Annotated in this window: 65 protein-coding genes and 5 pseudogenes (1 of these 70 only partly in view); 56 read left to right on the top strand and 14 right to left on the bottom strand. The window is 33.1% G+C overall.

Translation table 11 applies throughout. The annotated features are described in order from the left end of the window. The first annotated feature begins 208 nt into the window (after positions 1 to 208). From IDG63_RS04755 to IDG63_RS14665, 3 genes are all read left to right on the top strand, one after another. Positions 209 to 757 (top strand): Cap15 family cyclic dinucleotide receptor domain-containing protein, encoded by a 549-nt coding sequence (locus IDG63_RS04755; RefSeq protein WP_000998228.1) that lies wholly within the window; start codon positions 209 to 211, stop codon positions 755 to 757. Between the two features lie 179 nt (positions 758 to 936). Continuing rightward, positions 937 to 1,872, top strand: a complete 936-nt coding sequence (locus IDG63_RS04750; protein WP_000251225.1) for a dsDNA nuclease domain-containing protein — start codon at positions 937 to 939, stop codon at positions 1,870 to 1,872. Beyond that, positions 1,865 to 3,538 carry a coiled-coil domain-containing protein gene (locus IDG63_RS14665; protein WP_042908976.1) on the top strand — a complete coding sequence of 558 codons (1,674 nt, stop codon included), beginning with the start codon at positions 1,865 to 1,867 and terminating at the stop codon, positions 3,536 to 3,538. The genes IDG63_RS04750 and IDG63_RS14665 overlap by 8 nt, the downstream gene beginning before the upstream one ends. 248 nt (positions 3,539 to 3,786) lie before the next feature. On the opposite strand, the gene IDG63_RS04735 is transcribed toward IDG63_RS14665, so the two are convergent. After that, a complete protein-coding gene (locus IDG63_RS04735) occupies positions 3,787 to 4,773 on the bottom strand; it encodes a tRNA dihydrouridine synthase (protein WP_000662024.1) in 987 nt (328 codons plus the stop codon). 308 nt (positions 4,774 to 5,081) lie between these two features. On the opposite strand from IDG63_RS04735, the gene IDG63_RS04730 reads away from it, so the two are divergent. The 14 genes from IDG63_RS04730 (at position 5,082) to norC (ending at position 20,977) form a co-directional block, all read left to right on the top strand. Beyond that, a complete protein-coding gene (locus IDG63_RS04730) occupies positions 5,082 to 5,285 on the top strand; it encodes a DUF6007 family protein (protein WP_001641272.1) in 204 nt (67 codons plus the stop codon). A 48-nt stretch (positions 5,286 to 5,333) separates the two neighbouring features. Further along, entirely contained in the window at positions 5,334 to 5,630 is a 297-nt protein-coding gene (locus IDG63_RS04725; RefSeq protein WP_000201643.1) for a TfoX/Sxy family protein, read from the top strand. A gap of 207 nt (positions 5,631 to 5,837) precedes the next feature. Further along, positions 5,838 to 6,440: a hypothetical protein gene (locus tag IDG63_RS04720; RefSeq protein ID WP_001641273.1), complete on the top strand. Its 603-nt coding sequence runs from the start codon at positions 5,838 to 5,840 to the stop codon at positions 6,438 to 6,440. Between the two features lie 266 nt (positions 6,441 to 6,706). Then, positions 6,707 to 9,859: a DEAD/DEAH box helicase gene (locus IDG63_RS04715; RefSeq protein WP_000080566.1), complete on the top strand. Its 3,153-nt coding sequence runs from the start codon at positions 6,707 to 6,709 to the stop codon at positions 9,857 to 9,859. A 74-nt stretch (positions 9,860 to 9,933) separates the two neighbouring features. Continuing rightward, complete coding sequence (locus tag IDG63_RS04710) at positions 9,934 to 10,416, top strand: hypothetical protein (RefSeq protein WP_000714396.1); 483 nt, start codon at positions 9,934 to 9,936, stop codon at positions 10,414 to 10,416. A 207-nt stretch (positions 10,417 to 10,623) separates the two neighbouring features. After that, positions 10,624 to 11,610, top strand: coding sequence for a phosphatidylinositol-specific phospholipase C (locus tag IDG63_RS04705; RefSeq protein WP_000710578.1), 987 nt, complete (start codon positions 10,624 to 10,626; stop codon positions 11,608 to 11,610). 220 nt (positions 11,611 to 11,830) lie between these two features. Further along, on the top strand, positions 11,831 to 12,601 hold the full coding sequence (locus IDG63_RS04700) for a tandem-type lipoprotein (RefSeq protein ID WP_000977774.1): 771 nt from the start codon (positions 11,831 to 11,833) through the stop codon (positions 12,599 to 12,601). Positions 12,602 to 12,652: 51 nt separating this feature from the next. After that, positions 12,653 to 13,423, top strand: a complete 771-nt coding sequence (locus tag IDG63_RS04695) for a tandem-type lipoprotein (RefSeq protein ID WP_001817587.1) — start codon at positions 12,653 to 12,655, stop codon at positions 13,421 to 13,423. Between the two features lie 66 nt (positions 13,424 to 13,489). Continuing rightward, on the top strand, positions 13,490 to 14,257 hold the full coding sequence (locus tag IDG63_RS04690) for a tandem-type lipoprotein (protein ID WP_000649986.1): 768 nt from the start codon (positions 13,490 to 13,492) through the stop codon (positions 14,255 to 14,257). A 64-nt stretch (positions 14,258 to 14,321) separates the two neighbouring features. Beyond that, a complete protein-coding gene (locus tag IDG63_RS04685) occupies positions 14,322 to 15,092 on the top strand; it encodes a tandem-type lipoprotein (protein ID WP_001641276.1) in 771 nt (256 codons plus the stop codon). A 64-nt stretch (positions 15,093 to 15,156) separates the two neighbouring features. Continuing rightward, positions 15,157 to 15,927 carry a tandem-type lipoprotein gene (locus IDG63_RS04680; protein ID WP_000977795.1) on the top strand — a complete coding sequence of 257 codons (771 nt, stop codon included), beginning with the start codon at positions 15,157 to 15,159 and terminating at the stop codon, positions 15,925 to 15,927. A gap of 93 nt (positions 15,928 to 16,020) precedes the next feature. Continuing rightward, positions 16,021 to 18,258 carry a transcriptional regulator AryK gene (aryK, locus tag IDG63_RS04675; RefSeq protein ID WP_001188472.1) on the top strand — a complete coding sequence of 746 codons (2,238 nt, stop codon included), beginning with the start codon at positions 16,021 to 16,023 and terminating at the stop codon, positions 18,256 to 18,258. Between the two features lie 150 nt (positions 18,259 to 18,408). After that, positions 18,409 to 19,587 (top strand): M20 family metallopeptidase, encoded by a 1,179-nt coding sequence (locus IDG63_RS04670; RefSeq protein ID WP_001075825.1) that lies wholly within the window; start codon positions 18,409 to 18,411, stop codon positions 19,585 to 19,587. Position 19,588: 1 nt separating this feature from the next. Beyond that, positions 19,589 to 20,977 (top strand): multidrug efflux MFS transporter NorC, encoded by a 1,389-nt coding sequence (gene norC / locus IDG63_RS04665; protein WP_001006432.1) that lies wholly within the window; start codon positions 19,589 to 19,591, stop codon positions 20,975 to 20,977. Between the two features lie 399 nt (positions 20,978 to 21,376). On the opposite strand, the pseudogene IDG63_RS04660 reads toward norC, so the two are convergent. From IDG63_RS04660 to IDG63_RS04650, 3 genes and pseudogenes are all read right to left on the bottom strand, one after another. Beyond that, positions 21,377 to 21,793 (bottom strand): annotated as a pseudogene (locus IDG63_RS04660) (transposase); the annotation flags it as partial. A 280-nt stretch (positions 21,794 to 22,073) separates the two neighbouring features. Continuing rightward, entirely contained in the window at positions 22,074 to 23,735 is a 1,662-nt protein-coding gene (locus IDG63_RS04655; RefSeq protein ID WP_072414227.1) for a Na/Pi cotransporter family protein, read from the bottom strand. 324 nt (positions 23,736 to 24,059) lie between these two features. Beyond that, positions 24,060 to 25,835 carry an oleate hydratase gene (locus IDG63_RS04650; RefSeq protein ID WP_000291837.1) on the bottom strand — a complete coding sequence of 592 codons (1,776 nt, stop codon included), beginning with the start codon at positions 25,833 to 25,835 and terminating at the stop codon, positions 24,060 to 24,062. A gap of 350 nt (positions 25,836 to 26,185) precedes the next feature. Here IDG63_RS04650 and IDG63_RS04645 point away from each other — a divergent pair, with 350 nt between their 5' ends. Then, complete coding sequence (locus IDG63_RS04645; protein ID WP_000036333.1) at positions 26,186 to 26,659, top strand: DUF1648 domain-containing protein; 474 nt, start codon at positions 26,186 to 26,188, stop codon at positions 26,657 to 26,659. A 261-nt stretch (positions 26,660 to 26,920) separates the two neighbouring features. After that, positions 26,921 to 28,513 (top strand): L-lactate permease, encoded by a 1,593-nt coding sequence (locus IDG63_RS04640; protein ID WP_000173893.1) that lies wholly within the window; start codon positions 26,921 to 26,923, stop codon positions 28,511 to 28,513. Between the two features lie 328 nt (positions 28,514 to 28,841). Here IDG63_RS04640 and spa read toward each other — a convergent pair whose 3' ends face one another. The 5 genes from spa to sirA all read right to left on the bottom strand — a co-directional run bounded on the left by spa (position 28,842) and on the right by sirA (position 34,956). Further along, positions 28,842 to 30,416 (bottom strand): staphylococcal protein A, encoded by a 1,575-nt coding sequence (gene spa / locus IDG63_RS04635; RefSeq protein WP_206176368.1) that lies wholly within the window; start codon positions 30,414 to 30,416, stop codon positions 28,842 to 28,844. Positions 30,417 to 30,836: 420 nt separating this feature from the next. Then, positions 30,837 to 31,589 carry an HTH-type transcriptional regulator SarS gene (sarS, locus tag IDG63_RS04630; RefSeq protein ID WP_000876756.1) on the bottom strand — a complete coding sequence of 251 codons (753 nt, stop codon included), beginning with the start codon at positions 31,587 to 31,589 and terminating at the stop codon, positions 30,837 to 30,839. Between the two features lie 368 nt (positions 31,590 to 31,957). After that, a complete protein-coding gene (sirC, locus tag IDG63_RS04625) occupies positions 31,958 to 32,956 on the bottom strand; it encodes a staphyloferrin B ABC transporter permease subunit SirC (protein WP_000136636.1) in 999 nt (332 codons plus the stop codon). After that, positions 32,953 to 33,948 carry a staphyloferrin B ABC transporter permease subunit SirB gene (gene sirB / locus IDG63_RS04620; RefSeq protein ID WP_000924997.1) on the bottom strand — a complete coding sequence of 332 codons (996 nt, stop codon included), beginning with the start codon at positions 33,946 to 33,948 and terminating at the stop codon, positions 32,953 to 32,955. Before sirB ends, sirC begins: the two co-directional genes overlap by 4 nt. A 15-nt stretch (positions 33,949 to 33,963) precedes the next feature. After that, positions 33,964 to 34,956, bottom strand: a complete 993-nt coding sequence (gene sirA, locus IDG63_RS04615) for a staphyloferrin B ABC transporter substrate-binding protein SirA (protein ID WP_001045111.1) — start codon at positions 34,954 to 34,956, stop codon at positions 33,964 to 33,966. 230 nt (positions 34,957 to 35,186) lie between these two features. Here sirA and sbnA point away from each other — a divergent pair, with 230 nt between their 5' ends. The 20 genes and pseudogenes from sbnA to IDG63_RS14935 all read left to right on the top strand — a co-directional run bounded on the left by sbnA (position 35,187) and on the right by IDG63_RS14935 (position 56,159). Continuing rightward, positions 35,187 to 36,167, top strand: a complete 981-nt coding sequence (sbnA, locus tag IDG63_RS04610; protein ID WP_000570808.1) for a 2,3-diaminopropionate biosynthesis protein SbnA — start codon at positions 35,187 to 35,189, stop codon at positions 36,165 to 36,167. Beyond that, complete coding sequence (gene sbnB, locus IDG63_RS04605) at positions 36,164 to 37,174, top strand: N-[(2S)-2-amino-2-carboxyethyl]-L-glutamate dehydrogenase SbnB (RefSeq protein ID WP_001078456.1); 1,011 nt, start codon at positions 36,164 to 36,166, stop codon at positions 37,172 to 37,174. The genes sbnA and sbnB overlap by 4 nt, the downstream gene beginning before the upstream one ends. Positions 37,175 to 37,194: 20 nt before the next feature. Continuing rightward, positions 37,195 to 38,949 (top strand): staphyloferrin B biosynthesis protein SbnC, encoded by a 1,755-nt coding sequence (sbnC, locus tag IDG63_RS04600; protein ID WP_001179388.1) that lies wholly within the window; start codon positions 37,195 to 37,197, stop codon positions 38,947 to 38,949. Continuing rightward, the gene (sbnD, locus tag IDG63_RS04595) at positions 38,942 to 40,198 is read left to right on the top strand and encodes a staphyloferrin B export MFS transporter (protein WP_000610051.1); all 1,257 of its coding nucleotides are present in this window, start codon (positions 38,942 to 38,944) and stop codon (positions 40,196 to 40,198) included. The genes sbnC and sbnD overlap by 8 nt, the downstream gene beginning before the upstream one ends. Continuing rightward, complete coding sequence (gene sbnE, locus IDG63_RS04590) at positions 40,188 to 41,924, top strand: L-2,3-diaminopropanoate--citrate ligase SbnE (RefSeq protein WP_001179880.1); 1,737 nt, start codon at positions 40,188 to 40,190, stop codon at positions 41,922 to 41,924. The genes sbnD and sbnE overlap by 11 nt, the downstream gene beginning before the upstream one ends. After that, complete coding sequence (gene sbnF, locus IDG63_RS04585; RefSeq protein WP_072414217.1) at positions 41,833 to 43,683, top strand: 3-(L-alanin-3-ylcarbamoyl)-2-[(2-aminoethylcarbamoyl)methyl]-2-hydroxypropanoate synthase SbnF; 1,851 nt, start codon at positions 41,833 to 41,835, stop codon at positions 43,681 to 43,683. Before sbnE ends, sbnF begins: the two co-directional genes overlap by 92 nt. Then, on the top strand, positions 43,658 to 44,434 hold the full coding sequence (sbnG, locus tag IDG63_RS04580) for a staphyloferrin B biosynthesis citrate synthase SbnG (protein ID WP_001186806.1): 777 nt from the start codon (positions 43,658 to 43,660) through the stop codon (positions 44,432 to 44,434). The genes sbnF and sbnG overlap by 26 nt, the downstream gene beginning before the upstream one ends. After that, entirely contained in the window at positions 44,434 to 45,636 is a 1,203-nt protein-coding gene (gene sbnH, locus IDG63_RS04575; protein ID WP_001223709.1) for a staphyloferrin B biosynthesis decarboxylase SbnH, read from the top strand. The genes sbnG and sbnH overlap by 1 nt, the downstream gene beginning before the upstream one ends. A 3-nt stretch (positions 45,637 to 45,639) precedes the next feature. Further along, positions 45,640 to 46,404 carry a bifunctional transcriptional regulator/O-phospho-L-serine synthase SbnI gene (gene sbnI, locus IDG63_RS04570; RefSeq protein ID WP_001015549.1) on the top strand — a complete coding sequence of 255 codons (765 nt, stop codon included), beginning with the start codon at positions 45,640 to 45,642 and terminating at the stop codon, positions 46,402 to 46,404. A gap of 195 nt (positions 46,405 to 46,599) precedes the next feature. Continuing rightward, entirely contained in the window at positions 46,600 to 47,226 is a 627-nt protein-coding gene (locus IDG63_RS04565; protein WP_000414624.1) for an MFS transporter, read from the top strand. A 210-nt stretch (positions 47,227 to 47,436) separates the two neighbouring features. Further along, a complete protein-coding gene (locus tag IDG63_RS04560) occupies positions 47,437 to 48,213 on the top strand; it encodes a (S)-acetoin forming diacetyl reductase (protein WP_000183771.1) in 777 nt (258 codons plus the stop codon). Positions 48,214 to 48,356: 143 nt separating this feature from the next. After that, the gene (locus IDG63_RS04555) at positions 48,357 to 48,479 is read left to right on the top strand and encodes a hypothetical protein (protein WP_001789407.1); all 123 of its coding nucleotides are present in this window, start codon (positions 48,357 to 48,359) and stop codon (positions 48,477 to 48,479) included. Positions 48,480 to 48,548: 69 nt separating this feature from the next. Further along, the gene (locus IDG63_RS04550; protein WP_001793242.1) at positions 48,549 to 49,529 is read left to right on the top strand and encodes an NAD-dependent epimerase/dehydratase family protein; all 981 of its coding nucleotides are present in this window, start codon (positions 48,549 to 48,551) and stop codon (positions 49,527 to 49,529) included. Continuing rightward, positions 49,492 to 50,184 (top strand): sugar transferase, encoded by a 693-nt coding sequence (locus IDG63_RS04545; protein ID WP_000736082.1) that lies wholly within the window; start codon positions 49,492 to 49,494, stop codon positions 50,182 to 50,184. The genes IDG63_RS04550 and IDG63_RS04545 overlap by 38 nt, the downstream gene beginning before the upstream one ends. A gap of 209 nt (positions 50,185 to 50,393) precedes the next feature. After that, positions 50,394 to 51,560, top strand: a complete 1,167-nt coding sequence (locus tag IDG63_RS04540; protein WP_100160461.1) for a glycosyltransferase family 4 protein — start codon at positions 50,394 to 50,396, stop codon at positions 51,558 to 51,560. Further along, on the top strand, positions 51,541 to 52,779 hold the full coding sequence (locus IDG63_RS04535; RefSeq protein WP_000431226.1) for an O-antigen ligase family protein: 1,239 nt from the start codon (positions 51,541 to 51,543) through the stop codon (positions 52,777 to 52,779). Before IDG63_RS04540 ends, IDG63_RS04535 begins: the two co-directional genes overlap by 20 nt. Then, positions 52,769 to 54,199, top strand: a complete 1,431-nt coding sequence (locus tag IDG63_RS04530) for an oligosaccharide flippase family protein (RefSeq protein WP_000834087.1) — start codon at positions 52,769 to 52,771, stop codon at positions 54,197 to 54,199. Before IDG63_RS04535 ends, IDG63_RS04530 begins: the two co-directional genes overlap by 11 nt. A gap of 266 nt (positions 54,200 to 54,465) precedes the next feature. Then, on the top strand, positions 54,466 to 55,065 hold the full coding sequence (locus IDG63_RS04525) for a superoxide dismutase (protein WP_000874681.1): 600 nt from the start codon (positions 54,466 to 54,468) through the stop codon (positions 55,063 to 55,065). Positions 55,066 to 55,433: 368 nt separating this feature from the next. Beyond that, positions 55,434 to 56,035 (top strand): annotated as a pseudogene (locus IDG63_RS04520) (hypothetical protein). Continuing rightward, positions 55,926 to 56,159 (top strand): LPXTG cell wall anchor domain-containing protein, encoded by a 234-nt coding sequence (locus IDG63_RS14935; RefSeq protein ID WP_305956495.1) that lies wholly within the window; start codon positions 55,926 to 55,928, stop codon positions 56,157 to 56,159. The pseudogene IDG63_RS04520 and the gene IDG63_RS14935 overlap by 110 nt, the downstream one beginning before the upstream one ends. A gap of 191 nt (positions 56,160 to 56,350) precedes the next feature. Here the strand turns inward: IDG63_RS14935 and IDG63_RS04515 are convergent, their stop codons facing one another. Beyond that, a complete protein-coding gene (locus IDG63_RS04515) occupies positions 56,351 to 57,106 on the bottom strand; it encodes a GntR family transcriptional regulator (RefSeq protein WP_001789411.1) in 756 nt (251 codons plus the stop codon). Positions 57,107 to 57,341: 235 nt separating this feature from the next. On the opposite strand from IDG63_RS04515, the gene deoD reads away from it, so the two are divergent. The 4 genes from deoD (at position 57,342) to deoB (ending at position 61,357) form a co-directional block, all read left to right on the top strand. After that, on the top strand, positions 57,342 to 58,049 hold the full coding sequence (gene deoD / locus IDG63_RS04510; protein ID WP_000843292.1) for a purine-nucleoside phosphorylase: 708 nt from the start codon (positions 57,342 to 57,344) through the stop codon (positions 58,047 to 58,049). Positions 58,050 to 58,055: 6 nt separating this feature from the next. Further along, positions 58,056 to 59,408: a tetracycline efflux MFS transporter Tet(38) gene (gene tet(38), locus IDG63_RS04505; RefSeq protein ID WP_001100293.1), complete on the top strand. Its 1,353-nt coding sequence runs from the start codon at positions 58,056 to 58,058 to the stop codon at positions 59,406 to 59,408. Positions 59,409 to 59,488: 80 nt separating this feature from the next. After that, positions 59,489 to 60,151 (top strand): deoxyribose-phosphate aldolase, encoded by a 663-nt coding sequence (gene deoC, locus IDG63_RS04500; protein ID WP_000667267.1) that lies wholly within the window; start codon positions 59,489 to 59,491, stop codon positions 60,149 to 60,151. 27 nt (positions 60,152 to 60,178) lie between these two features. After that, positions 60,179 to 61,357 (top strand): phosphopentomutase, encoded by a 1,179-nt coding sequence (gene deoB / locus IDG63_RS04495; RefSeq protein WP_000197806.1) that lies wholly within the window; start codon positions 60,179 to 60,181, stop codon positions 61,355 to 61,357. Between the two features lie 130 nt (positions 61,358 to 61,487). On the opposite strand, the pseudogene phnE (IDG63_RS04490) reads toward deoB, so the two are convergent. From phnE (IDG63_RS04490) to IDG63_RS04475, 4 genes and pseudogenes are all read right to left on the bottom strand, one after another. Continuing rightward, a pseudogene (phnE, locus tag IDG63_RS04490) lies at positions 61,488 to 62,304 on the bottom strand (phosphonate ABC transporter, permease protein PhnE). Beyond that, the gene (phnE, locus tag IDG63_RS04485) at positions 62,301 to 63,101 is read right to left on the bottom strand and encodes a phosphonate ABC transporter, permease protein PhnE (RefSeq protein WP_001127689.1); all 801 of its coding nucleotides are present in this window, start codon (positions 63,099 to 63,101) and stop codon (positions 62,301 to 62,303) included. Before phnE (IDG63_RS04485) ends, phnE (IDG63_RS04490) begins: the two are co-directional and overlap by 4 nt. A 1-nt stretch (position 63,102) precedes the next feature. After that, positions 63,103 to 63,876 carry a phosphonate ABC transporter ATP-binding protein gene (phnC, locus tag IDG63_RS04480; RefSeq protein ID WP_000078090.1) on the bottom strand — a complete coding sequence of 258 codons (774 nt, stop codon included), beginning with the start codon at positions 63,874 to 63,876 and terminating at the stop codon, positions 63,103 to 63,105. Positions 63,877 to 64,089: 213 nt separating this feature from the next. Beyond that, positions 64,090 to 65,046 carry a phosphate/phosphite/phosphonate ABC transporter substrate-binding protein gene (locus IDG63_RS04475; RefSeq protein ID WP_000787672.1) on the bottom strand — a complete coding sequence of 319 codons (957 nt, stop codon included), beginning with the start codon at positions 65,044 to 65,046 and terminating at the stop codon, positions 64,090 to 64,092. Between the two features lie 228 nt (positions 65,047 to 65,274). Between IDG63_RS04475 and IDG63_RS04470 the strand changes: the two are divergent. The 13 genes and pseudogenes from IDG63_RS04470 to cap8H form a co-directional block, all read left to right on the top strand. Then, positions 65,275 to 66,818, top strand: a pseudogene (locus IDG63_RS04470) (DNA-binding protein). 50 nt (positions 66,819 to 66,868) lie between these two features. Then, positions 66,869 to 68,403 (top strand): annotated as a pseudogene (locus tag IDG63_RS04465) (bifunctional metallophosphatase/5'-nucleotidase). A 156-nt stretch (positions 68,404 to 68,559) separates the two neighbouring features. Further along, positions 68,560 to 69,327, top strand: coding sequence for a spr1630 family ClpXP-sensitive toxin (locus IDG63_RS04460; RefSeq protein WP_000447773.1), 768 nt, complete (start codon positions 68,560 to 68,562; stop codon positions 69,325 to 69,327). 5 nt (positions 69,328 to 69,332) lie between these two features. Then, positions 69,333 to 70,508 carry a spr1629 family repressor/antitoxin gene (locus IDG63_RS04455; RefSeq protein WP_000469823.1) on the top strand — a complete coding sequence of 392 codons (1,176 nt, stop codon included), beginning with the start codon at positions 69,333 to 69,335 and terminating at the stop codon, positions 70,506 to 70,508. Between the two features lie 387 nt (positions 70,509 to 70,895). Further along, entirely contained in the window at positions 70,896 to 73,505 is a 2,610-nt protein-coding gene (gene adhE / locus IDG63_RS04450; RefSeq protein ID WP_000955781.1) for a bifunctional acetaldehyde-CoA/alcohol dehydrogenase, read from the top strand. 344 nt (positions 73,506 to 73,849) lie between these two features. Continuing rightward, the gene (gene capA, locus IDG63_RS04445) at positions 73,850 to 74,518 is read left to right on the top strand and encodes a capsular polysaccharide type 5/8 biosynthesis protein CapA (protein ID WP_000446299.1); all 669 of its coding nucleotides are present in this window, start codon (positions 73,850 to 73,852) and stop codon (positions 74,516 to 74,518) included. 15 nt (positions 74,519 to 74,533) lie between these two features. Beyond that, positions 74,534 to 75,220 carry a type 8 capsular polysaccharide synthesis protein Cap8B gene (gene cap8B, locus IDG63_RS04440; protein ID WP_000037328.1) on the top strand — a complete coding sequence of 229 codons (687 nt, stop codon included), beginning with the start codon at positions 74,534 to 74,536 and terminating at the stop codon, positions 75,218 to 75,220. A gap of 2 nt (positions 75,221 to 75,222) precedes the next feature. After that, positions 75,223 to 75,987 carry a type 8 capsular polysaccharide synthesis protein Cap8C gene (gene cap8C, locus IDG63_RS04435; protein WP_000565293.1) on the top strand — a complete coding sequence of 255 codons (765 nt, stop codon included), beginning with the start codon at positions 75,223 to 75,225 and terminating at the stop codon, positions 75,985 to 75,987. Between the two features lie 19 nt (positions 75,988 to 76,006). Continuing rightward, entirely contained in the window at positions 76,007 to 77,830 is a 1,824-nt protein-coding gene (cap8D, locus tag IDG63_RS04430) for a type 8 capsular polysaccharide synthesis protein Cap8D (protein ID WP_000940796.1), read from the top strand. Beyond that, positions 77,820 to 78,848, top strand: coding sequence for a type 8 capsular polysaccharide synthesis protein Cap8E (gene cap8E / locus IDG63_RS04425; protein ID WP_000459062.1), 1,029 nt, complete (start codon positions 77,820 to 77,822; stop codon positions 78,846 to 78,848). Before cap8D ends, cap8E begins: the two co-directional genes overlap by 11 nt. Positions 78,849 to 78,860: 12 nt before the next feature. Then, entirely contained in the window at positions 78,861 to 79,970 is a 1,110-nt protein-coding gene (gene cap8F, locus IDG63_RS04420) for a type 8 capsular polysaccharide synthesis protein Cap8F (RefSeq protein ID WP_001028293.1), read from the top strand. Positions 79,971 to 79,973: 3 nt separating this feature from the next. After that, positions 79,974 to 81,098, top strand: a complete 1,125-nt coding sequence (gene cap8G / locus IDG63_RS04415; protein ID WP_000413171.1) for a type 8 capsular polysaccharide synthesis protein Cap8G — start codon at positions 79,974 to 79,976, stop codon at positions 81,096 to 81,098. Positions 81,099 to 81,100: 2 nt separating this feature from the next. After that, positions 81,101 to 81,332: the start of a type 8 capsular polysaccharide synthesis protein Cap8H gene (gene cap8H, locus IDG63_RS04410; protein ID WP_001216935.1), read on the top strand. 848 nt of this gene lie beyond the right edge of the window; the window shows 232 of its 1,080 coding nt (coding positions 1-232); it begins with the start codon at positions 81,101 to 81,103; its stop codon lies off the right edge, out of view.

The raw sequence follows: 81,332 nt of genomic DNA, 5'->3' as shown, positions 1-81,332 counted from the left end.
CATGTAAAAGTCCTCCTGGGTATGTTTTTGTCGTTAAAAACATTGTACCGTAAAAGGACTGTTATATGGCCTTTTTACTTTTACACAATTATACGGACTTTATCTAATGACATTCTATATTTATGCGATTCTCAAGAAAAAAATAATGTTTATAAAAATTTTATTCTGGATGTAAAGAATTATTTTGAATATAGTGGTGAGAAAAAAAATGAATGACAAAATAAATCATTTGATTAAAATAACAGGATGGTTTACAGGACTCTTTTTCTTGTTACTAATTATAGTATCATGTACGGTATGGCAAATAGGATGGATAGATATCATAAGTTATACTGTAACAATATCAACATTTATTACTATAGGGTATGAAAGGTTTATGTGGAAGTGGAAATTGTTTCGTATATTTAATAAGCAAGCTGATATATCAGGAGATTATGAGGCAACACTCAGACATTTTTATGGAGAAGGTGGAATTAAAAAGGTAAGTGTGGAAATAAAACAAACTTTTTTAACAGTAAATATTGAATTCAGAAGCGATGAAATTACTAGTAATAGTATTACAGCAGATATTATTGAAGAACATGGTAAAAATATATTGTACTATACTTATATAACAAATCCAAAAGCCGAATTCGAAAAGAAAAATCCTATTAATCGAGGAACAACAAGATTAATAGTTGAAGAAAATGAATTGACTGGAAAGTATTGGACTGGAGCCGAAACCACAGGTGATCTAAGACTCAAAAAACTAAAATAAAGTATTGATACCAAAATAAATTCAATTTTATTTTGGTATTTTTAGCAATATCACTAACAAGGGGAGGCGTATCATAAGTAGGAGGATAAGAAAGAGATGACTTAAATGTTTTATAACTCATTTTATGTAAAATATCGACAACAAATAACCATCACTAATAAATGTAATGGAGGGAATTTATGGTAAGAGAAAATGGTGGAGCAAATGCTCAAAGAGGGTTTAACTATCAAAATTGTGTAATTTCTTTAGTAGCAATTAGAAATTATAAGAAACCAAATTTCAAAATTTATGTTGAAGCAGATGAAGATTTCGAAGTAAATTATGGCGATGATTATCATGCATGTATACAAGTTAAAGGAGAAAAAAATTTAACCTTTAACAAGCTTTTAAAAGGTGAAAAAGGGAAGCTTTCAATATTTGAAAAAAATCTTTCATCTGGGAAATCAGATTCTGTATATAAAATAGTTGTTTTTAGCTTTAGCCGAAAAGATATGGAAAGCATGCAGGAACAAACAGATGAAGAAGAACTGTTTTCAAACTCTTGGTTACTATCAAATGACCAAAAAAATAAAGTGAATAATGATCGTGTTGAAAATTTTTCATTGGTAAAAACAGCATTTGATAACGATATGAAGAATGCTAGGATATATTTAAAGGGAGAATTAGTACAACAAAATATAGTTGTTGAGGGTAGAGCCGAAGTAATACTTAATGAATTATTTCAACAAATTCTTCAAAAGTCTGAAAAAAAAGTTCAAACTGAACAAGATAAAGAACTGAAAAAAATAACGTCAAAAGAATTAGATTTGATTTTACAGAAAATAACTGCAAAAGCTCGTTTTGAAAAAGAATTAAAAAATTTAAGATTTAATTCGTTGAAAGAAGAGAAAATTAAAAAGGAAGAGAAGAAAATAATTTTAGAATACATGGCTGTAAAAAAAGCTGTTATAAGATTTTTGAAATCTGATGAAGAAAAGTTGGAAAATAATTCCATTAGTACATTAATATCTGAAACATTTAATTTGTCAGAAATGAATTGTTTATCAGAGAATACTAAATATGCCATTGCTATATCGGCTTATTGCGATATTTTAGAGGAGATTGCATATGAATAAATTAACAATAATAAGTTTATCGATACTTGATAATAAAGAAAAAAAAGCAAATAAGTTTGAATTTTCAGAAAAATCTAATTTGATAATTAGCGAAAGGAACGGGGAAGGGAAATCTAGCCTTATAAAATCAATACAGTATTGTTTAGGATCAAATTTAAAAGCGTTTCCAAAAGGATGGGACTACAAAAATTATGTTTTTCAATTAGAAATAGTTATTGATAAAAATAAGATATTGATTCAGAGATATAATAATATAATAACAGTTTTAGATGATGGGAAAATTAAAAAGTTTGGATACTTAAAAGACTATTCTGATTGGTTTCAAGATAAGATGGAGATGAATTTAAAATTAGTTAGTAAGAATAAAAATACTTCTAGTTTAGCTTCACTGGAAGCTATTTTGAGCCCATTGTATATTGATCAAGATAAATCATGGGATGGAATTCTATATAAGAACTCATTTGAGGGTTTAGCACAATATAAAAGTCAAAGTTTTCCTAAAGAAGTATTTGAATACTATTTAGGTATTTCTAATAATATAATGAATGATAAAATAAATAAACTCAATAAATATAAAGAGAAATCGAAAGAAAAAAAAGTGAAAATTGAACAAGTAGATTCTGTATATAAAAATTATAGTTCTCAAAAAAACATTTCGAAAACGATACCAAAAGAATTTGAAGAGTTTAAAAAACAAGTAGATTTCTATATTAAAGAAACAGATCGATTTTCTCAAATGATCACTCAAAAAACAGACAAGTTATCTAAAGAAAAAATGAAGCTTGATATTTTACAACAAGACAGGGAAGAATTGAGAAAATTATTAACAAAAACAAAAAAAAGATTATCAGAAGTAAGTTATGAATGTACTTATTGTCATTCAGTACTAACAAGAGGCCAATCCTTAACAAGGATGGAATTAGATGATAATAAGATAGAAATATTATTACGAAAAGATAGTATAAATCAAGAAATAATAAAAACAGAAAACAATATTCAAAAGAAATTAATAGAAATTCAAAATCTTGAGAATCAATTTGAACTTTATCATGAACGTCTTTCAGAATTAAAGCAATTATCGAATATTGATAATTATGTAAATCAAAAAGTATTACAAGAATTAGAAATATTAAAAATTGAAGAAGTTATTGAATTGAAAGAAATAGATCAGGAAATAAAAAGCTTGAAAAATGAAATTTCAAAGCTTAAAAAGAGTTTAAAAACTGATTTAGAAAATATTAATCAAAAATTTAAAAAACTAAAAAATAAAATATCACTACAAATGGAAACTACGGGACTGTCTGAAAAAAAAGTATTAAACTTTAATAAATTAAATGGTAGCGGAACATTTCTAAATAAAGATTTATTAACATTATATCTGGTTTATATGAACCTTCTAGATAGTATGGAAGATTTTGGTTTGCCATTTGCTATTGATTCATTTGTAAAAAATGAGACAGACTCAATAGCATTAGAAAAAATGTTTGGTGCAATTGATAAATATTTTTTGACATTAAATAACCAAACATTTTTTTCAATAATAAAAGAAAATTTAAAGTTTATAGAAAATCCTGTTAATGAGATAAAAATAGAGAGACCTTTATTAAAAGAGAAATTTTTTTCTGATATAGAGAAAGAACTAATTCAAAATTTAAATATTTTATAGAAAAAATATAATAATATTACGTGTAAATGACTAGTATAATATAGGAAAATGACGAAATGAAAATGTTGTTTTTCCTATATTTTTTCTTTTTAAAATTATATAATCATTTCCTAACTCAACCTTTGATAGGAGATCAAATGATTGTGACTCAAGAACAGTTAAAAGATATTATGAAGTAGGTAAAGAAAATGAATTAGAACGAGTAAAAAGGAGGAAACTTAAATTCCTCCTTTCCTTTATTTCTCATACTATAATTCTATTTTAACGTCTTCGTCCATTTGGGCTTCAAATTCATCTAGTAGTGCTCGTGCTTCTGCAATTGATTGTGTATTCATCAACTGATGGCGAAGTTCGCTAGCGCCTCTTATGCCACGCACATAGATTTTAAAGAATCTACGCAAACTCTTGAATTGTCGTATTTCATCTTTTTCATATTTGTTAAACAATGATAAATGCAATCTCAACAAATCTAATAGTTCTTTGCTTGTGTGTTCGCGTGGTTCTTTTTCAAAAGCGAATGGATTATGGAAAATGCCTCTACCAATCATGACGCCATCAATGCCATATTTTTCTGCAAGTTCAAGTCCTGTTTTTCTATCGGGAATATCACCGTTAATTGTTAACAATGTATTTGGTGCAATTTCGTCACGTAAATTTTTAATAGCTTCGATTAATTCCCAATGTGCATCTACTTTACTCATTTCTTTACGTGTACGAAGATGAATAGATAAATTGGCAATATCTTGTTCGAAGACGTGCTTCAACCAATCTTTCCATTCATCGATTTCATAGTAGCCAAGGCGTGTTTTAACACTTACCGGAAGCCCACCTGCTTTAGTTGCTTGAATAATTTCGGCAGCGACGTCAGGTCTTAAGATTAAGCCGGAACCCTTACCCTTTTTAGCAACATTTGCTACAGGACATCCCATATTTAAGTCAATGCCTTTAAAGCCCATTTTAGCTAGTTGAATACTCGTTTCACGGAACTGATCTGGCTTATCTCCCCATATATGAGCGACCATCGGCTGTTCATCTTCGCTAAAAGTTAAGCGTCCGCGCACACTATGTATGCCTTCAGGGTGGCAAAAGCTCTCGGTATTTGTAAATTCAGTGAAAAACACATCCGGTCTAGCTGCTTCACTTACAACGTGTCGAAAGACGATATCTGTAACGTCTTCCATTGGCGCCAAAATAAAAAATGGACGTGGTAATTCACTCCAAAAATTTTCCTTCATAATATATTTATACCCTCTTTATAATTAGTATCTCGATTTTTTATGCATGATGATATTACCACAAAAGACGAACTTATACAAAAGGAATTTTAGTTGATACAACCATTTGAAAGGGAAGTCTACGAGTAGTCTAAAATGAATGTTGTGATAAGTTGATCAATATACAAATCAAGGATTATCGCGTTAAATTGTTCATTATTAATGATACACTACTTATTATTATGATTCAGAATTTTCTTTTGCTACATATACAGTAATGTGATTTATAAGTTATCTTATAACAAAGACAAATTTATAAAGGTAATATTATGGAAGATTTAAGACACTCTTTAAAAGGTTTAGGTTGGTATGACTTATTTTTTACAGTACCTATGTTTCTACTATTCGTGTATCTGCCGAATTATAATTTTATAACTATATTTATTAACATTGTTATCATTATTTTCTTTTCCATAGGTTTGATTTTAACTACGCATATAATTATAGATAAAATTAAGAGCAACACGAAATGATTCATTAATACGAATGTGATTAAACATAAAACTGAAGGAGCGATTACAATGGCGACTAAGAAAGATGTACATGATTTATTTTTAAATCATGTGAATTCAAATGCCGTTAAAACTAGAAAGATGATGGGAGAATATATTATTTATTATGATAGTGTGGTTATAGGTGGTTTGTATGATAATAGATTATTGGTTAAGGCGACTAAAAGTGCACGTCATCAATTGCAAGATAATACATTAGTTTCGCCATATCCAGGTGCCAAAGAAATGATATTAATTCCAGACATTACCGAAGCAATAAATCTCACTAATTTATTTGAGCTCATAAAAAATGATTTGAAAAACTAATCATAAATTGCCATACTCAACTATTTTGAAAAGTATCAATTTCATATTATCAAATTATTGAGTATCTCGATTTATTGTTATACACAAACAGTATTTTTGCTATGATAGAGTTAATAAATATAATAAATTGAATAAGTAACTTTACAAAACTAGAATGATTCAATTCAATCACAATTATTTGAAAATAGAGGTGAGCAGGTGAACGATATGTTAATTAGTCTCGTAACCCCAGTTTTTGCTTTGTTAGTTATTGGTGGTATTATTTGGGTGATTATAGAAGGTATAGTACATATTTCAAAAAAGAATAAAGCAATCGATAACTTTTTAAACCAAGTTAATAAAGTAAGTGAGACATATAAATTCGCTACTACTATTTTATTTCTAATCTTGGCTACGGCGGGTATTTCTCAATTTTATCTATATTATATAGTATCAGCGTTTCTTTTTTGGCTTGTCATACTTACCTTTGGTATTGCAGGTATCATTTTTTTAATGCCATATGGATTATGTTTTCTACCGTTTTATAAGCAAAAAAAGAAAAAACAGACATTTAAAAAATACATGGTTTACACTACGATTGGTTTGTCAATTTGTCTAGGCTTATCTCTAGTTTTGGTTCACACTACGAAAATTTATATGGACGAAGGTGGCGTAAGATACTATTACGGTAGTTTTGTAATGAAACAAGCGGGCGGTTATGCTTATTTAGCTTTAGCAGTACTTTCAACGTTGTTAATTGTTGCGAAAAAAGCTACAAATAAAAATAAAGAAATCGAAACCGTCGACAATACAAATATAATGGAAAGATAATTAAGGGAGTGCTCATTCAGGAGTGCTCTTTTTTGGTGTTCAAATTTAGTTGGAAATGAAGGCATAGAAGAAATTTTTATAGTCATTTATTGGATAATAAATTATGGTCATATCGATTAATTTTATTAGTGAGGATTTTACAAACATTTGTTGAATAAATATGGTAATGATAATATATGAATATTTTTGAAAAAACACTAATATGATTAAATTATTTGTTAAAATAGCATTAAGTAAAAAACAAATAGGGAACAAGGTGGGATTTCATGAGTCAATTGCTAAATGATACGTTATCGGCTTGGTTGTTAATTGAATCTTTAAGTCCAGGAGAAGTAAATTTTACAGCGGAAGATATACTCTCAGCTGAACATTTTAAAAATGGTGCAAAGCAAGCACAACTTCAAAGTTTTGATGAATATTTTGAAATATGGAATTCTGAACGCTTTATTATATCAGAAGAAAAATCAGAGACTGGGGAACTTATATTTAAATTTTATAGACATTGCTTCCGCTATAATGAAATTAATTTGAAAATTCAGGATATTTTTGATGATTATTCTGATATTCATAATCCAAATGGGACACACTGTTATGGTTACACATTTAACACAGATAAACACGGCAAAGTGATAGTTGATTCTATACATATTCCGATGATTATGAGTGCATTAAAAGAAATTGAAAAGAACAAAAATGCCAATATAGAAGAAAAATTTAATGATTCTGTTGAAAAATTTGTTCAAAAAGTAAAAGAAATTTTAGCAGATGAACCAATTAATGAATTTAAATTGAAGAAGATGGACAAAGCTTATGATGAGTACTTTTCTGTATTAAATTCAAAGAAAGATGGATTATTTGGACATTATGTAGCAATAGAATATGTGAAAGATAGTGATTTACCACAGCCGGAATTTAACAGTTTCTTCATAAGTGATATTGAGGAAGCAAGAAAATCTCCCAACCAAACTTTAATTGATTACATTGAAGGTGTAGAAGAAAGTCAGCGCATAGAAGTAGATGAAAATAAAGAAATGTTTGACAAATTTTTACATCCTTCACGTTTGCCTGATGGACGATGGCCATCACAGACTGAGTTTAGATTGTCTTTAATGCAACAACTTGCTGTAAACCAAATTACGAGTGGTAATGAAAGAATAAGTTCAGTTAATGGGCCACCAGGGACAGGTAAGACTACTTTATTAAAAGATATATTTGCTCATCTAGTAGTTGAAAGAGGTAAAGAGTTAGCTAAACTAAATAATCCTAAAGATGCATTTGTCAAAACAAAAATTCATGAAACGGATGATAAATACGTATACTTACTAAAGGAATCTATTGCCAAATATAAGATGGTAGTCGCATCTAGTAATAATGGAGCTGTTGAAAATATATCTAAAGATTTACCGAAAATTGAAGAAATTATAAGAAATCCCGAAAAATGTAAATTCCCTAAATATGAACAGAATTATGCAAATTTAGCACATGAATTAAAAGATTTTGCTGAAATAGCTGAAGGTTTGATTGGTGAAAGTGCCTGGGGCTTATTTTCTGGAGTATTTGGAAAAAGCAGTAACATTAATAAAGTATTGGAGCACATGCTAAAAAAAGATGGGAATGATATTGGCTTTGCTAGATTACTTCAAAATGAAAATAATCGTATGAGTTATCACGAGTTAATGACTGAATGGCAAGCACATCAACGTGCATTTTTAGAAGAGTTGAGGCATGTTGAAATGTTAAAAGAAGAATCTATTAGAGCATATGATGTTTATAAAAATTGTGAGTCTTTCTCTAAGATTGAACATGAACTAAATAGCGAAAAAATGAATGTTAAGGAAAAGTTGAATCATTTAGAAATTCAAATATCTTGTGACAATAAAGAAATTGAAGATTTGGGTGATCGAATTAATTATAATACAAAGCAAATAGAAACTTTAAATGAGTTAATTAAATCCATCAAAGAAAGCAACAAAGGTTTTATTAACAAACTGAAAGCGATGTTTAATTCAGAAGAAGATGAAAGCTATAAAGATCATAATAAAGAGAAGCAACAATTATTAACACAACAGTTAGAGTTAGAGAAATGTAAAAAAAACAAACATGAAGACCTTGTTAGCAAACTAAAAGAAAAAGAGAAATTAATTAAACAATTAACTAAAGTACAGTTGCAATTAGACGAGTTAAATTCACAGTTACAAGAGTTAGAAGCATATCGTATTGAGTCAAAAATTACAATTCCAGAAAAAGATTTTTGGAGTGACAACAATTATGATGAGCGCCAAGTTACTAATCTGTGGACGAGTGACGAACTTCAATACAGACGTGCCATGCTCTTTTTAAGAGCAATGATATTGCATAAATTATTATTGATTGCTAATAATACAACTATTTATTATGCGATTAATGATTTTAAAGATAGAAGGAAATTAATTGATGCAAATCCAGATAAAGTACACAACGCATGGAATGTGATGCATTTAATATTTCCAGTAGTTAGTACGACGTTTGCAAGCTTTAAATCTATGTATGGGGGCATACCAAAAGATTTCATAGACTACTTATTTATTGATGAAGCAGGACAAGCAATACCTCAAGCAGCTGTGGGAGCATTATATCGTTCAAAAAAAGTTGTAGCTGTAGGTGATCCGATTCAAATTGAACCGGTTGTGACTTTAGAAAGTCATTTAATTGATAACATTCGTAAAAATTATCATGTTCCGGAATATCTAGTTTCTAAAGAAGCTTCTGTGCAGTCTGTCGCTGACAACGCTAATCAATATGGTTTTTGGAAATCTGATGCTACTGATAGTAATCAAAAAACATGGATAGGCATACCTTTATGGGTGCACAGACGATGTTTAAAACCTATGTTCACGATAGCTAACCAAATCGCTTATAATAATAAAATGGTGTTGCCAAGTAATATTACAAAAGTAGGTAAAACAGGTTGGTATGACGTTAAAGGAAACGCAATTCAAAAACAATTTGTGAAAGAGCATGGCGAAAAAGTAGTGGGATTACTAGCTGATGATTGGATTGAAGCAATTAAGGAAGGTAAAAATGAACCGAGCTCATTTGTAATATCGCCTTTTTCAGCAGTACAGCAACAGATTAAACGTATGTTAAAGCAACAACTACCGACTAGAATTGATATTGAACGTACAAAAATTAATCAATGGGTCGATAAATCCATTGGTACTGTTCATACTTTTCAAGGTAAAGAGGCTCAGAAGGTGTATTTTGTAATAGGTACTGATAATACCCAAGATGGTGCTGTGAACTGGTCATGCGAAAAACCAAACTTGTTAAACGTTGCAGTGACAAGAGCTAAGAAAGAGTTTTATGTAATTGGTGACATGCAAAGAATACAGTCGAAACCATTTTATGAGACGATTTTTAAAGAAAGAGATGTAAAATGAAATTGAAATAACAGTATTACTTGATACTTAATTACCGAGCAATTTATACATTTTAAAAGGAGCAAAATTGAATAATGAAGAAATTTAACAGCTGGATATTAAATGCAATAAGTGGATCTCAAACAGACAAGAATGGAACAACTAAAGAATTAAAAGGGGCAAAATTTATCATTTTATATGCATATTCAATGCTCGTTTTGCTTGCGTTAGTAATTTCTAACATATTCATTCACATTTTGGAGCCTAAACTATCAATCACCACTCAAATCATCATCGTTTTAATTTTAATTGAAGCACTAATTGGACTACGTTTCTTGAAAGCGTACGATGTTAAGCGTGGCAAAGATAAAGAAAATAAGAAAAATAGTAAGGATTTCGTTAAACTAAAATCAATTTTAGTAGCAATTTTATTTACATCATTGGCGCTGACAGCAGGCACTGTAGCTGATATATACGGTATCACTGACTTAGGAAATACTAGGAGTGATTTAATCGTTTGGAGTATAGGTGGCATTCTATTTGGCCTCGTATGTTACACAATGGAAGATAAAAAATAATGATAAGGAGCTGGCGATTATAAAGCTAGCTCCTTAAATTTTACGTACAACTATAAAGTTAAATTACATGGTTTTGAATCATATGTCATTAATTTCTATAATGCATACTCATGAATATTATTTAAATAAGTTTTAAAATTTTACACATATTTTTATTTAAAAAAAGATGTATAATTAATGTATTAAATATAGAAAGAAGTTGATATTATGAAAAAGTGTATTAAGACTTTGTTTTTAAGTATCATTTTAGTAGTGATGAGTGGTTGGTATCATTCAGCACATGCGTCAGATTCGTTGAGTAAAAGTCCAGAAAATTGGATGAGTAAACTTGATGAAAGCAAACATTTAACTGAGATTAATATGCCAGGCTCACATGATAGTGGTTCATTCACTTTAAAGGATCCAGTAAAATCGGTTTGGGCAAAGACTCAAGACAAAGATTACCTTACTCAAATGAAGTCGGGAGTCAGGTTTTTTGATATTAGAGGTAGAGCAAGTGCTGATAATATGATTTCGGTTCATCACGGCATGGTTTATCTGCATCATGAACTAGGGAAATTTTTAGATGATGCTAAATATTACTTGAGTGCTTATCCAAACGAAACAATTGTGATGTCTATGAAAAAGGACTACGATAGCGATTCTAAAGTTACGAAGACATTTGAAGAAATTTTTAGAGAATATTATTATAATAACCCGCAATATCAGAATCTTTTTTACACAGGAAGTAATGCGAATCCTACTTTAAAAGAAACGAAAGGTAAAATTGTCCTATTCAATAGAATGGGGGGTACATACATAAAAAGTGGTTATGGTGCTGACACGTCTGGCATTCAATGGGCAGATAACGCGACATTTGAAACGAAAATTAATAATGGTAGCTTAAATTTACAAGTACAAGATGAGTATAAAGATTACTATGATAAAAAAGTTGAAGCTGTTAAAAATTTATTGGCTAAAGCTAAAACGGATAGTAACAAAGACAATGTATATGTGAATTTCTTGAGTGTAGCGTCTGGAGGCAGCGCATTTAATAGTACTTATAACTATGCGTCACATATAAATCCTGAAATTGCAAAAACGATTAAAGAAAACGGGAAAGCTAGAACTGGTTGGCTGATTGTTGACTATGCAGGATATCCGTGGCCTGGATATGATGATATCGTAAGTGAAATTATAGATAGTAATAAATAAGGATTCAATAATGATATTAAGACGAGTATGAAAATAGTTAGATTCTAATTATTTTCACTACTCGTTTTTATTTTGAAAATAAGTAATAATTCAACAATATTATAAATTGAACAGATTGTTTGTGAAATTTTTGATAATATTAAAGTGAAAAAGTGTTATAAATTGATAAATATATGTAATTAACAAAAACAAATCATTTTAAAAAGAAGAGAGTTGTAAGATGATGAAACGATTAAACAAATTAGTGTTAGGCATTATTTTTCTGTTTTTAGTCATTAGTATCACTGCTGGTTGTGGCATAGGTAAAGAAGCGGAAGTTAAGAAAAGCTTTGAAAAAACATTGAGTATGTACCCTATTAAAAATCTAGAGGATTTATACGATAAGGAAGGCTATCGTGATGATCAGTTTGATAAAAATGATAAAGGTACATGGATTATAAATTCTGAAATGGTTATTCAACCTAATAATGAAGATATGGTAGCTAAAGGCATGGTTCTATATATGAATAGAAATACCAAAACAACAAATGGTTACTACTATGTCGATGTGACTAAGGACGAGGATGAAGGAAAACCGCACGACAATGAAAAAAGATATCCGGTTAAAATGGTCGATAATAAAATCATTCCAACAAAAGAAATTAAAGATGAAAAAATAAAAAAAGAAATCGAAAACTTTAAGTTCTTTGTTCAATATGGAGACTTTAAAAATTTGAAAAATTATAAAGACGGAGATATTTCATATAATCCAGAGGTGCCGAGTTATTCGGCTAAATATCAATTAACTAATGATGATTATAATGTAAAACAATTACGCAAAAGATATGATATACCGACGAGTAAAGCTCCAAAGTTATTGTTAAAAGGTTCAGGGAATTTAAAAGGCTCATCAGTTGGATATAAAGATATTGAATTTACGTTTGTAGAGAAAAAAGAAGAAAATATATACTTTAGTGATAGCTTAGATTATAAAAAAAGCGGAGATGTATAATCATGGCTCAATCAGAATATGAAATCAATCCCGGAAAAAGAGAGTGATGAAATGATAAAACGTGTAAATAAATTAGTGCTTGGTATTAGTCTTCTGTTTTTAGTCATTAGTATCACTGCTGGTTGTGGCATGGGTAAAGAAGCGGAAATTAAGAAAAGTTTTGAAAAAACGTTGAGTATGTATCCGATTAAAAACCTAGAGGATTTATATGACAAAGAGGGCTATCGAGATGATCAATTTGATAAAAATGATAAGGGAACATGGATTGTAAATTCTCAAATGGCAATTCAAAATAAAGGAGAAGCTCTAAAAATAAAAGGCATGCTTTTGAAGATAGATAGAAATACAAGAAGTGCAAAAGGATTTTACTATACTAATGAAATAAAGACGGAGAAATACGAAGTAGCTCAGGATAATCAAAAAAAATATCCAGTTAAAATGATTAATAATAAATTCATTTCTACTGAGGAAGTTAAAGAAGAAAACATAAAAAAAGAAATCGAAAACTTTAAGTTTTTTGCGCAATATAGCAATTTTAAAGATTTAATGAATTATAAAGATGGAGATATATCATATAATCCAGAGGTGCCGAGTTATTCAGCTCAATATCAATTAACTAATGATGATTATAATGTAAAACAATTACGTAAAAGATATGACATACCAACAAATAACGCGCCGAAGCTGTTGTTGAAAGGTACAGGGAATTTAAAAGGTTCATCAGTTGGATATAAAAAAATTGAATTTACTTTTTTAGAGAATAAAAATGAAAATATTTACTTTACTGATAGTCTACATCTTGAACCGAGCGAGGATAAATAATCATCTTTTAACCAGAATATGAAATCAATCCAGGACAACCTAATAAAAGGAGAGAGTTGTAAGGTTATGAAGTGTTTAAGTAAATGGGCATTTTACATTAGTTTTTTGATATTAGTTATTAGTATTACTGCTGGTTGTGGTACAGGGAAAGAAGCGGAAATAAAGAAAAGTTTTGAAAAAACGTTGAGTATGTATCCGATTAAAAATCTAGAGGATTTATACGATAAAGAAGGATATCGTGATGATCAATTTGATAAAAATGATAAGGGAACATGGATTGTTCGTTCGTCAATGTCGATTCAATCTAATGGAAAAGATATGAATATAAAAGGCATGGTTTTATATATGAATAGAAATACAAGAACAACAAATGGCTATTACTATGTTGATGTTATAGAAAGAGAAGATAAAGGTATACATCGTGATAACGAAAAAAGATATCCGGTTAAAATGGTCGATAATAAAATCATTCCAACTAAAGAAATTAAAGATGAAAAAATAAAAAAAGAAATCGAAAACTTTAAGTTCTTTGTTCAATATGGCGACTTTAAAGATTTGTCGAAGTACAAAGACGGCGATATATCATACAATCCAGAGGTGCCGAGTTATTCAGCAAAATATCAATTAACTAATGATGACTATAATGTAAAACAATTACGAAAAAGATATAATATACCAACGAATAAAGCACCAAAGCTATTGTTGAAAGGTACAGGGAATTTAAAAGGTTCATCAATTGGCTACAAAAAAATTGAATTTACTTTCGTAGAGAAAAAGGGAGAAAATATATACTTTAGTGATGGGTTACATTTTAATCCAAGTGAGGATAAATAATCATGATTCGATCAAATTATGAAATCGATCCAGGAAAAACAATAAAAAGAAATAGGATTGTGAAATGATGAAACGATTAAACAAATTGGTATTGTACATTAGTTTTTTGATATTAATCATCAGTATCGTTGCTGGTTGTGGTACAGGGAAAGAAGCGGAAATAAAGAAAAGTTTTGAAAAAACATTGAGTATGTATCCGATTAAAAATCTAGAGGATTTATACGATAAAGAAGGCTATCGTGATGACGAATTTGATAAAAATGATAAAGGAACATGGACTATTAGTTCTGAAATGGCAATTCAGAAAAAGGGAGAAGCCTTAAATATAAAAGGTATGGTTTTGAAGTTAAATAGAAATACAAGAAGTGCAAAAGGATTTTACTATGTTAATGCGATAAAGAAGGATGAAAATGGCAGACCTCTGGATAATCAAATAGAATATCCCGTTAAAATGATTGACAATAAAATCATTCCAACTAAAGATATCAAAGATGAAAAAATAAAAAAAGAAATCGAAAACTTTAAGTTTTTCGCGCAGTATGGCAATTTTAAAGATTTGACGAAGTATAAAGGTGGAGATATTTCATATAATCCAGAAGCCCCGATTTATTCAGCAAAATATCAACTAACCAATGATGATTATAATGTAAAGCAATTACGTAAAAGATATGATATACCGACGAATAAAGCTCCAAAGTTATTGTTAAAAGGTTCAGGAAATTTAGATGGTTCATCAGTTGGATACAAAAAAATTGAATTTACTTTCGTAGAGAAAAAAGGAGAAAACACTTACTTTACAGCTAACCTACATTTTAAACCGAGTAATGATGAATAATCGTGACTAATAAAGAGTATGAAATCGATTCAAGGAAACAAAATAAAAAGAAGAGAGTTGTAAGGTGATGAAACGTTTAAATAAATTAGTGTTAGGTATTAGTTTCTTATTTTTAGTCATTAGTATCACTGCTGGTTGTGGCATAGGTAAAGAAGCGGAAATAAAGAAAAGTTTTGAAAAAACATTGAGTATGTATCCGATTAAAAATCTAGAGGATTTATACGATAAAGAAGGCTATCGTGATGATCAATTTCATAAAAACGATAAAGGCACATGGATTATTAATTCTGAAATGGTTGTTCAACCTAAAGGGGAACGTATGAAATCAAAAGGTATGGTTCTATATATGAATAGAAACACTAAGACTACAACCGGGAAGTATATAGTGAGTGAAACACTTCATGATGAAGATGGTAGACCTAAGAGTAAAGATAAAGAATATCCCGTTAAAATGGTCGACAATAAAATTATACCAACTAAAGATATCAAAGACGAAAAAATAAAAAAAGAAATCGAAAACTTTAAGTTTTTTGTTCAATACGGCGATTTTAAAGATTTGTCGAAGTACAAAGATGGAGATATTTCATACAATCCAGAGGTACCGAGTTATTCAGCCAAATATCAATTAACTAATGATGATTATAATGTAAAACAATTAAGAAAAAGATATAATATACCAACGAATAAAGCACCAAAGTTATTGTTGAAAGGTACAGGTAATTTAAAAGGCTCATCAGTTGGATATAAAGATATTGAATTTACTTTTGTGGAGAAAAAAGGTGAAAATATATACTTTAGTGATAGTCTACATCTTGAACCGAGTGAGGATAAATAATCATCCACACGCACGATTCAACACGAATTTCAAATATATTGCTGTAAAATAATGTAAAATAAACGTATTCATATTACTGAATTGAGGGATAGTATGCAACGTGATTATTTAATTCGAGTAGAAACTGAAAGCATGCCAGATTTCAAAAGGCTCAATGGTTTAATGATTGGTTTTGTTATTAAAGGTGAGGCACATATTTATGATGAAAATAACATGACGCAATGCAACAGTGGCGACATTTTCATCATTAACCACCGTGACTTGTATCGATTTCAACTTCAACAAGATGGCATCATATGTTATATCCAATTCCAAATGAAATATTTGGCAGACAAGTTTGATGATGCGCATTGTCTATATTTTCACTTAACAGATGCGACCACAACCAAGAATATACATCAACTGAGAAATATAATGGCAAGACTGGTTTCAACACACATTCGACATAATGAGTTGTCTAAATTGACTGAGCAACAACTTGTCATTCAGTTGCTTATGCATATGATTCATTATGTCCCGCGTACATATCATTCGAACCAAAGTATCTTAAATGATGATAAAGTGAATCAAGTATGCGACTATATCGAGTTACATTTTCATGAAGATTTAAGCCTTTCAGAATTAAGCGAATACGTTGGGTGGTCAGAGAGCCATCTGTCTAAAAAGTTTACAGAATCGCTAGGTGTAGGATTCCAACATTTCTTAAATACGACGCGAATTGAGCATGCGAAACTCGATTTAACATACACAGATGAAACGATTACTGATATTGCATTGCAAAATGGCTTTTCAAGTGCAGCGAGCTTTGCGAGAACATTTAAACACTTTACGCATCAAACGCCTAAACAATATCGAGGTGATCGTCCAGCAATCACTGAAAATCAACAATCGGCACAACATAATTATCACGACCGTGAATTGATATTACTTTTAAATGACTACATTGAAGAAATGAATCATTTCATTGAAGATATTGAAAAGATGAACTATAAAGAGATTGCCTTTAAACCAACTAATCAACAACTAAATCAATTTAATCATATTATTCAAGTGGGCTATTTGAGGAATTTGCTCAATACACAGTATCAATCACAGTTGCTTACATGTCATCATGATTTTCAAGTCAATGAAGTATTAGCATATGATGTGATGCCATATATTATGAAAAAGCTCAATGCGCCATTCACGTATGATGCAGAGATTTCGAATATATTTTATGATATCGATTTGTGTTTAGACTTTTTATTAGATCATAACTTTAGTCTAACCATGCATTTGAATCAGTATGACTCACGAGATTATATCGATGCATTCAAAGTATTTATCCATCACGTTGCCCTGCATGTCAGTCATAGAAAAGATTTGAAGTTCAACTTGTATGTGACGACATTGCACACGTCTTTAATTGAAATGATTGATTATTTTAAAGCATTATTCCCTAATGGTGGCTTGTACATTCACTTAGATCAAGCTACGGAAAGACATCTACCATTGTTGAAACGACTTGAGCCACACATCAACCATTTTGTATTTGATGCCAATTCAAATGATGCTGTTGATTTTAATAAAATGAATGATGATGAATTTAAAACCGCGAGTCAAATGATTATTAATAAAACGAATTACCTTATCGACTTAATGCATCGCCATAACCTAAAGCGTCCACTCATTTTACTCAATTGGAATACATTGACGGGTGATACATTTATTACAAACGGCGAATATTTTAGAGGTGGTATCATCATTGAGCAATTATTAAAATTAAGTACTAAAGTAGAGGGTATCGGGTATTGGTTGAATTATGATTTGCACGTCAGTCATTGTAGAAATGAACGGGATTATATGAATTCTATTGAACTGTTTCATCAATATAATGGAAAACGTCCGGTCTATTTCACGGCATTGCTATTTAATAAATTAACAAGCAATATTTTGTATTCTGATGATACATGTATTGTCACGGGAACTGATTCAAATTTTCAAATATTGTTATATGATGCAAAGCATTTTAATCCGTACTTAGCGCTGGACAATCAAATGAATATGCGTGCGACGGAAATGATTCATTTGAACATTAATGCCCTAGAAGACGGTATGTATAAGATTAAACATTTTACCTTAGATAAAGAAAATGGTGCGTTATTTAATCTTTGGCGCAAACATCATACGATACATGGCATGGACAAGGACTCTATAGATTACGTTAATCGAATGAGTTTTCCGAAATTAGAAGTATATGATATAGATATCACGGACACACTGGCATTAAACATTAAAATGATTACGAATGGGATTCACTTAATTGAAGTAAAACGTTACCCAAGTTCATAAAATGATCACAAATCACAAATTTTGATATACATAATTTGTGATTTTTTATATTCAAAGCTAAAATTACAAAAAATTAATGGTTAACATCTCTGTTGTTGGCAATATAAATAATGATTTATGATTTATGATGTGACTAAGGAGATGAAGGATATGAATCAACAATTAATTGAAACTTTAAAATCTAAAGAAGGCAAAATGATTGAGATCAGACGTTATTTACATCAGCATCCAGAATTATCTTTTCATGAAGATGAAACGGCGAAATATATCGCTGAATTTTACAAAGGTAAAGATGTGGAAGTAGAAACGAATGTCGGACCACGTGGAATTAAAGTAACGATTGATTCAGGGAAACCTGGTAAAACATTAGCAATCCGTGCAGACTTTGACGCATTACCCATTACTGAAGATACAGGATTATCTTTTGCATCACAAAATAAAGGTGTTATGCACGCATGTGGTCACGATGCACATACAGCATATATGCTTGTATTAGCAGAGACGCTTGCTGAAATGAAAGATAGTTTTACAGGAAAAGTCGTTGTGATACATCAACCAGCTGAAGAAGTACCACCAGGTGGTGCTAAAGCAATGATTGAAAATGGTGTATTAGAAGGTGTTGATCATGTATTAGGTGTACACGTCATGAGCACAATGAAAACAGGTAAAGTGTATTACAGACCTGGTTATGTTCAAACAGGACGCGCATTCTTCAAATTGAAAGTTCAAGGTAAAGGTGGCCATGGTTCATCACCACATATGGCCAATGATGCCATTGTTGCAGGTAGCTACTTCGTCACAGCGTTACAAACAGTTGTATCTAGACGACTAAGTCCATTTGAAACCGGTGTTGTCACAATCGGTTCATTTGACGGTAAAGGTCAATTCAATGTCATTAAAGATGTTGTTGAAATTGAAGGTGATGTACGTGGATTAACAGATGCTACAAAAGCAACAATTGAAAAAGAAATTAAACGTTTATCAAAAGGATTAGAGGATATGTATGGTGTAACTTGCACCTTAGAATATAACGATGATTATCCAGCATTATATAATGATCCAGAGTTTACTGAGTACGTGGCTAAGACGTTGAAAGAAGCAAACCTTGATTTTGGTGTTGAAATGTGTGAACCACAACCACCTTCAGAAGACTTTGCATATTATGCTAAAGAACGTCCAAGTGCCTTTATTTATACAGGTGCAGCTGTGGAAGATGGTGAAATTTACCCACATCATCATCCTAAATTTAACATTTCAGAAAAATCATTACTTATTTCGGCAGAAGCTGTAGGGACAGTTGTTTTAGATTACCTTAAAGGAGATAACTAACATGAATGAAACGTATCGCGGGGGCAACAAGTTAATCTTAGGTATTGTATTAGGTGTTATTACATTTTGGTTGTTTGCACAATCACTTGTAAATGTTGTACCAAATTTACAACAAAGTTTTGGTGCAGACATGGGGACAATTAGTATAGCGGTCAGTCTAACTGCACTATTTTCAGGTATGTTTGTCGTTGGAGCAGGTGGTCTAGCAGATAAAATTGGGCGCGTGAAAATGACGAATATCGGCTTATTATTAAGTATTATTGGTTCAGCATTAATTATTATTACAAATTTACCAGCATTGTTAATTTTAGGTCGTATTATACAAGGCGTATCAGCAGCGTGTATTATGCCGTCCACATTGGCCATTATGAAAACTTATTATGAGGGTGCTGAACGTCAGCGTGCCTTAAGCTACTGGTCTATCGGTTCTTGGGGTGGAAGTGGTATCTGTTCACTCTTCGGAGGGGCAGTTGCGACAACTATGGGTTGGAGATGGATTTTCATCTTCTCAATTATCGTTGCCGTACTTTCAATGTTACTCATCAAAGGGACGCCTGAAACGAAATCAGAAGTTACCAATACACATAAATTTGACGTTGCAGGTCTAATTGTTCTAGTAGTTATGTTGCTAAGTTTAAACGTTGTCATTACTAAAGGTGCAGCACTTGGTTATACATCATTATGGTTCTTTGGTTTGATTGCAATCGTAATTGTAGCATTCTCTATGTTCTTAAAAGTTGAGAAAAAAGTAGATAATCCGCTTATTGATTTTAAATTATTTGAAAATAAACCATATACAGGTGCAACGATTTCGAACTTCTTATTAAACGGTGTTGCAGGTACATTAATTGTAGCGAATACATTCGTGCAACAAGGTTTAGGTTATACAGCATTGCAGGCAGGATACTTATCAATTACTTATTTAATCATGGTGTTATTGATGATTCGAGTTGGTGAAAAATTATTACAAAAAATGGGTTCTAAGCGACCAATGTTATTAGGTACATTCATTGTGGTCATTGGTATTGCACTTATTTCATTAGTATTCTTACCAGGCATATTTTATGTTATCAGTTGTGTCGTAGGATATTTATGTTTCGGACTAGGCTTAGGTATTTATGCAACACCTTCTACAGATACAGCTATTTCGAATGCACCGTTAGATAAAGTTGGCGTTGCTTCAGGTATTTATAAAATGGCTTCATCACTTGGTGGCGCATTCGGTGTCGCAATTAGTGGTGCTGTATATGCTGGTGCAGTTGCTGCAACGAGCATTCATACAGGTGCGATGATTGCACTTTGGGTTAACGTATTAATGGGAATCATGGCATTTATCGCAATTTTATTCGCGATTCCTAATGATGATAAACGTGTCAAAGATGCGAAATAATAACGATGACACGCCAAGTGTTTTGATAATGATATAAATGAAAGTAAAGCAAATTAAATGAGGAAATGTATAGAGCAGTGCATATAGATAAATCTATGATTGGATTAACACTAATATAAATATAAATGAAAAACCATCCACTTAAACTTTTGATAAGTTAGGTGGATGGTTATTTATTGCGTTGTTCTAAAAATTTGGACATTTATATAGAAGGAACTATATCTAATGTGAAGATAATGGCTATTCGCTTCAATGAAGGCGACGTGTAAAAGTGTATATTAAACGTTTCGGGGTCAGACTCCGAGAACAGTGTCCGTCATGCTTACCGCATACTAATGAAGCATTATTATATCAGTGATTATAGCCGATTTAAGATAACAAAGTTTGCTAAATATAAAAGAGCTTGTGACATTCAATAAAAATCGAATTATCATCAATAAGATTTTGCTTTAAACATTGACTATGAAACTGGATAAATAAAGATTCAATTAATGCATCAGTATTAGGATTTACTCTAAAACGATTAATAATTTTATAAGAAGGTGTTTGATTTTGAGCTAACCACATCATTCGAATACTGTCATGAAGTAATTTCTCTATTCTACGACCAGAAAATACAGATTGAGTGTATGCATATAAGATAATTTTTAACATCATTTTTGGATGATAGGATGTTGCGCCACGATGGTGTCTGAATTCATCGAATTCACTATCAGGTATCGTTTCAACAATTTCATTAACATATCACGAAATATCATTTTGAGGAATTCTAACAGAAGTTTCTATTGGTAGTGTAAGTTGGACAAAGTGTCTTATTTTTTAAAGTATTTAAAAGTAAAATTACATGTTAATACGTAGTATTAATGGCGAGACTCCTGAGGGAGCAGTGCCAGTCGAAGACCGAGGCTGAGACGGCACCCTAGGAAAGCGAAGCCATTCAATACGAAGTATTGTATAAATATAGAACAGCAGTAAGATATTTTCTAATTGAAAATTATCTTACTGCTGTTTTTTAGGGATTTATGTCCCAGCCTGTTTTACATGCATCTGAATCTCTAATTTTAAAAAAATATGAATATAAATAAGACAGTAAAAATTAAATTTCAGTTGTTGCAATTTCTTCATCTGTAGGTACATCATCGTTAAGGCCAACAAGTGCTTCAGAAACATTTCGTGAATGATAACCGATACGTTCAAGAACACCAATCATATCGATATATAGTAATCCGCCTTTTGTTGTACATTCACCACGATTAAGGCGTTTAATATGACCTTTGCGTAGTTTATGTTCAATATTAAATGATTCTCTACTACGTTCTACAATTTCATCTTTTTTCGTTTTGTCATAAACATCTAACATGTCAATGGCTTTATCAAATGACTCAGCAACATGGTTGAATAATTTATCCATACCGCGTTGTGCATCTTCTGTAATGCGAATATCTTCATCATGTTGGCGTTTTAATTGAGCGACATACTCTTCTGTTAGCTCTGCTACTTTTAAAATAGAACGATTGACATCAAACATAACTGCTAAACGCTCAACGTCTGCCTTCGTAATGGCTTTTGTAGAAATTCTAACTAAATAATTTCGAATACTATCATTGATTGTTTCAACAGCTTGATGCTTTTGTTCAAGCTTTTTGATCAATTTTTTATCGTCTTTTGTAATTTCGCGAATGTCTTCAAACATTGATAAGACAATCTGACCAACATTTTGTAATTCTTTTTGAGTTTCTTGTAATGCAACACCAGGTGCGTGATAAACAAGATCTTTGTTTAAGTGCTGAGGTTTATAGTCATCAGCAATATCTTTACCTGGGACAAGCTTTGTAACTATCCATGCTAAACCTGCTACAAATGGTAATTGAATCAAAGTATTTGTTATGTTGAAGATACCATGTGATACTGCAATCGTCATCGCTGGTTTTAAGTGCCATACATCTTGTAACAAACTAATCAAATGAATCACAACTGGCAAGAAAATTGTGAAGATAATTACACCGATTAAGTTAAAGATGACGTGTACAAGCGCCGCACGTTTTGCAGCGATTGAGCCAGCTAAACTAGCTAAGATAGCTGTAATCGTTGTACCAATATTATCGCCTAGTAACACAGGGATTGCTGCGTTTAAGCTAATTAAATCTTGTTGATAAAATTCTTGTAAAATACCAATCGTCGCACTTGAACTTTGAACTAGTGCTGTTAACCCTGCGCCGACAATGACAGCAAGTATTGGATTTGTAGACATATCAAGCATTAATTGCTTAAATCCATCTAATGATGCTAAAGGTTTAACGGCATCACCCATAAATTCTAGACCGAAGAATAGAGAACCGAAACCGAATAGTATGCGGCCAATGTTATTGATTTTAGAGCGTTTAAAGAAAAAGATTAAAAATGCACCTAATGCTAAAATTGGCATTGCATATTCGCCTAAATCTATACCGATAATAAATGCAGTTACCGTTGTTCCGATATTAGCACCCATTATCACTCCAATGGCTTGTTTCAATGTCATAAATCCAGCTGTTACCAGTCCGATTGTGATAACTGTCGTACCTGAACTACTTTGTATTAAAATAGTTACAATGATACCTGCAATAACACCTAATACTGGATTTGATGTAAATTTGTTTAAAATATCTCGTAGCCTGTCTCCTGCTGATGCTTGAAGCCCGTCTCCCATGATTTTTAAGCCGTAAAGGAAAATACCTAAACCACCTAAAAAGGAGAAAATGACTTCTGTAACCGACATTTCCATTATTTCACCTCAAATAAGCTTTATATTTAGATTATCGCTTATAATTGTAAATTTAATGTTAAGATTAGGTAAAATTATTTAACAATATATGTTATTTGTATATGACTTGTAAAATATCGTCACTTATTATGTAAATTTTCAGTGTGAAATGGCAGGTTTGCAATCACTTGTTTAACAAAATGATGCAATCAATCATACAATTATGTGTCATCAAAAAAATCATGTGAGTGGGATAACGAAATAAAGTTTGTGAACATATCATTTCTATCCCACTCCATGATTTGAAATCACCATATAGACATGATTTAATGTGCCTCGTTATAACAATTTGTGTTCTTTTAATAATGACTCAATGTACGTACCTTTTATCTTTTTAAGGAATCCTGCTAATGCGAGTTTCTGCATTTTCGAATCTTTAGTAATCTCGCGCAAATCTTGATGGTCATTCAGTTCGTATACGGCATCCATTAAGACGCGAAGATCAAATGTACTATTGATGACCTCCGGAATACCACGATCTATATTTAGTAATTGATAAACAGCTTCCATGGCAGTACGAACCGAATATTCTGTTGTAAATACAGTATCTCGCTCTGTTTCTGCAAAGTTACCAATAAATGCTAAATTTTGTGATTGATGCGGGACGACTAAAGGTCTGTCGCCGATAGCACGCGTCATGAAATAAGAGGTAATATATGGCATATAAACAGGAATCGTATTAGATGCATGTTTTGCTAAGTCTTCAATTTTGTCAGTTGGTACACCTAAGTGATACAGCCATTCTTGGCATATTTCATTACCACTACATTCTATGATTGGCTTTTTAATATAATCGCCGTTTACATCTGAATATAAGGCGTAAATCCACGTAGATATTTCATTTTTAGGTTGGTCTTTAAACTGTTGCTGACGATTGATTGTAAAACTGATTTGCCATGCAGAATCATTGATTGTAATAATACCGCCAGTAACCGTTTTACCTGCAAGTGGATCACGTTTACAAATGCTTTCTATTGTATCGATAATATCTTTATTGTTTGTTGTCGATGTTGCTGAAACAAACCAACTTTTTTTAGGAATATTTTGGCAAAACTTATCAGGATTACCAAATTCAGGACTTTGTCGTGCTAAATTTTTCCATAGTGTCCAACTACCACCTAATTCGTCAGTTGGTGGCGCTGGTGTATCATTATCACCATACGTAGAGCTTTCTGTAATACTACCGTTTGTCACAAAGACAAGATCGTTTATAGTCAGTTTAATGGATTCTGCCTTACCATTGCGGTCAATTAATATTTCTCGGGCAATTTTTTGACTTGTTGTAACATCTACTTTAATATCTTCTATTTTTACATCGTATTCAAATTGAACCCCATGCGATTTTAAATATTCAACCATAGGTAATACTAAAGATTCATATTGATTATATTTAGTGAATTTTAAAGCTGAAAAGTCTGCGAGACCACCAATATGATGAACGAATCGCATTAGATAGCGACGCATTTCCATAGCAGAATGCCACGGTTCAAATGCAAACATCGTTTTCCAGTAAATCCAAAAGTTTGAATTAAAGAAGTCATCGGAAAATACATCTGTTATTTTGACATCATCTAAATCTTCTTCATTCGTTAAGCATAAATCTAAAATTTCTTTAATCGCTTTTTTGGTCAAAGTGAAGTCTCCATCGGTAACTAAACGTTGACCCTGTTTTTCAATAACTCGACAGCGAGAATAGTTAGGGTCTTCTTTGTTTAGCCAATAGAACTCATCTAATACAGACGCGTTATCGATTTCTAATGAAGGGATAGATCTGAATAAGTCCCACAAACATTCAAAGTGGTTCTCCATTTCACGACCACCTCGGACAACATAGCCTTTTAAAGGCATATTTTCACCATCAAGACTACCACCTGCTTTAGGTAACTCTTCTAAAATATGAATCTTCGAACCTTCCATTTGACCATCCCTAATTAAGAAACAAGCTGCCGCAAGTGAAGCTAACCCAGACCCGATTAAATAAGCAGATTTGTTTTCTACATTTTCAGGTTTTTTAGGGCGCGCAAATGCTTCATAATTTCCATAACTGTAATACATATCCACCAAGTCCTTTCGTATTAGAATACACTCAGACTATACCCCTTTGTGAATTGCAAATATTAGTATTTATATTGGTAAATTTGACGAAATTAGATCATTTTTATATTTTTGATTTTTAAAATTTTATCACTCGAATGTTTTTGGATTCTGAGGTGCGGGACTTGGAATAATTCGAATCATTATGTGGCATGTTAAACAGCTAAATATAAGCTATACACATTTAACAAGCGGATACTCCTGACGCAATTATAGTATCATTACATATTGTTTAATCGTTTGGGGTAATGTAATTAAAAGGTAAAATAGGCAGAGTGTTATACACAAAATGTAAAGAAAGAGGCGATAGAATGTCTAAAATCAGGTCTTTTACAATATTAAGTCTACTTATTTACTTAGCTATGATGTGCTATACAGTAGTGACCTATTCAAAATTACCAACCAAAGTACCTATTCATTATAATTTAGCAGGGAATGCTGATAACTTTGCTGATAAATGGGTGCTGCTTTTGATTAATAGCGCATTTATAGTGATTTGGCTTATATTTTTCATTGCAGGTAGATACTATGAACGATTTGCCAAATGGTCACATTATAATCATACACCACGTGAAATTCGAGCGATTAAATTATTTTTAAGTACGTTAAATTTAGAGATTATGAGCTATATGTCTATCTTCACAGTATTAGAAATTTGGCAAATACAACACCAACATCAATTCAATTTACTATGGTTTAATATGATATTTATCATTATCATTGGTTTGACGCTTGTCATATTTTGTTTACTTCCTACAATTCATAAAATGAGAGATTCTCAATAAAAATATAAACTGTCATGATGCAGTTTTGAAGCGGATTCCTGAGATTATTATAAATAATATCTAGTATTTATAATTAAAATGATATATTATTTATTATAGTTAAATATTGTGTATATTTTGTGAACTTTTTGTAAAAATTCGATTGCCTGTCACATATAGGAGTGTTACATTTTAAATATGTGATCATCGCAAAATATAAGTTGAAATAGGGTGTAGATTAATCAAAATGATAAATATTTTATATAAAGAGAGGGAGTCATTATGACACTACTTACTGTAAATCCATTCGATAATGTTGGATTATCAGCCTTAGTTGCAGCAGTACCTATTATTTTATTTTTATTATGCTTAACCGTTTTTAAAATGAAAGGCATTTATGCAGCATTGACAACTTTGGTTGTTACATTGATTGTGGCTTTATTTGTATTTGAATTACCAGCGCGTGTATCAGCAGGTGCGATTACAGAAGGCGTTGTTGCCGGTATTTTTCCAATAGGATATATCGTTTTAATGGCAGTTTGGTTATATAAAGTTTCTATTAAAACAGGACAATTTTCTATTATTCAAGATAGTATTGCTAGTATTTCAGAGGACCAAAGAATCCAACTATTATTAATTGGATTTTGTTTCAACGCATTTTTAGAAGGTGCAGCAGGATTTGGTGTGCCGATTGCGATTTGTGCAGTGTTATTGATTCAACTTGGATTTGAACCATTAAAAGCAGCGATGTTATGCTTAATTGCTAATGGTGCGGCGGGTGCCTTTGGTGCAATTGGTTTACCAGTTAGTATTATTGATACGTTTAACTTAAGTGGAGGCGTTACAACATTAGATGTTGCGAGATACTCAGCATTAACACTTCCAATTTTAAACTTTATTATTCCATTTGTTTTAGTATTCATTGTAGATGGTATGAAAGGTATTAAAGAAATTTTACCTGTCATTTTAACAGTGAGTGGTACATATACTGGATTACAATTATTATTAACAATATTCCATGGTCCAGAACTAGCAGACATTATTCCATCACTAGCAACAATGGTGGTGTTAGCATTTGTTTGTCGTAAATTTAAACCGAAAAACATTTTCAGATTGGAAGCGTCTGAACATAAAATTCAAAAACGAACGCCTAAAGAAATTGTCTTTGCTTGGAGTCCGTTCGTAATTTTAACTGCCTTTGTATTAGTATGGAGTGCACCATTCTTCAAAAAATTATTTCAACCTGGAGGTGCGCTTGAAAGTTTAGTATTAAAAATGCCAATTCCGAATACTGTGAGTGATTTATCGCCTAAAGGAATTGCGTTGCGTCTCGATTTAATTGGTGCAACAGGGACAGCGATTTTATTAACAGTAATTATTACAATTATAATTACGAAGTTAAAATGGAAAAGTGCAGGTGCTTTATTGGTCGAAGCAATTAAAGAATTATGGTTACCGATCCTTACAATTTCAGCGATTCTAGCTATTGCTAAAGTTATGACATACGGTGGTTTGACTGTAGCAATTGGACAAGGTATTGCTAAAGCTGGAGCAATTTTCCCATTATTCTCTCCAGTATTAGGTTGGATTGGTGTGTTTATGACTGGTTCAGTTGTAAATAACAATACTTTATTCGCACCTATTCAAGCGACAGTGGCACAACAAATTTCAACAAGCGGTTCATTACTTGTGGCAGCTAACACTGCAGGTGGTGTAGCAGCGAAACTTATTTCACCACAATCAATTGCCATTGCGACTGCAGCTGTTAAAAAAGTTGGTGAAGAATCTGCATTATTAAAAATGACGTTAAAATACAGTATTATATTTGTTGCCTTTATTTGTGTTTGGACGTTTATACTAACGTTAATATTCTAAATATAAATAATGTTGTCACTTGGATTCAAATGACATTTTAAATCTAATTATTCATGAATCGAACTAGTACGAAATGCAATGAGCATCTTGTCTAGTTCGATTTTTTAATGTCTAAAAATGTCGTATATGTAATCAGAGTAGAAAGTGTTGAGGCGTTTCAGAAGTTGTTTAGAAAAGTAAGTAAAATAAAAAATGCACTGAGCAACAAAAGATGTTGCTAGTGCATTTAGATGATTCTTATCATTTCAAATAAGAATGTGTTAATCAACGTATATAAGTTAAAATTGGTTTGGATAAAATGATATCTATCGTTGTGTATTGTTTGTTTTTATAGTTCACGACGACGTCCAGCTAATAACGCTGCACCTAACGCTAATGATAATCCACCAAATACAGTTGTACCGATGAATGGATTTTCTTCACCAGTTTCTGGTAATGCTTGAGCTTTGTTAGCATCTGCATGGTTTGCTGGTTGCTTCTTATCAACAACAAGTTCTTGACCAGGTTTGATCATGTTTTTATCAGCTAATTTGTTATCTGCAGCAATTTTGTCAGCAGTAGTGCCGTTTGCTTTTGCAATGTCATTTACTGTATCACCAGGTTTAACGACATGTACTCCGTTGCCGTCTTCTTTGCCAGGTTTGTTGCCGTCTTCTTTACCAGGCTTGTTGTTGTCTTCTTTGCCAGGTTTTTTGTTGTCTTCTTTGCCAGGTTTGTTGCCGTCTTCTTTACCAGGTTTGTTGCCGTCTTCTTTACCAGGCTTGTTGTTGTCTTCTTTACCAGGCTTGTTGTTGTCTTCTTTACCAGGTTTTTTGTTGTCTTCTTTACCAGGTTTTTTGTTGTCTTCTTTACCAGGCTTGTTGTTGTCTTCTTTGCCAGGTTTGTTGCCGTCTTCTTTACCAGGTTTGTTGTTGTCTTCCTCTTTTGGTGCTTGAGCATCGTTTAGCTTTTTAGCTTCTGCTAAAATTTCTTTGCTCACTGAAGGATCGTCTTTAAGGCTTTGGATGAAGCCGTTACGTTGTTCTTCAGTTAAGTTAGGTAAATGTAAAATTTCATAGAAAGCATTTTGTTGTTCTTTGTTGAATTTGTTGTCAGCTTTTGGTGCTTGTGCATCATTTAGCTTTTTAGCTTCTGCTAAAAGGTTAGCGCTTTGGCTTGGGTCATCTTTTAAGCTTTGGATGAAACCATTGCGTTGTTCTTCGTTTAAGTTAGGTAAATGTAAGATTTCATAGAAAGCATTTTGTTGTTCTTTGTTGAATTTGTTATCCGCTTTCGGTGCTTGAGATTCATTTAACTTTTTAGCTTCTGACAATAGGTTAGCACTTTGACTTGGGTCATCTTTTAAGCTTTGGATGAAACCATTGCGTTGTTCTTCGTTCAAGTTAGGCATGTTCAAGATTTCATAGAAAGCATTTTGTTGTTCTTTGTTGAAATTGTTGTCAGCTTTCGGTGCTTGAGATTCGTTTAATTTTTTAGCTTCACCTAAAACGTTAGTGCTTTGGCTTGGATCGTCTTTAAGACTTTGAATGAAACCATTGCGTTGCGCTTCGTTTAAGTTAGGCATGTTCAAAATTTCATAGAAGGCGCTTTGTTGATCTTTGTTGAAGTTATTTTGTTGCGCATCAGCTTTTGGAGCTTGAGAGTCATTAAGTTTTTGAGCTTCACCTAAAACGTTAGCACTTTGGCTTGGATCATCTTTAAGGCTTTGGATAAAACCATTGCGTTGATCAGCATTTAAGTTAGGCATATTTAAGACTTGATAAAAAGCATTTTGTTGAGCTTCATCGTGTTGCGCAGCATTTGCAGCAGGTGTTACGCCACCAGATATAAGTAATGTACCTAAAGTTACAGATGCAATACCTACACCTAGTTTACGAATTGAATAAATGTTTTTCTTTTTCAAATTAATACCCCCTGTATGTATTTGTAAAGTCATCATAATATAACGAATTATGTATTGCAATACTAAAATCTATATTTATAATTAAATTTAAAGGTAAGTTTTACAACTTATAAAATAAATATTTTTCTGAAAGATTTATTCAGGAAGTAAAAGGCTTAAAACCGCAAAATCACGCTATTTCGATTAATAAAAACAGATAAAATATAGAGATATTTTTTATAATGAAAGCGGTTTAATACATATGAGTTAAAAAATATTTTTAAGAATAAAGTGGGGCTTTGAATGTGCTGAGGTTTAATTTCGGAAATGGTTTTAAGTGATATAGAAAATAGAAAGTTGTTCATTATGTGCTGAGGTTTTATTAAAAAATAGAAAACACAAGTGCACTTTAGAATACAGCACACTTGCGTAATAGAGATATTATTCAAAAACAAGATGTAAATGATCTTTATCTGCTAATAATTGATTCACTTGAGCTAATAATTGTTCAGCATGGTCTTGCTGCGCGTCATCCATATGAATTAAAATTTTTCTTTCATCTTCAGTTGAGCGTTCTTTTATTAGATAGCCTTGCTTTTTTAAATTATTGAGAGCTCTAACAGTTTGAGGGTATTTATGGTGGATTGTTTCAATTAAATCTTTAAGAAGAACGATGTTTTTATTTTGAGAAGTGATAATAGCTAGAATTGTGAATTCTACAAAACTTAATGTTAGATGTTTTTTGATAATATTCTTGAAATACATTGTATACATCATCAAGTTTAGAAATTCTTTACTATCTTTTGGTATCATCTGTGATTCACTTTGATCTGCAAGGTTAAATTGTTTAATGATTTGATCAAACAATGTAACACGTTCTGCAATTTTCTCTCGTTGTTCTTCAGATATTGAAATGTAAGTATTACGCTCATCAATTTTACTTCGAACTTTACTAATATATGAATGTTTCACAAGTACTTTTATATGCTGTACTAAATCCGATTGTTTATAACATAAATCTGAAACAATCTTCTTAAATGGAAGTGTGTTTTCTTGCTGATGAAATAAATAAGTCAGTAATATAAATTCTTTTATAGTCATATCGACTTCAGGCTTGACTTTTTTCTTAAAACGAAACATATATGCTTCAATGATTATAAAATCTCTAATTTTGTCATGGTTATTATATTTCATTGTTTTATCTCCTTGTATATGCACTTTATTTTAATATAACACAATATAATAAGAAAAATAATCCATAATTTACAATTAAAAATAATATGATATTTTTATTAAAATTTGTGTTTTTGAATAAATGACATTATCAAACACTATATTTAAATAAGAAATAGTTATCGATATTTGAAAAATCGAAGAATATTGATTGATATTATAGAATATGAGTCAGTGTTATTTGTTTATAAAGTATTAATATGTAATTAAGAAAGTCGACGCTTGTTAACAATAACGACAACTATATGTATAAAAAAACCTCGCAACTGTTAGTTAGCTTAAACATTTTGCTAACGTTGTTGTGAGGTCATTTTGTTTTAATAATATCGTTATAACTTTTTCACGGTTAATAATAAGTATATGAAGAATGGGGCACCAAAAGCAGCAATAAATACACCTGCTGGCACTTCTTTAGGCAAGAATAAGGTACGCCCAATTAAGTCTGCAATAACAATTGATATGGCACCAATCATTGCTGACATTAGTAACTTTTTAGCATAACTTCCGCGAACGATTGTTTTCGCGATATGTGGTGCGATTAAACCGACAAACCCAATGTTACCTACTAAACTGATTGCCATAGATACGAGTATAGTAGAAGTGATTAATTGGATTAGTTTCATACGTTGTACATGTAAGCCTAAGCCAATCGCTACAGGGTCATCAAGTATAGATATTTTCATTTTTGGTATAACAAGAAATAACAACGGCACAACAGCTAAAATAACCATACCCAAAATGATTGTATCTTTAAACGTAGCACCGTAAAGACTTCCGACTAGCCATGTATAAGCTTTGGCAGCAGATAATTGCTTCGTTGTAATGAGTAATCCTTGGACAAGCGCAATAAACAACGTTTGCATCGAAATACCGATGATTATGAGTGTTGTCGGGCGTATTTGTCCTTTCGTTTGAAACACTAATAGTATCATCATTGCAACTGCGCCACCTAATACTGCAAATAGTGGAAGTAAATGTATTGTTAAATGGCTGAAAAATGCAATAAAGACAACAGCACTTAAGCTAGCACCACCTGTGATACCGATAATATCAGGTGAGGCAATTGGATTTTTTAATACATTTTGCAACATTAAACCACTCATTCCTAGTGCGGCACCTGCTAAAATCGCAAGTGTAATGCGAGGTAAGCGTAATACTTCTAAAGTGAATTGATCCATACTGTCATTTGGATTTATAAAGTACATCAGTACGCGTTGTAATGGTATAAAGCTTGAACCAATCATCATACTTACCACTGAAACGATGGCTAAAAAGATTAACGCGAAGATGAGATGGTAATTGTCTTTTTTATTAATCTTTTCGGTCATAAGCGTTGACGTCCTTTCTTCATAATATAGATTAAGACAATAGCGCCAATGACAGCGGTAACGACACCGATAGGCAACTCTAGTGGCTTAATTATTATACGAGCAACAATGTCTGAAATGATCATTAGGATTGCTCCAGCTAATGCAGTAAAAGGAATTAAATACTTATAGTTTGGTGGTAATAATCGTTTGCTAATATTCGGTACGATAAGACCCACAAAGACGATTGATCCAGCTACGGCTACCGAAATACCGGCTAACATACTGATGAGCATAATAATCATCCATTTGATTAATTTTATGTTTTGACCGAGGCCGGTTGCAATGTCGTCACTTGTCATCAAGATGTTGATGTGTGCAGCCATGCTAAATGCAATTAAAATAAGTATCAATACAAGCGGAATAATCCATGGGATATCCCAAATATTACGTAATGAAACGGAGCCACTTAACCAAAATAATAGGCCTTGTAAGTCTGTTTCGTTCATAATAAGTATGCCTTGAGTAAAGGCTGTAAATAGCATCGCAATCGCAGCACCTGCCAAAATGACACGGTGAGGTGAGAATAGTGTTTGTCTAAACATACCTAGTGCAACAACTAATACAGTAACAACAATAGCCCCCAAAAATGCAATAACTACAATCATTTTAAAAGATTGAATTTGGATAAATGTAATACTAAAAATGACAAAAAATACTGCGCCTGCATTGACACCGAAAAGCCCTGGTGAGGCTATTGGGTTTCGTGTAAGTGCTTGCATCAACAAACCTGAGACAGCAAGGGCAGCACCAGTCAATAACGCAATGATTGTTCTCGACGCCCGTGCACCAGTGACAACATCATGTAAATCGTTTTCACTATCAAAGTTGAATAACGCCTGTATCACCGTACCTGGTGACACAAGCGTATTTCCAATCATTAAACTTAAGATAGCTACTATTGCAAGACATAAACCAGCAATAACGATTTGGTATTTTGGTTTAAGTAGCATCGTAAAACTCCTTAATTATTTTGATTGTTTTTCAATATTTAACTTTTCATATAAATCGTCAATAAGTTTTAATGAAGATTTATATCCGCCAGCTAAGTTCCAAGTGATTTCATCTAAATCATCAGATACTTGGTTGTTTTTAACTGCGTCTAAATTTTTCCACTCTTTACTTGAAGTCCATTCGCTTTCAGTCTTTTTAACTAATGCAGCATCTTTCGCATTTGGATCTGATTTTACTACAAAAATATGATCAGCGTTCATTAATGGAATGCTTTCTTTAGATGTAAGTTGGATAATATCTTTACCATTATCAACTTGTTTTTGTAAGTCTTTATTACGTTTGAATCCTAAATCATTTAAGATTTCACCAGCATATCCACCAGCATAAATTCTTGTATGATCAGCACGGAAGTTAACAACTGAAGCTTTCAATGGCCATGCATCTTTATACTTTGCTTTTGCATCTTTTTGGAATGCAGCTACTTTATCATCGTACTTTTTAAGTAAATCTTCAGCTTCTTTTTCTTTCCCTAAAGCTTTCCCCATTAACTTAGTTGTATCTTTGAATTTGAAAACTGTATCAGTAGAAACTGTTGGTGCGATTTTAGATAATTGATCGTAAACTTTTTCATTTCTAACTTTTGACGCGACAATTAAGTCCGGTTTTAATTTAGAGATTTCCTCTAAGTTAGGTGCAGGTTCTTGACCTACAATCTTAGTATCTTTTAAATCATTTTTTATGTATTCGAATTTCGGTTTTTGTGTCCATGATTCTACAGCACCTACAGGTTTAACACCTAAAGATACAGCGACGTCAGTGGCACCTTGATATAGCGTAACAACACGCTTTGGTTTCCCTTTAATTTCAGTTGTACCCATTGCATGTTTAATTGAAGTTGTTTCCTTATCTTTGTTATCAGATGATTGTTTATTTGAATTCCCACTACATCCTGCTAAAACAAGTAGGAAAGCAAGCGTAACAACAAGCATTTTAATTACTTTATTCATTGACTAATTAGCCTCCTTCGTGATGTATGACAATGAGAATCATTATCACGATTTAGTATGAATTAAATTTTTTCCTAAGTCAATAAAATATTTATGATTTACATGCAACTTATAATTATTTGACATATAAATGCATAAAAAATATAATCCTAATTACTTGATAGTGAGAATCATTATCAATTAGGTAACACACAATATTATAGAATTTTAAATTTGAGGAGGAAGCGCTTTTGATTGAAAAAAGTCAAGCATGTCACGATTCATTGTTAGATTCTGTAGGGCAAACACCTATGGTTCAACTTCATCAACTATTTCCGAAACATGAAGTGTTTGCAAAGTTAGAGTATATGAATCCTGGAGGCAGCATGAAAGATCGACCTGCCAAGTACATCATTGAACATGGTATTAAACATGGTTTAATCACTGAGAATACACATTTAATTGAAAGTACTTCTGGTAATTTAGGCATTGCGTTGGCAATGATAGCTAAAATCAAGGGATTAAAACTCACGTGTGTTGTTGATCCTAAAATATCACCAACAAATTTGAAAATTATTAAAAGTTATGGTGCCAATGTAGAAATGGTTGAAGAACCTGATGCACATGGGGGTTATTTAATGACTCGTATTGCAAAGGTGCAAGAACTGTTAGCCACTATTGACGATGCATATTGGATTAATCAATATGCGAATGAGTTAAATTGGCAATCCCATTATCATGGTGCAGGCACAGAGATTGTTGAAACAATTAAGCAACCTATAGATTATTTTGTCGCGCCAGTCAGCACGACAGGTAGCATTATGGGTATGAGTAGAAAAATAAAAGAAGTGCATCCAAACGCACAAATTGTTGCTGTTGATGCGAAAGGGTCAGTCATTTTTGGTGACAAACCTATTAATAGAGAATTACCTGGTATCGGTGCTAGTCGTGTACCCGAAATATTGAATAGATCAGAAATTAATCAAGTGATCCATGTAGATGATTATCAATCTGCTTTGGGCTGTCGAAAACTGATTGATTATGAAGGCATATTTGCCGGAGGTTCAACAGGTTCGATTATTGCAGCGATTGAGCAGTTGATAACGTCAATTGAAGAAGGTGCAACAATTGTCACGATTTTACCAGATCGAGGCGATCGTTACTTAGATTTAGTTTATTCAGATACATGGTTAGAAAAAATGAAATCAAGACAAGGAGTTAAATCAGAATGAATAGAGAGATGTTGTATTTAAATAGATCAGATATTGAACAAGCGGGAGGTAATCATTCACAAGTTTATGTGGACGCATTAACAGAAGCATTAACAGCCCATGCGCACAATGATTTTGTACAACCGCTTAAGCCGTATTTAAGACAGGATCCTGAAAATGGACACATCGCAGATCGAATAATTGCAATGCCAAGTCATATCGGTGGTGAACACGCAATTTCAGGTATTAAGTGGATAGGTAGTAAGCACGACAATCCATCGAAACGTAATATGGAGCGTGCAAGTGGTGTCATTATTTTGAATGATCCAGAAACGAATTATCCAATTGCAGTTATGGAAGCAAGTTTAATTAGTAGTATGCGTACTGCAGCAGTTTCAGTGATTGCAGCTAAGCATTTGGCTAAAAAAGGATTTAAAGACTTAACAATCATTGGATGCGGGCTAATCGGAGACAAGCAATTACAAAGTATGTTAGAGCAATTCGATCATATTGAACGCGTGTTTGTTTACGATCAATTCTCTGAAGCATGTGCACGCTTTGTTGATAGATGGCAACAACAGCGTCCGGAAATTAATTTTATTGCGACAGAAAATGCTAAAGAAGCAGTATCAAATGGTGAAGTAGTCATTACATGTACCGTAACGGATCAACCATACATTGAATATGATTGGTTACAAAAGGGTGCATTTATTAGCAACATTTCTATCATGGATGTGCATAAAGAAGTCTTTATTAAAGCTGACAAAGTCGTAGTAGACGACTGGTCACAATGTAATCGAGAAAAGAAAACTATTAACCAATTGGTGTTAGAAGGTAAATTCAGCAAAGAAGCACTTCATGCTGAACTAGGACAACTTGTGACAGGTGACATACCAGGACGTGAAGACGATGATGAAATCATATTACTTAATCCGATGGGTATGGCTATCGAAGATATTTCAAGTGCTTACTTTATTTATCAACAGGCACAACAACAAAATATTGGGACAACATTGAACCTATATTAAGAATGCGAGGTGTCTGAACATTGCAGAATCATACAGCAGTCAATACAGCACAAACGATAATATTAAGAGATTTAGTTGATGCATTATTATTTGAAGATATAGCCGGTATTGTATCGAATAGTGATATTACTAAAGAAAATGGACAAACGCTTTTGATATACGAACGTGAAACACAACAAATAAAGATACCTGTTTATTTTAGTGCTTTAAATATGTTTCGTTATGAAAGCTCACAACCAATTACGATAGAGGGAAGGGCGTCTAAGCAACCTTTAACAGCAGCTGAATTTTGGCAAACAATTGCTAATATGAATTGTGATTTAAGTCATGAATGGGAAGTGGCTCGAGTTGAAGAAGGACTGACTACTGCTGCCACACAGCTTGCTAAACAATTATCAGAATTAGATTTAGCGTCACATCCTTTTGTGATGTCAGAGCAGTTTGCAAGTTTAAAAGATCGTCCATTTCATCCATTAGCTAAAGAAAAAAGAGGATTAAGAGAAGCGGATTATCAAGTGTATCAAGCTGAATTAAATCAATCATTTCCTTTAATGGTTGCAGCAGTTAAAAAGACACATATGATTCATGGCGATACTGCAAATATCGATGAATTAGAAAATTTGACAGCACCTATAAAAGAACAAGCGACAGACATGTTAAATGATCAAGGGTTATCAATAGATGACTATGTACTATTTCCGGTACATCCTTGGCAATATCAGCATATTTTGCCGAACGTCTTTGCGAAAGAGATTAGTGAAAAGTTGGTTGTACTATTACCGTTAAAATTTGGAGATTATCTGTCGTCTTCAAGTATGCGTTCATTAATTGATATTGGCGCACCGTATAACCATGTCAAAGTACCATTTGCAATGCAGTCATTAGGGGCATTAAGGCTAACGCCTACGCGTTACATGAAAAACGGAGAACAAGCAGAACAATTATTACGTCAGCTTATAGAAAAAGATGAAGCACTAGCTAAGTATGTCATGGTTTGTGATGAAACAGCTTGGTGGTCATATATGGGTCAAGATAATGATATTTTCAAAGATCAATTAGGTCATCTAACTGTTCAGCTAAGAAAATATCCCGAAGTGCTAGCCAAAAATGATACGCAACAGCTAGTGTCAATGGCAGCACTCGCGGCAAATGATCGCACTTTATATCAAATGATTTGTGGAAAAGATAATATTTCTAAAAATGATGTCATGACGTTATTTGAAGATATCGCGCAAGTCTTTTTAAAGGTAACACTATCATTTATGCAATACGGCGCATTACCAGAGTTGCATGGTCAAAATATATTGTTGTCATTTGAAGATGGACGTGTACAAAAATGCGTGTTACGTGATCATGATACTGTCAGAATTTATAAACCATGGCTAACAGCACATCAGCTTTCATTGCCGAAGTATGTCGTCAGAGAAGATACACCTAATACGCTAATTAATGAAGATTTGGAAACATTCTTTGCTTATTTTCAAACATTAGCTGTATCGGTAAATCTATATGCCATTATTGATGCAATTCAAGATTTATTTGGTGTAAGTGAGCATGAACTTATGTCGTTGTTAAAACAAATTTTAAAAAATGAAGTGGCAACTATTTCATGGGTTACAACTGATCAGCTAGCTGTCAGACACATTTTATTTGATAAACAGACGTGGCCATTTAAACAAATTTTATTACCATTGCTATATCAACGTGATAGTGGTGGAGGTAGTATGCCTTCAGGTTTAACTACCGTACCAAATCCAATGGTGACATATGATTAATCAGTCTATATGGCGCAGTAACTTTCGCATTTTATGGCTCAGTCAGTTTATAGCGATTGCTGGACTGACAGTACTTGTGCCATTATTGCCAATTTATATGGCATCACTACAAAATCTATCAGTCGTAGAAATACAGTTGTGGAGTGGTATAGCGATTGCTGCTCCAGCTGTAACGACGATGATAGCTTCGCCGATATGGGGGAAGCTAGGTGATAAGATCAGCCGAAAATGGATGGTGTTAAGAGCGTTACTTGGTTTGGCGGTATGCTTATTTTTAATGGCATTGTGTACGACACCATTACAGTTTGTACTTGTGAGGTTATTGCAGGGACTATTTGGTGGTGTTGTTGATGCATCAAGTGCGTTTGCGAGTGCAGAGGCGCCAGCTGAAGATCGTGGAAAGGTATTAGGAAGACTGCAAAGTTCAGTCAGCGCAGGGTCTCTTGTGGGGCCATTAATTGGCGGTGTTACAGCTTCGATATTAGGTTTTAGTGCGTTACTGATGAGTATTGCCGTTATTACTTTTATTGTCTGTATTTTCGGTGCATTAAAATTGATTGAAACGACACATATGCCAAAATCACAAACACCAAATATTAATAAAGGTATTCGCCGTTCATTTCAATGTCTATTATGCACACAACAAACATGTCGATTTATTATCGTTGGCGTTTTAGCAAACTTTGCTATGTATGGCATGCTAACTGCATTATCACCACTTGCTTCATCAGTGAATCATACAGCGATAGATGACCGTAGTGTGATTGGATTTTTACAGTCCGCATTTTGGACGGCTTCGATATTAAGCGCGCCTTTATGGGGACGCTTTAATGATAAATCATATGTTAAATCAGTATATATATTTGCCACGATTGCATGTGGTTGTAGTGCGATACTGCAAGGTTTAGCGACGAATATAGAGTTTTTAATGGCTGCAAGAATACTTCAAGGATTAACATATAGTGCATTGATTCAAAGTGTCATGTTTGTTGTCGTGAATGCGTGTCATCAACAACTTAAAGGCACATTTGTTGGAACGACGAACAGTATGTTAGTTGTTGGTCAAATTATTGGCAGTCTTAGTGGCGCTGCCATTACAAGTTATACTACACCAGCTACTACGTTTATCGTTATGGGCGTAGTATTTGCAGTAAGTAGTTTATTTTTAATTTGTTCAACCATCACTAATCAAATCAACGATCACACATTAATGAAATTATGGGAGTTGAAACAAAAAAGTGCAAAATAAAGAATTAATACAACATGCAGCGTATGCGGCTATCGAACGCATTTTAAATGAATATTTTAGAGAAGAAAATTTATATCAAGTACCACCTCAAAATCATCAATGGTCTATACAATTATCAGAGCTCGAAACTTTAACGGGTGAATTTCGCTATTGGTCTGCGATGGGGCATCATATGTATCATCCAGAGGTATGGCTTATCGATGGAAAAAGTAAAAAAATAACAACTTATAAAGAAGCAATTGCGCGTATTTTGCAACATATGGCTCAAAGTGCAGATAATCAAACGGCAGTGCAACAACATATGGCGCAAATTATGTCTGACATCGATAATAGCATTCATCGCACGGCGCGTTATTTGCAAAGTAACACAATAGACTACGCAGAGGATCGCTATATCGTTTCAGAACAATCTTTATACTTAGGTCATCCATTTCATCCGACTCCTAAGAGTGCAAGTGGGTTTTCAGAAGCAGATTTAGAGAAATATGCACCCGAATGTCATACATCATTCCAATTGCATTATTTAGCTGTACATCAAAATGTTCTGCTCACGCGCTATGTAGAAGGTAAAGAAGATCAGGTTGAGAAAGTGTTGTATCAATTAGCAGATATAAACATATCAGAGATACCCAAAGATTTTATTTTATTACCAATACATCCTTATCAAATCAATGTGTTGCGACAGCATCCACAGTATATGCAATATAGTGAACAAGGTTTAATAAAAGACCTTGGCATTTCCGGTGATTCAGTGTACCCGACGTCTTCGGTTAGAACTGTATTTTCAAAAGCATTAAACATTTATTTAAAATTACCGATACACGTTAAAATTACTAATTTTATACGTACGAATGATCTTGAACAGATTGAACGGACAATCGATGCCGCGCAAGTTATTGCATCAGTCAAAGATGAGGTTGAAACACCCCATTTTAAATTGATGTTTGAAGAAGGATATCGTGCATTGTTACCGAATCCGTTAGGGCAAACAGTTGAACCTGAAATGGATTTATTAACAAATAGTGCCATGATTGTTCGTGAAGGGATACCGAATTACCATGCTGATAAAGATATTCATGTATTGGCGTCATTATTTGAAACGATGCCTGATTCACCGACCTCTAAGTTATCACAAGTGATTGAGCAAAGTGGTTTAGCACCAGAAGCATGGCTTGAATGTTATTTGGATCGTACATTATTGCCGATATTAAAGCTGTTTAGTAACACAGGCATTAGTCTAGAAGCACATGTACAAAATACATTAATTGAATTAAAAGATGGCATACCCGACGTGTGCTATGTCAGAGATTTAGAAGGCATTTGTCTATCTAGAACGATTGCTACTGAAAAACAGCTTGTGCCAAATGTTGTGGCAGCATCAAGCCCTGTTGTATATGCACATGATGAAGCATGGCATCGTCTTAAATATTACGTTGTAGTAAATCACTTAGGACATTTAGTATCAACTATTGGTAAAGCGACTAGAAATGAAGTTGTGTTATGGCAAATTGTAGCGCATCGTCTTATGACATGGAAAAAAGAATACGCGAATAACGCAGTATTTGTTGACTGTGTAGAAGATTTATATCAAACGCCGACCATTGCGGCTAAAGCGAATTTGATGAGTAAATTGAATGATTGTGGTGCAAACCCTATTTATACACATATACCAAATCCAATTTGTCATAACAAGGAGGTATCGTATTGTGAATCAAACAATTCTTAATCGTGTAAAGACTAGAGTGATGCACCAACTGGTATCATCACTTATTTATGAGAATATTGTTGTGTATAAAGCGTCATATCAAGACGGTGTCGGTCATTTTACAATAGAAGGACATGATTCAGAGTATCGTTTTACTGCTGAAAAGACACATAGCTTTGATCGTATACGTATCACATCACCAATTGAGCGTGTCGTAGGAGATGAGGCAGATACAACAACAGACTATACACAATTATTGAGAGAGGCTGTATTTACATTTCCTAAAAATGATGAAAAGCTAGAACAATTTATTGTTGAGTTATTACAGACAGAATTAAAAGATACACAAAGTATGCAGTATCGAGAATCAAACCCACCAGCAACACCTGAGACATTTAACGACTATGAATTTTATGCGATGGAAGGGCATCAGTATCATCCAAGTTACAAATCACGTTTAGGATTTACGTTGAGTGATAATTTGAAATTTGGTCCTGATTTTGTACCAAACATTAAACTGCTGTGGTTAGCTATCGACAAAGGTAAAGTAGAAACGACGGTATCAAGAAATGTTGTAGTTAACGAAATGTTACGTCAACAAGTTGGCGATAAGACTTATGAACATTTTGTACAGCAAATTGAAGCGTCTGGCAAACATGTAAATGATGTTGAGATGATACCTGTACACCCATGGCAGTTTGAACATGTCATCCAAGTTGATTTGGCTGAAGAAAGGCTTAATAGCACAGTACTATGGTTAGGGGAAAGTGATGAGCTATATCACCCTCAACAATCGATTCGTACGATGTCGCCAATAGACACGACAAAATATTATTTAAAGGTACCAATAAGTATAACGAACACTTCAACGAAACGAGTGTTGGCGCCTCATACAATTGAAAATGCAGCGCAAATTACGGATTGGTTAAAGCAGATACAGCAACAAGATACGTATTTAAAAGATGAATTAAAGACAGTTTTTCTAGGGGAAGTCTTAGGACAGTCTTATTTAAATACACAACTTTCGCCTTATAAACAAACTCAAGTTTATGGTGCGTTAGGTGTTATATGGCGTGAAAATATATATCATATGTTAATCGATGAAGAGGATGCGATACCATTTAATGCACTTTATGCAAGTGATAAGGATGGTGTACCATTCATTGAAAAGTGGATTAAACAATATGGTTCTGAAGCTTGGACAAAGCAATTTTTAGCTGTAGCGATTCGTCCAATGATTCATATGCTTTATTATCACGGTATTGCCTTTGAATCGCATGCACAAAATATGATGCTCATTCATGAAAATGGTTGGCCTACACGTATTGCCTTAAAAGATTTCCATGATGGTGTTCGTTTTAAGCGTGAGCATTTAAGTGAAGCTGCTTCACACCTGACATTAAAGCCAATGCCAGAAGCACATAAAAAAGTGAATAGTAATTCATTTATTGAAACAGATGACGAACGTTTAGTACGCGACTTTTTACATGATGCATTTTTCTTTATTAATATCGCCGAAATCATCTTATTTATTGAAAAGCAATATGGTATCGATGAGCAGCGACAATGGCAATGGGTTAAAGGCATCATCGAGGCGTATCAAGAAGCATTTCCAGAGTTGAATAACTATCAACATTTCGATTTGTTTGAACCTACGATTCAAGTTGAAAAGTTAACGACACGTCGATTATTAAGTGACTCAGAGTTAAGAATTCATCATGTTACAAATCCATTAGGTGTAGGAGGTATTACTGATGCAACAACTATCTCTGAAACATAGATTAAACAATGGTGATTCAGTTTATGGCATTTTTAATTCTATACCGGACCCATTGATGATCGAGGTTATCGCAGCAAGCGGGTATGACTTTGTTGTGATTGATACAGAACACGTGGCGATTAATGATGAGACACTAGCGCATTTAATTCGTGCAGCTGAAGCAGCGCATATTATACCAATTGTACGTGTCACTGCAGTGATAGATAGAGATATCATTAAAGTGTTGGATATGGGTGCGAGAGGTATTATTGTGCCACACGTTAAAGATCGTGAGACAGTTGAGCATATTGTGAAATTAAGTCGTTATTACCCGCAAGGATTAAGAAGTTTGAATGGTGGTCGCATGGCAAGATTTGGACGTACACCATTACTTGATGCAATGGAGATGGCTAATGAGCATATTATGGTGATTGCCATGATAGAAGATGTTGAAGGGGTTATGGCCATTGACGATATAGCACAAGTCGAAGGTTTAGACATGATAGTCGAAGGTGCCGCAGATTTATCCCAGTCACTTGGCATACCATGGCAAACGCGTGATGATCAAGTAACATCACATGTTCAACATATTTTTGAAGTTGTGAATGCACATGGTAAACATTTTTGTGCATTACCACGTGAAGATGAAGATATTGCAAAATGGCAGGCACAAGGTGTACAAACATTTATTTTAGGTGATGATCGCGGAAAAATATATCGCCATTTAAGTGCATCTCTAGCGACGTCTAAACAGAAAGGGGATGAAGGCTAATGCGTATAGTTCAACCTGTTATTGAACAATTAAAAGCACAATCTCATCCAGTTTGTCATTATATCTATGATTTAGTCGGACTGGAACATCATTTGCAACATATTACATCATCATTGCCGAGTAATTGTCAAATGTACTATGCAATGAAAGCAAATAGTGAACGAACAATCCTAGATACAATTAGTCAGTATGTTGAAGGATTCGAAGTTGCATCTCAAGGTGAAATAGCAAAAGGTCTTGCTTTTAAACCAGCAAATCATATTATTTTTGGTGGCCCTGGTAAGACAGACGAGGAACTAAGATATGCAGTAAGTGAAGGTGTTCAGCGTATTCATGTTGAAAGTATGCATGAATTACAACGGCTAAATGCCATCTTAGAAGATGAAGATAAGACACAACACATTTTATTGCGTGTTAATTTAGCAGGACCATTTCCCAATGCAACGTTGCATATGGCAGGACGCCCAACACAATTTGGTATTTCTGAAGACGAAGTTGATGATGTCATTGAAGCTGCGCTAGCAATGCCAAATATTCATCTAGATGGCTTTCATTTTCATTCTATTTCTAACAATTTAGACTCGAATTTACACGTCGATGTAGTGAAACTTTATTTTAAAAAAGCAAAATCATGGTCTGAAAAACATCGATTTCCACTCAAACATATCAATCTTGGTGGTGGTATAGGGGTTAACTATGCAGATTTAACTAGCCAATTTGAGTGGGATAATTTTGTAGAAAATTTTAAAACACTTATCGTTGAGCAAGAAATGGAAGATGTGACATTGAACTTTGAATGTGGGCGCTTTATTGTGGCACATATTGGTTACTATGTGACAGAAGTGCTAGATATTAAGAAAGTGCATGGTGCTTGGTATGCCATTTTAAGAGGAGGTACGCAACAATTTAGACTGCCGGTATCTTGGCAGCATAACCATCCTTTTGAAATTTATCGCTATAAGGACAATCCATATTCATTTGAAAAAGTTTCAATTTCGAGACAGGACACAACGTTAGTCGGTCAATTATGTACACCGAAAGATGTCTTTGCTAGAGAAGTACAGATAGACGCAATCAGTACAGGCGACGTTATTGTTTTCAAATATGCAGGTGCATACGGATGGTCTATTTCACATCACGATTTCTTAAGCCATCCACATCCTGAATTTATTTATTTAACGCAAACAAAGGAGGATGAATAACTATTGAATCATATTCATGAACATTTAAAATTGGTACCAGTAGATAAGATTGATCTTCACGAAACATTCGAACCTTTAAGATTGGAAAAGACGAAAAGTAGTATTGAAGCAGATGATTTTATACGTCATCCTATTTTAGTGACAGCGATGCAACATGGTAGATATATGGTTATAGATGGTGTGCATCGGTATACAAGTTTGAAAGCGTTAGGATGTAAGAAAGTTCCAGTGCAAGAAATCCATGAAACACAATATTCAATTAGTACATGGCAACATAAAGTTCCATTTGGTGTGTGGTGGGAAACGTTACAACAAGAACATCGCTTGCCATGGACTACTGAGACAAGACAAGAAGCGCCATTTATTACGATGTGTCATGGTGATACAGAACAATATTTGTATACAAAAGATTTAGGCGAAGCACATTTTCAAGTATGGGAAAAGGTTGTCGCAAGTTATAGTGGTTGTTGTTCTGTAGAGAGAATTGCACAAGGTACATATCCTTGTCTTTCTCAACAAGATGTACTCATGAAGTATCAGCCATTGAGTTATAAGGAAATTGAAGCGGTTGTTCATAAAGGGGAAACTGTGCCAGCAGGTGTGACACGCTTTAATATTTCAGGACGATGTCTTAATCTTCAAGTACCACTGGCATTACTTAAACAAGATGATGATGTTGAACAACTGCGCAATTGGAAGCAGTTTTTAGCAGATAAGTTTGCCAATATGAGATGCTATACTGAAAAAGTATACTTGGTGGAGCAATAGTTTTACTGTGATGTTGAGGGAAATATGATGATTTAGCGTATTGATAGCGAAAATATAATAAAACAATATAGTGTGGAGAACTTTTGATATTTTATAAATATTGAAGTTCTCCATTTTTGTATTTTGCATATAAAAATTAAATAAAATAAGGTATATTAAGGTAAAGTATAAATATTAAATAAATGGGGAATAGACATGGAAAAAAATGTAGAAAAATCATTCATAAAGATAGGTTTATATTTTCAAATAGCTTATATAGTACTCATGGCTATAACTTTATGTGGGTTTGTAATTTGCTATGGACTAATTTTCGGCCTTTTCTATTTATTATCAGGTAGCAAAGTTGATTATTTAATAGTAACAATAGTTATATCGGCAATAATTTCTATATTTGTAATTATACTTTCAATCGTACCTGTCATCGTATTGGCATCTGACTTATTTAAAGAAAGGATTTCAAAAGGTGTCATATTAATTGTATTGGCTATTATCGCTTTAGTATTATGCAACTTTGTATCTGCAATACTCTGGTTTGTTTCAGCCATATCTATTTTAGGTAGAAAAAAATTAGTAGCTGCAGCAGATACTACCACTATTCAAAAAAGTAAAGGGAACGCAAATCAAGCATCACATAAAGACACGGGTAAAAAGGAACTTGATAGTCAAGACATGATGGAACATCCTGAGGTTAAAAATCCCACGACTAAAAACCTTGAAGTATTTAACGAAGAAATACATAAAGATGAAGCTACAACTAAAGTTGACAGTGATAACACGGAACCGCCGATTGAATCAAAAGACCATGACTCGAAAAAAGATTGATGACAAACTAATCGAGAGACTTAAAAAATAATATTCAACATAAGCACTTTTAAAATGACATTTAAACGCATTGCCAATCACTAATGGTAGTGCGTTTAACTATACCTTAAATATCTGAATATTTTGTTAAATGGAGTTATCTTTGTTGTACTATTCAAATGAAGAGGAGTAAAATGTAATTAAAGGAAAGTAATTTGAGGAGTGATCTTTATGACAAACAACAAAGTAGCGTTAGTAACTGGCGGAGCACAAGGGATTGGTTTTAAAATTGCAGAACGTTTAGTGGAAGATGGTTTCAAAGTAGCAGTTGTTGATTTCAATGAAGAAGGGGCAAAAGCAGCTGCACTTAAATTATCAAGTGATGGTACAAAAGCTATTGCTATCAAAGCAGATGTATCAAATCGTGATGATGTATTTAATGCAGTAAGACAAACTGCAGCTCAATTTGGCGATTTCCATGTCATGGTTAACAATGCCGGCCTTGGACCAACAACACCAATCGATACAATTACTGAAGAACAGTTTAAAACAGTATATGGCGTGAACGTTGCAGGTGTGCTATGGGGTATTCAAGCCGCACATGAACAATTTAAAAAATTCAATCATGGTGGTAAAATTATCAATGCAACATCTCAAGCAGGCGTTGAGGGTAACCCAGGCTTGTCTTTATATTGCAGTACAAAATTCGCAGTGCGAGGTTTAACACAAGTAGCCGCACAAGATTTAGCGTCTGAAGGTATTACTGTGAATGCATTCGCACCTGGTATCGTTCAAACACCAATGATGGAAAGTATCGCAGTGGCAACAGCCGAAGAAGCAGGTAAACCTGAAGCATGGGGCTGGGAACAATTTACAAGTCAGATTGCTTTGGGCAGAGTTTCTCAACCAGAAGATGTTTCAAATGTAGTGAGCTTCTTAGCTGGTAAAGACTCTGATTACATTACTGGACAAACAATTATTGTAGATGGTGGTATGAGATTCCGTTAATAATCATCCACTAATGATAAATAAATCCTTATTGTTAAGTTTAATCACTTAGCAGTAAGGATTTTTTAGTGCACTTAGAAGGGAGTGTATTGGTAGAAAATTAATAAGCGAAGTTCTTAAGTGAGTTATGATGTCACAGTCTAATGCATCAGTTGAAAGCATTATTAGTATTAACACACCCAAGATATTATAAAACATCACAAAAACACCACTATCTAATTTATCTCAATAAAAATTCACAAAGTTATCTCATTTTATTTTTATAAATAAAAAATATAGATAAAAAGCTTACAATACTTTATGTTTTTATGATATATTTTTAATGTATAAATGAGGTGGAAGATTTGGAAAGAGTTTTGATAACTGGTGGGGCTGGTTTTATTGGGTCGCATTTAGTAGATGATTTACAACAAGATTATGATGTTTATGTTCTAGATAACTATAGAACAGGTAAACGAGAAAATATTAAAAGTTTGGCTGACGATCATGTGTTTGAATTAGATATTCGTGAATATGATGCAGTTGAACAAATCATGAAGACATATCAATTTGATTATGTTATTCATTTAGCAGCATTAGTTAGTGTTGCTGAGTCGGTTGAGAAACCTATCTTATCTCAAGAAATAAACGTCGTAGCAACATTAAGATTGTTAGAAATCATTAAAAAATATAATAGTCATATAAAACGTTTTATCTTTGCTTCGTCAGCAGCTGTTTATGGTGATCTTCCTGATTTGCCTAAAAGTGATCAATCATTAATCTTACCATTATCACCATATGCAATAGATAAATATTACGGCGAACGGACGACATTAAATTATTGTTCGTTATATAACATACCAACAGCGGTTGTTAAATTTTTTAATGTATTTGGGCCAAGACAGGATCCTAAGTCACAATATTCAGGTGTGATTTCAAAGATGTTCGATTCATTTGAGCATAACAAGCCATTTACATTTTTTGGTGACGGACTGCAAACTAGAGATTTTGTATATGTATATGATGTTGTTCAATCTGTACGCTTAATTATGGAACACAAAGATGCAATTGGACACGGTTATAACATTGGTACAGGCACTTTTACTAATTTATTAGAGGTTTATCGTATTATTGGTGAATTATATGGAAAATCAGTCGAGCATGAATTTAAAGAAGCACGAAAAGGAGATATTAAGCATTCTTATGCAGATATTTCTAACTTAAAGGCATTAGGATTTGTTCCTAAATATACAGTAGAAACAGGTTTAAAGGATTACTTTAATTTTGAGGTAGATAATATTGAAGAAGTTACAGCTAAAGAAGTGGAAATGTCGTGAAAATGACATTGAAGCTGTCCATAATAATAAGGGTTATGCCTATCAAAGAAAATTAGATGCACTCGAAGAAGTGAGAAAAGGCTATTACCCAATTAAACGTGCGATTGACTTAGTATTAAGTATCGTTTTATTATTTTTAACATTTCCGATTATGTTCATATTCGCCATTGCTATCGTCATAGATTCGCCAGGAAACCCTATTTATAGTCAGGTTAGAGTTGGGAAGATGGGTAAATTAATTAAAATATACAAATTACGTTCGATGTGTAAAAACGCAGAGAAAAATGGTGCGCAATGGGCTGATAAAGATGATGATCGTATAACAAATGTCGGGAAGTTTATTCGTAAAACACGCATTGATGAATTACCACAACTAATTAATGTTGTTAAAGGGGAAATGAGTTTTATTGGACCACGCCCGGAACGTCCGGAATTTGTAGAATTATTTAGTTCAGAAGTGATAGGTTTCGAGCAAAGATGTCTTGTTACACCAGGGTTAACAGGACTTGCGCAAATTCAAGGTGGATATGACTTAACACCGCAACAAAAACTGAAATATGACATGAAATATATACATAAAGGTAGTTTAATGATGGAACTATATATATCAATTAGAACATTGATGGTTGTTATTACAGGGGAAGGCTCAAGGTAGTCTTAATTTACTTAATAAGTTCAAATAAAAGTTATATTTTAAAGATTGTGACCAATTGTTACAGTATAACGAGGAATCCCTTGAGACAGTATCAAATGGCATTAAGAAATATGTGCCATCATTGATTTGCATGGCTATAAATACTATTCATCTGATGAGATAGCCATGTTAAGAAATTGAAAGTATAGCATTAAAGGGGTTTGTAACAGTTGAAAATTATATATTGTATTACTAAAGCAGACAATGGTGGTGCACAAACACATCTCATTCAACTCGCCAACCATTTTTGCGTACACCATGATGTTTATGTCATTGTAGGCAATCATGGACCAATGATTGAACAACTAGATGCAAGAGTTAATGTAATTATTATCGAACATTTAGTAGGTCCAATTGACTTTAAACAAGATATTTTAGCTGTCAAAGTGTTAGCACAGTTATTCTCGAAAATTAAGCCTGATGTTATCCATTTACATTCTTCCAAAGCTGGAACGGTCGGACGAATTGCGAAGTTCATTTCGAAATCGAAAGACACACGTGTAGTTTTTACTGCGCATGGATGGGCTTTTACAGAGGGTGTTAAACCAGCTAAAAAATTTCTATATCTAGTTATCGAAAAATTAATGTCACGTATTACAGATAGCATTATTTGTGTTTCAGATTTCGATAAACAGTTAGCGTTAAAATATCGATTTAATCGATTGAAATTAACCACAATACATAATGGTATTGCAGATGTTCCCGCTGTTAAGCAAACGCTAAAAAGCCAATCACATAACAATATTGGCGAAGTAGTTGGAATGTTGCCTAATAAACAAGATTTACAGATTAATGCCCCGACAAAGCATCAATTTGTTATGATTGCAAGATTTGCTTATCCAAAATTGCCACAAAATCTAATCGCGGCAATAGAGATATTGAAATTACATAACAGTAATCATGCGCATTTTACATTTATAGGCGATGGACCTACATTAAATGATTGTCAGCAACAAGTTGTACAAGCTGGGTTAGAAAATGATGTCACATTTTTGGGCAATGTCATTAATGCGAGTCATTTATTATCACAATACGATACGTTTATTTTAATAAGTAAGCATGAAGGTTTGCCAATTAACATTATAGAAGCTATGGCTACAGGTTTGCCTGTTATAGCCAGTCATGTTGGCGGTATTTCAGAATTAGTAGCTGATAATGGTATATGTATGATGAACAACCAACCCGAAACTATTGCTAAAGTCCTGGAAAAATATTTAATAGACAGTGATTACATCAAAATGAGTAATCAATCTAGAAAACGTTATTTAGAATGTTTTACTGAGGAGAAAATGATTAAAGAAGTGGAAGACGTTTATAATGGAAAATCAACACAATAGTAAATTACTAACATTGTTACTTATCGGTTTAGCGGTTTTTATTCAGCAATCTTCGGTTATTGCCGGTGTGAATGTTTCTATAGCTGACTTTATCACATTACTAATATTAGTTTATTTACTGTTTTTCGCTAACCATTTATTAAAGGCAAATCATTTTTTACAGTTTTTCATTATTTTGTATACATATCGTATGATTATTACGCTTTGTTTGCTATTTTTTGATGATTTGATATTTATTACGGTTAAGGAAGTTCTTGCATCTACAGTTAAATATGCATTTGTAGTCATTTATTTCTATTTAGGGATGATCATCTTTAAGTTAGGTAATAGCAAAAAAGTGATCGTTACCTCTTATATTATAAGCAGTGTGACTATAGGTCTATTTTGTATTATAGCTGGTTTAAACAAGTCCCCTTTACTAATGAAATTGTTATATTTTGATGAAATACGTTCAAAAGGATTAATGAATGACCCTAACTATTTCGCGATGACACAGATTATTACATTGGTACTTGCTTACAAGTATATTCATAATTACATATTCAAGGTCCTTGCATGTGGTATTTTGCTATGGTCTTTAACTACAACGGGGTCTAAGACTGCGTTTATCATATTAATCGTCTTAGCCATTTATTTCTTTATTAAAAAGTTATTTAGCAGAAATGCGGTAAGTGTTGTGAGTATGTTAGTGATTATGCTGATATTACTTTGTTTTACTTTTTATAATATCAACTACTATTTATTCCAATTAAGCGACCTTGATGCCTTACCGTCATTAGATCGAATGGCGTCTATTTTTGAAGAGGGGTTTGCATCATTAAATGATAGTGGATCTGAGCGAAGTGTTGTATGGATAAATGCCATTTCAGTAATTAAATATACATTAGGTTTTGGTGTTGGCTTAGTGGATTATGTACATATTGGCTCGCAAATTAATGGTATTTTACTTGTTGCCCATAATACATATTTGCAAATTTTTGCGGAATGGGGCATTTTATTCGGTGCGTTATTTATCATATTTATGCTTTATTTACTGTTTGAATTATTTAGATTTAACATTTCTGGGAAAAATGTAACAGCAATTGTTGTAATGTTGACGATGCTGATTTACTTTTTAACAGTATCATTTAATAACTCAAGATATGTCGCTTTTATTTTAGGAATTATCGTCTTTATTGTTCAATATGAAAAGATGGAAAGGGATCGTAATGAAGAGTGATTCACTAAAAGAAAATATTATTTATCAAGGGCTATACCAATTGATTAGAACGATGACACCACTGATTACAATACCCATTATTTCACGTGCATTTGGTCCCAGTGGTGTGGGTATTGTTTCATTTTCTTTCAATATCGTGCAATACTTTTTGATGATTGCAAGTGTTGGCGTTCAGTTATATTTTAATAGAGTTATCGCGAAGTCCGTTAACGACAAACGGCAATTGTCTCAGCAGTTTTGGGATATCTTTGTCAGTAAATTATTTTTAGCGTTAACAGTTTTTGCGATGTATATGGTCGTAATTACTATATTTATAGATGATTACTATCTTATTTTCCTACTACAAGGAATCTATATTATAGGTGCAGCACTCGATATTTCATGGTTTTATGCTGGAACTGAAAAGTTTAAAATTCCTAGCCTCAGTAATATTGTTGCGTCTGGTATTGTATTAAGTGTAGTTGTTATCTTTGTCAAAGATCAATCAGATTTATCATTGTATGTATTTACTATTGCTATTGTGACGGTATTAAACCAATTACCTTTGTTTATCTACTTAAAACGATACATTAGCTTTGTTTCGGTTAATTGGATACACGTCTGGCAATTGTTTCGTTCGTCATTAGCATACTTATTACCAAATGGACAGCTCAACTTATATACTAGTATTTCTTGCGTTGTTCTTGGTTTAGTAGGCACATACCAACAAGTTGGTATCTTTTCTAACGCATTTAATATTTTAACGGTCGCAATCATAATGATTAATACATTTGATCTTGTAATGATTCCGCGTATTACCAAAATGTCTATCCAGCAATCACATAGTTTAACTAAAACGTTAGCTAATAATATGAATATTCAATTGATATTAACAATACCTATGGTCTTTGGTTTAATTGCAATTATGCCATCATTTTATTTATGGTTCTTTGGTGAGGAATTCGCATCAACTGTCCCATTGATGACCATTTTAGCGATACTTGTATTAATCATTCCTTTAAATATGTTGATAAGCAGGCAATATTTATTAATAGTGAATAAAATAAGGTTATATAATGCGTCAATTACTATTGGTGCGGTAATGAATTTAGTATTATGTCTTGTTTTGATATATTTTTATGGAATTTACGGTGCTGCTATTGCGCGTTTAATTACAGAGTTTTTCTTGCTCATTTGGCGATTTATTGATATTACTAAAATCAATGTGAAGTTGAATATTGTAAGTACGATTCAATGTGTCATTGCTGCCGTTATGATGTTTATTGTGCTTGGTGTGGTCAATCATTATTTGCCCCCTACAATGTACGCTACGCTGCTATTAATTGCGATTGGTATAGTAGTTTATCTTTTATTAATGATGACTATGAAAAATCAATACGTATGGCAAATATTGAGGCATCTTCGACATAAAACAATTTAAGTATCGGTAACGCTATACTTTAGAAATTTAAGATTAAGAAGAAAAGGCAATTTCTTATTGAAAAATGGAAGTTGTCTTTTTAATTCTCTTTAAAAGCGGGAAACAAAAGCAGTTAAATGCCTTTTTGCATTCAATATTAAATATTATATCGATTTCGAATATTTAAATTTTATATAATTGGATATAACAAATAAATAATAATTATTGCAAAACACACCCGAAATTAATTATTATAAAAGTATATTCATAAAAGGAGGAATATACTTATGGCATTTAAATTACCAAATTTACCATATGCATATGATGCATTGGAACCATATATAGATCAAAGAACAATGGAGTTTCATCACGACAAACATCACAATACGTACGTGACGAAATTAAACGCAACAGTTGAAGGAACAGAGTTAGAGCATCAATCATTAGCGGATATGATTGCTAACTTAGACAAGGTACCGGAAGCGATGAGGATGTCAGTCCGTAATAATGGCGGTGGTCATTTTAACCATTCATTATTCTGGGAAATACTATCACCTAATTCTGAAGAAAAAGGTGGCGTAATAGATGACATCAAAGCGCAGTGGGGCACTTTAGATGAATTTAAAAATGAATTTGCAAATAAAGCAACAACATTATTTGGATCAGGTTGGACTTGGTTAGTTGTTAATGATGGCAAATTAGAAATTGTGACAACGCCAAACCAAGATAATCCATTAACAGAAGGCAAAACACCAATCTTACTATTTGATGTTTGGGAGCATGCCTACTATCTGAAATATCAAAATAAACGTCCAGACTATATGACTGCATTTTGGAATATTGTTAACTGGAAAAAAGTTGATGAATTATACCAAGCAGCAAAATAATATAACTTAATATAATTGAGGTGGAGCATCTACAAGGTGTTCCACTTTTTTGTACTTAATATCTTTACTTATTTGGTTTTGTGTAATGGGATAGCACGTAAAAGTGGCAAAATAATAAGATAAATTTCAAACTCGAAATACCTTATTATTGTTGACTAAAACGATGACTTAAATGTTATATACATTAGACAACACTATTAATTAATCAAGATATTGTCATTAAATAAATTGACAAAATAAGTAATTATTATGAATCTAAAGTGAAATTTTTATAAAAAATTGTAATGATTCAAAAATTTTGTTGCATTTCTTTTGTAATCATATGATAATGTAAATGTAATCAAATTGTAATATAAGGGGAAAAGACAATGAAAAAATTAGCAACAGTAGGTTCTTTAATTGTAACAAGCACTTTAGTATTCTCAAGTATGCCTTTTCAAAATGCGCATGCCGACACAACTTCAATGAATGTGTCGAATAAACAAAGCCAAAATGTACAAAATCATCGTCCTTATGGCGGAGTAGTACCACAAGGAATGACGCAAGCACAATATACTGAATTAGAGAAAGCTTTACCCCAATTAAGCGCTGACAGTAATATGCAAGACTATAATATGAAATTGTATGATGCGACGCAAAATATTGCTGATAAATACAATGTGATAATTACAACTAATGTAGGGGTATTTAAACCACATGCTGTTAGAGATATGAATGGCCATGCGTTACCTTTAACAAAAGATGGCAATTTTTATCAAACGAATGTAGATGCAAATGGTATTAATCATGGTGGTAGTGAAATGGTGCAAAATAAAACAGGTCATATGAGTCAACAAGGCCATATGAATCAGAACACACACATGAACCAACAGCCACAAATACAACAAGGTCATATGCAATCATCAAACCATCAAATGATGAGTCCAAAAGCAAATATGCATTCATCAAATCATCAAATGAACCAAAGTAACAAAAAAGTTTTACCAGCTGCTGGTGAAAGTATGACATCAAGTATTCTTACTGCAAGTATTGCCGCACTACTATTAGTATCTGGGTTATTCTTAGCATTTAGACGACGTTCAACAAATAAATAAACATAATACGATTAATAATAGAAAAATCGTGTGATTATCTGAGCGAGCCTAGGACATAAATCAATGTCCTAGGCTCGCTAATGTTATATTGGCAGTAGTTGACTGAATGAAATTGCGCTTGTAACAAGCTTTTCCATTTCTTACCAACTCCCTAAATAGTCATCAAAAAATTTCTTATATTTTAATAATTTTTAATAATCCGATTGTCTTATACGTGTCAGTGTTAATTCAGATATTTCCTGTGGAATATACCACTTATTAATCATAATTGGATAAGGTGTTTGTGCGTACAGTGTTTCAATAATCAGCCAACAATGTGTATCACCATCAAACACGTGACTATGATTTTTGAAGTGGGGCGCTTTGGTAATAGACATTTTTAAATCTGATTGATATGCATTGCTATAAATCGTTTGCTCAACGAATGTCTTCATGTCGTCTTCGTTTTGTGTATTCACTTTAAATGTGTCAATGACATTTAACGGTATAAAGGTAAAGCAAAATGCATCAGCTTGCTTAGAATGATTGTCCTTTTTTTGATAATAGCGTTCCATTGCAATGACGGCAGAAGGATGGTTTGCAAACAAATGATTTGTATATTCACTTTCTAAATCAACACGATAATTAATTGATGACATAGATACGCGAGCTAGCAATATTTGATCAAGTGGATGCTTAAATTGATCCATACTTGAAGCGTGTTGGGCATTTGTTTGTGGAATAACAAAGTGTCCCTTCCCTCTTGTACTCTCTACGATGCCATCTTCGGCTAACAATTTTATAGCTTGGCGCAAAGTCATACGACTGACATCAAAGCGCGCACAAAGTTCCTTTTCAGTAGGTAATGCATGGCCACTCGGATATTTTCCTATTTGAATTTCTTTATATAACGTATTATAAATCGTTAAAAATTTTGGTTGTGTTTGCGTCACGTAGACAACCTCCATAAAGTTACTTAATCACTCTCATCATACAATAATTTTTACTCGAATTGGAAAAATTATAAAAATTAAATATAGATAGGCTTTGAAAATTAGTTTTATACAAGGTTAGTAGCTGTAACTGTAAAATGTTCTTAATATTGTCAAAATGTAATGCTTGAAAGCGCTTTTAAAAAATATTATTATATACATGGTTAGACAAATAGACAAATCACTATACAAATATTGGGAGGAATATTTTATGAAATCAACACCACACATTAAACCAATGAATGACGTCGAAATTGCAGAAACGGTTCTATTGCCAGGAGATCCGTTAAGAGCTAAGTTCATTGCAGAAACTTATTTGGATGATGTGGAACAGTTCAATACAGTGCGAAACATGTTTGGTTTTACCGGAACATATAAAGGTAAAAAAGTTTCTGTCATGGGTTCAGGTATGGGTATGCCATCTATTGGCATTTACTCTTATGAATTAATTCATACATTTGGTTGTAAAAAATTAATTCGCGTTGGTTCTTGTGGCGCGATGCAAGAAAACATTGATTTATATGATGTCATTATTGCACAAGGTGCCTCTACTGATTCAAATTACGTTCAACAATATCAATTACCAGGTCATTTTGCGCCAATTGCTTCTTATCAATTATTAGAAAAAGCAGTTGAAACAGCACGTGACAAAGGTGTACGTCATCATGTAGGTAATGTGTTATCAAGTGATATTTTCTATAACGCGGATACAACAGCGAGTGAACGTTGGATGCGTATGGGTATTTTAGGTGTAGAAATGGAATCAGCTGCATTATACATGAATGCAATTTACGCTGGTGTCGAAGCATTAGGTGTGTTCACAGTGAGCGATCATTTAATTCATGAAACGTCAACAACACCTGAGGAAAGGGAACGTGCATTTACAGATATGATTGAAATTGCACTGTCATTGGTGTAGATGATTATGAATGTTGAATATTCTAAAATAAAGAAAGCAGTACCTATTTTATTATTCTTATTTGTATTCAGTTTGGTTATAGACAACTCATTTAAATTGATTTCTGTAGCCATTGCTGATGACTTAAACATATCTGTAACGACAGTAAGTTGGCAAGCGACATTAGCCGGTTTAGTAATTGGTATTGGCGCTGTAGTATACGCTTCATTATCTGATGCCATTAGTATACGCACACTATTTATTTATGGCGTGATATTAATCATTATCGGATCAATTATTGGTTACATTTTCCAACATCAATTCGCATTACTTTTAGTTGGACGTATTATTCAAACTGCCGGTTTAGCCGCTGCAGAGACATTATATGTGATATATGTTGCAAAGTATCTTTCTAAAGAGGACCAGAAGACTTACCTTGGCTTAAGTACGAGCAGTTATTCCTTGTCATTAGTTATCGGTACATTATCAGGTGGATTTATTTCTACGTATTTACACTGGACAAATATGTTTTTAATTGCATTAATCGTAGTATTTACGTTGCCATTCCTATTTAAATTATTACCAAAAGAAAATAATACGAATAAAGCTCATTTAGATTTTGTTGGCTTAATTCTAGTGGCAACTATTGCTACAACAGTCATGCTGTTTATTACGAACTTTAATTGGTTATATATGATTGGTGCCTTAATTGCGATTATCGTTTTTGCGCTATATATTAAAAATGCGCAACGTCCATTAGTAAATAAATCATTTTTCCAAAATAAACGTTATGCTTCATTTTTATTTATAGTATTTGTAATGTATGCTATCCAATTGGGTTATATTTTTACGTTCCCATTCATAATGGAGCAAATTTATCATCTGCAACTAGACACAACATCACTGTTATTAGTACCGGGTTATATAGTAGCAGTCATTGTTGGTGCACTAAGTGGTAAAATCGGCGAATATCTGAATTCAAAACAAGCGATTATCACAGCAATTATTTTAATCGCACTGAGCTTGATTTTACCTGCATTTGCAGTAGGTAATCACATTTCAATCTTCGTCATTTCTATGATATTCTTTGCAGGTAGCTTTGCTTTAATGTATGCACCTTTACTTAACGAAGCCATTAAAACAATAGATCTTAATATGACAGGTGTGGCTATTGGTTTTTATAATTTAATTATTAATGTGGCGGTATCTGTAGGTATTGCGATTGCTGCGGCTCTAATCGATTTTAAAGCATTAAATTTCCCAGGCAATGATGCATTAAGTTCACATTTCGGTATTATTTTAATTATTTTAGGTTTAATGAGTATTGTCGGATTAGTTTTATTCGTCATCTTAAATCGTTGGACACAATCTGAAAAATAAATAGATATAAATTCGCGAGATATATTCGTATTTATAGTAAAATTAAATAAAGAGATTATATAACACGAGGAGTAGTAAGTATGAAATTTGAGAAATATATAGATCACACTTTATTGAAGCCTGAGTCAACACGTACGCAAATCGATCAAATTATCGATGAAGCGAAAGCATACAATTTTAAATCTGTATGTGTGAATCCAACGCATGTAAAATATGCAGCAGAGCGACTAGCTGATTCAGAGGTGCTAGTTTGTACGGTAATAGGATTCCCATTAGGTGCGTCGACAACTGCAACGAAAGCATTTGAAACAGAAGATGCAATTCAAAATGGTGCAGATGAAATTGACATGGTCATCAACATCGGCGCATTAAAAGATGGACGTTTTGATGATGTACAACAAGACATTGAAGCAGTGGTTAAAGCTGCGAAAGGTCACACAGTAAAAGTGATTATTGAGACGGTATTGTTGGACCATGACGAAATTGTAAAAGCGAGTGAATTAACAAAAGCGGCTGGTGCGGACTTCGTTAAAACTTCAACAGGTTTTGCAGGTGGCGGTGCGACTGCAGAAGACGTTAAATTAATGAAAGATACAGTAGGTGCTGATCTAGAAGTAAAAGCATCAGGTGGCGTACGTAATTTAGAAGATTTCAATAAAATGGTTGAAGCAGGTGCGACACGTATTGGTGCGAGCGCAGGCGTTCAAATTATGCAAGGTTTAGAAGCAGATTCAGATTACTAATATATATAAAATTTGGGAGTGATAGCTATGACAAGACCATTTAATCGTGTACATTTAATCGTAATGGATTCAGTAGGTATTGGTGAAGCGCCAGACGCAGCTGATTTTAAAGATGAAGGTTCACATACTTTAAGACATACCTTAGAAGGTTTCGATCAAACTTTACCAAACCTTGAAAAGTTAGGTCTAGGGAACATCGATAAATTACCAGTAGTAAATGCAGTTGAACAACCAGAAGCATACTATACTAAATTGAGTGAAGCTTCAGTTGGTAAAGATACAATGACTGGTCACTGGGAAATTATGGGATTAAATATTATGCAACCTTTTAAAGTATACCCTAATGGATTCCCTGAAGAGTTAATTCAACAAATTGAAGAAATGACAGGTCGTAAAGTTGTTGCTAACAAACCGGCATCGGGTACGCAAATTATCGATGAGTGGGGCGAGCACCAAATGAAAACTGGTGACTTAATTGTTTATACAAGTGCAGACCCAGTATTGCAAATTGCTGCACATGAAGACATTATCCCATTAGAAGAGTTATATGATATTTGTGAAAAGGTTCGTGAGTTGACAAAAGACCCTAAATATTTAATTGGTCGTATTATCGCACGTCCATATGTTGGTGAACCAGGAAACTTTACACGTACATCTAATCGACATGACTATGCGTTAAAACCTTTTGGTAAAACTGTCTTAGATCATTTGAAAGACGGTGGTTATGATGTTATTGCCATCGGTAAAATTAATGACATTTATGATGGTGAAGGTGTAACAGAAGCGGTTCGTACGAAGAGTAACATGGACGGTATGGATCAATTGATGAAAATTGTTAAGAAAGATTTCACAGGTATTAGCTTCTTAAACTTAGTAGACTTTGATGCATTATACGGTCATCGTCGTGATAAACCAGGTTATGCACAAGCAATTAAAGATTTCGATGATCGCTTGCCAGAACTGTTTAGCAACTTAAAAGAAGACGATTTAGTAATTATTACAGCAGACCATGGTAATGACCCGACAGCGCCAGGTACGGACCATACGAGAGAATATATCCCAGTAATTATGTACAGTCCGAAATTTAAAGGTGGTCATGCACTAGAAAGTGATACTACATTCAGTTCTATCGGTGCAACTATAGCAGATAATTTCAACGTAACATTACCAGAGTTCGGTAAAAGTTATTTAAAGGAATTGAAATAGAATAAATTTAGATATTATAAAAACAGCAGTGAAGTTAACTATAACAATAGTTTTCTTCACTGCTGTTTTTATTATAATAGAGAAACGTAAGACGGTAGGACCTCTTATTTAGGAGTATCCTGATTTAATGTTAAACAATACGTTTTCGGATTGAACCGGAAATTAAATCGACAATTGCGACCAATTAGTACTAAACCGATTAATATAATACCTACACGGTCCCAAGAACGTGTTTGAATGGCAAATATGAGTGGTGTCCCGATACCACCAGCCCCAATTAGCCCCAGTATAGAAGCTGAACGTAAGTTTAGTTCAAAGCGATAAAGTATGAGTGATAGAAAGGCAGGCATAATTTGTGGTATGACTGCAAATACGAGTGTTTTAATTTTATTCGCACCACTGGCCTTTAATGATTCTACAGCACTGAAATCTAGACCTTCAATATCTTCAGCTAAAAGTTTCCCAAGCATACCTACGGAATGGATACCTAAAGCTAATACACCTGAAAATGAACCTGGGCCAACAGCTTTGATAAATATAAGTGCCATTACAATTTCTGGGAAGACACGTATAACACTTAAAATAAATTTGCTAACACCTGAAACCGGGCGTAACTTTACCATATTATTTGCACCTAAAAATGCTAATGGAATACAGATAATTGCGGCGATGAAAGTACCTACAACGGCTATCGCAAAGGTTTCAAGTAAACCACGTAATAAGTCTTCGCCATCTGGTATATAGATATAGCTGATGTCAGGATGGAATAATCCGCTGAATATGGATTTTAAGATTTCTAATGATTTACTTTTAAGTTCTAAACTTGGTACACCTGCAAATGCCCAGATGATAATAGCTAAGACGACAATTGCAATAAGCCATCTTTTAATCAATTTTCGTTTGTGTGCTTTTGTGTGAACATTATATTTTGCTATTTCCTGTGTCATGCGAGATGTGCCCTCACTTTCGTACTGATGTAATCAATGACGACGACGATAACTAAAGTAAATAAAATAATCGTTGCTGTTTTTGGATATTGAAATAAACCAAGTGTTTGATCATAAAACAATCCAATACCGCCAGCGCCGACTAATCCAAGCACAGCTGAAGCACGTATATTTACTTCAAATGCATATAATACGTATGACATAAATGACGATATGGCTTGTGGTACAACACCGAAAACAATCCATTTTATTTTATTAGCGCCAACAGCCGTCATTGCTTCCATTGGACCTGGATCTATCGTTTCCAATGATTCATATAATAATTTTCCAATAATACAGATAGTTAAAATAAACAGTGCTAATATCCCTGGAATTTGACCGATTCCAAATACAGCCACAAATATTGCTGCTAATAGCAAATCCGGTATAGTACGAACTATATTTAAAATAAAACGCGAGGGTATTGAAATCCACTTTTGATGAACGATATTGCTAGCACATAATAACGCAATTGGTATTGAAACGATGCTACCTAATACTGTACTTACGATAGCCATTCGAATAGTATCTAACATTGGCGTTGTAATTTGTTGTAAATACTCGAAATCAGGTGGAATCATTTGTTTGAATAGATCACCTATTTGAGGTATTCCTATCATTAAATCTCCAAAATTAAATCCCGTATAAATGAAGCTCCAAATGATAAGCACAATGATTAACATGAAGGTAAAACTCGTTTTTAAAGAAACCTTTTTCTTTAAAAGGGAGTCATACTTTGTAGGTATTTCTAAAGGCATGTTAGTTCACTCCTAGCTTTTCATCTTCTTTAATTGTACGTCCATATATTTCACTAAATACGTCATCTGTTGCTTCAGATGCAGGATCATCATAGACAACTTCACCATCACGTAAACCAATGATGCGTGTACCATATTCTTTTGCCAAGTCAACAAAATGTAAATTAATTAAAATTGTGATGCCTAATTCTTGGTTGATTTTTCTTAAATCATCCATAACCTGTTTCGTAGTTAATGGGTCTAATGAAGCAACTGGCTCATCTGCAAGAATAATTTCAGATTCTTGGCATAGTGCACGTGCAATAGATATACGTTGTTGTTGACCTCCTGATAATTCATCAGAGCGTTGATTATATTTATCTAAGATGTTGACCCGTTCTAGTGCATCCATTGCTTTAATTTTGTCTTCTTTTGGGAATAAACCTAATACCATTTTCCAAGTAGGGTGATAACCTACACGTCCACTTAGTACATTTCGTAATACACTTGACCGTTTAACTAAATTAAAATGTTGGAAAATCATACCTATATTTCGGCGCATTTCTAATAGTGCTTTACCATGGGCTTTAGTGATTGATTTACCTTGGATGAAAATTTCACCTGACGTGATATCATGCAAACGATTTACAGATCTTAATAACGTGGATTTCCCAGCACCAGATAGTCCGACAATGACTGCAAATTCACCTTTTTCAATATTTAAGTTAATATTTTTCAAGCCTACATGACCGTTAGGATAGACTTTACTGACGTTTTTAAATTCGATTTGACTCATGTTTGACACCTTTCTTTAATAAAGAAAAGCCAAGGTAAACTGAAATATCATAGACATTGGGTTTCTGTGTACAAATGGTTTCAAATGTACAGCGACACCTTTCTATATCTGTTTCAGTTTAGCGCCTAGCTTTTCAATATTAATCTAGAATATATCTATTGAACGAAAGCTTTTAATACCAAATTCGCTAATGATTCATTTGTTAAATAATGATTATTTCATATCTTTAACTAATTTTTCGTACTCTCTTACAATGTCGAAATTTGAATCTTTCGTTTCTGTGTATCCTTCATGTGAATAAACTTCGCTAATAATTTTGTGACCTTCTTTTGATTTAGCAATGTCTATAAAAGCTTTTTTCAATTTTTCTTGAAAATCTTTATCCATATCTGGTCTTACAGAAATTGTGTCATTCGGAATAGCTTGTGTTAATTTTAAAATTCGTGTGTCTTTAAATACATTTGGTTGGTCTTTTTTCACAGTATTACGTGCATCGTTAAATACAGCCGCAGCATCTACATCTCCATTTAATAATGAGATAACTGCTTGGTCATGACCTTTAACATTCACAATTTTCATATCTTTAGTTGCATTAATACCTGCTTCGTTTTTTAACATCGCAAGTGGGAATGTATATCCAGCAGTTGATGTTACATCTTGTAAGGCAATTTTCTTACCTTTTAAATCTTTCAAGCTTTTAATTTTTGAGTCTTTTTTAACAAGAATTTCTGATTTATAACTATCTACAAGTTCTTTACTTGCTGAACCATCTTCTTTTACACCAAAACGTTGTGCTTGTAATAATAAATCAGCTGCTTTTTGATCATGTGCTAATGTGTATGCCGTTGGTGGTAAGAAACCAACATCAACTTTTTTAGACTTCATAGCTTCAACAATTGTATTGTAGTTAGTTGATACAGACACTTTAACTGGAATTCCTAATTCTTTAGATAGTAATTTTTCTAATGGTTTTGCTTTAGCCTCTAATGTTCCAGCATTTTGCGAAGGTACAAATTGTACTGTTAATTCTTTAGGTTTGTATCCTCCTGATTTAGAATCCGAATCATTACTAGCGTTCTTTTGATTATCTAAAGAACTTGAGTTTCCACATGCTGCTGCAAAAACAATGACTGCTAACATTAATACAAATAAACACTTAAAATTTTTCATTTGATAACTGTCCCCTTCACATTCTTAATCGTGTAATATGTATGCAATGAAATTACACTTATAGCGTACCACATTTAAATGTGAAAAAGTATTTTATAAAAATGAATTTTAATAACTTTCTTTAAGAGTTTGATAAGATTTTGTAAATTTTTCGTTAAATTGCTCATATGCAACGAATTTTTATCCTATAATTCAAGAACAAATTTATTTTAAAAGGAGCCTCACAAAATGAAAAAAATATATAAGTCATTAACTGTCTCTGCAATTGTTGCAACGGTATCATTAAGTGCTTTACCGCAATCTTTAGCTATAACGCATGAATCACAACCTACAAAGCAACAGCAAACGATATTATTCGATCGTTCCCATGGTCAAACAGCTGGTGCTGCAGATTGGGTTAGTGATGGTGCATTTTCAGATTATGCGGATTCAATACAAAAACAAGGTTATGACGTTAAAGCTATTGATGGTCATTCGAACATAACAGAAGCAAGTTTGAAAAGTTCCAAAATATTTGTAATTCCTGAGGCTAACATTCCTTTCAAAGAATCAGAACAGGCAGCAATTGTTAACTATGTGAAACAAGGGGGAAATGTTGTCTTTATTTCAGATCATTACAATGCTGACCGAAATTTAAATCGTATTGATTCATCAGAGGCAATGAATGGTTATCGACGTGGAGCGTATGAAGATATGTCGAAAGGTATGAATGCAGAAGAAAAAAGTTCTACTGCAATGCAAGGTGTGAAAAGTTCAGATTGGTTATCTACAAACTTTGGCGTACGTTTTCGATATAATGCACTAGGTGATTTAAATACGAGCAATATTGTTTCTTCAAAAGAAAGTTTCGGTATTACTGAAGGTGTGAAATCTGTCTCTATGCATGCCGGATCGACATTAGCAATTACTAATCCAGAGAAAGCAAAAGGTATTGTGTATACACCAGAACAATTGCCAGCGAAAAGTAAATGGTCACATGCTGTAGATCAAGGTATTTATAATGGGGGCGGTAAAGCAGAAGGCCCCTATGTAGCAATTTCTAAAGTTGGAAAAGGTAAAGCAGCATTTATCGGTGACTCATCACTTGTGGAAGATAGTTCGCCCAAATATGTAAGAGAAGATAATGGAGAAAAGAAGAAAACATATGATGGTTTTAAAGAACAAGACAACGGTAAGCTATTAAATAATATAACGGCTTGGATGTCTAAAGATAGTGATGGGAAATCACTTAAGGCGAGTGGACTAACATTAGATACAAAGACTAAGTTGCTTGATTTTGAACGACCAGAGCGTTCAACTGAGCCTGAAAAAGAGCCATGGTCACAACCGCCGAGTGGTTATAAATGGTATGATCCAACAACATTTAAAGCAGGTAGTTATGGCAGCGAAAAAGCGCAGATCCTCAGCCAAACACACCAGATGATCATACGCCACCAAATCAGAACGAAAAAGTATCATTTGATATCCCGCAAAATGTTTCTGTAAATGAGCCATTTGAAGTGACAATACATTTAAAAGGATTTGAAGCAAATCAAACACTTGAAAATCTTAGAGTTGGTATTTACAAAGAAGGCGGACGTCAAATCGGACAATTTTCAAGTAAAGATAACGATTATAACCCGCCAGGTTACAGTACTTTGCCAACAGTTAAAGCAGATGAAAACGGAAATGTCACAATTAAGGTCAATGCTAAAGTACTTGAAAGTATGGAAGGTTCAAAGATTCGTTTAAAACTCGGTGACAAAACCTTGATTACAACAGACTTCAAATAAATATATAATAGAAATAAGAAAGATGTTTGTGATTGAAGGAGTGAGTGAGGATGTCAAACATAGCATTTTATGTCGTGAGTGACGTACATGGTTATATTTTCCCAACAGATTTTACGAGTAGAAATCAATATCAACCTATGGGATTGTTACTAGCGAATCATGTTATAGAACAAGACAGAAGGCAGTATGACCAAAGTTTTAAAATAGATAATGGTGATTTTTTGCAAGGGTCACCATTTTGTAATTACTTAATCGCGCATAGCGGCAGTAGCCAGCCTTTAGTTGATTTTTATAATCGAATGGCATTCGACTTTGGTACGCTTGGTAATCATGAATTTAATTATGGATTACCATACTTAAAAGACACTTTACGCAGACTCAATTATCCAGTTTTGTGCGCTAATATTTATGAAAATGATAGTACATTGACTGATAACGGTGTGCAGTATTTTCAGGTTGGAGATCAAACGGTTGGTGTGATAGGGTTAACGACACAATTTATTCCCCATTGGGAACAACCAGAGCATATTCAGTCACTTACGTTTCATAGTGCTTTTGAAACACTTCAACAACACTTACCTGAAATGAAGCGACATGCAGATATCATTGTTGTTTGTTACCATGGTGGATTTGAAAAAGATTTAGAAAGTGGTACGCCGACCGAAGTATTAACGGGTGAAAATGAAGGATATGCCATGTTAGAAGCGTTTTCTAAAGATATAGATATCTTTATTACGGGTCACCAACATCGACAAATTGCTGAAAGGTTTAAGCAAACGGCTGTGATTCAACCTGGTACGAGAGGAACAACTGTAGGCAAAGTAGTCTTGAGTACTGATGAATATGAAAATCTATCCGTTGAATCATGTGAATTACTTCCTGTTATAGATGATTCCACATTTACTATTGATGAAGATGACCAACATTTACGAAAGCAGTTAGAGGACTGGTTAGATTACGAAATTACTACATTGCCATATGATATGACGATTAATCATGCATTTGAGGCACGTGTGGCACCGCATCCTTTTACAAATTTTATGAATTACGCTTTATTAGAAAAAAGTGACGCAGATGTTGCCTGTACAGCTTTGTTTGATTCTGCTAGTGGTTTCAAGCAAGTCGTGACGATGCGAGATGTTATTAACAATTACCCATTTCCAAATACATTTAAAGTTTTAGCTGTAAGTGGTGACAAACTTAAAGAAGCCATTGAACGATCAGCAGAATATTTTGACGTGAAAATGATGAAGTAAGTGTGAGCGCAGACTTCCTTGAACCCAAACCACAACACTTTAATTATGATATATATGGTGGCGTAAGTTATACCATTCATGTTGGCAGACCAAAGGGACAACGTGTGAGCAATATGATGATTCAAGGTCACGCAGTTGATTTAAAGCAGACATATACAATTTGTGTAAATAATTATCGTGCAGTTGGCGGTGGTCAGTATGATATGTATATCGACGCGCCAGTTGTAAAAGATATTCAAGTTGAAGGCGCACAATTACTTATTGATTTTTTATCAAATAATAATTTGATGCGCATCCCGCAAGTCGTTGATTTTAAAGTTGAAAAGTGACGGATATATGTAAAACTTACTTGATTTTAATTGGGTAATTTTTTGTTTTTGTTTAAACTAATCACTCTTAAAAACCAATATACTTTAAGAAAAATGTTGATTTTACAAAAAATGAGGCTTATATTTTATATAACTTAATATTATGAAGTGATTAATTTGGAAACAATTAAACAAGAAGTAAGAGAATCTATTGTTAAAGGAATTTTCGCGGGATATAAGGACTATGTTAATGAGAGAAATGAAGTCAAGAAACGTATGGTGATTAGTGATGCCTATGCCTTTACTAAATCTAATCATATTGAAAGTCAAGTTGCTAAGCATTTGGAAAATTTTGTTAAGTATATTAAAGAAAATGCTGGACCGTCATGGAAGTATTTAAAGTTTATATTTAATATGGATGAAGAGAAAAATAATATCATGTTTATATTGAAAAATGAAGATTACTTTGATGAAAAAAATGTAAGCGTAGGGAAGAGTTTAGTTGCCGATAAAAATCAAAAAAGTAAAAACTATCTAGAGGGACTTATGGCTAAGAATAGGGACATTAATTTTGATACTGTTGGAGAAGATTTTAAAATTAGGCATCAAATGACTGCAGATAGTATATTATTTAATATAAAAGAAGGCAGTAATAGAGATATTAATTCTTATTTTTTAATTATTACATATCGTATTGATAAAGAATCAAAGCAATTAGCTGCAATCAAACAATGGTTACCAAATCCAGAAACAAATTCTGCAATTATGGTTGATGATTTGACAGAGTTAATAGAAAAAGTAATAGTAGAAAGAGAAGATTATCATATTGACGAAGAAGAGTTAGAAGTACTAAAAAACGATGGAGAGTTAGAACTCATAGATGTGGAACATGCATTTGGTATCAGTATCGATGAAGGTAACGATATGATTGAAAGTGAAAGGTGAAGTTAATGTTTATTGGCAAGAATTTAGAATACGTGAGAAAGCTAAATGCTCTAAGTAGAAAAGAATTATCAGAAAAAATAAATGTGAGTGAACAAGCAATTTGGCAATATGAAACAAAAAATATGATGCCAGAAATTAGTAAAATTTATGATATGACATCTATTTTTAATGTTAAATCTAGCTACTTTATTAGCGAGCAGCCCGAAGAGCTCCTAATAAATTCTGTCGATAAACATAGTATAGCTTTTAGAGCAAAAAATTATAAAGTATCTACGAAACTATTAAATAAGCAATATTATCAAGCAATGTATTTATCTAATTTAACTAACTACTTATTTTCCTTTGTAAAGATACCGGATAATATTATTTTATCGTTAATAAATAATTTAGATGACTTGTTGAATGGCAATTTAGAATCACTAAATAAAAAAGAAAGCATAAAAGAAACTGCTAAAGTTGTGAGGGCTAAAATTCTTCAAGACGAAAGCAATGAAGCACTATTATTTATGCTTGAAAAAGCGGGTATAGTTATATACGAAAAGCGAATTAATGATAGCATAGACGCATATAGTTTTTGGAGTAAAGATCTGACACCTTTTATTATACTGGGTACAAATAAGGGGGTAGCAGTTAGAAGGAATTTTGATCTTGCACATGAGCTGGGACATCTTGTTCTACATCGTCATATTCAATTCGACTTATTATCTCCTGAAGAATATAAGACAATTGAACATGAGGCAGATATTTTCGCCTCTGAATTTTTACTACCTGAAGAAGCGTTTAAAAAGGACTTTGATCAAATGACAAAAAAATCAAATCCTGATTATTTAGCTGTATTGAAAGAAAAATGGTATGTTTCTATACAAGCAATTGCAATGAGAGCCTATTATCTAGGTCTAATGTCTAGTACTCAGTACAGATATTTTTGGGCATCATTAAATAAAAAAGGCTATAAAAGTAAAGAGCCTTTAGACGACGTGATTGAAATGTCACGTCCTGTCAAAATGAATAGTTTATTAAAGTTGTATTTTGATAGAAATATACTGACACCACAAAAATTATTGAATTATTTAAAAGTTGATGAAACATTTTTGAATCATCTAGCAGGTATTAATTTAAAACTCTTTAAGGATTATGTTAACGAAAATAGAGAATATAATATAACGAATCTATATAAATAAGGCACAAATATTTAAACCTCGAGCTGAAAAAATCATCATTTCAGTTCGAGGTTTTTTATTTGTAACATCTGTTGATAGGTATCGACAAGGACCTTTTAATGTTGTGTTTTGTGCGATATAACAAGCTTTTTTAGGCTATTAAAGAATATTCAGAATTAAATATATAATTATGAATAAATTATGTCATTGAAAAAATTATGATTATATAATCATTCTAAAAACACCGAAATAACAATGATTTCATGAAAACATTTATTTTAAAATTTGATATTTGTTCAAATAATATTCGAAATTAAACTTTTTTGTATAGAATTTTCTTTATATCCTGAGAGACATGTACTATAATGTTTGTGAAATAATTCACAAAGTATAAAGGAGTGGTTGTATATGTTAACTATACCTGAAAAAGAAAATCGTGGATCGAAAGAACAAGAAGTGGCAATTATGATTGATGCTCTAGCTGACAAAGGGAAAAAAGCATTAGAAGCATTATCTAAAAAGTCACAAGAAGAAATTGATCATATTGTTCATCAAATGAGCTTAGCAGCTGTTGATCAACATATGGTGCTAGCAAAATTAGCACATGAAGAAACTGGAAGAGGTATATACGAAGATAAAGCGATTAAAAATTTATACGCTTCTGAATATATATGGAATTCAATAAAAGACAATAAGACAGTAGGGATTATTGGTGAAGATAAAGAAAAAGGATTAACGTATGTAGCGGAACCAATTGGTGTTATTTGTGGTGTTACGCCAACAACAAATCCTACGTCGACAACTATTTTTAAAGCGATGATTGCAATTAAGACAGGAAATCCAATCATTTTTGCATTCCATCCAAGTGCACAAGAATCGTCGAAGCGTGCAGCAGAAGTTGTATTAGAAGCGGCCATGAAGGCAGGTGCACCTAAAGATATTATTCAGTGGATTGAAGTGCCTTCTATCGAAGCAACAAAACAATTAATGAATCACAAAGGTATTGCATTAGTTCTAGCAACAGGTGGTTCGGGCATGGTTAAGTCTGCATATTCAACTGGCAAACCGGCATTAGGTGTGGGACCAGGTAACGTGCCGTCTTACATTGAAAAAACAGCACACATTAAACGTGCAGTAAATGATATCATTGGTTCAAAAACATTTGATAATGGTATGATTTGTGCTTCTGAACAAGTTGTAGTCATTGATAAAGAAATTTATAAAGATGTTACTAATGAATTTAAAGCACATCAAGCATACTTTGTTAAAAAAGATGAATTACAACGCTTAGAAAATGCAATTATGAATGAACAAAAAACAGGTATTAAGCCTGATATTGTCGGTAAATCTGCAGTTGAAATAGCTGAATTAGCAGGTATACCTGTCCCCGAAAATACAAAACTTATCATAGCCGAAATTAGCGGTGTAGGTTCAGACTATCCGTTATCTCGTGAAAAATTATCTCCAGTATTAGCCTTAGTAAAAGCCCAATCTACAAAACAAGCATTTCAAATTTGTGAAGACACACTACATTTTGGTGGATTAGGACACACAGCCGTTATCCATACAGAAGATGAAACATTACAAAAAGATTTTGGACTAAGAATGAAAGCTTGTCGTGTACTTGTAAATACACCATCAGCGGTTGGAGGTATTGGTGATATGTATAACGAATTGATTCCGTCTTTAACATTAGGTTGTGGTTCGTACGGTAGAAACTCAATTTCACATAATGTTAGTGCAACAGATTTATTAAACATTAAAACGATTGCTAAACGACGTAATAATACTCAAATTTTCAAGGTGCCTGCTCAAATTTATTTTGAAGAAAATGCAATCATGAGTCTAACAACAATGGACAAGATTGAAAAAGTGATGATTGTCTGTGACCCTGGTATGGTCGAATTCGGTTATACAAAAACAGTTGAGAATGTATTAAGACAAAGAACGGAACAGCCTCAAATTAAAATATTTAGCGAAGTCGAACCGAATCCATCAACTAATACAGTATATAAAGGTCTGGAAATGATGGTTGATTTCCAACCGGATACAATCATTGCACTTGGTGGTGGTTCAGCGATGGATGCTGCAAAAGCAATGTGGATGTTCTTTGAACACCCTGAGACATCATTCTTCGGTGCTAAACAAAAGTTCCTAGACATCGGTAAACGTACTTATAAAATAGGCATGCCTGAAAATGCGACGTTCATTTGTATCCCTACGACATCAGGTACAGGTTCAGAAGTAACACCATTTGCAGTTATCACAGATAGTGAAACAAATGTAAAATATCCGTTGGCTGATTTTGCTTTAACACCTGATGTTGCAATTATTGACCCTCAATTTGTGATGAGTGTGCCAAAAAGCGTTACAGCAGATACAGGAATGGATGTACTAACGCATGCAATGGAATCATATGTATCTGTAATGGCTTCAGACTACACAAGAGGTTTGAGTCTACAAGCGATTAAATTGACGTTCGAATATTTAAAATCATCTGTTGAAAAGGGTGATAAAGTTTCAAGAGAGAAAATGCATAACGCATCAACTTTGGCTGGTATGGCATTTGCAAATGCATTCTTAGGTATTGCACACTCAATTGCACATAAAATTGGTGGCGAATATGGTATTCCGCATGGTAGAGCGAATGCGATATTACTACCGCATATTATCCGTTATAATGCCAAAGACCCGCAAAAACATGCATTATTCCCTAAATATGAGTTCTTCAGAGCAGATACAGATTATGCAGATATTGCCAAATTCTTAGGATTAAAAGGTAATACGACAGAAGCACTCGTAGAATCATTAGCTAAAGCTGTCTACGAATTAGGTCAATCAGTCGGAATTGAAATGAATTTGAAATCACAAGGTGTGTCTGAAGAAGAATTAAATGAGTCAATTGATAGAATGGCAGAGCTCGCATTTGAAGATCAATGTACAACTGCTAATCCTAAAGAAGCACTAATTAGTGAAATCAAAGATATCATTCAAACATCATATGATTATAAGCAATAATCTATCTGATAATAATCATATAACTCACCTGAAATTACAAAAGTAAAAAATGCCACATAAACTTTAAGTCGATAATCATTATACGGTTATCGGCTTTTATTTATTGCCAAATCTTCAGAGAGATACAAACTAGACAATCATTTTTTTAAATAAAGAAAATATTAAGATTTATACTCATTTCGCAAACTATTACTACTTTAGAGTATAATTATTTTTAATTTCATATAAATGAAAAGTCTAAAATAATGCGGTTTAAAAGTAATTAATTGTTTAAACGATATGTAATATGTAAATACTATATATATAATACCAATTTTAATGAAAATTTTTAAGGGAGGTAAATAATGGAAAGTACATTAGAATTAACAAAAATTAAAGAAGTATTACAAAAAAACTTGAAGATTTTAATTATTTTACCGCTATTATTTTTAATTATTAGCGCTATTGTTACATTTTTCGTCTTATCACCTAAATATCAAGCTAATACTCAAATCTTAGTGAATCAAACTAAGGGTGACAATCCTCAGTTTATGGCACAAGAGGTTCAAAGTAATATTCAACTTGTAAATACGTATAAAGAAATTGTTAAAAGTCCTAGAATTTTAGATGAGGTGTCAAAGGACTTAAATGATAAGTATTCACCATCTAAATTGTCGAGTATGTTGACAATTACAAACCAAGAAAATACGCAACTTATCAACATCCAAGTTAAAAGTGGTCATAAACAAGATTCGGAAAAAATTGCGAATAGCTTCGCTAAAGTTACAAGTAAACAAATTCCGAAGATTATGAGTGTGGATAACGTATCAATTTTATCTAAAGCAGACGGTACAGCAGTTAAAGTCGCACCAAAAACTGTAGTGAATCTAATCGGTGCATTCTTTTTAGGATTAGTTGTCGCGCTTATATATATCTTCTTCAAAGTAATTTTCGATAAGCGAATTAAAGATGAAGAAGATGTAGAGAAAGAATTAGGATTGCCTGTATTGGGTTCAATTCAAAAATTTAATTAAGGATGGTTGCTACTTATGTCAAAAAAGGAAAATACGACAACAACACTATTTGTGTATGAAAAACCAAAATCAACAATTAGTGAAAAGTTTCGAGGTATACGTTCAAACATCATGTTTTCAAAAGCAAATGGTGAAGTAAAGCGCTTATTGGTTACTTCTGAAAAGCCTGGTGCAGGTAAAAGTACAGTTGTATCGAATGTAGCGATTACTTATGCACAAGCAGGCTATAAGACATTAGTTATTGATGGCGATATGCGTAAGCCAACACAAAACTATATTTTTAATGAGCAAAATAATAATGGACTATCAAGCTTAATCATTGGTCGAACGACTATGTCAGAAGCAATTACGTCGACAGAAATTGAAAATTTAGATTTGCTAACAGCTGGCCCTGTACCTCCAAATCCATCTGAGTTAATAGCTTCAGAAAGGTTTAAAGAATTAGTTGATCTGTTTAATAAACGTTACGACATTATTATTGTCGATACACCGCCAGTTAATACTGTGACTGATGCACAACTATATGCGCGTGCTATTAAAGATAGTCTGTTAGTAATTGATAGTGAAAAAAATGATAAAAATGAAGTTAAAAAAGCAAAAGCACTTATGGAAAAAGCAGGCAGTAACATTCTAGGTGTCATTTTGAACAAGACAAAGGTCGATAAATCTTCTAGTTATTATCACTATTATGGAGATGAATAAGTATGATTGATATTCATAACCATATATTGCCTAATATCGATGACGGTCCGACAAATGAAACAGAGATGCTGGATCTTTTAAAACAAGCGACAACACAAGGTGTTACAGAAATCATTGTAACATCACATCACTTACATCCTCGATATACCACACCTATAGAAAAAGTGAAATCATGTTTAAACCATATTGAAAGCTTAGAGGAAGTACAAGCACTAAATCTAAAGTTTTATTATGGTCAGGAAATAAGAATTACCGATCAAATTCTTAATGATATTGATCGAAAAGTTATTACCGGTATTAATGATTCACGCTATTTACTAATAGAATTTCCATCAAATGAAGTTCCACACTATACTGATCAATTATTTTTCGAATTACAGAGTAAAGGCTTTGTACCGATTATTGCACATCCAGAGCGGAATAAAGCAATAAGTCAAAACCTTGACATACTATACGATTTAATTAACAAAGGTGCTTTAAGTCAAGTGACAACGGCATCATTAGCGGGTATTTCCGGTAAAAAAATTAGAAAATTAGCAATTCAAATGATTGAAAACAATCTGACACATTTCATCGGTTCAGATGCGCATAACACAGAAATCAGACCGTTCTTAATGAAAGACTTATTTAATGATAAGAAATTACGTGATTATTATGAAGATATGAACGGATTTATTAGTAATGCGAAGTTAGTTGTTGATGATAAAAAAATTCCTAAACGAATGCCACAACAAGATTATAAACAGAAAAGATGGTTTGGGTTATAAACAGCAAATGAGGGGTTTTATGGCACATTTATCTGTGAAATTGCGGCTTTTAATACTAGCATTAATCGATTCACTGATAGTGACATTTTCAGTATTCGTAAGTTATTACATTTTAGAACCGTATTTCAAAACATATTCTGTCAAATTATTAATATTGCCAGCTATATCACTATTCATATCGCATCATATTTCAGCATTTATTTTTAATATGTATCATCGAGCGTGGGAATATGCCAGTGTGAGTGAATTGATTTTAATTGTTAAAGCTGTGACGACATCTATCGTTATTACGATGGTGGTCGTGACAATTGTTACAGGCAATAGACCGTTTTTTAGATTGTATTTAATTACTTGGATGATGCACTTGATTTTAATAGGTGGCTCAAGGTTATTTTGGCGTATTTATCGGAAATACCTTGGAGGTAAGTCATTTAATAAGAAGCCAACTTTAGTTGTTGGTGCTGGTCAAGCAGGTTCAATGCTGATTAGACAAATGTTGAAAAGTGACGAAATGAAACTTGAACCGGTATTAGCAGTCGATGATGACGAACATAAACGCAATATCACAATTACTGAGGGTGTAAAAGTCCAAGGTAAAATTGCAGATATTCCAGAACTAGTGAGGAAATATAAGATTAAAAAAATCATCATTGCAATTCCAACTATTGGTCAAGAGCGTTTGAAAGAAATTAATAATATTTGCCATATGGATGGCGTTGAGTTATTGAAAATGCCAAATATAGAAGACGTCATGTCTGGTGAGTTAGAAGTGAACCAACTTAAAAAAGTTGAAGTAGAAGATTTACTAGGCAGAGATCCTGTTGAATTAGATATGGATATGATATCAAATGAATTGACGAATAAAACTATTTTAGTTACGGGTGCAGGTGGTTCAATAGGATCAGAAATTTGTAGACAAGTTTGTAATTTCTATCCAGAACGTATTATTCTACTTGGCCATGGTGAAAACAGTATTTATTTAATCAATCGTGAATTGCGAAATCGCTTCGGAAAAAATGTTGATATCGTTCCTATTATAGCGGATGTGCAAAATAGAGCGCGTATGTTTGAAATTATGGAAACGTATAAACCATACGCAGTTTATCATGCAGCAGCACACAAGCACGTGCCGTTAATGGAAGACAACCCTGAAGAAGCAGTACGTAATAATATTTTAGGTACGAAAAATACTGCTGAAGCTGCTAAAAATGCAGAGGTAAAGAAATTCGTTATGATTTCTACGGATAAAGCCGTTAATCCGCCTAATGTCATGGGCGCTTCAAAGCGAATTGCAGAAATGATTATTCAAAGTTTAAATGATGAAACGCATCGAACAAATTTTGTTGCAGTGAGATTTGGTAATGTACTTGGATCGAGAGGATCTGTGATTCCACTTTTCAAAAGTCAAATTGAAGAAGGTGGGCCAGTTACTGTGACACATCCTGAAATGACACGTTACTTTATGACAATTCCTGAAGCTTCTAGACTAGTTTTGCAGGCAGGGGCATTAGCAGAAGGTGGCGAAGTATTTGTGCTAGATATGGGAGAACCAGTGAAAATTGTAGATTTGGCACGTAATTTAATTAAGCTAAGTGGTAAAAAAGAAGACGACATACGCATTACTTATACAGGGATTAGACCCGGCGAAAAAATGTTTGAAGAGCTTATGAATAAAGATGAGGTTCATCCTGAACAAGTATTTGAAAAAATTTATCGTGGCAAAGTACAACATATGAAATGTAATGAAGTTGAAGCGATTATTCAAGACATCGTCAATGACTTTAGTAAAGAAAAAATTATTAACTATGCCAATGGCAAAAAGGGAGATAATTATGTTCGATGACAAAATTTTATTAATTACTGGGGGCACAGGATCATTCGGTAATGCTGTTATGAAACGGTTTTTAGATTCTAATATTAAAGAAATTCGTATTTTTTCACGCGATGAGAAAAAGCAAGATGACATTCGAAAAAAATATAATAATTCAAAATTAAAGTTCTACATTGGTGATGTGCGTGATAGTCAAAGTGTAGAAACAGCAATGCGAGATGTTGATTACGTATTCCATGCAGCAGCTTTAAAACAAGTGCCGTCATGTGAATTCTTTCCAGTTGAGGCAGTGAAGACAAATATTATTGGTACAGAAAATGTCTTACAAAGTGCTATTCATCAAAATGTTAAAAAAGTCATATGTTTATCTACAGATAAGGCAGCGTATCCTATTAATGCTATGGGTATTTCAAAAGCAATGATGGAAAAAGTATTCGTAGCCAAATCAAGAAATATTCGTAGTGAACAAACGCTTATTTGTGGTACAAGATACGGTAATGTGATGGCTTCAAGAGGATCAGTAATACCTTTGTTTATCGACAAAATCAAAGCTGGAGAACCTTTAACGATTACAGATCCTGATATGACAAGATTTTTAATGAGCTTAGAAGATGCGGTAGAACTAGTTGTTCATGCATTTAAGCATGCAGAGACAGGAGATATTATGGTTCAAAAAGCACCAAGCTCAACGGTAGGGGATCTTGCGACCGCATTATTAGAATTGTTTGAAGCTGATAATGCAATTGAAATCATTGGTACGCGACATGGAGAGAAAAAAGCAGAAACATTGTTGACGAGAGAAGAATACGCACAATGTGAAGATATGGGTGATTATTTTAGAGTGCCGGCAGACTCCAGAGATTTAAATTATAGTAATTATGTTGAAACCGGTAACGAAAAGATTACGCAATCTTATGAATATAACTCCGATAATACACATATTTTAACGGTGGAAGAGATAAAAGAAAAACTTTTAACACTAGAATATGTTAGAAACGAATTGAATGATTATAAAGCTTCAATGAGATAGGAGAGATTGACGTTGAATATTGTAATTACAGGAGCAAAAGGTTTTGTAGGAAAAAACTTGAAAGCAGATTTAACATCAACGACAGATCATCATATTTTCGAAGTACATCGACAAACTAAAGAGGAAGAATTAGAGTCAGCATTGTTGAAAGCAGACTTTGTCGTGCATTTAGCGGGTGTTAATCGACCTGAACATGACAAAGAATTCAGCTTAGGAAACGTGAGTTATTTAGATCATGTACTTGATATATTAACTAGAAATACGAAAAAGCCGGCGATATTATTATCGTCTTCAATACAAGCAACACAAGATAATCCTTATGGTGAGAGTAAGTTGCAAGGGGAACAGCTATTAAGAGAGTATGCCGAAGAGTATGGCAATACGGTTTATATTTATCGCTGGCCAAATTTATTCGGCAAGTGGTGTAAGCCGAATTATAACTCAGTGATAGCAACATTTTGTTACAAAATTGCACGTAACGAAGAGATTCAAGTTAATGATCGGAATGTTGAACTAACGCTAAACTACGTGGATGATATCGTCGCTGAAATAAAGCGTGCTATTGAAGGAACTCCAACGATTGAAAATGGTGTACCTACAGTACCAAACGTATTTAAAGTGACATTGGGAGAAATTGTAGATTTATTATACAAGTTCAAACAGTCACGTCTCGATCGAACATTGCCGAAATTAGATAACTTGTTTGAAAAAGATTTGTATAGTACGTATTTAAGCTATCTACCTAGTACAGACTTTAGTTATCCCTTACTTATGAATGTGGATGATAGGGGTTCTTTTACAGAATTTATAAAAACACCGGATCGTGGTCAAGTTTCTGTAAATATTTCTAAGCCAGGTATTACTAAAGGTAATCACTGGCATCATACTAAAAACGAAAAATTTCTAGTCGTATCAGGTAAAGGGGTAATTCGTTTTAGACATGTTAATGATGATGAAATCATTGAATATTATGTTTCTGGCGACAAATTAGAAGTTGTAGACATACCAGTAGGATACACACATAATATTGAAAATTTAGGCGACACAGATATGGTAACTATTATGTGGGTGAATGAAATGTTTGATCCAAATCAGCCAGATACGTATTTCTTGGAGGTATAGCGCATGGAAAAACTGAAATTAATGACAATAGTTGGTACAAGGCCTGAAATCATTCGTTTATCATCAACGATTAAAGCATGTGATCAATATTTTAATCAGATATTAGTACACACTGGTCAAAATTATGATTATACATTGAATCAAATTTTCTTTGATGATTTGGAATTAAGACAACCGGACCACTACTTAGAGGCAGTTGGAAGTAACCTTGGAGAAACGATGGGGAATATTATTGCGAAGACATATGACGTTTTATTACGCGAACAACCAGATGCACTTTTAATTCTTGGTGATACAAATAGTTGTTTAGCAGCAGTATCTGCTAAACGATTAAAGATTCCTGTTTTCCACATGGAAGCGGGTAATAGATGCTTTGATCAGAATGTACCTGAAGAAATCAATCGTAAAATTGTTGACCATGTCAGTGATGTGAATCTACCTTATACGGAACATAGCAGACGTTATTTATTAGATGAAGGCTTCAATAAAGCGAATATCTTTGTGACAGGATCACCGATGACAGAAGTGATAGAAGCGCATCGAGATAAAATTAATCACAGTGACGTTTTAAATAAACTAGGATTAGAACCGCAACAATACATTTTAGTATCTGCGCATAGAGAAGAGAATATCGATAATGAAAAGAATTTTAAATCATTAATGAATGCGATAAATGATATTGCCAAAAAGTATAAAATGCCTGTGATTTATTCAACGCATCCAAGAAGTTGGAAGAAAATTGAAGAAAGTAAATTTGAATTTGATCCATTAGTTAAACAGTTAAAGCCATTTGGTTTCTTTGATTATAATGCATTGCAAAAAGATGCATTTGTTGTGCTATCAGATAGTGGAACATTGTCAGAAGAGTCGTCTATTTTGAAGTTCCCTGGTGTCCTTATTCGAACTTCCACAGAAAGACCGGAAGTACTAGATAAAGGTACGGTTATTGTAGGTGGTATTACCTATAACAATCTAATCCAATCCGTTGAACTAGCAAGAGAGATGCAAAACAATAACGAACCGATGATTGATGCTATTGATTATAAAGACACTAACGTTTCGACAAAGGTAGTTAAAATTATTCAAAGCTATAAAGATATTATCAATCGAAATACTTGGAGGAAATGACGATGAGGATAGCGATTCTTGGCGCTACTAACATTAAGCATATGTCATTATTATCACATTATTTAAACCACATTGATTTGAATATCAATGAGGTGGACATTATATACACTGACAAATATGATATCGAAGAACATATCCAAGGCATCAATAATTACTATAAATATAAAGTAGATATTAAAGAAGATTGGACATTTATCAAAAAAGCTATTGCTTACTATCGATTTAGGCCATACG

It is taken from the genome of Staphylococcus sp. EG-SA-14, assembly GCF_017151935.1.
Taxonomy (GTDB): domain Bacteria; phylum Bacillota; class Bacilli; order Staphylococcales; family Staphylococcaceae; genus Staphylococcus; species Staphylococcus aureus.
Note: the sequence above shows the minus strand (reverse complement) of the source record. Positions and strands in the feature narration are given on the sequence as shown.

Coding starts and splice junctions, on each gene's coding strand:
- IDG63_RS04755 (WP_000998228.1), top strand. CDS start 209: ATGAATGACAAAATAAATCATTTGATTAAAATAACAGGATGGTTTACA.
- IDG63_RS04750 (WP_000251225.1), top strand. CDS start 937: ATGGTAAGAGAAAATGGTGGAGCAAATGCTCAAAGAGGGTTTAACTAT.
- IDG63_RS14665 (WP_042908976.1), top strand. CDS start 1,865: ATGAATAAATTAACAATAATAAGTTTATCGATACTTGATAATAAAGAA.
- IDG63_RS04735 (WP_000662024.1), bottom strand. CDS start 4,773: ATGAAGGAAAATTTTTGGAGTGAATTACCACGTCCATTTTTTATTTTG.
- IDG63_RS04730 (WP_001641272.1), top strand. CDS start 5,082: ATGGAAGATTTAAGACACTCTTTAAAAGGTTTAGGTTGGTATGACTTA.
- IDG63_RS04725 (WP_000201643.1), top strand. CDS start 5,334: ATGGCGACTAAGAAAGATGTACATGATTTATTTTTAAATCATGTGAAT.
- IDG63_RS04720 (WP_001641273.1), top strand. CDS start 5,838: ATGTTAATTAGTCTCGTAACCCCAGTTTTTGCTTTGTTAGTTATTGGT.
- IDG63_RS04715 (WP_000080566.1), top strand. CDS start 6,707: ATGAGTCAATTGCTAAATGATACGTTATCGGCTTGGTTGTTAATTGAA.
- IDG63_RS04710 (WP_000714396.1), top strand. CDS start 9,934: ATGAAGAAATTTAACAGCTGGATATTAAATGCAATAAGTGGATCTCAA.
- IDG63_RS04705 (WP_000710578.1), top strand. CDS start 10,624: ATGAAAAAGTGTATTAAGACTTTGTTTTTAAGTATCATTTTAGTAGTG.
- IDG63_RS04700 (WP_000977774.1), top strand. CDS start 11,831: ATGATGAAACGATTAAACAAATTAGTGTTAGGCATTATTTTTCTGTTT.
- IDG63_RS04695 (WP_001817587.1), top strand. CDS start 12,653: ATGATAAAACGTGTAAATAAATTAGTGCTTGGTATTAGTCTTCTGTTT.
- IDG63_RS04690 (WP_000649986.1), top strand. CDS start 13,490: ATGAAGTGTTTAAGTAAATGGGCATTTTACATTAGTTTTTTGATATTA.
- IDG63_RS04685 (WP_001641276.1), top strand. CDS start 14,322: ATGATGAAACGATTAAACAAATTGGTATTGTACATTAGTTTTTTGATA.
- aryK (WP_001188472.1), top strand. CDS start 16,021: ATGCAACGTGATTATTTAATTCGAGTAGAAACTGAAAGCATGCCAGAT.
- IDG63_RS04670 (WP_001075825.1), top strand. CDS start 18,409: ATGAATCAACAATTAATTGAAACTTTAAAATCTAAAGAAGGCAAAATG.
- norC (WP_001006432.1), top strand. CDS start 19,589: ATGAATGAAACGTATCGCGGGGGCAACAAGTTAATCTTAGGTATTGTA.
- IDG63_RS04655 (WP_072414227.1), bottom strand. CDS start 23,735: ATGTCGGTTACAGAAGTCATTTTCTCCTTTTTAGGTGGTTTAGGTATT.
- IDG63_RS04650 (WP_000291837.1), bottom strand. CDS start 25,835: ATGTATTACAGTTATGGAAATTATGAAGCATTTGCGCGCCCTAAAAAA.
- IDG63_RS04645 (WP_000036333.1), top strand. CDS start 26,186: ATGTCTAAAATCAGGTCTTTTACAATATTAAGTCTACTTATTTACTTA.
- IDG63_RS04640 (WP_000173893.1), top strand. CDS start 26,921: ATGACACTACTTACTGTAAATCCATTCGATAATGTTGGATTATCAGCC.
- sarS (WP_000876756.1), bottom strand. CDS start 31,589: ATGAAATATAATAACCATGACAAAATTAGAGATTTTATAATCATTGAA.
- sirC (WP_000136636.1), bottom strand. CDS start 32,956: ATGACCGAAAAGATTAATAAAAAAGACAATTACCATCTCATCTTCGCG.
- sirB (WP_000924997.1), bottom strand. CDS start 33,948: ATGCTACTTAAACCAAAATACCAAATCGTTATTGCTGGTTTATGTCTT.
- sirA (WP_001045111.1), bottom strand. CDS start 34,956: ATGAATAAAGTAATTAAAATGCTTGTTGTTACGCTTGCTTTCCTACTT.
- sbnB (WP_001078456.1), top strand. CDS start 36,164: ATGAATAGAGAGATGTTGTATTTAAATAGATCAGATATTGAACAAGCG.
- sbnD (WP_000610051.1), top strand. CDS start 38,942: ATGATTAATCAGTCTATATGGCGCAGTAACTTTCGCATTTTATGGCTC.
- sbnF (WP_072414217.1), top strand. CDS start 41,833: ATGATTGTGGTGCAAACCCTATTTATACACATATACCAAATCCAATTT.
- sbnG (WP_001186806.1), top strand. CDS start 43,658: ATGCAACAACTATCTCTGAAACATAGATTAAACAATGGTGATTCAGTT.
- sbnH (WP_001223709.1), top strand. CDS start 44,434: ATGCGTATAGTTCAACCTGTTATTGAACAATTAAAAGCACAATCTCAT.
- IDG63_RS04565 (WP_000414624.1), top strand. CDS start 46,600: ATGGAAAAAAATGTAGAAAAATCATTCATAAAGATAGGTTTATATTTT.
- IDG63_RS04560 (WP_000183771.1), top strand. CDS start 47,437: ATGACAAACAACAAAGTAGCGTTAGTAACTGGCGGAGCACAAGGGATT.
- IDG63_RS04555 (WP_001789407.1), top strand. CDS start 48,357: ATGCATCAGTTGAAAGCATTATTAGTATTAACACACCCAAGATATTAT.
- IDG63_RS04535 (WP_000431226.1), top strand. CDS start 51,541: ATGGAAAATCAACACAATAGTAAATTACTAACATTGTTACTTATCGGT.
- IDG63_RS04530 (WP_000834087.1), top strand. CDS start 52,769: ATGAAGAGTGATTCACTAAAAGAAAATATTATTTATCAAGGGCTATAC.
- IDG63_RS04525 (WP_000874681.1), top strand. CDS start 54,466: ATGGCATTTAAATTACCAAATTTACCATATGCATATGATGCATTGGAA.
- IDG63_RS14935 (WP_305956495.1), top strand. CDS start 55,926: ATGAACCAACAGCCACAAATACAACAAGGTCATATGCAATCATCAAAC.
- IDG63_RS04515 (WP_001789411.1), bottom strand. CDS start 57,106: ATGGAGGTTGTCTACGTGACGCAAACACAACCAAAATTTTTAACGATT.
- deoD (WP_000843292.1), top strand. CDS start 57,342: ATGAAATCAACACCACACATTAAACCAATGAATGACGTCGAAATTGCA.
- deoC (WP_000667267.1), top strand. CDS start 59,489: ATGAAATTTGAGAAATATATAGATCACACTTTATTGAAGCCTGAGTCA.
- deoB (WP_000197806.1), top strand. CDS start 60,179: ATGACAAGACCATTTAATCGTGTACATTTAATCGTAATGGATTCAGTA.
- phnE (WP_001127689.1), bottom strand. CDS start 63,101: ATGCCTTTAGAAATACCTACAAAGTATGACTCCCTTTTAAAGAAAAAG.
- phnC (WP_000078090.1), bottom strand. CDS start 63,876: ATGAGTCAAATCGAATTTAAAAACGTCAGTAAAGTCTATCCTAACGGT.
- IDG63_RS04475 (WP_000787672.1), bottom strand. CDS start 65,046: ATGAAAAATTTTAAGTGTTTATTTGTATTAATGTTAGCAGTCATTGTT.
- IDG63_RS04455 (WP_000469823.1), top strand. CDS start 69,333: ATGTTTATTGGCAAGAATTTAGAATACGTGAGAAAGCTAAATGCTCTA.
- adhE (WP_000955781.1), top strand. CDS start 70,896: ATGTTAACTATACCTGAAAAAGAAAATCGTGGATCGAAAGAACAAGAA.
- capA (WP_000446299.1), top strand. CDS start 73,850: ATGGAAAGTACATTAGAATTAACAAAAATTAAAGAAGTATTACAAAAA.
- cap8B (WP_000037328.1), top strand. CDS start 74,534: ATGTCAAAAAAGGAAAATACGACAACAACACTATTTGTGTATGAAAAA.
- cap8C (WP_000565293.1), top strand. CDS start 75,223: ATGATTGATATTCATAACCATATATTGCCTAATATCGATGACGGTCCG.
- cap8D (WP_000940796.1), top strand. CDS start 76,007: ATGGCACATTTATCTGTGAAATTGCGGCTTTTAATACTAGCATTAATC.
- cap8E (WP_000459062.1), top strand. CDS start 77,820: ATGTTCGATGACAAAATTTTATTAATTACTGGGGGCACAGGATCATTC.
- cap8G (WP_000413171.1), top strand. CDS start 79,974: ATGGAAAAACTGAAATTAATGACAATAGTTGGTACAAGGCCTGAAATC.